Origin of the sequence: Methylobacterium nodulans ORS 2060 (assembly GCF_000022085.1) — a bacterium.
Lineage (GTDB): Bacteria > Pseudomonadota > Alphaproteobacteria > Rhizobiales > Beijerinckiaceae > Methylobacterium > Methylobacterium nodulans.
This window is the reverse complement of the sequence record NC_011894.1, coordinates 5,471,706-5,587,048: the sequence shown is the minus strand read 5'-3', so window position 1 is coordinate 5,587,048 and position 115,343 is coordinate 5,471,706. Positions and strand designations below refer to the sequence as shown.

Here is a 115,343-nt window from a genome sequence, read left to right as displayed (position 1 = left end):
TCGACGGACGCCTCACGCTCGCCGGGACCGGCGACGAACTCGACCGCCTCGCGCAGAACCTCAACGCCATGCTCGACCGCATCGGCGAATTGATGCAGGGCCTGCGCGAAGTCTCCGACAACATCGCCCACGACCTCAAGACGCCGCTGACGCGGTTGCGCAACAAGGCCGACGAGGCCCTGCGCACCGGCCACGACGCCGAGACGCTGCGGGCGGCCCTGGAAGCCAATATCGAGGAGAGCGACAACCTCATCCGGGTCTTCAACGCCCTGTTGATGATCGCGCGCCTCGAAGCCGGGGGCACGCGCGAGACCCTCGCCGATTTCGATGCCGGGGCGGTCGCCCTTGAGGTCGCGGAGCTCTACGAGGCGGTGGCCGAGGAGCGCGGCGTGGCGTTGCGCACGGACATCGCCTCCGGGCTCACCGTGCATGGCAGCCGGGAGCTGATCGGGCAGGCGGTGGCGAACCTGATCGACAATGCCCTCAAGTACGGCGCCGAGGCCGCCGAGCCGACCGTCACGATCGAGGCGCGGCGGGTCGGCGAGGCGGTGCGCCTCACCGTCTCGGACCGGGGCCCCGGCATTCCGCAGGCCGAACGCGGCCGGGTGCTGGAGCGCTTCGTGCGCCTGGAGACGGCCCGCTCGCGCCCCGGCTTCGGCCTGGGCCTCAGCCTCGTCAACGCGGTCGCCCGCCTGCATCAGGGCGCCTTCCTGCTGGAGGACAACGGGCCGGGCCTGCGCGCGACCCTGGCCCTGCCCGCTCGAGTCCATCCGGCGCCTCCGGAAGCGCCGGATGGACTCTAAGTCTTTGAAGGGTCGGATGTCCGGACGGAGAAAAGGGGTCCACCCTCCGGGGCATCCTCTCTCCCGAGCGGGGAGAACCCCGCTCAGCCGTTGCGGAAGGTGTAGCCGTAGCCGTTGAGGGCCGGGGCGCCGCCGAGATGCGCGTAGAGCACCTTCGAGCCCGCGGGGAAGAAGCCCTTGCGCACGAGGTCGATCATGCCCTGCATGGACTTGCCCTCGTAGACCGGGTCCGTGATCATGCCTTCGAGCCGCGCGCAGAGGCGGATCGCATCCTTGGTCTCCTGCGACGGCACGCCGTAGACCGGATAGGCATAGTCCTCGTTCAGCACCACGTCGTCCGCCGACAGGTCGCGCCCGAGGCCGACGAGGTCGGCGGTGCGGCGGGCGATGTCGAGCACCTGCGCCTTGGTCTGGGCCGGGGTCGCCGAGGCGTCGATGCCGATCACCCGGCGCTCGCGCCCGTCCTTGGCGAAGCCCACGACCATCCCCGCATGGGTCGAGCCGGTGACCGTGCACACGACGATGTAATCGAAGGTGAAGCCGAGGTCGCGCTCCTGCGCCCGCACCTCCTCGGCGAAGCCCACATAGCCGAGGCCGCCGAACTTGTGCACCGAGGCGCCGGCCGGGATGGCGTAGGGCCGGCCGCCCTTCGCCTTGACGTCGTCGATCGCCTCCTGCCAGCTCGACCGGATGCCGATGTCGAAGCCGTCATCGACGAGCCGCACATCTGCCCCCAGGATGCGGCTCAGCATGATGTTGCCGACCCGGTCGTAGACGGCGTCCTCGTGCGGCACCCAGGCTTCCTGCACGAGGCGGCACTTCATGCCGATCTTCGCCGCCACCGCGGCCACCATGCGGGTGTGGTTGGACTGCACCCCGCCGATCGAGACCAGCGTGTCGGCGCCCGAGGCGATCGCATCCGGCACGATGTATTCGAGCTTGCGCAGCTTGTTGCCGCCGAAGGCGAGCCCCGAGTTGCAATCCTCCCGCTTGGCGTAGAGTTCGACCTGGCCGCCAAGATGAGCGGAGAGGCGGCCGAGGCGCTCGATCGGGGTCGGCCCGAAGGTCAGCGGGTAGCGTTCGAATTTCTCCAGCACGGTCGGATCTCCGGATGAGCGGGGAAGCGCCGCGAACCTAACCCACTTGCTGCGAAAGGTGCTCTCGAAGAACGGTCCCGTGCTGGCGGTTCAGGCGCTTGGCCGGCCGTGATATGAGGGAGAACGCCACCGGAAGCGCAATCCATGGAAGATCCTTTCACCCACCTTAAGCTCGACCGCATCGACGTGAAGATGCTGCGCCTCCTCCAGGAGGATGGCCGCCTGACCAATGCCGAGCTGGCCCAGCGGGTGAATCTCAGCCCCGCCACCTGCCACCGGCGCATGCAGCGGCTGTTCCGGGGCGGATTCATCACCGGCGTGCGTGCCATGGTGGCGCCGCGGGCGGTGGGGCGGGGCGCACTCGTGATGGTGGGCGTGGTGCTCGACCGCTCGACGCCGGAGAGCTTCGCGGCCTTCGAGCGCGCCGTCGTGTCCCTCGGCTTCGTGCTCGACTGCCACCTCGTGGCCGGCGATTTCGACTACGTCCTCAAGATCCGGGTCGGCGACATGGCCGATTTCAACCGCCTCCATGGCGAGAAGCTGATCGCGCTGCCCGGCGTGCGGCAGACACGGACCTTCTTCGTGATGAAGGAGGTGATCGACAACGCGCCGCTCGACTTCTGACCCGTCACGCCGACGGTTGTCGCCGAGGGCGGATCATGCCACGACCGCCGCAAGGGGCGCGACCAGCCCCAACGGGAGGCCGCGCGATGTCAGCCCCGCTCCTCGACCGGATCCGGACCGGCCCCCTCCTGTCAGAGGCCGAGCGGGCCCGCGACCGCCTCGCCGATCTCCTGCAGGCCCTCGACGCCGTGCCGGACCATGCCGGCCTCGCCGCCGCCCTGCGCAGGGACGGCCCGGTGCGCGCCCTGGTGCTCGGCCTTGCCGACCATTCGCCCTTCCTGTGGGGGCTGATCGCCCGCGAGCCGGACCGGCTCGCGCGGCTCCTCGCGCAGGCCCCGGAGGCGGCCCATGCGGACCTCGTGGCCGCCCAATGGGCGGCGGGCGCCGCGGGCGCGCCGCGGGAGGCCGTCGCCTGCGCGCTGCGCCGCAACCGCGCGGAGCACGCGCTCCTGATCGCGCTCGCCGACATCGGCGGGGTCTGGTCGCTGGAGGCAGTCACGGCGGCCCTGTCCGACTTCGCCGACGCCTCCGTGAGGGCCGCCCTCGACGCCGTCCTGCTCGAGGCCGCAGCGACGGGCCGCTTCCGGCCGCGCGACCCGGCGGCGCCGCAGGAGGGCAGCGGCCTCATCGTGCTCGGCATGGGCAAACTCGGCGCGGGCGAGCTCAACTATTCGAGCGACATCGACCTTATCGTGTTCTTCGACCCCGCCACTGCGCCCCTGCGCGAGGGCGTCGAGGCCACGCCCTTCTTCAGCCGGCTCGCGCAGGGCCTCGCCAAGCTCCTGCAGGAGCGCACGGCGGACGGCTACGTCCATCGGGTCGATTACCGCCTGCGTCCCGACCCGGGCGCGACCCCGACCGCACTCTCCCTCGAGTCCGCCTTCACCTATTACGAGACGGTCGGCCAGAACTGGGAGCGCGCCGCCTTCATCAAGGCGCGGCCCGTCGCCGGGGACCTCCCGGTCGCCGAGCGATTCCTCGCGGAGCTGCGCCCCTTCGTGTGGCGCAAGTATTTCGACTTCGCGGCGATCGCCGACGTGCACGCCATGAAGCGCCAGATCCACGCGGTGCGCGGCCACGGCGCCATCGCGGTGGCGGGCCACGACATCAAGCTCGGCCGCGGCGGAATCCGGGAGGTCGAGTTCTTCGTCCAGACCCAGCAACTCGTCTTCGGCGGGCGTCGCCCGTCCCTGCGCGGCCAGCGCACCCTCGACATGCTGCCGGCCCTTCACGACGAGGGCTGGATCACGCCGCAGGCCCGCGACGAGTTGTGCGAGGCCTACCGGTTCCTGCGCACCATCGAGCACCGGCTGCAGATGGTCGCCGACGAGCAGACCCAGCGCCTGCCCGAGGATCCGGGGCGGCTCGCCCGCTTCGCGCGCTTCTGCGGCTACCGGGACGCCGAGGCGCTCGGGGCGGCGCTGGTCGGGCAGGCGACCCGTGTGCAGGCACATTACGCGCTGTTGTTCGAGGCCGGCCCCGACCTCTCGGCGGAGATGGGCGATCTCGTCTTCACCGGGGCGGAGGACGATCCGGCGACGCTTGCGACCCTGCGGCGGCTCGGATTTCGCCATCCGGAGCGGGCGATCGAGACGGTGCGCGGCTGGCACCACGGGAGGCGGCCCGCCGTGACGAGCGCCCGCGCCCGCGAGGTCGTCACCGAACTCGTTCCGGCCCTGCTCCAGGCGCTTGCCGGCACCGCGGATCCGGACGGGGCGCTCGCCGCCCTTGACCACGCCTTCGGCCGCATGCCGGCCGCGGTCGAACTCCTCACCATCCTGCGCTCGCACGAGCGGCTGCGGCTCCTCTTCGCCGATCTCCTCGGCACGGCGCCGCGTCTTGCGGAAACCGTGGCCTACAGCCCTCATGTCCTCGATGCGGTGATCGACCCGGCCTTCGTCGAGCCGGTCACCGACGAGGCGGCGATGGCCGCGCAGATGCGCCGCCTCGTCGGCGCGCCTCAGGTCTTCGAGGATTTCCTCGACCGCCTCCGCGATGCCGCCCGGCAGATGCGCTTCGTCACGGGCGCGCGCCTCCTCTCCGGCATCCTGCCGCCCGCCGGAGCCGGCCGCGCCTATGCGGCGATCGCCCAGGCCGCCATCGCCGAGGCGCTCGGGGCCGTGCAGGAGGTCTTCGCGGCGGAGCACGGACGGGTGCGGGCGGCCCGGATCGCGGTGCTCGGGCTCGGGCGGCTCGGCTCGCGCCAGCTCACGGCCGAGTCCGACCTCGACCTCGTCGTCCTGTACGATTTCGACCCGCAGGATCGCGAGAGCGACGGGCAGCGCCCCCTCGATGCGGCCGTCTACCACAACCGGCTCACTCAGCGCCTCGTCGCTTCCCTGACGGTGCCGACCCGGCGCGGGCATCTCTACGAGGTGGATCTGCGCCTGCGGCCGGGAGGCCGGCAGGGCCCGGTCGCCGGGCAATGGCCGCGCTTCGTGCCCTACCAGCGCGAGGAAGCGGATCTGTGGGAGCACATGGCGCTGACCCGCGCCCGGGTGCTCGCGGGCGATCCCGAATTCGGCGCGGAGATCGAGGCCGCCATTGCGGCGATCGTCAGGAGCCCGCGCGACCCGGCCCGCGTCGCCCGGGAGGTGCGCGACATGCGGGCGCTCATCGCCCGCGAGAAGGGCGACGGCGGTCCCCACGATCTCAAGCTCGCGCCGGGCGGCCTCCTCGACCTCGACTTCCTGGCGCAGGCGCTGGTCCTGATCCATGCGGCCGCGCATCCAAGCCTGATCGGCCTCGATGCCCCGGCGGTCATTGCTGAGGCGCGGGCGCTCGGCCTCGTGCCCGAGGCGGCCGCGGATCCGCTGGAGACGGCCTACCGCCTCCTCGACGACGTCCATCACTGGCAGCGTCTGATGGTGGAGGGGCCCTTCGAGAAGGGTGCCGCCCCCGCCACCCGGGCGCGCCTCGCCGCGGCCGCGGGCCTGCCGGACGAGACGGCCCTGCTCGCCCGGCTCGCCGAGACGAGAGCCGAGGTGAGGGGATGGTTCGAGCGGCTGCTCGGGTGATCATTCCGCGTCGAGCAGAGCGGCCGCTGCCGGCAGCATCGCCTCATGGCGATGATCGTCATTCCCGACCGCGCGGGGCGATCGGCTTCGGCAGCAGGTTCATACGGCTTCCGGTTGATCTGTTCGGAGACAAGAGGGCGCGGGAACCGCGGGAACCCCTCTCCCGTGCGGGAGAGGGGTATGGGGATCGAAGATCCCACGTGAGGGTCCCGGACGGTGCCGCCATGAATCACTAAGCGTTGTGCTGGCAGCGGGACGGTTCAGTCCTCTTGCCGAACCACCTGGGCCCTCACGCGCGATCTTCGATCGCCTGCCCCTCTCCCGCATAGGAGAGGGGTTCCCCGCGCGGACTCGTCTTGGAACAGATCAACCGGAAGCCGTATCACCTCCCTTTTTCCGGACGACTGAAGCGCGAGCGGAAGAAGATCCGGAATGCAGCACAAGGACTCGCCGCGAAGCGGCTCGATTTCAGGCCTCCGCCGGCTCCGGCGCCGCCACCTTCCGAGACGACGGCGCTGCCGCGTCGCGCACGATCTCGACGACCTCTGGATCGCCGGCCGCGCCCCGCGGCGGCTGGGGCAGGCGCACGAGGACGATCGTGCCGCATCCCACCTCCGAGCGGATGCGCAGGCGTCCGCCATGCAGTTCCGTGAGCGAGCGCGAGATGGCGAGCCCGAGGCCGGACCCCTTGAAGCTGCGCGAAAAGTTGCTCTCGACCTGCTCGAAGGGGGCGCCCAGCTTGGGCAGCACCGCCTTCGGGATGCCGATGCCGCTGTCCTCCACGAAGATGTGGACGGCGTCGAGCGCCCGCCGGGTGCGGACCGCGACGCGGCCCGCCTCGGGCGTGAACTTCACGGCGTTCTGGAGCAGGTTCACCAGGATCTGATGCAGGGCGCGCTCGTCGGCCAGCACCACCGCGTCGGCGCTCATCTCGACGCTGAGCGTCAGGCCCTTGGCGCGGGCCGGCTCGGCGATGAGCTTGAGGGCGCGTTCCAGGGCCTCCGCCACCGGCACGGGCTGCTTCACCAGCGTCACCCGGCGCGCCTCGATGCGCGACATGTCGAGGATGTCGTCGATGACCGACAGCAGATAGTGGCCGCTGGAGCGGATGTCCCGGCAATATTCCCGGTACTTCTCCGAGCCGAGCTGCCCGAAGACCTCGTCCTGCATCACCTCGGCGAAGCCGAGGATCGCGTTCAGCGGAGTGCGCAGCTCGTGGCTCATATTGGCCAGGAACTCGGATTTGGAGCGGTTGGCGCTCTCGGCCTGGGCCTTCTGGTCGAGATAGCGCTCGGCGAGGTCGGCGAGCTGCTGGGTCTGGAGTTCGAGGGTGCGGCGCGAGCGCTTGAGGTCGGCGATGGTGGCGATGAGCTGGCGCTCGGACTCGACGAGGCGCTCCTGGTGGCGCTTGAGGGTGGTGATGTCGGTGCCGACCGAGACGTAGCCGCCGTCCTTGGTGCGCCGCTCGCTGATCTGAAGCCAGCGCCCGTCGGCGAGTTCGGCCTCGAAGGTGCGCGCGCCGAGCTCGGCGAGGTCGGTGTTGGGAATCTCGCGGCGCACCGCCGGCACGGCGGCCCGGCCCATGATCGCGTCGTAGCGCCGGCCCGGCTGGGCCTCCTCTAGGGTCAGGGCGTGAAGCCGCCGGAACTTCGAGTTGCACAGGACGAGGCGGTTCTGCGCGTCCCAGAGCACGAAGGCCTCCGACACCGCCTCGACTGCGTCGCGCAGGCGCATGTCGGCCGTCGCCGTGGATTCCGCGAGGCGGCGCTGCTCGGAGATGTCGATGATGATCCCGACGAGATGGCGCCCGCCATCGTCCTGATCGCGCACGATCTCCGCCCGGGCCTTGAGCCAGATCCACTCGCCCGCCGCGCTGCGGATGCGGAATTCGTGATCGACGGTGGCGTCCTGGGCGGCGAGCTGGCTCGCGAGCCCGTAGAGGTCGGTGTCGTCGGGGTGGACCAGCGCGTTGACGTCGCCGAACGACAGGAACTCGTGCTCCCGGACGTAGCCGAGGAGCTGGTACATCGAGTCCGACCAGTAGATGCGGCCGCGGGCGATGTCCCAGTCCCACAGGCCGCAGCGCCCGCGGCAGAGCGCCGTGTCGAGCCGCTGGCGCACCTGCTCGCAGACGCGGTCGACCGTGCGGGCCCGGTCCGCCTGGAGCGTATAGGCGAGCCCGACGCAGACGATGACCAGCGTGGCGGTGCCGATGACCACCGCCTCGGTGCGGGCGCGGCTCCGCCAGTCGGCGGTGGCCGTGTCGAGGGATTGGACCACCGCGACCCGGCCCCGGCCGGACGGCAGGGCGCGCAGGGTCGCCAGGGCGGGCGCGCCGCCGAGCGTGGCGGTCATCACGCCCGCGCGCTCGCCCAGGATCAGGAGCGGTTGCGCCTCGCCGAGATGATCCGCGAGCCTGTGCCCCGGAGGGAGGAGGGCGGGCAGGGAGGCGGCGATGCGGTCGTCCGGCCCGATCAGGTAGACCGCGCGCCCCGCCACCAGGGCGGAGGCCGGGACCGCGCCGTCGAGGCGTAGCTCCGATTCCGGAGCGGTGCTCGACAGGCTCGCCGCGACGAGCCGCGCCAGGAGATCGATCTGCCGCCCCGCCTCGGCGACGGCATCGCGGCGCTGGGCGAGGAGCTGGGTCGCCGTGATGGCAAAGAGCGAGATGAGGAAAAGGCCGAGGATCGCCGGGATCGCGAAGCGGAGCCAGGATTCCGCGCGCGCCAACCGCTGGTGAGCCGGGGTGATGGCTCGTGCGATGCCGAGGATCGTGGCCGCACGTGCAGCGAGTGGGGCGGGATCCGCCTCCAGCATACTCTCATCCTCACACGCTCGGGTGATGCGATTCGCCGGCCGGCCCCGGCGCCGAATCGCTCACTCTTGTGACATTTCCACAGCTGATTTGTCCAGCTTTCCGCAGCGATGGGAGGATGGTTAATCTGTCGTTAAACGGGTGTGCGACAGCCCGGGACCGAATCGGGATTGGCTCGGTCGTTCAGGCCGTTATCTGGTGCCGGGCCGAGGCGAGCGATCGATTCGCGATGTCGGAGACATCCGGCGAGAGTCCCGGCGAGGCCGCGATCATGCGCAGTCGCGCCTCCGCGCGGGCGCGCCGGCCCGGCTCCATCATCCGCCAGGTATTGAAAGCCGTCAGCAGACGTGCTGCGACCTGAGGGTTGCGCGAGTCGAGATCGAGCACGGTTTCGGCCAGGAGCTCGTAGCCGGCGCCATCCTCCCGGTGGAACTGCGTCGGATTGTTGAGGCTGAAGCTGCCGATGAGCGCGCGCACCCGGTTGGGGTTGGCGGCGGAATAGCCCTCGTGACGCATGAGCGCGCGCACGCGCGCCACCGTGCCGGGCTCGGGGATCATCGCCTGGAGGGCGAACCACTTGTCGAGGACGAGGGGCTCGCCGCGATAGGTCTCGTCGAAGGCGGCGAGCGCCCGCTCGCGGCCTTCGCCCGGGAGCAGGGTGAGGACCGCCAGCGCCGCGAGCCGGTCGGTCATGTTGTCGGCCTCCTCGAACTGCGCCTCGGCCAGGCGGGTGCCGAGCTCCGGATCGGCCGCCGCGATCAGGTCGAGGGCGGCATTGCGCAGGGCCCGCTGCCCGGCGCTCGCCGCGTCGGGACTGAACGGCTGGCCCGCCGGCGCGGCCAGCGCCTCGCGCAGCGCGAGAAGCCGGGGCTGGAGCGCGCGACCGAGATGCGCGCGCAGGGTCCAGCGGGCGCGGTGGATCGCATCGGGATCGACGTTGGCGCCGATCTCCTGCGCCACCTCCTGGTCGCCCGCGATCGCCAGGACCAAGGCCGCGAAGGCCGGGTCCTTCAGGGCCTCGGCATCGAGGAATCCGCCGAGGGCCTGCGCCAGGGCCGCGCCGCCGGGGCCGGCTTCCGCGGCGAGCGGGGCGCCGCCGCGCGCCCGCGTCGTGAGGATGTCGAGGGCGAGGTTCTGGGCCGCCTGCCAGCGGTTGAACGGGTCGCTGTCATGGGCGAGCAGGGTGAGGCACTGCGCCGTGTCGAGGGAATGGGCCACCTTCACGGGCGCGGAGAAGCCCCGGAACAGCGACGGCACCGGCTCGGATGCGACCTCCGTGAAGACGAGGCGGTCGCTCTCCTCCTGAAGCACGAAGACGCCGTCCCGCACGCGCTCGGAACGGGCCGCGAGGGCGCCGCCCTCCCGCGCCACCAGGCCGAGGGAGATCGGGATGACGAGGGGCTGGGGGGCGCCGCCGCCGCTTGCCTCGGTGGCGATGGCCGGCAGGCTCTGGTGGAAATCGAGGGTGTAGGTGCACTGATGGGGATCGTAGCGGCCGGCCACCGAGACGGTCGGCGTGCCGGCCTGCGCGTACCAGCGCGCGAAGGCCGCAAGATCGCGGCCGCTCGCCTCCGCGAAGGCTGCGAGGAAATCCTCCACCGTCGCCGCGGTGCCGTCGCAGCGCGAGAAATAGAGGTCCATGCCCGCCCGGAAGCGCTCAGGGCCGAGGAGCGTGCGCAGCATCCGGACGATCTCGGCGCCCTTCTCGTAGACCGTCGCGGTGTAGAAGTTGTTGATCTCCCGGTAGGCCTGCGGGCGGACCGGATGGGCGAGCGGTCCCGCATCCTCCGGAAACTGGCGGGCGCGAAGGGTGCGCACCTCGGCGATGCGGTGCACCGGGCGCGAGCGCTCATCGGAGGAGAATTCCTGGTCGCGGAAGACCGTGAGGCCCTCCTTCAGGCACAGCTGGAACCAGTCTCGGCAGGTGACGCGGTTGCCCGACCAGTTATGGAAGTATTCGTGGGCGATGATCGCCTCGATATTGGCGTAATCCGTGTCTGTGGCGGTGTCGGGGCTGGCCAGAACGTATTTGTCGTTGAAGATGTTGAGGCCCTTGTTCTCCATCGCGCCCATGTTGAAGTCGGAGACGGCGACGACGTTGAAGACGTCGAGGTCGTAGGGCCGGCCGAAGACGCGCTCGTCCCAGGCCATGGCGCGGGCCACCGCGTCGAGGGCGTAGGGTGCGCGGTGCTCCTTCCCGGGCTCGACATGGACGGCGATCTCGACCTCCCGGCCCTCCATGGTGGTGAAGCGGGAGGAGATCCGCCCGAGCCGCCCGCCGACGAGGGCGAACAGATAGGCGGGCTTCGGGTAGGGGTCGTGCCAGACCGCGTAGTGGCGCCCCGGCCCGGCCTCGCCCGCCTCGACCGGGTTGCCGTTGCCGAGCAGCACCGGCGCCTCCTCGCGGTCGGCCTCGATGCGGGTCGTGTAGACCGCGAGCACGTCCGGCCGGTCGAGGAAGTAGGTGATGCGCCGGAAGCCGTCCGCCTCGCATTGCGTGCAGTAGACGCCGTTCGAGCGATAGAGCCCCATCAGCTTGGTGTTGGCGCTCGGGTTCACCTGCGTCTCGAGGGAGAGCACGAAGGGGCGCTGGGGGGGCTGGTGCAGGGTGAGGCCGCGGGGCGTCGCCTCGAGGGCGCCCGGCGCGGTCGGCTGGCCGTCGAGGGCGACCGCCAGCAGGGTGAGGTCGTCGCCGTCGAGGACGAGGGGCGCGCCGGCCTCGCCGAGCGGGTTCGGCCGCAGGGCCAGGGTGGCGGTGATGCGGGTCTCGGTCGGGTGCAGCCGCACATCGAGATCGACCCGGTCGATCAGGTAGTCGCTCGGCCGGTAGTCGGCGAGGCGGACGATCGGCGGGGTCTCGGTGCGCATGGGGCAGGCGGGCTCCTCGGGGGGCGGCGGGCTCGACGCCAGTTGTAGCCGGCGCGCGACCGGGCGCAACGCGCTCCGCCGCCCTGACCGCGTTGACCTGGCCGGGAGCCCGAACCAGATATGGCCCCGTCATCCAGGAGCCCCCGCCGATGGAATATCTGCACACGATGGTTCGGGTCGCCGATCTCGACCGCGCCCTCGACTTCTACTGTGGCAAGTTCGGCCTGCAGGAGGTGCGCCGGGTCGAGAACGAGAAGGGCCGCTACACCCTGGTGTTCCTGGCCGCTCCGGGCGACGTCGCTCGCGCCAGGGACACCAAGTCGCCGCTCCTCGAGCTGACCTACAACTGGGATCCGGAGGAATATACCGGCGGCCGCAATTTCGGGCATCTTGCCTATCAGGTCGACGACATCTACGACACCTGCGCCAAGCTGCAGGCAGCCGGCGTGACCATCAACCGCCCGCCGCGGGACGGTCACATGGCCTTCATCCGCTCGCCGGATGGGATCTCGATCGAGATCCTGCAGAAGGGCGGATCGAAGCCGCCGCAGGAGCCCTGGGCATCGATGCCGAATACCGGCACGTGGTAGCCGGGCGCCTGAGGCAGGCGCCGCAATGCAATGATCGGGGTCCGGCTCCTGCGGACCGCGCAGGAGTGAGGACGAGAGATGCACGTGCCGCAGGGCGGGATGCCGTGGTGGGCCTGGGGCTGGCCCGCCCTGGCCTGGATGGTTCTCGGCGCCGCGCTTCTGACCGAGCCGCCCGCCCTCCTGCTCGCGGGGGCCGGAATCGTGCTGGTCGCGACGGTGTTCGCGGCGGTCTTCCACGCGGAGGTCGTCGCCCATCGGGTCGGCGAGCCGTTCGGAACCCTCGTGCTGGCGCTCGCGGTCACGGTGATCGAGGTCGCGCTCATCGTCTCGGTGATGATCGGCGGCGGGGCCGCCAAGGCGGGGCTCGCGCGCGACACGGTCTTCGCGGCCGTGATGATCATCTGCAACGGCCTCGTCGGCCTGTGCCTGCTCGCGGGCGGCGTGCGGCACCGCGAGCAGGGCTTCCAGCTCCAGGGGGCGCTCGCCGCCCTCGCGGTGCTGGCGGCCCTCGTCACCCTGACCCTGGTGCTGCCGAACTTCGTGAGCACCGCCGGTCCGGTCTTCACGGTGCCCCAGCTTCTGTTCGCCGGAGGCGCCTCCCTGGTCCTCTACGGGTCGTTCGTCTTCGTGCAGACCATCCGCCACCGCGACTATTTCCTGCCGGAGAGCGGGGCAGGCGACGAGGACGACCATGCCGCGCCGCCGTCCGTCAGGGTCGCCCTCGCGAGCTTCGGGCTGCTCCTGGCCTGCCTCGTGGCGGTGGTGGGGCTCGCCAAGGTGCTCACCCCCACGCTGGAGCGCGGCATCGACGGTCTGGGCATCCCCAAGGCGGTGGCCGGCATCGTCATCGCGGCGCTCGTGCTGATGCCCGAGGGGCTCGCCGCCTTGCGCGCGGCGCGCGCCGACCGGCTGCAGACCAGCATGAATCTCGCGCTCGGCTCGGCACTGGCGACGATCGGCCTGACCATCCCGGCGGTGGCCCTGGTCTCGGTGCTGATCGGGCAGCCGCTCGCCCTCGGGCTCGGTCCGAAGGATCAGGTGCTGCTTGCCCTCACCCTGCTCGTCGCCGTGATCACGCTGGGCACGGGGCGCACGACCGTCCTGCAGGGCATCGTGCACCTCGTGATCTTCGCCTCGTTCCTGTTCTTCGCCCTCATGCCGTGACGGGAGGCCGGCGCGGAACTCTGCTCCGCGCCGCGCGGGCGCGATGATCCAGTCTCCGAACGATCGTCTGGAAACCGGATCAGGCCTCCGCGGCCGGCGTGATGCCGAGCTCGGCGAGCTTGGCGTGGATCGCCGCGACGGAGCGCTTGAGCTTCAGGCTCATCACCGAGGGCGGCACGCCCTCGCGGGCCATGGTCCTGAGCTGCTGCACGGTCTCCAGCGTCCAGCCGGCCTCGACGGTCTCGCTCATGGGTTGCCTCCGTGGTGGTGGCCGCGGCTCGCGGCGGCCTTGACGGCCAGTTAGGGGCCGGGTGGCGGGGCGGCAACCCGCAAGCCCCACGGCCCCGCAGCCCGCGGATCCTCTGCGGGCCGGGACCGGCGCTGCCCGGTGCTGCGGCGATCCGGCTTGACGTTGCCGCCGCCGCATCGCACATCGCGCGCATCAGCCGGCCGGGCGGCCGCTCCGCCTTCGGGTGGGGAGGAAAGTCCGGGCTCCATGGAGAGACGGTGCCGGATAACCTCCGGCGGGGGTGACCCCAGGGACAGTGCCACAGAGAGGAGACCGCCGCGCGCACCTCCGGGTGCCTTAGCGGTAAGGGTGAAAGGGTGCGGTAAGAGCGCACCGCGGACGCGGCAACGCGGACGGCACGGCAAACCCCACCGGGAGCAAAACCGAATAGGGGCGACAGGCGCCGGCCTTCGGGCCGGCGCGAGGCGTTCTCCAGCCCCGTCGCCCGGGTTGGTTGCTTGAGGCGGCCGGCGACGGCCGTCCCAGAGGAATGGCCGCCACGTCCGGGGAGCCTTCGGGTTCCGCCGGGCCCTACAGAACCCGGCTTACAGGCCGGCTGATACTTCTTAAAGCGGCTTCGCTCAGGGTGCGGGGATCGCCCGCGTCGACGAATATGCTGGCCGTTGGCCAAGTCCGCTGTCGCCTATAGGCTTGCCTTCTATCGGAATGCGATCATGTGGCGGCCAGCGTGCCGACCACGGACAGAAGCCAAGAGTCCTGTGAGTGCCAATTCGAGCTGTCCTGGATTGATTGAGCCTAAAGATGAAACGTGTCTTTCTCGGATTATCTCTAATCTTTATCGGATTATTGGCGAGTGTGGTTGTATATTTACTTACATGGAGATTTGCTCACGAAGAGGTTCCATTCCAGGCTGGAGTTAAAGGCGCTAAGGCTGAGGTTTACTTCAGCGTGCTTAGGACGGCACGCCATTCTTTTTATCTAAATCCCTACTTTAAGTCCGGTGACCCACAGGATCCTGAAAGGACTAAAGATCGTGAGCGTGTAAGCAAGCTAGCCGGAAGTGGTGCTCACGATTCTAAGACCAAGCGTCCGATCAACGATGGTCTGCCAATCCCTGTGCGTCTGACAATAATTCGGCTCAGCCATGATTTGCCAGAAACAATACATGACAAAGTCTACATCGAGCATGAACTGGAAGGGTGGGCTTTGAATCACTATTTAAAATTGATAGTTCACTACAAGCTCGATGCGGGCCAGTATCAAGCTCGTATTGAAGCACTTGATGATATACCATTGCTGCAAACCGTTCCTATCCGGTTTGATGTGCATGTCGCTCACGACCGCTTATGAATGCGCATGTTTGAGGGGCAGTGCTCGTACGGATTGAAGTCCCGTCCTCGGCGCAAGCGCTGAAGGCTAACCGCTGCCTTTTTGGTGTCGCAACGCTTGATGCAGAAGGCCGGTTACAGAAAGCCTTCGTTAACGTTGCTGACGTCTGATCGCAGGCAGCCGACATGGCCTCCCCGCGAGGGCCGCGTTGACGCTTCCGGAGGCCCATGATAGCCCACTCCAACTCATTGATGGCGCACCGCAAACCGGCGCCGGGACCCTGCCTCGGCGGACCTCGGCCCGGCGCGCCCTATGTTGGGGCGCAAGGAGGCACGCGGCTGCGCCGGACGCAGCCGCCGGGCGCGCGGCTCTCAACGATTGCGGAGCATCATGGACCGTCACGCGTGCGATCGCGCCGCTGCCGCGAGGCGGCGCCGCTGCCGTCCGGAAACCGGCGGGGAAGCGCGATGAGCGGGATGCCGCCCCACATCCCGGTGCTTCTCAAGGAGGTGCGCAGCGCGCTGCGCCTCGGCGAGGGGCCGGGCATCGTCGTCGACGGCACCTTCGGGGCCGGCGGCTATACCCGCGCCATCCTGGAGGCCGATCCGGGCCAGCGCGTGATCGCTATCGACCGCGACCCGACCGCCATCGCCACTGGGCGCGGCCTCGCGGCGGCCATGGCGGGCCGTCTCATGCTGGTCCAGGGCCGGTTCGGCGAGCTCGACCGGCTCGTGCGGGCGCAGGGGATCGAGACCGTCGACGGGGTCGTCCTCGACATCGGCGTGTCCTCGATGCAGCTCGACCAGGCGCAGCGCGGCTTCTCGTTCCGCCAGGACGGACCCCTCGACATGCGCATGGAGAGCGGGGGGACGAGCGCCGCCGACCTCGTCAACGAGGCGTCGGAGGCCGAGCTTGCCGACATCATCTACCATTACGGCGAGGAGCGCCGCGCGCGCGCCGTGGCCCGGGCGATCCTGGAGGCGCGTCGCCGCGGCCGCATCGCCACGACGGCTACGCTCGCCGAGATCGTGGCGAGCGTGGTCAGGCCCGAGCCCGGCAGCGGCATCCATCCGGCGACCCGGACCTTCCAGGCCCTGCGCATCGCGGTCAACGACGAACTCGGCGAGCTGCAGCGGGCCCTGCACGCGGCGGAGCGCATCCTGCGCCCCGGCGGCCGGCTCGCGGTCGTGACCTTCCATTCGCTGGAGGATCGGATCGTCAAGCAGTTCTTCTCGGCCCGCAGCGGCCGCGCGGTCTCGGCCTCCCGCCACCTGCCGATGGCCGAGAAGCCGGCCCCGAGGAGCTTCACGCTCGTCACCAAGGGGCCGATCGGCCCGAGCGAGGCGGAGGCCACCGCCAATCCGCGGGCGCGCTCGGCCAAGCTCCGGGCGGGCGAGCGCACCGACGCGCCGATCCCTGAGCCCCTGACCGCCCTTGCGGCGCTCGCCGCGCTGCCGTCCCGCGAGCGCGGGGGAGGCCGCCGGTGATCCGCCTCCTCCACCTCGTGGCCATCGCGGGCCTGATCGCCTCGGCCGTCTACGCCTACTCGATCAAGTACGACACGCTCTACCAGGCTGAGCAGGTCGCCAAGCTCAAGAGCCGCCTGCGCCGGGAGCGGGAGGCGACCGCGGTGCTGCGCGCCGAGTGGCAGCTCCTCACCCGGCCCGACCGCCTCCAGGCGGCCGTGGACAAGTACCTGCAGCTCGAACCGATCGGGACCCAGCATCTCGGGCGTCTTGCCGACCTGCCGGCGCGGCCCGACCGCGGCGACGAGATCGCCCGCAAGCTCGAATCCCTCGGGCTCACCGCCACGGCGACGCCCGCGCCCAAGGAGCGTCCCGCCGCGACCACGGGCCGGAGCGGCGAGGAGCCGCGTACCACCGGCTCGACCTCCGGTTCCCGCTCCCCCCGCACGTCCACCCGCACCCCGACGGCGACGAGGTAGGCTCTTCCCGTGTCCGACGCATATCCCGAGCACGTCCAGCCAGAGGCCGAGGCCCCGGCGCGGCAAGCCCTGATCGTGACGATCCTGCGCGCGATGTTCCGCTTCGCCGTCGAGCGCAGCGCGGCGCGCGTGAACCTCGTCGGTCTCGTCTTCGCGGCGGTCTTCGCCGTGATCGCCGGCCGGCTGGTCCTGACGGCGGCTTTGCCCGAGGAGCCGAGCAGCTCGGCCCAGCGGGTCGCGGCGGCGGCCGCGACGGCGATCCGCCCCGACATCATCGATCGCAACGGCGAGATCCTGGCGACCGACATCCGCACGGTCTCGCTCTTCGCCGAGCCGCGCAACATCTACGACAAGGACGAGGCGGTCGAGCTGCTCACCGCGGTCCTGCCCCAGCTCAACGCCCGCGAGCTGCGCGAGAAGCTCAGCACCAAGAAGGGCTTCGTCTGGGTCAAGCGCGAGCTCACGCCCAAGCAGCAGGCCGAGATCCACCGGCTCGGCATCCCGGGGATCGGCTTCCTGCCCGACCACAAGCGCGTCTACCCGAACGGCGTCGCGGCGGCCCACGTGCTCGGCTTCGCCAACCTCGACAATGTCGGCATCGCCGGCATGGAGAAGTACATCGACAAGACCGGGCTCAAGGATCTCAACAACTTAGGATTCATCGAGAAGTCCGCCGACCTCGCGCCGGTCCAGCTCTCGATCGACCTGCGCGCCCAGCACGCGGTGCGCGACGAGCTGGCCTGGGGCATGGGGCATTACCGCGCCAAGGCCGCAGCCGCGATGATCCTCGACGTGAATACCGGCGAGGTGATCGCGCTCGCCTCCCTGCCCGACTTCGACCCGAACGAGCCCGCCGACGCGCTCAATCCCGACCGCATCAACCGCATGAATGTCGGCGTCTACGAGATGGGCTCGACCTTCAAGGCGATGACGCTGGCCATGGCCCTCGAATCGGGCAAGTTCACCGTCAACTCGACCTTCGACACCCGCGGCGGCGTGCTGCATTGGGGCCGGCAGAAGATCCACGAATACCACGGCACCAACCGGGTCATCACCTTGCCGGAGGTGTTCACCCACTCCTCCAACATCGGCTCGGCCAAGATGGCGCTCGGGGTGGGCGTGCCCGGCCACAAGGCCTTCCTGAGGAAGATGGGTCTGCTCGACCGGATGCGGACGGAGCTGCCGGAGAGTGCCGAGCCGATCATCCCGCCGCGCTGGACCGAGATCAACACGATCACCATCGCGTTCGGGCACGGGCTCGCGGTGGCGCCGATCCAGGCCGCCGCCGCCGTGGGGGCCATCACCAATGGCGGCTTCCTCATCACGCCGACCTTCCTGAAGCGCGACGAGGCCGCCGCCCGCGAGAAGGCGACCCAGGTCTTGACGCCGCAGACCAGCGAGGCGATGCGGTTCATCATGCGCCTCAACGCCACCGAGGGCTCGGCCAAGAAGGCCGCGATCCCGTACTACTTCGTCGGCGGCAAGACCGGCACCGCCGAGAAGGTGATCGGCGGCCGCTACGTGAAGAACCGGCTGTTCACGACCTTCATGGCCGCCGCCCCGATGGACAAGCCCAAATACCTGTTCGTGACGATCATGGACGAGCCGCAGGCGGTGGCCTCGGAATCCGGCGGCTATGCGACCGCGGCCTGGAACTCGGGCGTGGTCACCGGCCGGATCATCGCCCGGGTGGCGCCGATCCTCGGCCTTCCCCCGCAATTCGAGCCGCCGGCGAAGCCCTTCCCGCTGATGGTCAAGCTCGGCGCCTACCACGCCAACGAGGTCGGCGGGCGATGAGCATGGCGACCACCCTCGGCGCGCTGTTTCCCGAGGCCGCCGGGCCTGAGGCCGGGATCCCCGTCACGGGCCTCACCGCCGACAGCCGGCGGGTGCGGCCCGGCTTCGTCTTCGTCGCGGTGCCCGGCACGACGATGGATGGGCGCAGCTTCGCGACGGCGGCCGCCGCCGCCGGAGCCGTCGCGATGGTGACCGAGGGGCCGCGCCCGGAGGCGCTGCCGGCGGAAGTCGCCTATCTGGCGGTGCCGGATGCCCGCCGCGCCCTGGCGCTCGCCGCCGCGCGGCTCTTCGCGCGCCAGCCGGAGACGATCGTCGCGGTCACGGGCACCAGCGGCAAGAGCTCGGTCGCGGATTTCGTCCGCCAGGTCCTGGCGCGGCTCGGCCGGCGCTCGGCGAGCCTCGGCACCCTCGGCGTCGTCACCGGGGAGGGCGCCGCCTACGGCTCGCTCACCACGCCCGATCCGGTCACCCTGCACGAGACCCTCGACCGGCTCGCGGGCGACGGCATCACCGATCTCGCCATGGAGGCCTCCTCGCACGGGATCGAGCAGCGGCGCCTCGATGGCGTGCGCCTGACGGCGGCCGCCTTCACCAATCTCGGCCACGACCATCTCGACTACCACCACACGCCCGAAGCGTATCTGACGGCCAAGCTGCGCCTGTTCGAGACCCTGCTGCCGGACGCCGCCACGGCCATCGTCAACGCGGACGGGCCGATGGCGGACCGCGTTGCCGCCTCCGTGCGTGCCCGCGGGCTTCCCCTCGTCACCACCGGCCTGAGCGGCGAGACCCTGCGGTTGTCCGCCGTCGAGACCCGCGGCTTTGCGCAAGCGCTCACCATCAAGGCGGAGGGGAGGGCCTACCAGGTCGATCTTCCCCTCGTGGGCGGCTTCCAGGTCGAGAACGCGCTGGTGGCGGCCGGCCTCGTGCTGGCGACGCCGGCCGGGCGCGGGCGCCTGCCGGAGGTCGTCGCCGCGCTCGGCCATCTCGCGGGCGTTCCGGGCCGGCTGGAGCGGGTCGCGACCCATAACGGCGCGCTCTGCGTGGTCGATTATGCGCATAAACCCGAGGCGCTGGCCGGCGTCCTCCAGGCGCTTCGGCCCTTCACGACCGGGCGCCTCGTCTGCGTGATGGGCTGCGGCGGCGACCGCGACCGCGCCAAGCGCCCGATGATGGGCCGCATCGCCGTCGCGGGCGCCGACCGGGTCATCGTCACGGACGACAACCCCCGCAGCGAGGATCCGGCGGCGATCCGGGCGGAGATCCTGGCCGCGGCGCCGGGCGCGGAGGAGATCGGCGATCGGGCCGAGGCGATCCGCACGGCCGTGCGGGGGCTCGGCCCCGGCGACGTGCTGGTCGTCGCCGGAAAAGGTCATGAAACGGGCCAGATCATCGGCAACCGCACGCTGCCGTTCTCGGACCGCGACGCGGTGCTGAGCGCGATCGAGGAGACGCGTGCATGACCGAGCCCCTCTGGACCCTCGATGCCGTCCTGGCCGCCACCGGCGGCACTCTGGCCGCCGCAGGCGACGATGCTGCGGGACGCGACGGCGCGGCGCAGCCCGTTGCCGGGCTGTCCATCGACACCCGCACCCTGAAGGTCGGCGATCTCTTCTTCGCCATCCGCGGGGAGACTCGCGACGGCCACGATTTCGTGCGCGATGCGCTCGCCCGCGGGGCGGGGGCGGCGGTGGTGTCGCAGGCCCGCGCCGCCGAGCTTGCCGGATCCGGGCCGCTCGTCGTGGTGCCGGAGGCGGGGGACGATCCGGTCCTAGCGGCCATGCGGGCGCTCGCGGCCGCGGCGCGGGCGCGCAGCGCCGCCCGGGTCCTCGCGGTGACGGGCTCGGTCGGCAAGACCGGCACCAAGGAGGCCCTGCGCCACGTCCTCGCCGCGCAAGGGACCACCCACGCCTCGGTCGCCTCCTACAACAACCATTGGGGCGTGCCGCTCACCCTCGGCCGGATGCCGGCGGGGAGCGCCTTCGGGGTGTTCGAGATCGGCATGAACCATGCGGGCGAGATCGCCCCGCTCGCCCGGCTGGTGCGCCCCGAGATCGCCATCGTGACCACGGTCGAGCCGGTCCATATCGAGCATTTCCGCTCGCTCTCCGGGATCGCCGACGCCAAGGGCGAGATCTTCTGCGGCCTGGAGCCGGGCGGGATCGCGATCCTCAACCGCGACAACCCGCATTTCGAGCGCCTCTCCGCGCATGCCCTCGCCTCGCGGGCCGGGCGCATCGTGAGTTTCGGCGAGCACCCGCAGGCGGATGTGCGGGCCGAGCGCATCGTCATGCGCCCCGACCTCTCGATCGTCGATGCGAGCGTGCTTGGGGTTCCGGTCACCTACCAGCTCGGCACGCCGGGGCGCCACACGGCGCTGAACTCCCTCGCCGTGATGGCGGCGGTGCATGCGCTCGGGGCCGACCTTGCGCTCGCGGCGCTCTCGCTGGCGCAGCTGCACCCGCCGGTGGGCCGGGGCGAGCGCACTTTGCTGCGGCTGCGCGAGGGCGAGGCGCTGCTCGTCGACGAGAGCTACAACGCCAATCCGGCCTCCGTGCGCGCGGCCCTTGCGACCCTCGCCGGGATCGAGATCCGGGGCCAAGGCCGGCGCATTGCGGTGCTCGGCGACATGCTGGAGCTCGGCAGCGAGGCGCCCCGCCTGCATCGGGAGCTGGCGGCTAGCGTCGAGCAGCACGGCATCGACCTCGTCTTCGCGGCCGGGCCGATGATGGCCGAATTGTTCGAGTCGTTGCCGGCCGGCACGCGCGGCGTCGCCGCCCCGACCTCCGCCGAACTCCTCGATGCGGTGCTGTCCGAGATCCGCCCCGGCGACGCGGTGATGATCAAGGGCTCGAACAGCATTCGCATGGGCCGGATTGTCGAGGCCCTCAAAGCCCGCTACGGGGGCGCCGCAGACAGCCTCGCGGCCGGTCGACCGAACTGACCCCTCGGGCGTTCCCGCGGCGGCACCCTTCACAGACGGCGCCGTCATCCCCGCCGGCGCTCACCTCACCATCGGGATGAGCCCGTGCTGTACCTCCTGTCCGAACTGAGCGGCGTCTTCTCGCCGTTCAACGTCTTCCGCTACATCACCTTCCGGACGGGCGGCGCCCTGTTCACCGCGGGCCTGTTCGTGTTCTGGTTCGGGCCGTGGATCATCTCGCTCCTGCGCCTGCGCCAGGGCAAGGGCCAGCCGATCCGCGAGGACGGGCCGCAGACCCACCTGCTGACCAAGCGCGGCACGCCGACCATGGGCGGGCTGATGATCCTGGCCGGGCTCCTCGTCGCTGTCCTGCTCTGGGCGAACCCGCGCAACAGCTATGTCTGGATCACCGTCGTGGTGACCCTCGGCTTCGGCGCCATCGGCTTCTACGACGACTACCTCAAGGTGACGAAGCAGAGCCACAAGGGGTTCTCCGGCAAGTTCCGGCTCGGGCTCGAGGCGCTGATCGCGGTGGCGGCCTGCGTGGCGGTGGCGGAATACTCGGCGCCGGGCCTCGCCTACCGGCTCGCCTTCCCGGTCTTCAAGGATGCGATCGTCAATCTCGGCCTGTTCTGGATCCTGTTCGCGAGCTTCGTCATCGTCGGCGCCGGTAACGCGGTGAACATCACGGACGGGCTCGACGGGCTTGCCATCGTGCCGGTGATGATCGCGGCGGCGACCTTCGGGATCATTGCCTACCTGGTCGGCAACGTCATCTACGCGTCCTACCTGCAGGTGAACTACGTGCCGGGCACCGGCGAACTCGCCGTGGTCTGCGGGGCCCTGATCGGGGCGGGGCTCGGCTTCCTGTGGTTCAACGCGCCGCCGGCCCAGATCTTCATGGGGGACACCGGCTCCCTGGCGCTCGGCGGCCTTCTCGGCACCGTTGCGGTGGCAACGAAACACGAGATCGTGCTCGCGGTCGTGGGCGGCCTGTTCGTGCTGGAGATCGCCTCGGTGATCATCCAGGTCGCCTCCTTCAAGCTCACGGGCAAGCGCGTCTTCCGGATGGCGCCGATCCACCACCATTTCGAGCAGAAGGGCTGGAAGGAGCCGCAGGTGGTGATCCGGTTCTGGATCATCGCCGTGGTGCTGGCGCTGCTCGGCCTCGCGACGCTGAAGCTGCGGTAGAACTCCCCTCTCCCACTCGGGAGAGGGGATCCCGCGGTGCTCCGCTACAGGATGAACCGGCTCAGATCCGCGTTCTGCGCGAGGCTCTCCACCCGCTCCCGCACATAGGCAGCATCGATCGTCACGATCTCCCCCGAGCGGTCGGGCGCCGCGAACGAGATCTCGTCGAGCACCCGCTCGAGCACCGTCTGGAGGCGGCGGGCGCCGATATTCTCGACGGAGGAATTCACGTCGACGGCGACGCGGGCCAGCGCATCGACGGCATCGTCCGTGAACGTCACCGTCACGCCCTCGGTCGCCATCAGCGCCACGGCCTGCTTGAGCAGGCTCGCCTCGGTCTCGGTGAGGATGCGGCGGAAATCGTCCACCGTGAGGGGGGCGAGCTCGACCCGGATCGGCAGCCGGCCCTGCAACTCGGGCAGCAGGTCGGAGGGCTTCGAGACGTGGAAGGCCCCGCTCGCGATGAACAGGATGTGGTCGGTCTTCACCGGCCCGTACTTGGTGGCGACCGTGGTGCCCTCGATGAGGGGCAGGAGGTCGCGCTGCACACCCTCGCGCGAGACGTCGGCGCCGCCGCGGCCCTCCCGGGCGCAGATCTTGTCGACCTCGTCGAGGAAGACGATGCCGTTGTCCTCGACCTCGCGGATCGCCTCCTGGATGATGGTGTCCTGATCGAGGAGCTTGTCGGATTCCTCCGTCATCAGCGGCGCGTGCGCGTCCCGCACGGTGATGCGGCGCGGCCGGCCCCGCTGCCCGCCCAGCGCCTTGCCGAGCATGTCGCCGAGGTTGATGGCACCCATGGCGGCGCCGGGCATGCCGGGGATCTCGAACATCGGCAGGCCGGCGGTGGCCGACCCGGCGAGTTCGAGCTCGACCTCCTTGTCGTCGAGTTCGCCCGCGCGCAGGCGGCGGCGGAAGCTGTCGCGGGTCGCCTGGCTCGCGGTCGGGCCGACGAGGGCGTCGAGGATGCGGGCCTCGGCCGCCGCCTCCGCCTTGGCCTGCACGGAGCGGCGCTTCTCGTCGCGCTTGAGGCCGATCCCCACCTCTACGAGGTCGCGCACGATCTGCTCCACGTCGCGGCCGACATAGCCGACCTCGGTGAACTTCGTCGCCTCGACCTTGAGGAACGGCGCATTGGCGAGCCGGGCGAGGCGGCGCGAGATCTCGGTCTTGCCGCAGCCCGTCGGCCCGATCATCAGGATGTTCTTGGGCGCCACCTCCTCGCGCAGCGGACCCTGAAGCTGCTGGCGGCGCCAACGGTTGCGCAGGGCGATCGCGACCGCGCGCTTGGCGTCGGCCTGTCCCACGATGTAGCGGTCGAGTTCGGAGACGATTTCGCGGGGAGAAAAGGTCGTCATCGGGAATCCGGGGATGCGGCCCGCGGGCCGCCGGTCGCTGGGTGATAGGCCGTCGGGCGGCTTTTAGGCCGCCTCCAGGCTCTCGATCACGAGGTTGCCGTTGGTGTAGACGCAGATCTCGGCCGCGATCGCGAGCGAGCGGCGCACGATCGACTCCGCATCGAGATCCTGGTCCTCGAGGGCGCGGGCGGCGGCGAGCGCGTAGTTGCCCCCCGACCCGATCGCCATGATGCCGCCCTCCGGCTCCAGCACGTCGCCGGAGCCCGAGAGCATGAGGCTCACCTCGCGGTCGGCCACCAGCATCATGGCTTCGAGCCGCCGCAGGTAGCGGTCGGTGCGCCAGTCCTTGGTGAGCTCGACGCAGGCGCGGGTGAGCTGGCCCGGATACTGCTCCAGCTTGGCCTCCAGCCGCTCGAACAGCGTGAAGGCGTCGGCGGTGGCGCCCGCGAAGCCCCCGATCACCGCTCCCTTGGCGAGCCGCCGGACCTTGCGGGCATTGCCCTTGACGATGGTCTGGCCGAGGCTGACCTGGCCGTCGCCGCCGATGACGACGCGCCCGCCCTTGCGCACCATCAGGATCGTCGTCGCATGCATGCGGGGAGCTGCTCCCGCCTCGTCGTTCGCCAAGGATCTCTCCCATGGGGCTGGCTGTACGGCGTAGGTGGGGGTTGCACCGGCGTTCGTCCACCTCCGGGGCGAGAGTCTATCGGGCGGAGGGTCCGATGGGCGCCGGATCGGGATGGTTCGCCGGCGGCGGCTTCGCTGCGGCGCCTCCGGCGCTCCCCTTCCGCCGGAGAGCCGCCCGCTACACCACCACGGTGATCGCCTGCGCGGCCCGGGTCAGCCCCGTGTAGAGCCAGCGCCGGGCATGGTCCCGGAAGGCGTGGCTCTCGTCGAAGAGCACGACCCGGTCCCATTGCGACCCTTGAGCCTTGTGTACGGTGAGCGCATAGCCGTAGGTGAACTCGTCGCTCTCGCGCTTCAGGATGGCGGGGATCGGCTCCTCGTTGCCCTCGATCACCGCCCGCAGCACTCGGATGTCCTGAGGGCGGCGGCGGAGCGCCGGATCGTCCTCCGGCACCACGTCGAGCCGCACGAGATCCGGGCGGGGCGGGGCGCGCAGGGCCTGCACGGTCCAGGTCGAGCCGTTGAGGAGGCCCTTGGTGCGGTCGTTGCGCAGGCAGACGAGTTTTTCGCCCACCGCCGGCATCGGGTCTGTCAGCCCCATCAGCTCGCGGATGCGGGCGTTGTAGAGCCGGCGGGTGCGGTTGAGGCCGACCAGCACCTGATCGGCGCCGAGCACCGTCTCGGGCGAGAGGCCGCGGCGCGGCACCACCGCGCTCGCGCCGTATCGCCCGACCTCGATCCGCCCACCCTCGCGCACCGCCATGGCGAGGCGCACGATCGGGTCGTCGGCCGCCTGCCGGTGGATCTCCGTCAGCATCACGTCCGGCTCGGCCTCGGTGAAGAAGCCGCCGCCCTTCACGGGCGGCAGCTGCGCGGGATCGCCCAGCACCAGCACCGGCTTGCCGAAGGACAGGAGGTCGTTGCCGAGATCGGCATCCACCATCGAGCACTCGTCGATCACCACGAGGGCCGCCTTCGAGACCGGCCCCGTGCGGTTGAGGGTGAAGGCCGGGCCGCCCTCCTTGTCCTCCCGGGTGCGGTAGATGAGGCTGTGGATGGTGGCGGCGTCGAAGCAGCCGCGCTGGCGCATCACGGAGGCCGCCTTGCCCGTATAGGCGCAGAACAGCACGCCGCCCTCGACGTCCTCGGCGATGCGTCGCGCCAGCGTGGTCTTGCCCGTGCCGGCGAAGCCGAACAGGCGGAAGACCTGCGGCTCCCCCGCCCGCAGCCAGGCGGAGACGGCCCGCAGGGCCGCCTCCTGCTGGGGGCCGAAACGCGGCGTCATCGCGGCGCTCAGCGGGCCTTGCCGACGGTCCGCCGCGCCTGGAATTCCGGCGGCGGCGCCTCCTCCTTGCGCTTGAGGAGGGCGCGGAACTCGTCGCGGCGCTCGTGGATCGAGGCGATGACGAGGCCCATCGGGACCCCGACATCGACCAGCACCGCCTCCGACAACTGCAGCGAGGCCTCGATGGTCTCGGGCACGGCGTCGTCGACCCCGAGGTCGTAGAGCGCCGTGGCGTGGCGCGCATCCCGCGCGCGGGCCACGATCGTCAGGTCGGGCCGCTCGGCGCGCGCGGCCGCCACCACCGCCTCGACGGAACGCGGGGCGTCGAGGGTGACGACGAGGGCCCGCGCGCTCGCGATGCCGCAGCGGCGCAGCAGCTCGGGATTGGCCGAATCGCCGAAATAGACCGGGTTGCCGAGGCGGCGCTGCTCGGAAACCCGCGCCGCATCCATGTCGAGGGCGAGATAGGGCACCTTGTGGCGCGCCAGCATCTCGCCCACGAGGCGCCCGACCCGGCCGTAGCCCGCCACGATGACGCGCCCCTGCTGCTTCTCGGGCGGCGGCTCGGCCGTCACCTCCTGGGCGAGGGCCCTGCGGTCGATGCGGCCCCCGAGCCGCCGGGCGAGCGCGGCCAGCGCGGGAATCATCACCATGGTGACCGTGGTGACGATGAGCGCCGCCTGACCCAGCCCCTCGGGAACGAGGCCCGCCCCGAGCGCGCTGCCGATCAGCACGAAGGCGAACTCGCCCCCCGCGCCGAGGAGCAGCGCGGTCTCGACCGCGACCGCCCGCGAGAGCTTCAGGGCCCGGGCGAGCGCGAGGATCACCGCGCCCTTGAGCAGGATCACCGCAAGGGCGAGCCCCAGGATCGCAGCCGGGGCGTTCACGAGCTGCGCCGGATCGAGGTTCATGCCCACCGACACGAAGAACACGCCGAGGAGCAGGCCCTTGAACGGGTCGATGGTCGCCTCGATGGCGCGCCGGTATTCGGTCTCGGCGAGCAGCAGCCCGGCCACGAAGGCGCCGAGCGTCGTCGACAGCCCGCTCGCCGCCGCGACGAGGGCGGTCGCCACGATCACGAGCAGGCAGGCGGCCATGAACAGCTCGGGGCTGCGGGTGCGCGCCACGAGCTGGAAGAGCGGGCGCAGGCCGAGCCGCCCGGCCCCGACGATGAGCGCCACCGCCACCACCGCCTGCCCGAGCGCGAGGGCGAGCCCGCCGATCGCATTGCCGTCCTTGCGCCCGAGCACCACGATGGCGAACAGAACGGGGGCCACCGCGAGGTCCTGGAACAGCAGCACCGCGAAGCTCACCCGGCCGGCCGGGGTGTTGAGCCGCTTCTGCTCGGCCAGCACCGGCAGCACCACGGCCGTGGAGGAGAGGGCGAGGGCGAGCCCGACCAGGGCCGCGGCCGTCGGGCTGACGCCGAGCCACAGGAGGAGCCCGCCGAGCAGCAGGCTCGAGACCACCACCTGCAGCGAGCCGAGGCCGAAGACGAGCCGGCGCAGGATGCGCAGCCGCTCCCAGGACAGCTCCACGCCGATCATGAACATCAGGAAGATCACGCCGAGTTCGGCGAGGTGCGCGATCTCACTGCGGTTGGCGATGGTGATGTTGGCGAGCCAGGGCACGGAATCCGTCAGCCGTCCGAGCCCCGAGGGTCCGAGCAGGGCCCCGGCCCCGATGAAGCCCAGAACCGGGCTGATCCGCAGCCGATGGAACAGCGGCACCACCACGCCGGCCGTGACCAGGAACAGGATGGCTTCCTTGTAGGAAGCGCCGGAGACCACGGGGTCGGTCATCGGGGCCGGTCGATCTCTCTCGTCGGGGGAGGGGGCTGCGTCATCTTGGGGAGCCGGGGCGCCGGGGCAAGCGGAAAGGGCGGGTGCGGCACCTTTTCGGTCGGTTCGCGACATTCGCGAAACTGTGCGATGGGGAGCGGATGGAGCGAGGAATGGGACGCAGGCTTCGCCGGTGCCGCGAACTCTGGGGCGAAAGCACGCTGGTCGAGGCGCGGCCGGCCCTGCGCATCATCGAGGACGCGATCTATGCGCCGCCCGACGGCGCGGGACGCTGGGGGGTGTTCGCCGGGGGGCAGCGGATCGCCGGCGCGGGCGATGGGACCTCGGCCTCGCTCCCGCCGCCTGAGCCCGCCCCGGAGGCGACCTACCTATTCGTCGGTGCCCTGGCGCCCCATTACGGGCATTTCATCGTCGATACGCTCGCGCGCCTCTGGCCTCTGCTCGTCTGGGAAGGCCCCCGTCCCCGGCTCCTCGCCTTCACGCCGGTGCCCGCCGGCGGGGCGGATTACGCTGCCGCCATCCTGGGGCAGCTCGGGGTTCGGCCGGAGGATGTCTCCTGCTTCTACCAGCCCATGCGACTGCCGCGCCTGCTGGTGCCTGATCCCGCCTTCAAGGAGCAGGCCTTCGTGCACCGGGTTTTTGGTGATCTGTGCCGCGCCGTCGGGCGCTCCTTCTGGGATGGGGAGCGGCTGGAGCGGCCCGTCTACCTGTCGAAGACGCGGCTGTCCTCCGGCATCGCGCGCATCGCCAACGAGGAGGCGATCGTGGAGGAACTCGACCGGCGCGGCGTCGAGATCGTCTCTCCCGAGACGCTGCCCTTCGCCGACCAGGTGCGGCTGTTCTCGACCCACCGGATCGTCATGGGCTCGACCGGCTCGGCCTTCCACACCTCGGCCTTCGCCGCTCCCGGGCGGCGCCTGATCGGCCTCAACTGGATGCCGCGGCTTCACGCCAACTTCGCGCTGATCGACGGGGTCTCCGGCCACGCGGCGAAATACTATTTCCCCGTCGGCACGCGCTACGCCGCGGAGGGCGACACCTTTCATTTCGGCTGGCTCGTGCGGGATCCGAAGCAGGTCGCGGCCGAGCTCCTCGCGCGCGCGGAGGCCTTCGACCGTCTCGACGCTCTCGACGCGGAGGCGGAAGGCCTGCTCGCGACCGCGCTCGATCGCGCCGGGGATCTCGCGGCCGAGCTGCGCGACCGCATCGCCCGGCACCTGCGGACCGCGACGGAGCGGCTGCGGCCGTGACGCCGGGCGAGCGGCGCGCTCTTTCTACTCCAGGATCGCGAGCGCCGCCGTGAGATCCGCGATCAGGTCGTCCGGATGCTCGATGCCGATCGAGACCCGGATCGTCGCATCGGTGACGCCAAGGCGGTCGCGGACCTCCTTGGGCACGCCCGAATGGGTGGTGGAGGCCGGGTGGCAGGCGAGGGATTCGGTGCCCCCGAGGCTCACCGCGAGCTTGAACAGCTGCAGCGCGTTGAGGACGCGGAACGCCTCCGCCTCGCCGCCCGCCACGTCGAACGAAAAGGTCGAGCCGGGGGCGGTGCATTGCGCCGCATAGACCTGCGCGGCGGGCGAGCCCGGCTCCAGATGGGACAGGTGGTGGAGCCGCGTGACCTTCGGGTGTCGCCGGAGCATCGCCGCCACCTGCTCGCCGTTGCGGCTGGCGGCGCTCATGCGCAGCGTCAGGGTTTCGAGGGAGCGTCCGATCATCCAGCAGGAATGCGGGTCGAGCTGCGTGCCGATGGCCGAGCGCAGCAGGCGCACCGGCCGCATCCGCGCGGCCGAGCCGAGGGCCGCGCCGGCGATCAGGTCCGAATGGCCGCCCACGTATTTGGTGAGCGAGTAGACCGAGATGTCGGCACCGTGGCGCAGGGGATGCTGGAAGAGCGGGCCGAGCAGGGTGTTGTCGCAGATCACCACCGGGGCGGCAGCGCCCTGCGCGGTGCCGATCTCGTCGGCGACCCGGCGCACCAGCGCGAGATCGACGAGCGTGTTGAGGGGGTTCGAGGGCGTCTCGACCATCACCACGCTGACCCGGCCCGCCTCCCGGGCGGACGCGGCGGCGGCGCGCACCGAGGCCGGATCGGTGCCGTTGGCGAAGCCCACCGCCCCGATGCCGAAGCCCGACAGCGTCTTGGCGATCAGCGTTTCGGTGCCGCCGTAGAGGGGCTGGGAATGCAGCACCACGTCGCCCGGCCGCGCGAAGGCCAGGATCGTCGTGGCGATGGCCGACATGCCCGACGAGAACAGGAGCGCGCTCTCCGCCTCCTCGAACACCGCGAGGCGGTCCTCCACGATCTCGCTGTTCGGGTGGTTGAAGCGCGAATAGACGAGCCCGGCGGCCTCGCCCTTCGGCGGCTCGCGGCGGCCCGAGACGTAGTCGAAGAAGGCCTTGCCGTGCTCGGCCGAGGTGAAGGCGAAGGTCGAGGTCAGGAAGACCGGTGGCTTCACCGCACCCTCCGACAGGGCGGGATCGTAGCCGTAGCCGACCATCAGGGTCTCGGGATGCAGGCGGCGATTGCCGAGGCGGTCCTTGTGGTAGCGGTCGTCCGACATGCGGGCCCTCGCTGAAGTGGATCATGGCTCGGCGCCGCCGGGCGCCGGGGCCGGAAGCGGTGATCATAGGGCAGGTCGGCCACGACGGCGCCGCCTCCATCGAATCCCGTGTAGAACCGCACGAGTGGCGCGAGGGATTGCAACCGGAGGGATCGTCCAGGGCGCATTTTCGGCGCAAAACGGCCGCATAGCATGGGTTGAGTACCTGTGCGGTCGCGTAGCACGGGGTGAAATCCGGTTCCGCGGCCGCCGGTGCGCCCGTGCGAGGAGCGTCGATGCTGCTGAGAAAGCCCCCGGACCGGATCGTCGCCCGCGAGCAACGCGCCTGGAGCGACGAGACCGCCGCCTGGAAGCAGAGACGCGCCGTCGAGAAGGGCTACCGCATCCGCTGGGGCTACGTGGCCATCGCCTATCTGGTCGAGGCGCTGGTGATCTGCACCTCGCTCGCGGGCGCGTGGTTCTTCGCCGAGACCTACGCGGACCGCAACGACCAGAGCTTCTGGTTCATGCTGCTGGCGCCGGTCGTCTACGCGGCGATCGAGCTCTGCCGCGTGCCGCTCGGCATCCTCATCCGGGTGCAGCGCGGCTGGCTGATCAAGAGTCTCGCCGTCGCGGGAATCGTGATGGCGGCGGGCGTGACCACCAAGTCGGTGTCGCAGCTCGGCGAGATGATGTTCCATCCCCGCCTCGCCGAGGCGTCGAAGGCCCGCTCGGTGCTCAAGGAGGCGGAGGCCGACCGCGCCAGCCTCGACACCCGGATCGCCCAGGCCGATGCCCGCGTCGCCCAGTACACCGCCGAATCCCAGGCGCTGGAGAAGCGCACGAGCGAAGCCTCGGCCCAGCTCGCCGGTCTGCCGGGCCAGCGCTGCGAGCGCCTCTCGGGGACGAACAGCCGGGGCAAGCGCTACTCGTATCTGCGCTGCGTCACCGATCCGCGCACCGCGACGATCGCCGGCAGCCTGAAGAGCGTGGGCGACGAGCGGACGGTGGTGGCCCGCAACCTCGCCGAATCCCGCGCGGCGCGTGCCGAGCTCGACCGCGGCGCCGCCGACCGGCGCGTCACCGAGGCCGAGGTGAGATACCGGGACGCGGTGCGGCGCTCGCAGCTCCATTCCTTCACGGCGATGGTCTACGGCGTCGATCCGATCGAGGTCACCGACCAGCAGGTCCACGCCTTCCTGCGCGTCTTCGTGTTCGCGCCGGCCGTCTGCGCGGCCTTCGCCTCGACGCTCCTCGCCCTCTGCGCGGTGCAGGTGCGTCGCACCTACGCGGACGAGGACGATCTCGGCGCCGCGCTCCACCATGAGGGCGTGCCGCTCCTCCTCAACCAGCTCGCGGAGAGCGCTGGGCAGATCGACTCGGCCCAGCGCGCCGTGCGCGAGGCGATCGCCGCGGGCCTCGCGATCCCGCTCGACCAGCGCCGCCCGCATGGATCCCCTCCACCGGCCGGTCCGGCCCGGGATGACGACCGCATCGAGAGGCCGAGACCGTGAGCTATCTCGCCCCCGGCACGCCCGAGAACGTGGCGCTCGCCCAGCACGTCAACGGCCGCCTGCGCGCCGAGGCCCGCATCGTCGCAGCCCGCGCCTTCCTGTTCCGGGCGCTCGGCTTCGGCAGCTTCGCGGCGCTTGCCGGAATCGGCGCCGGGGCGGCCTTCTACGGCTACGCCTCCATGCACGAGGTGCAGGGTGCGGCGGACAAGCTCGCGGCCGCGCTCACCACGGCGCTCAGCGACGTGACCCTGAAGACCAAGGGTGAGGTCACGCTCACCGACAACACGCTGCGCCTCGAGGGCGGCCTGCCGAAGGGGGGAGGACGGCCGGACGTCGCGGCGCTGACCACCAACCAGGGCAAGTCGGAGGCGCCGGCGACCACGGCGATCCGCACGAGCTTCACCGTGTTCAAGACCGTGCCCTATCTCGACGGCTCCATCGTGACGGGCTGGAACTTCAAGGGCGACGAGGCCAAGCCCGAGAAGCAGTATTGCTACGTCACGCGGCCGCAGAGCTTCGGCGACGGGACAACCTCGAATCAGACCACCGTGGCGATCGACGGCCAGGTTCTGCCGCAGCCCACCCGCTCGGAGGTCAACTTCGCGGTGATCGCCCGGAACTGCGTCTGGTTCGATCCATCGAAGCTGTAGGCGACGGCAGCTCCTCAGGAGCCGGCCATCGCACCCGCATCGATGATCGTCTCGCCCGGCCTGCTGTTGCCCGCTCTCCCTGTCCCGGGTCGCATTCCGCTGACGCTGCACTCGTCCGGGAAAGTGGGAGGGGGCGGAAACCCTGTGATCCGGTCTGCGACCGCTTCGTTCGGAGACCGGATCATCAAGCCCGCGCGGCGCGGAGTTCTGCTCCGCGCCCGCTGAGCGGGCCCCCATCCGTATGGCGAAGCCATCGACCGGATGGCGGATGACAGACCCTACCCGCGCTCGGGCGCCTCCGCCAGCAGAGTGGCCACCCGGGCGCCGAGCTCCGTCGAGGGAAACGGCTTCTCCAGCACCGCGTAGGCGTGCGGGATGCGGGCGGCCTCCGCGTGCCCGGTGACGATCAGGAAAGGCAGGGCGGGCCAGCGCTCCCGCACCGCTTCGGCAAGGTCGAGCCCGGTCATGCCCGGCATGGCGAGGTCGGCCACCACGAGGTCGAAGGGCTCGGCGCCGAGCCGCGCGAGCGCCGCCTCGGCGCCGGGCACCTCGATCGCGTCGTACCCGAAGCCGCTCAGGAACGAGGCCGTGACGTGGCGCACCTGCGGGTCGTCGTCGACGACGAGGATCCGGGCCCGGCGGCGGCGCACCGGGACGGCATCCGGCCCGTTGCCCTCGCCGGCATCGAGCGGGTCGCGCGAGCGCGGCAGGTAGAGCTCCACCCGGGTGCCGCGGCCGACCTCGCTGTCGATGCGGATCGTGCCGCCCGATTGCTGGAGCAGGCTGAACACCATCGCGAGGCCGAGCCCCGTGCCCTGTCCCTGCGCCTTGGTGGTGAAGAAGGGCTCGAACACCCGGCTGAGGATCTCCGGCGGGATGCCGGTGCCCGTATCGGCGATCGCGATCACCGCGTAGTCGCCGTCCGGCAGGTCGGGGTCGGGGCTGCCCGTCACGCTGACGTTGCGGGTCGAGATCGTGACGACTCCTCCCTCCGGCATCGCGTCGCGGCCGTTGATGCAGAGGTTGAGGATCGCGAGTTCGAGCTGCTCGGGATCCACCCGCGCCGGCCAGAGGTCGGGGCTGAGGTCGTGATCGACCTGCACGAAGCCGCCGAGGCTGCGCCCGAGAAGGTCGTCCATGCCGCGGATCACGCCGTTGAGGTCGACGACCCGCGCCTGCAGCTCCCGCTGGCGGCTGAAGCTCAGGAGGCGCTTGGTCAGGGCGGCGCCGCGTTGCGCGGCCTGCGCGGCGTTGGTCATCAGCCGCGAGAGCCGCGCGTCGCCCGCCACCTTCGGGAGCGCCAGCTCCAGGCTCCCCATGATGGCGGTGAGCAGGTTGTTGAAGTCGTGCGCGACGCCGCCCGCCAGGGTGCCGAGCGCCTGCATCTTGTCGGCCTGCCGCAGGCGCGCCTCGAGCTGCTTCTGCTCGGTGACGTCGCGCTCGATCGTCGCGAGGTGCAGCAGCGTCCCCGCCGCGTCGCGGATCGGCACGCGCACGATCTGGGCCCAGGAGGGAGCGGCCGCCGTGCCGCCCGTCACGGTGGCCTCGACGGGCTGGCCGCTCTCGATCGCAGCGCGGTCCGCAGCCTCGACGGCCGCGGCCGCGTCCCGGGGCAGGAAGGCGCTCTCGGGCTTGCCGAGACAGGCCTCGACGCTCGCGCCCAGGCGCGCGGCCTTGGCGGCGTTGAGGCGTACGAAGCACCCTTGCGCGTCCTTGAACGCGATCGCATCGCCCGAATGATCGAGGAGGCCGCGCAGGAGCGCGCGCTCCGTGGCGAGATCGCGGGCGAGACGGTGGCGGTCGAAGGCGGCCCGGACGGTCCCCCGCAGGAGCACCGGGTCCCAGGGCTTGGTGACGTAGCCGGTGATGCCGCCGCGGTTGAGCGCCGAGGTCACCGCCGAGAGGTCGGCGTAGCCCGTGAGCAGGATCGCCTGCGCGTCGCTGATCTCGCGGGCGCGGGAGAGCAGCGCGTCGCCGGTCATGCCGGGCATGCGCTGGTCCGACACGATCACCGCCACGTCCGGCTCGGCGGCGAGCATCTCCAGCGCCTCGGCCGGGCGGCCCGCGGTCAGGACCCGGTACTCGTCCTCGAGCAGATCTTCGAGGGCAACGAGAATGTCCGGCTCGTCGTCGACTGCGAGAATCGTGCCTCGCGCGGCACCCCTGTCCATGCCCATCCGATGCTTCGCCTCGCCCGCGATCATGCGGCCCGCCGTGGGATGCTGATCACGAAGCACGCGCCGCCGCCGGGCGCCGTCTCGACCGAGATAGTGCCGCTATGCGCCTGGACCACGCTGTAAGCAATGGCGAGGCCGAGCCCGGTGCCGGACCCGACCGGCTTCGTGGTGAAGAAGGGTTCGAAGATCCGCTCGCGCAGCGCCTCCGGCACACCGGGGCCGGTATCGCTGATGCGGATGACGTCGTTGCCGGCCTCGCTGCGCGTCTCGATGGTGATGCGGCCCTCGCCCGGAATCGCATCCGCCGCATTGCCGATCACGTTCATGACCACCTGGTTGAGGAGGGCCGGGGTGCAGCAGATCTCCGGCTCGCCCTTGAACCGGCGCTCGACGGTGATGCGGGTGCCGAGTTTGTGCTGGATCAGCGCCAGCACGGTCTCGATCGCCTCCGGCACGTTGACGCTGCGCAGCTCGCCCTCGTCGAGGCGGGAGAACTTGCGCAGGTTGACGACGAGGTCCTGGATGCGCGTGAGGCCGAGGCGCATGGAGCCGATCCGGTCGCGGGCCTTGGCGAGGGCGGCCTTCGCCTCGCCGGACAGGTCTCCGGCCTCGTTCGCCACCTCGCCGATCAGGCGCTCCACCGTGCCCTGATGGGCGAGGATGAAGGCGAGCGGATTGTTGATCTCGTGGGCGATGCCGGCCACGAGCTCGCCGAGCGAGGCCATCTTGGCGGCCTGGACGAGCTTGGCCTGGGCGTCCTTGAGCTGGCGGTTGGCGTCGGCGAGGTCGCGGTTGGCCTGTTCGAGGGCGCCCGCGAGGGCGGCTTTCGCCTCCGCGGCCGCGGCCTCGGCCTGGGCGCGCTCGACCGCCAGCTCGTGCTGGCGCATCTCGTCGGCGACGCGGCGGTTGTCCTCCTCCAGGAGCTTGCGGCGCACGAGGGTGCGCACGCGGATCGCCAGAACCTCCCCTTCGGCGCCCTTCGGCACCACGTCGTCGACGCCCGCCGAGAAGGCCTGGACCAGAAGATCCTTGCCCGACGCCGCGGCGCTGCCGATGCCGACGAGGTAGAAGTCGGGGCTGCCGCCGGGATCGCCGCGCAGGGCCGCGATGCGGCGGCACAGGGCGATCGCGTCATAGGCCGAGGAGAGGAGGTCGACCGTCACGCAGTCGAAGGACGCCTCCGGCGCCGCGAGGGCGGCGAGCGCCTGGTCCGGGCCGTCCGCCGCCACGACCGCGTGGCCTTCCTGGCCGAACAGGCCGGCGAGGTAGGCCCGGTAGGTGGCGCTCGCATCCACCACGAGCAGGCGGGCGCGGCGGAAGGCACCGCCATGGGCGGAATCCTGCGGGCCGACCGTGCCGCGCTCGCGCAGCAGCGCGCGGATGCGCAGCACCAGGAGGTCGTGGTCGGCGGATTTGGGCACGTAGGCATCGGCGCCGCTCTCCAGCCCCTGGCGCTCCACGTCGCGCCCCTGCGCCTCGGTCAGCATCAGCACCGGCGTCGCGCGGGTGCGCAGGGACAGGCGCATCTTGCGCGTGAGCTCGTCGCCGTTCATGCCGGGCAGGTGGTAGTCGGCCACCACGAGGTCGGGCAGCCCCGCATTGAGGGCGTCGAGCGCCGCCTCCGCGGTCGCGCAGCGCGTCACCGCAAAACCGCTCGCTTCGAGAAGCAGCCGCAGCTGCAGCGCCTGCGTCTCGGAATCCTCCACGAGGAGGATCCGGGCCGGGGCGGTCCCCTGCACCGTGCCGCTCACCGGAAGACCCCAGGCTGGACGGCCCGCAGGAGGCGTGGGGCGATCATGTCGAGGGGCAGGACCGATCCGGCGGCCTTGAGCCGCACGGCGGCGGCCGGCATGCCGTAGACGACCGCCGAGCTCTCGTGCTCGGCGATGGTGAGCGCGCCGGAAAGCCGCATGTCGAGGAGGCCCGCCGCCCCGTCCTCCCCCATGCCGGTGAGCAGGATGCCGAGGGCCCGCGGGCCCACATGCCGCGCCACCGAGCGGAACAGCGTGGTGGCGGAGGGGCGTTGGCTTCCCACCGGCGCCCCGTCCGACAGGGCGATGAGCCCGCCGGGTCCGAGTTCGAGGTGGCGGTCCCCGGGCGCGACGTAGACATGGCCGGGCAGCGGCCGGGCACCGTCCTCAGCGATCGCGACGGTCGGGGGCACGACCCCGTTCAGCCAGGCCGCGAACCCGTCCATGAACGCGGCGCCCATGTGCTGGACGAGGAGGATCGGCGCCGGGAAGTCGGCCGGCAGGGCGCCGAGCAGCCGCGCGAAGGCGGGCGGCCCCCCCGTCGAGGCCGCGATCGCGACGAGGCTCGGCAGGGCGCCCAATCCCTCCGGCCGGACGGGGAGATCGGGGGGCGCCGGGCGCTCCCGCTCCGCGCCGATCGCCCGGCGGCGGATCACCGGCACCTCGCTCATGATGCGCAGCTGCGTGCAGATCTCGTCCGCCACCGCCGCGTAGGCCCGGTGCCCGGTGCCGACCGGCTTCTCGACCACGCTCAGCGCACCGGCCCGCAAGGCATTCATGGAGATCTTGAGCGAGGAATCCTCGACCGCATCGGCAATGACGACGATGGGCGTCGGCCGCTCGGCCATGATCCGCCGCGTGGTCTCGAGCCCGTCGATGCCGGGCAGCCGGATATCCATGGAGATCACGTCCGGCTGGACGCGGTGGATCTCCCGCAGAGCCTCCTCGCCGGAGGTGACGGCGGCGACGAGCGCGAGGCGCGGGTCGCGGCTGACGATGTGGGCGAGCAGCTGGCGGACGACGAGGGAATCCTCGACCAGCATCACGCGAACGGGTGCGGTCACGGCGCACTTCCGTGCGGTGGGGACGAGACGGGCAGGCGGATCACCCGGTCGTGGCAGCCGCCCCGCTCCTCATGCCGAAGTGCCGCCGCAGGCGGCCTCGGAGCACGCCCGATCGGTGCTCCAAGCAGCGACCCAGCCTTGGGTTTCCGTTCAGAGGTGCTTCGAGGCTCGCTCCGCTCGCGCCTCAGCATGAGGAGCGGGGCGGCTGCCACGCATGTCGGTTTCGATGACACGGGGAGGGGGCGGGCGGGAGCACTCACAGCAGCTGACCGATCGTGTCGAGGAGTTCGCGCTGGTCGAACTTCTGCTTGGTGATGTAGGCATCCGCGCCGAGATCGAGACCGCGACGGATGTCCGCGGGGTCGCCGCGCGAGGTCATCAGGATCACGGGCAGGCGCGTCAAGCCCGGGTCGGCCTTGATCGCCTGCAGGAGCCCGAAGCCGTCGAGCCGCGGCATCTCGACGTCGGCCACCACGAGATCGACCTCCGGGCCGTCGCGCCGCAGCCGGTCGAGCGCGTCCTCACCGTCGACGCAGACGAAGACGCGGTAGCCCTGCGCCTCCAGGATGCTCTTCTCCAGCGTCCGGGTGGTGATGGAATCGTCCACGACCAGGATGGTGGGGCGGCGCTTGCGCGCCCCGGGCGCCGCCGGGGCGGGCGAAGCGGCGAGGCGGCCGGAGATCTCGCCCGCCCGGGCGACGAGGCCGGCGGGGTCGAGGACGAGGGCCGGGGTCTCCTCGCCGAGCAGCACCGTGCCGGAGAACAGCCCGGATTCGGCCCCGATCGGCGGGGCCGGCCCGACGAGGCTCGCCCGCACGTCGACGAGCCGGTCGACGGCGGCGAGGCAGAGGTCGGTTCCGCTGCGCAGGAGCACCGCCCGCACCCATCCCTCCTCGACCGGCAGGGCCGTGGCGCCTCCGAGCAGGCCTGCGAGGGGAACGACCGGCACCACCACGTCCCGGCCATCGACCGGGAGGCGGGCCGAGGGCACCCCGGCGACCGGAGCGATCTCGGCAGCCGGCAGCCGCAGCAGCCGCGCCGCGGCGCTGCCCGGCAGGCCGTAGACCTGCCCCCCCGCCTCGACGAGGAGGAGTGGCCGGCGGGCCGCCGAGAGCGGCACCACGACCACCACATCGGCTCCGGAGGGCTGGGCCCGCCGCAGCCGCGCCCGCCCGCGCAGCCGCGCTGCCGCCTCCGCCACCACCGAGAGCCCGACGCCGCGCCCCGAGAGCCGGTCGACCTTGTCGGCGGTGGAGAAGCCCGGCACGAAGACGAGGCCGAGGGCCTCCCGCGTGGTCGGCCTGGCGTCCGGGGCGATCAGCCCCTGCCGGCGCGCCGTCTCGACGATGCGGGCGATGTCGGGGCCGCGCCCGTCGTCGCGCACGTTCAGCACGAGGTCGCCGCCCCGGACCGCGAGGGTCAGGGTGACGGTCATCGCCTCGGGCTTGCCCCTGGCGCGGCGCTCCTCCGGCGGCTCGGCCCCGTGGCTGACGGCGTTGCGCAGGAGGTGCAGCACCGGATCCTTGAGCGCCTGGAGCAGGCCGCGGTCGATCGGCAGGTCGAGGCCCTGGAGCTTCACCTCCACGGGCAGGCCGGCCTCCCGGGCGATCTCGCGCACCATCCGGCCGTAGCCGCCGAACACCGTCTCGGCGGGCACGAGCAGCAGGCGGTCGGCATCCTCGCGCAGGCGGCGGGCCGCCAGCTCGATCGCGCCCGCGCTGCGGTGCTGGTCGCGGGTGAGGGCCGAGACGCCCCGGACCATCGTCCGCATCTCGCCGTCGAGCCGGCGAACGAGGTCGAGGGTCGCCTCAAGCAGCCCGGCCCCCGGATCGCCCGCCTCGCGCAGACGGCGGGCGAGCGCCGCCACCTCGCCGGAGCGCTCCCGCAGGGCATCGGCGGTCCGCCTCAGGAAGCGGCCATCGGCGTCGAGCGCCGCCAGGGTGCTGCCGATCTCGTCCTGACCCTGGAGCGCAAGCGCAAGGCCGTGAACCGCGCGCGACAGCCCCTCGACGTCGTCGCTGGCGATGCGCAGGACCGACAGAGCGGGCTCCGGCGCCGGCTCCGGGACGGCGGGGGCTTGGGCCTCGGGGCCGGGCAGCGCCTCGGGCGCCGGGGGAGCGGCCGGCTCCGCGGCGAGGCAGCGGTCGAGCGCCGCCGCCGCGTCCTGCGGCAGCGGCGGATCGGGCGTCTCCGCGAGGTTCGCCGCCATGCCCTCGATCCGGTCGAGAGCCAGGGTGACGGCGGCAAGCGTCGCCGCGTCGAGGGGATGCGCCCCCTCGACGATGCGGTCGAACAGGGTCTCGAGCCGATGGGCGATCTCCTCGATCGCCGACAGGTCGCAGGCGCGCGCCGCCCCCTTCAGGCTGTGGGCGCGCCGGAAGACGTCGTTCCAATCCGCATTGCCTCCCTCCCGGGCGGCGGCGAGCGCGGCCCGGATCGCCCCGAGATGCTCCCGGTGCTCGGCCTCGAAGGCCGCGAGCAGCATGGCGCGGAGATCCATCCGGGCGCCTCCTCGGCCGGCCGTCCCTACAGCCGGTACCGCTCGGCCAGCGCGGTCAGCGCCGTCGCGAGCTCGCTGAGATTCGCCGCCGCGGTCTCCACCTGCCTTGTGCCGGCGGCGGTCTGCTGGCTAGCCTGCCGGATGTTCTGGAGCGCGCCCATCACCTGCTCGATGCCGAGCTGCTGCTGGTTCGTCGAGGCGACGATCTGCTGGAAGGTCTGCACGCTCTCCTGCACCCGGGCGGTGATCTCCTCGATGGTCGCGTGGGTGGTGTCGGAGCGCTCCTTGCCGAGCGCCACGCGCTTCACGGCCTCCTCGGTCAGCATCACGGAGGAATTGATGCCCCGCTGGATGTCGCCGAGGAGCGCCCGCACTTGGGCCGTGGATTCCTTGGCCTGATCGGCGAGCGCCTTCATCTCGCTCGCCACCACGGCGAAGCTGCGGCCGGACTCGCCCGCCGCCGCCGCCTCGATGGCGGCATTGAGGGCGAGGAGATGCGTGCGCTCCGAGACGTCGTTGACCGTGGCGATGATCTCCCCGATGGCCTGGGTCTTCTCGCTGAGCGCCACGATGTTGCCGGCCACCGCCTCGCTCTGCTCGCGGATGGCATCCATGGCGCGGGCCGTCTCGTCGACGGCGCGCAGGCCCGCCTGCGAGGTCTGGGCGGTGGCCTGGGCGGTGGCGATGACCTCCTGGGCGCGCTTGCCGATCTGGGCGCCCGCATGGGTGATCTCGTCGACGGTGGCGGCGGTCTCCTGCACGGCGGCGAACTGCTCCTCGACGCTCGCCGCCTGCTCCTGGGCCGAGGCGCGGATCTCCGCCGCGGCGGCATTGAGGTTCGCGGTCGCGGCGCGGTTCTGGCTGGCGAGCTGGCGCAGGCCCTCCACCATCTGGTTCAGCACGCTGCCGAGGCGCCCGAACTCGTCGCGGCTCGCGTCGGCGATCCGGCCCGTGAGGTCGCCCTCGCCGATCCGGCCGACGAAGGCCATCACGCTCTCGAGCGGCCGCGACACCGAGCGGCGGATCAGCCCGGTGATGGCGAGCGCCATCACCACGCAGGTGGCGAGCGCCGCCATGGTCGAGATGCGACTCTCCTCGTAGACCTCCCCGACGCGGCGCTGGCCCGCCGCGATGGCCTCGTCCAGGGCCTCGCGGGCCGAGGCCATCGTGCGCACGAAGCTCTCCTTCGCCTGCTCGAGGGCCGTCTCCGCGCTCTGGACGGTCGCGAGGTCGCTGGCGTCGAGGGCCTGGAACTGCCGCTCGGTGGTGGTGCGGATGCCGCGCAGCTCCACGCCCGCGGCAGTGAGGATCTCGCCGATGCGCTGCCACGCGGCGGCGCGCTCCGCCGACTGGGATTGGGTGCGGTACTCGTTCACGTTGGTGATCGCGCCCGCGAGCGCCGTCTCGGTGGCGGATGCGGCCCGGCGCCAGCCGATGGTCGGCTCTTCCTTGGCCGGGACCTCGCGGTTGAGCGCGCGCAGGAAGAAGCGGGTGGTCGCCTCGTCGTGCAGGTCGCTCATCCGGCGCTGCCCCTCCCGGATGCCCTCCAGCTGATGCATCACCGCGAGGTCGCGGCTGACGATGAGGTCGGTGGAGCGGCGCACCTCGCCGATCTGGGCGAGCGCGTAGAGGCCGAGCGCCAGGATCACCAAGATGACGGCGGTGAAGCCGAGGAGGATGCGGTTCCCGATCGAGATCGACACGCTGGTCACAGGCTCCGGAGGACAGGGGGATCAGGCTCTCGGCGCGGCACCGAGGAAGGGTTGCAGCAGGGCCTGGAGGTCGAGGAGGGCGAAGCCCTCCGCATCCTCCGCGCCCGCCCGGGCATGGCCGCTGATGGGCCGCCCCGGCGGCGCGGGGCTGTCCTCGACGAGCGCGTCCAGGACGGCGAGCGCTCGCTCGACGCGAAGGCCGATGCGCGGGCTCTCCCGCCGCAGGACGACGAGGTGGGCCGGCCCGTCCGAGGCCGGGGCCGGCAGGTTCAGGACGGTCGCGAGATCGATGACGCTCAGGAGCGCGCCGCCCCGACCCGACAGGCCGAGAAGGGCGGGGGGCGCGCCGGGGACCGGCGTGCAGGCCCGGTACGGCGCCACCTCCGCCACGGCACCGAGGGGGAGGCCGAACCGCTCGGGCCCGAGCCGGCAGAGGAGCACGCGGCGCCGGGCGCGCGTCTCGGCGGGCGCCCGGCCGCGCTCCGCCAGCGCGCGGCTGCGCGCGTCGAGGAGCGCCTCGATCCGGGCCGCGCCGAGCGCCGATTCGGCGTCCGGCCGCACGGGTCCGGCGGGTCGCGGAGACGAGCCCGTCATGCCGTCACCCCGTCGAGCAGGGGCCGCGCCGCATCCGCGAGGCGCGCCGCGGTGAGGCCGTCGCCCTCCGGCAATTCGGCATCGGCGGCGAGGCCCGCGGCGAGTCGCAGCGCATTCGCGACCGCGCGGCGCCCGGCCTCGACCCGGCCGGCGGCGATGAGCGTCAGGCCGAGGTGGTAATGGGCCATCACGAAGCCCCTATCGAGGTAGACCGCGCCGCGGAAGGCACGCTCGGCCTCCTCCGGTCGCGCCCGCGCCCGGGCGAGGAGTCCCTCGTAGAAGCGCAGACGCGCATCCGTCGGCTCCGCCTGGAGGGCGGTGCGGCAGGCATTCCAGCTCGCATCGAGGTCGCCCGCATCGGCGAGCGCCCGCACGGCGGCGAGCCTGTCCCCGTCGGGTGGCCGGGCCGGGCCGGGCGAGGGCATCCGCGCCGGGACGGCGCGCGGCGGGGTGGCGTGCCCCGTCCCGGCGCGGGACGGGGCGCGCAAGGGGCGCGGCGGGACCCGGGCCGGCACGGCCGGTTCCGGCGGGGCGGGGTCGGGCGGCGGGGGCTCCGGATCCTCGCCCTCCGGCCGCCGGTAGGCGGCGGTGCCGGGCAGGCTCACCGGGCGCAGGATCTCGGCGAAGGCCGGGTTCGGCTCCGCATGGCCGAGCAGCAGCCAGCCCCCGGGGCGCAGCCGGCTCGCCAGCGCCCGCACGACGGCCGTCACCGTATCGGGGTGGAAGTAGATCAGCACGTTGCGGCACAGGATGAGGTCGTAGTCGGTGAAGGCGAGCGAGGCGGTGCCGTCGACGAGATGGAGCAGGTTCTGCGGCTCGAAGCGGGCGAGGCCGCGGAATTCCGGGCGCAGCGCGACGGTGTTGTCGCGCGTCCCGCGGCGGAAATAGCGCGCCCGCTCCTCGGGCGACAGGCTGCGCAGGGCCCAGGCGCCGTACTCGGCCTTGCGCGCCACCGCCAGCACGTCGCGGTTGATGTCGGTGCCGGTGAGCGCGATGCGCCACTCGGGCAGCCGTTCCCCGAGCAGCTCGTGCAGCAGGATGGCGATCGAGTAGGTCTCGGGGCCGGTCGAGCAGCCCGCGCTCCAGATGCGCAGCCGCCGCGCCGAAGCCTGGGCCGCGATGCGCTCGGGCAGGATTGTGCGGCGCAGGGCCGCGAACTGCTCCGCGTAGCGGAAGAAGAAGGTCTCGCCGATGGTGATCTCGGCTTCGAGCGCCTCCCACTCGGCCTGCGACTCCCGCAGCACGGCGAGATAGGCCGCCGCATCCGGCGCGGCGGCCGCACGCAGCCGCGGCCGCAGCCGTTCCCAGAGCAGGTCGTCCTTGTCGGCGTAGTAATGGTGGCCGGTGCGCGCGACGATCGCCGCCTTCAGCGTCGCGAAGGCCGGGTCGTCCGTCGGCGCCCGCGGGGTCAGGCGGCCCATTCGGCGAGACGGTCCTGCGCGGCGCGGGTCTGGGCGTCGAGGCGCTCGCGCTCCTCGGTGAGGAGGATCCGGGCGACGTCGAGCCCGTGGAGCAGGCGCTCGCCGAGGCGGATCTCCGCCGCCACGCAGCCGTTGAGCGCCGTGCCCGCCGCCACCGGGGTCACGCAATCCTGCGCCACCGTGACGAGATCGGTGACCCGGTCGACGAGGAGGGCGAGCGGCGCCTCCTCCCCGACGAGCAGGAGGTGGCGGTAGATCATCGGACGGCCGGCGTCGGCCCCCGGCGACAGCCCGAACAGTGCCGCGAGGTCCAAGACCGGCACCGCGCCGCCGCCGAGATTGAAGAAGCCTGCGAGGGCGGCCGGCACGCCGGGCGGGCGCCACAGGCGGGGCAGGGGCAGGATCTCGCGCACCGCCTCGCGCGGCACTGCGCAGCCCGTGCCGGCGACGTCGACCACCAGGAAGGCCGCTGCCCCCGCCATCGTGTTGACCCTGAGTGAAACCTGAACCTGCGGCCCAGATAGGGGCGGGCGGGAGAAATCCAACCGTCGCCGCCGTCCTGCCCCCAAAGTCGAAGGCGATCCGGTTACCAGACGGACCGGATTTCCGGTTGACCGCCGGGATCCGGGCGCGTAGGGTCCGCGCCACTTTTTCGGGAAGGTTCGACGCGGCATGCGCGCGGTTCTTATTGTAGGGTGGGCGCCACGGACGGGGCGGGCTTGAGATAGCCCGTGTGCCCGGCGGTGGCGCATGCAGGGTCCTTCGGGGCCCTTTTTTGTTGCCTGAACGGACCGCTGCACGAGACGAGACCGGTGCAAGGGAGAAGGATGATGGGTGCAGGCGAGGTCATGACCGGTGCCGAGATGGTGATCCGGGCCCTGCAGGATCAGGGCGTCGACACGCTGTTCGGCTATCCGGGCGGGGCGGTGCTGCCGATCTACGATGCGCTCTTCCACCAGGACAGCGTCAAGCACGTGCTGGTCCGCCACGAGCAGGGCGCAGTGCACGCCGCAGAGGGCTATGCGCGCTCCTCCGGCAAGGTCGGCTGCGTCCTCGTCACCTCCGGTCCCGGCGCCACCAACGTGATCACCGGCCTCACCGACGCGCTCCTCGACTCGATCCCGCTCGTCTGCATCACCGGCCAGGTTCCGACGCATCTCATCGGCTCCGACGCGTTCCAGGAATGCGACACGGTCGGCATCACGCGCAGCTGCACGAAGCACAACTATCTGGTCAAATCGATCGAGGACCTGCCGCGCATCCTGCACGAGGCCTTCTACGTCGCCTCGCATGGCCGCCCCGGCCCCGTCGTCGTCGACCTGCCGAAGGACATCCAGTTCGCGAGCGGCCTCTACCGCCGCCCGGTCGAGAACGGCCACAAGACCTACCGGCCGACGATCCATGGCGATCTGGCGAAGATCCGCGCCGCGGTGGCCCTGATGGCGGGGGCCCGCCGGCCCGTCTTCTACACCGGCGGCGGCGTCATCAATTCGGGCCCGGAAGCCTCGCGGCTCCTGCGCGAGCTCGTGCGCGCCACGGGCTTTCCGATCACCTCGACGCTGATGGGCCTCGGCGCCTATCCGGGGTCGGACCCGCAGTTCCTCGGCATGCTCGGCATGCATGGGACCTACGAGGCCAACCTCGCCATGCACGAATGCGACCTGATGATCTGCATCGGCGCGCGCTTCGACGACCGCATCACCGGCCGCCTCGACGCCTTCTCGCCGTTCTCGAAGAAGATCCATGTCGACATCGATGCCTCCTCGATCAACAAGAACGTGAAGGCCGATATCGGCATCCTGGGCGACTGCGCCTCCGTGCTCGCCGACATGCTCAAGGAGTGGCGGGCGGTCACGCCGGAGCCCGACAAGGGGCGGCTGACCGAGTGGCTGTCGAAGATCAACGGCTGGAAGGCGCGCGAATGCCTCGGCTACTGGCCCTCCGGCACCACCATCAAGCCGCAATACGCGGTCCAGCGCCTCTACGAGGCGACCAAGAACCGCGAGACCTACGTCACCACTGAGGTCGGCCAGCACCAGATGTGGGCGGCCCAGTACTATAAGTTCGAGGAGCCGAACCGCTGGATGACCTCCGGCGGCCTCGGCACCATGGGGTATGGCCTGCCGGCGGCGATCGGCACCCAGCTCGCCCATCCGGGCGCGCTGGTGATCGACATCGCGGGCGAGGCCTCGATCCTGATGAACATGCAGGAGATGTCGACCGCCGTGCAGTACCGCCTGCCGGTCAAGATCTTCATTCTCAACAACGAGTACATGGGCATGGTGCGGCAGTGGCAGGAGCTGCTGCACGGTTCGCGCTACTCCGAGAGCTACTCGGCGAGCCTGCCGGACTTCGTGAAGCTCGCCGAGGCCTATGGCGCCAAGGGCATCCGCTGCGAGAAGCCCGGCGACCTCGACGCGGCGATCCAGGAGATGCTGGACTATGATGGCCCGGTGATCTTCGACTGCATCGTCGACAAGACCGAGAACTGCTTCCCGATGATCCCGTCCGGCAAGGCGCACAACGAGATGCTCCTGTCGGATTATCTCGGCGAGACGGGGGCCGATCTCGGCTCGGTGATCAGCGAGGAAGGCAAGGTCCTGGTGTGATGCCGCGCTGAACCCCTCTCCCGTTTGGGAGAGGGGCAGGGGTGAGGGTGGCGCGGGTTCAGGGTTGAACGCTGAGCGTCGCGCTGGCAGCGGCACGGTTCAGGCCTTTTGCTGCACCGTCTCCACCCTCACCCCTACCCCTCTCCCAAACGGGAGAGGGGTTCTCTCCGCAAGCCACTCTCGATGGGTGTGCAGGATGATCCGGGAGCCACGGCGTTTCGCGCGCAGCCTGCGGCAGCAGGCGACCTCGGCGGAGGACGTTCTCTGGCGTGCGCTGCGCGGCCGGCGCTTGCACGGGGTGAAGTTCCGCCGGCAAGCCCCGTTCTTGCTCTACACCGTCGACTTTCTCTGCTTCGAGCGGAAGCTGATCGTGGAGTTGGACGGACGCCAGCACGATTGGCATGACGTCTACGACGCACGGAGAACCAAGGAGATCGAGCGGTCCGGCTTCGCGCTCATCCGTTTCCGCAACGACGAGGTTCTGTCCGACCTCGACGCCGCCCTGAACAGAATCTCGGCCGCGCTCCATCCGGCCGGGCATCCCGGCCCAGAATCTTCGATCCCCCGACCCGTCTCCGCCTCGGGAGAGCGGAGTGGAGAGACGCCATGAACGCCATGAACACCCACTACCCCGAGCCGGTTCGGGTCGAGTCGATCAACCGCCACACGCTGGCGGTGATCGTCGACAACGAGCCGGGCGTGCTCGCCCGCATCGCCGGGCTATTCTCGGGGCGCGGCTACAACATCGAGAGCCTGACCGTCTCGGAGACCGAGCACGCCCAGCACCTCTCCCGCATCACCATCGTGACCGCGGGCACCAACGCCGTGATCGACCAGATCAAGGCGCAGCTCGACCGGCTGGTGCCGGTGCACCGGGTGGTCGACCTGACGCTTCAGGGCGAGTCGCTCGAGCGCGAGCTCTGCCTCGTGAAGGTGGCGGGCAGGGGCGAGCACCGGGTCGAGGCGATGCGCCTCGCCGCGGCCTTCGGCGCCCGCACGCTCGATGCGACGCTCACCTCCTTCGTGTTCGAGCTCACCGGCTCGACCGAGGAGATCGACCGCTTCGTGAAGCTGATGTCGGCGATCGGCCTTGTGGAGATCTCGCGCACGGGCGTCGCCGCGATGGGGCGCGGCGCCGAGCCCATGTAGACGGCATCAGAACAGCTTCCGCAGCTCGCTCTTGAGGATCTTGCCGCTCGGATTGCGCGGCAGGATCTCGTCGTAAAAGAGGATGCGCACCGGCACCTTGAAGGCCGCGAGCCGCGCGGCGACGAAGGCCTTGAGCTCCTCCTCGGAGGTATCCTGCCCGCGGGCGAGGGCCACCACGGCGCCCGGCTCCTCGCCCAGCGTCGGGTGCGGGATCGCCACCACGGCGGCGTCCACCACCGCCGGGTGCTCGTGGAGCGCGTTCTCCACCTCGCAGCAATAGATGTTCTCGCCGCCGCGGATCAGCATGTCGCGGGCGCGGTCCACGATGGTGATGAAGCCTTCCTCGTCCATCCGGGCGAGGTCCCCGGTGGCGAGCCAGCCGTCCCGGAAGGCCGCCGCCGTCTCGGCGGGGCGGTTCCAGTAGCCCACCACCACGTTGGGGCCCTTCACCTGCAGCTCGCCGATCTCGCCGGGCGGCAGCGCGCGTCCCTCCGGATCGACGATCCGCGCCTCGCAGACGGGCAGCGGCGGGCCGCAGCTGTCGGGCCGGTTCAGGTATTCCTCGCCCATGTGGTGGGTGAAGGTGCCGGAGGTCTCGGTCATGCCCCAGCCCGTGGCCGGGGCCGCGTGCGGGAAGGCGGCGCGCAGGCGCCGGGCCAGCTCGGCCGGCGCGGGCGCCCCGCCATAGGTCACGGCTTCGAGCGAGGAGAGGTCGTGCGTGCCTGCTTCCCGGCCGTCGAGGAGCTGCCAGGCGATGGTCGGCACGCCGCCTGCGCTGGTGCAGCGCTCCCGCTCGATCAGGTCGAGCGCCCGGGCGATCTCCCAGCGCCGCATCAGCACGAGGCGCGAGCCGCGGGAGAGGGCCGAGACCAGCGTCGCGAAGCAGCCGGTGACGTGGAAGAACGGCACCGAGACCAGCATCACCTTCTGCGGCGCCCGCGGATCGGGTACGGGCACCGGCTCGCCCCGGCGCAGGGCGGCGCGCGCGGCCGAATACGGATGGGCCATCACCGCGCAGGCTCCGTTGCGGTGGGTGCCCATCGCCCCCTTCGAACGGCCCGTCGTCCCGGAGGTGTAGAAGAGGGTCGCGAGGTCCTCGGGCGCGAGCGGCACCTCCGGCAGCTCTCCGGGCGGCAGGGAGGCCCAGGCGGAGACGGGCCCGATGATCCCCTCCAGGCTCTCCGCGCCGGGTTCGGTGCCGCGGGCGAGGAGGATACGGGCGAGGGCCGGGCAGGCCTGGCGCCGCTCGGCGATGCGGTCGAACCGCTCGGGGTCGAGGATGGCGACGGTCGCCCCCGAATCGATCAGTCCGTATTCGAGTTCCGGGCCGGTCCACCACGCATTGAGCGGCGCGGCGATGGCCCCCGCGAGCAGGGTCGCGAAGAACGCGACCGGCCATTCCGGCAGGTTGCGCATGGCGATCGCGACCCGGTCCCCCGGGCGCAGGCCGCCGCGGATCAGGTCGGCGCTGAGCGCCAGCACGGCGCGCGCGAAGGCCTCGAAGCTCGCGCGGTCGTCCTCGTAGACGAGGAAGGTCGCCTCGCCGTGCCGGCGGCCGGCGAGAAAGACCTCGCGCAGGGTCGGGGGCGCGGCGGCCCAGATCCGGGTCGGCACGCCCCGGATCACCGCCTCGCTCACCGCGAAGGGCGAGCCCGGGGCGGTGAGGCGCGCAGTCGCCTCGGCGAAGGACAGGGCGGGCCAGGCGGGGGACGGCATCATCGGCAGGCTCGGGTCCTCGGCAGATCTCGGAACGGTGCCGTGCGGTGTTCGGGCAAAACCTGCAACATCGTCAAAATCCTCGGCACGCCGTGGCAGGTCAGGTGATCGTCTGGCCGCCATCGACCACGATGCTCTGGCCGGTCATGAAGGCGCCGGCGCGGCTCGCCAGAAACAAAGCCGCCCCGGCGATCTCGTCCGGCTGGCCGATGCGGCCGAGGGGAGTCCGGGCCGTGTAGGCGGCGCGGCTCGCCGGATCCTCCCACAGCGCCCGGGCGAAGTCGGTCTGGATCAGCCCCGGGGCGATGCAGTTGACCCGCACGTTGTGCGGCCCGAACTCCACCGCGAGGTTGCGGGCGAGCTGGAAGTCGGCGGCCTTCGAGATGTTGTAGGCGCCGATCACGCCCGAGCCCTTCAGGCCGCCCACCGACGACACGATGATGATCGATCCGTCCCGCCGGGCGATCATCCCGGGGGCGGCAAAGCCGATCAGCCAGTGGTTGGCCACCACGTTGTTGTCGAGGATCTTGCGGAACTGCTCGTCGCTGATCCCGCTCATCGGCCCGTAATAGGGGTTGGTGGCGGCGTTGCAGACGAGCACGTCGATGCGCCCGAACCGGTCCTCGGTGGTGCGCGCCAGCCGCTCCAGATCGGCCTTCGACGAGATGTTGGCCGGCACCACCAGGGCGCGGTCCGGCCCGTGCCGGTCGTTGATCGCCTCCGCCACCGCCCGGCAGGCCTCCTCCTTGCGGGAGGAGACGACGACCCGCGCGCCGTGCTCGGCCAGACGTTCGGCGATGGCCCGGCCGATACCGCGCGAGGAGCCGGTCACCACGGCGACCCGGCCGGAGAGATCGAACAGCGACACGGGCGCTCCTCCAAAACCTCTTGCGTTTTGCGAGGACCTTAGCTCTCTATGGCGATTAAGCAAGCCGCCCTTTCGAAAACGCGGCTGCAGGGAGGGATGTATAGGGCGCAGCTCGCGGTTTTTGGGCCTTGCGGCGCCATACCCATTCCCCGATAAAACAGCACGCGTCCGGTCGGACCGCAGCGGCGGCGCCCCGGGCAGGAGGAGACTGAAGATGCGGGAAGCCGTCATCGTCGCCACCGCGCGCACGCCCATCGGCAAGGCCTATCGGGGCGCCTTCAACGATACCCAGGCACAGGCCCTCGGCGGCCATGTCATCGCCGAGGCCGTGAAGCGCGCCGGCATCGACCCGGCCGAGGTCGGCGACGTGGTGATGGGGGCGGCCCTCCAGCAGGGCTCGACCGGGTCGAACGTGGCGCGCCAGTCGGCGCTGCGGGCGGGCCTGCCGGCGAGCGTGGCGGGTATGAGCGTCGACCGCCAATGCGCCTCGGGTCTGATGGCGATCGCCACCGCCGCTAAGGAGATCGTGGCGGACGGGCTCGCCGTCGCGGTGGGCGGCGGCCTGGAATCGATCTCGCTCGTGCAGAACGACAAGATGAACCGGTTCCGCGGGGCGGATCCCTGGCTCGTGGAGCACGTGCCCGCGCTCTACATGACCATGATCGAGACCGCCGAGACGGTGGCGGAGCGCTATCGTATCAGCCGCGAGGCGCAGGACGAATACGCGCTCGGCTCCCAGAGGCGCACCGCGGCGGCGCAGGAAGCGGGCCGCTTCGCCGAGGAGATCATTTCGGTCACCACCCGCATGATTGTCACCGACAAGGTGACCGGAGAGACCTCCCCGCGGGAGATCACCCTGTCGCAGGACGAGGGCAACCGGCCCCAGACGCGGCTGGAGGATCTCGCGGCCCTCAAGCCGGTGTTCAAGGACGGCCAGCGGATCGGGCAGGGCCGCTTCGTCACCGCCGGCAATGCGAGCCAGCTCTCGGACGGTGCCGCAGCCTGCGTGCTGATGGAGGCGCGTGAGGCGGAGCGGCGCGGCCTGCAGCCGCTCGGCGCCTATCGGGGCATGGCGGTGGCCGGCTGCGAGCCCGACGAGATGGGCATCGGCCCGGTCTTCGCGGTGCCCAAGCTCCTGCGGCAGCACGGTCTCTCGGTCGAGGACATCGACCTCTGGGAGCTCAACGAGGCCTTCGCCTGCCAGGTGCTCTATTGCCGCGACCGGCTCGGCATCCCGGACGAGCGGCTGAACGTCGATGGCGGCGCCATCAGCATCGGGCATCCCTACGGCATGTCGGGGGCCCGCATGACCGGGCACATCCTGCTGGAAGGCCGCCGCCGCGGCGCCAAGTACGGGGTCGTCACGATGTGCGTGGGCGGCGGCATGGGCGCCGCCGGCCTCTTCGAGATCTACTGAGGCGAGATCGACTAAGGATTGCCGGAATGACCGAGGTGACACCCGCCGTTTCCGAGAGCCGCGAGGGCCCGGTCGCGGTCCTGACACTGCAATCCGGCCCGGTGAACGCGCTCAGCGCCGCCCTGCGCGAGGGGATCCGGGCCGCGGTCGAGCGCGCCGAGGCCGACCAAGCGGTCAAGGCGATCGTGCTCATCGGCGGCGGGCGCATGTTCAGCGCGGGCGCCGACATCACCGAGTTCGGCAAGCCGCCGCGCGGGATCGTGCTCCCCGACCTCCTCAACCGCATCGAGGGGGCCCGCAAGCCGGTGATCGCGGCGATCCACGGCAACGCCCTCGGCGGCGGCCTGGAGACGGCGCTCGCCTGCCACTACCGGGTCGCGGTGCCTTCCGCGAAGCTCGGCCTGCCTGAGGTCAAGCTCGGCCTCCTGCCGGGGGCGGGCGGCACGCAGCGCCTGCCGCGCATCGTCGGGCCGCGGAAGGCCCTGGAGGTGATCGTCGGCGGCGCGCCGATCGGCGCCAAACAGGCGGCCGCCATGGGGCTGGTCGACGAGATCGCGCCGGAGGATTCCTTACGCGCCCACGCGGTCGCCTTCGCGGAGCGCGTGGTGGCGGAGGGGCGCCCCCTCACCAGGATCCGCGACCGCGAGGATCGCCTCGCGGAGGGCCGCGACGATCCGGGGCTGTTCGACGCCTTCCGGCGGGAGAACGCCCGCAGGCTGCGCGGCTTCGAGGCGCCGGAAGCCTGCATCGCCTGCGTCCAGGCGGCCTGCACCCTGCCCTTCGACCAGGGCCTCGCCTTCGAGCGCGAGCAGTTCCTGAAGCTCGTCTCCGGGAGCCAGTCGGCCGCGCAGCGCTACGTCTTCTTCGCCGAGCGCCAGACCGCCAGGATCCCGGACGTGCCCGAGGACACGCCGACCCGCCCGATCGCCAAGGTCGGCGTCATCGGCGCCGGCACCATGGGCGGCGGCATCTCGATGAACTTCCTCAATGCCGGGATCCCGGTGACGATCGTCGAGACGAAGCGCGAGGCCCTCGACCGCGGCCTCGGGATCATCCGCAGCAACTACGAGACCACCGCCCGGAAGGGGCGCCTGCGGCCGGAGGACGTCGAGACCCGCATGGGCCTCCTCACCGATACCCTGGAGCTCGAAGCCCTTAAAGGCTGCGACCTCATCATCGAGGCCGTGTTCGAGGACATGGGCATCAAGAAGGACATCTTCTCCCGGCTCGACCGCATCGCCAAGCCCGGGGCGATCCTGGCGTCCAACACCTCCTATCTCGACATCGACGAGATCGCCTCGGTCACGAGCCGCCCGGGCGACGTGATCGGCATGCACTTCTTCTCGCCCGCCAACGTGATGCGGCTCCTCGAAGTGGTGCGCGGCGCCAGGACGGAGAGGGACGTCATCGCCACCGCCATGCAGATCGGCCGCACGATCGGCAAGATCCCGGTGCTGGTCGGCGTCTGCCACGGCTTCGTCGGCAACCGCATGCTGGCCGAGCGCCAGCGCGAGGCCAACCGGCTGATCCTTGAGGGCGTGAAGCCCTGGGACGTGGACCGGGTGATCTACGAGTTCGGCCTGCCGATGGGCCCCTTCGCGATGAGCGACCTTGCGGGCCTCGACATCGGCTGGAGCCGGGAGACGAACAAGTCGGAGAGCGTGCGCGACCTCCTGTGCGAACGGGACCGCCGCGGCCAGAAGACCGGGGCCGGCTTCTACGACTACGACGCCAAGCGCAACGCCATGCCGTCGGCGGTCACGGAGGAGATCATCGCCACGGTAGCCGAGCGGCAGGGCGTGAGGCGTAAAGCCGCCTCCGACCAGGAGATCCTGGAGCGCTGCCTCTACCCGATGGTCAACGAGGGTGCGAAGATCCTCGACGAGGGCAAGGCGATCCGCGCCTCCGACATCGATATCGTGTGGATCAACGGCTATGGCTGGCCGGTCTATCGCGGCGGCCCGATGTACTGGGCCGACAGCATCGGGCTGCCGAAGGTGCTGGAACGGCTGCGCGCCTACGAGGCCGAGTACGGCGACGCCTTCAAGCCTTCGCCCCTGCTGGAGCGGCTGGCCGCCGAGGGCAAGGGGTTCAAGGATTTGTAGCGCGCGAACCCCTCTCCCACTCGGGAGAGGGGATCCCCGTGGGGCCTCGCCGATTGGTCGAGCGGCGGATACCCGATCGGGCAATGATCACGACAGGCCGGGAGGCTCTCATGGACCTTCGTTTCACCCCCGAGGAGCGCGCCTTCCGCGAGGAGGTCCGCAGCTTCTTCAGGGAGAACCTGCCGGAGGAGATCCGGCGGAAGATGGTCGACGGGCACCATCCCTCGAAGCAGGACATCGTCACCTGGCAGCGCATCCTCAACGCCAGGGGCTGGGCGGTGCCGAACTGGCCGGTGGAGTGGGGCGGCACCGGCTGGGACCCGGTTCGCCAGTACATCTTCCTCGATGAGCTGCAGAGCTTCCCGGCGCCCTCGCCGCTGCAATTCGGCGTCTACATGGTGGGGCCGGTGATCGCGCAGTTCGGCTCGGAGGAGCAGAAGAAGCGCTTCCTGCCGCGCATCGCCAACCTGGACGACTGGTGGTGCCAGGGCTTCTCGGAGCCCGGCGCCGGCTCCGATCTCGCCTCCCTGAAGACCCGGGCGGTGCTGGACGGCGACCATTACGTGGTCAACGGCCAGAAGACCTGGACCACGCTCGCCCAGCACGCCGACTGGATCTTCTGCCTCGTGCGCACCGACACGACGGTGAAGAAGCAGGAGGGCATCACCTTCCTGCTGATCGACATGCGGACGCCCGGGATCACGGTCCGGCCGATCCAGACCCTCGACGGCGGCCACGAGGTCAACGAGGTGTTCTTCGACGACGTGCGGGTGCCGGTCGAGAATCGCGTTGGCCAGGAGAACAGGGGCTGGGACTACGCCAAGTTCCTGCTCGGCAACGAGCGCACCAACATCGCGCGCGTGGGGGTTTCGAAGCAGCGCATCCGGCGCCTCAAGGAGCTGGCGGCGCTGGAGCGGGTCGGCGATGGGCCGATCCTGGAGAATCCCCGCTTCCGCGAGAAGCTCGCCGCGCTCGAGATCGAGCTGAAGGCCCTGGAGATGACGCAGCTGCGCGTCGTGGCGGCCGAGCGCCGACGCGAGACGGGCAAGCCCGACCCGGCCTCCTCGATCCTCAAGATCAAGGGCTCGGAGATCCAGCAGGCGACGACGGAACTCCTCCTCGACGTGGTGGGTCCCTACGCGCTGCCCTACCGGCCGGAGGACGAGGAGGCCGCGCAGGGCACCAACGAGCCCCCGATCGGCCCCGACTGGGCGGGGCCGGCCGCGCCCACCTACTTCAACTGGCGCAAGATCTCGATCTACGGCGGCTCGAACGAGATTCAGAAGAACATCATCGCCAAGGCGATCCTCGGCCTGTAGCGCCTCCCCTGTTCCCGAGCCCGTTCGGGCCTGCACGACGGGATCGTCCGCGGAAGGAAACCCGGGACAGTGGGGCGGCGAGAACGATCGGCGGCGCGTCGCCGCCACTCCGACGATCAGGAAGAAACGCCCATGGATTTCGACCTCAGCGAGGAGCAGAGCCTCCTCAAGGACAGCGTCGAGCGGCTCCTCGCCGATCGCTACGACTTCGAGGCGCGCAAGCGCCACGGGCGTCATCCCGAGGGCTTCTCGCCGGAGATGTGGAGATCTTACGCCGAGCAGGGCCTGCTTGCCGTGCCCTTCGCCGAGGAGGAGGGCGGCATCGGCGGCGGGCCGGTCGAGACCATGATCGTCATGGAGGCGTTCGGGGGCGCCCTGGTGCTCGAGCCCTATCTCGCGACCGTGGTGCTGGCCGGCGGCCTCCTGCGCCATGCGGCCTCGGCTGCCCAGCGGGCCGAATGGCTGCCCGGTCTGATCGGGGGCGAGACCCGCTACGCCTTCGCGCATCACGAGCGGCAGGCGCGCTACGACCTCCACGACGTCGGCGTCAGTGCGAGGCAGGACGGGACGGGCTTCGTCCTCGAAGGCGAGAAGTCGCTGGTGCTGCATGGCGACAGCGCCGACCGGCTGATCGTCTCGGCCCGCACGGCCGGAGCGCGCCGCGACCGGGGCGGCATCGGCCTCTTCGTGATCGACGCCAATGCCGAGGGCGTCTCGCGGCGCGGCTACCCGACCCAGGACGGGCAGCGGGCCGCGGAGATCTCGCTCTCCTCGGTGCGGGTCGGCCCCGAGGCGGTGCTCGGCAGCCCCGAGGATGCGCTGCCGGCGATCGAACGCGTGACCGACGAGGCGATCGCAGCGCTCTGCGCCGAGGCGGTCGGCGCCATGGACCGGATGCAGCGCCTCACCGTCGAGTACCTGAAGACCCGCAAGCAGTTCGGCACGCCGATCGGCTCCTTCCAGGTGCTCCAGCACCGGGCCGCCGACATGTTCATTGCGCTCGAACAGGCCCGCTCGATGGCCTTTCTCGCCACCATGATGGCGGGCGAGGAGGATGCGCAGGAGCGCGCCCGCTCGATCTCCGGCGCCAAGGTGCAGATCGGCCGCTCCGGCCGCATCGTCGGCCAGGGGGCGGTGCAGCTCCATGGCGGCGTCGGCGTGACCATGGAGTACAGCGTCGGCCACTACTTCAAGCGCGTGACGATGATCGACGCCCTATTCGGCGATGCCGACCATCACCTCGCGCGGGTGGCCCGGATGGGCGGGCTGATCGCGGCCTGACGCCGGTCGGGGGTTGGAATCCGGCTTCCCGTGCGGGAGAAAGGCGGTTTCCCGCGCGAGCACCAACCGCATGACCGCACAACCCGCCCGGCCGACGCCGATCCCGCTCACCGTCCTCACGGGCTTCCTCGGCGCCGGCAAGACCACGCTGCTCAATCGCCTGCTGCGCGATCCCGCCCTCGCCGACACGGTAGTGATCGTCAACGAGTTCGGGGAGGTCGGTCTCGACCACCTGCTGATCGAGACCGTGGAGGAGGACATGATCCTGCTCGGCGCGGGCTGCCTGTGCTGCACGGTGCGCGGCGACCTCATCGCCACCCTCGAAGACCTGCTGCGCAAGCGCGACAACGGCCGGATCGCGCCCTTCCGGCGCGTGGTGATCGAGACGACGGGCCTCGCCGACCCGGCGCCGATCCTGCACGCGCTCCTCTACCATCCCTATCTGGCGATGCGCTTCGCGCTGCAGGGCGTGGTCACGGTGGTCGACGCGGTCAACGGGATGGGCACCCTCGATGCGCATGCGGAGGCGGTGCGACAGGCCGCGGTGGCGGACCGGATCGTGCTCACGAAGGCGGATCTGCCGGGCGAGCAGGAAGCGGCCTTGCGGGCGCGGCTCGCGCGCCTCAACCCGGCCGCCGCCGTGCTCCCGGCCGATGCGCCGGCCGAGGCGGTGTTCGGCGGATTGTTCGGGGTCGACGGCAAGATCGCGGATGTGCGCGCGTGGCTCGGGGCCGAGGCGGTGGCGGCCGCTGAGGCGCACCACCATCACCACGACCACCACCATCACGACGTCAACCGGCACGATGCGGCGATCCGGGCCTTCAGCCTCGTCAGCCCCGAGCCGGTGCCGCGGGCGGCATTCGAGATGTTCCTCGACCTCCTGCGCTCCGGCCAGGGACCGAACCTGCTGCGCCTCAAGGGCCTGGTCGGGCTCGCCGATGCGCCCGAGCGTCCCATCGTGGTGCACGGGGTTCAGCACGTCGTCCACGCCCCCGTGACGCTCGACGGCTGGCCCGGCCCGGACCGGACCTCGCGCCTCGTCCTGATCCTGCGCGACGGCGATCCGGTCTTCGTGCGCCGCCTCTGGGACGCGTTCCTGGGCCGCCCGGCCGTCGATGCGCCGGACGCGGCCGCCCTGACCGGGAACCCGCTCGCCATCCCGGGCGGGCCTTGAGCGTCCGGTATGGTTCTTGTTCCGTAACCGGGGCGCGGCCGCGGCGGCCGCGAATCCGTCCCGGGACGGGACAGAGCGGCGCAAGGGGGCGGGCATGACGATGACAGCCTTCTCGGTGATCCAGGGTGGCCTCCAGGCGGAGGGACGCTGGACGGCCGAGCTGCGGCATCCGTCGAGCCTGCGGGAGACGGAGATCGCCGCCTGGCAGGATCTCCTGCCCCGCGCCCTGTCCCGGAGCGTGTTCGCGGAGCCGGACTTCGTCCTCACCATGGCCCAGCACCTCGCCGACGGCCGCAGGCTCGCCCTGCTGCTCGTCTGGCGGAATGCGGCGGACGGCGCGCCCGTGCTGCAGGGCCTGCTGCCGCTGCAGCTTCCCGGGGGCTTGCGCGCGGGCCGCGCGGCGCAGCTCTGGACCCTGCCGCTCGCCGGGATGCCCGCGCCCGTGATCGATGCCGATCAGGCGCCCGCGGTGATTCGCGCAGCGCTCGACCATCTGGCGTCGTCCGGCCTGCGAATCGACTCGCTGCGCCTGCCCGGGCTGCCGCCCGCGGGCCGGCTGGCGAGAGCGCTGCGCGAGGTCGCGGCCGAGACGGGCCGTCGCCTCACCATCCGCCCACAGGCGGCAGCCGGCCCGGCGCGGCCTGCTCTGCCGCCCCTGCCGCGCGAGCGGACCTCGCTCGAACGGGTGCGTGCGCCGCGCCCGGTGCGCGACGCCGTCGAGTGCTTCCTGGTGCTGGAGGCGGCCCGCGCCGGGGCGAGCCTCCTCGCGGATGCGGCGGCGGTCACGGCGCTGCGCGTCGTCACCCGCCGATTCGCCAAAAGCCGGCATTGCGGCGTCGATCTCGTGCGGCGGGACGGCGCGGTGATCGCCGCAGCGATCCGCCTGGGGCCGGCCGGGCAGGACCGGATCTGGCGCGAGGCCGGGTGCGCCCTGTCGGAGCCGAACCCGGCCAAGCCGGCCATCGTGACGCTGGAGGCCGAGATCGGCCTGCGGCCCGCCCGGACCGCAGCGTCCGAACGGCCGTCCCGCCTGATCTTCGCCCGGCGCGCCTCGGCGTGACCGAGCCTATTCCTCCTCGCCGAAGCGGTTCGCGAGCAACGCCGTGATGGCGTCCATGCAGGCATCCTGGTCGGGGCCGAGCGCGGTCACCATGATGCTGGTGCCCTGCGCGGCGCCGAGCGTCAGCAGGCCCATGATCGAACGCCCGCCCACCGTCTCTCCGGCCCGCGTGACAGTCACGTCGGATTGAAACCGTTCGACCGCCTGCACGAACTTGGCGGAGGCCCGGGCATGCAGGCCGCGCCGGTTGATGATCGGCAATTCCCGCATCACCGCGCCATCGGGCACCGGCGGAAGCTCCCAGGCGTCGGGATCTGCATCATTCATCGGGAAGCGGAATCCTGCTGGCGCCGGTTCGCTGCGGGCGTCAGGCCGACCGGCTCTCGTCGTGGGTGAGGGGGGAGGAGGGCGCTACTTCCCGGCGAGGACCCGGGAGGCGACGTTGATGTATTTGCGGCCGGCCTCCTGGGCGTGGAGGACGGCGTCGCCGAGGCTCTCCTCGTCGCGCACGCTCGCGAGCTTGATGAGCATCGGGAGATTGATGCCGGCGACGACCTCGACGGAGCCGCCGTTCATGCACGAGAGGGCGAGATTCGACGGCGTGCCCCCGAACATGTCGGTGAGGACCACGACGCCGTCGCCGCTGTTCACCCGGCAGACCGCCGACATGATGTCCTTGCGCCGGACCTCCATGTCGTCTTCGGGGCCGATCGTGATGGTTTCGAGCTGCTCCTGCGGACCCACGACATGCTCCAGCGCGGCCTTGAACTCCGTCGCGAGCAAACCGTGCGTGACGAGCACCATTCCAATCATCGACACGAGTTCCGACGCCCCTTTCAGAGCCGAGCCGCCATTTTGTGCAGCGCAAGGGCGAGCGCAAGAGCATTGCGGCGAAATCCGCATCACCCCGCCATCATCATGCCATGAGGGCGGCGCCAGCGCCACAACACCGTGCTCGCCCGGGCCGGGTCGCGGGGAAGGATGATGCGGGGCAGCCGCACGCCTAAGAGAAGGACGCTCTCCCGGGCCGGCTCGGGCATCCGCGGCACCGTCTCGGCCAAGTCCACGACGAGGCGCAGGACCGCCGAAGGCAGCGTGTTCTCAACGATTTGCAGCCCCGCTCCGCGGATCTCGATCAGGCCGGCGAGCGCCGGATGCGGGCGCGCAACCAGCCGGCCGTGGCGCGCCTCCACCACGATCCTGTCATCGCCGACCAGAGCGGCGAAGACCGGCAAGATAGGGCCGGCCTGGAGAAGGTCGCGGGCCAGGGTCGTTTTGCCGCTCCCGGACGGGCCCCGAATCAGCAGGCCCGATTCGCCGAGCACCACGCAGGTGGCGTGGAGCGTGGCGCTGGTGCGGGTCAGCGGTTGAGCCCCGGAATGCGCACGACGAAGCGCGCGCCGAGCAAAGTCGGCTCGCCGTCCTCGCCGGGGGGGCCGAGCCGGTTCTCGGCCCGGATCGTGCCGCGATGGGCCTGGACGATCTGACGCGAGATCGAGAGGCCGAGGCCCGAATTCTGGCCGAAGCCCTGTTCCGGACGGTCGGTGTAGAAGCGCTCGAAGATCCGTTCGAGGGCGTGGGGCGGGATGCCCGGCCCGTCATCCTCCACGGCGAGCTCGACCGTGTTGCGCAGGCGGCGCAGGGACACCCGCACGGTGGCGCCCTTGGGCGAGAACGACCGGGCATTGTCGAGGAGGTTGTTCACCACCTGTCCGAGCCGGCTGTCGTGACCGATGATCGCGAAGGGATCCTCGATGCTGGGAGGCGGCGGATCGACCGTGAAGGTGATCGCCGCGTCGCGCGGGCGGCGGCGCTCGTTCGCCACCGAGGTCACGGTGGTGAGGAGCTTCTTGAGATCGACCCGCGCCGCCTCCGCCCGGGCGAGCTCCGCGTCGAGCCGCGAGGCATCGGCGATGTCGCTGATCAGCCGGTCGAGGCGCTTCACGTCGTGCTGGATGACCTGCATGAGGCGCCCGCGCGACTCGTCGGTCTTGGCGAGCGGCAGCGTCTCGACGGCGCTGCGCAGCGACGTCAGCGGGTTCTTGAGCTCGTGGGAGACGTCGGCGGCGAAGTTCTCGATCGCGTCGAGGCGGCGGTAGAGCGCCTGGGTCATGTCGCGCAGCGCCCGCGACAGGTGCCCGATCTCGTCGCTGCGGGTGGTGAAGTCGGGGATCTCCTGGCGGGACTTGATGCCGAGCCGCACCCGCTCGGCGGCCTCCGACAGGCGGCTCACCGGTCCGACGATCTGGCCGGCGACGAGGAGCGAGAGCACCACCATCACGAGGGCGGCGACGAGGAAGACCTGCAGCAGCGCGAAGCGCTCCGAGGCGATGATCTTGTCGATGTCGCCTTCCTGGGTCGAGAGCAGCAGGGCGCCGCGCACCGTGCGGGCGCGCATGATCGGCACCGCCACCGAGACGATCGTCTCCCCGTGGGCGTTGCGGCGGACCAGGGTGCCGCGCGCCCCCGCCAGCGCCCGCTGCACCTCGGGCAGGCTGCGTCCGTCTGGCGGGCCGGCCTCCTCGGTCGATTCGCGGCGCAGGATCGGGAGGTGCTGGCGGATCCCGTCCCAGGCCCGCTCCATCAGGCTGGGCTTCTCCTTGCGCACCGGCACCTCGGCGCGGCCGAGATCGCCGCGGACATAGAGGTTGCGCGAATCGATCAGGCTGGTTCCGTCCCGGTCGTAGACCCGGGCCCGGGTGCCGGTGGGCGTGATGAGCCGCCGCAGCAGCGGCGCCACCCGCTCCGGGTTGAGCGAGAATTCGAGGGCCGAGAGCGTCTCCTCGCCCCCCGCATTCGGCTCGCCCGCCTGGAGCTGCAGCAGCCGGTCGGGGTCGATGCTGATCGCGTCCGTGTCGACGGTGGCGGAGGCGGCGATCGCCCCCGCGATGATGTCGCCCTGGGTCAGGAGGCTCTTGACCCGCGCCTCGATCAGCCCCTGGCGGAACTGGTTGAGATAGAGGAAGCCGACGAGGAGCGCGATCAGCCCCGCGAGGTTGAGGACGACGATGCGCCGCGTCAGGCTGGAGGAGGCGCGCTGGGCGATCCAGCGGCCGACGAGGCGCAGCGAGACGGGTTCCCGCGGCGCCTCCGCCTCGGGGTCCGTCTCGCTGCCTGTTCCGGGCGCACCGGCCCCGAGGAGGCGCCGCACGGCGCCAAGTGCGGAACCGCCGCTCACGTGACCGGTCTCAAGCTTCCTTGAAGCGATAGCCGACGCCGTAGAGCGTCTCGATCATGTCGAAGTTGGTGTCCACCACCTTGAACTTCTTGCGCAGCCGCTTGATGTGGCTGTCGATGGTGCGGTCGTCGACGTAGACCTGATCGTCATAGGCCGCGTCCATGAGGGCGTTGCGGCTCTTCACGACGCCGGGACGCTGGGCGAGGGCCTGCAGGATCAGGAACTCCGTCACCGTGAGGGTCACGGGCTCGCCCTTCCAGGTGCAGGTGTGCCGCTCGGGATCCATCATCAGCTGCCCGCGCTCGAGCGAGCGGGCGGCGGCGGCCTCCGCCTCGCGGGCCGCCGCGGCGGGGCCCGCCTCCTTGGCGGCGAAGCGGCGCAGCACCGCCTTCACCCGCTCCACCAGCAGGCGCTGCGAGAACGGCTTCCGGATGAAGTCGTCGGCTCCCATCTTGAGCCCGAACAACTCGTCGATCTCCTCGTCCTTGGAGGTGAGGAAGATCACCGGCAGGTCGGATTTCTGCCGCAGGCGGCGCAGGAGCTCCATGCCGTCCATGCGCGGCATCTTGATGTCGAAGATCGCGAGGTCGGGCGGGGAATGCTTGAGCCCGTCGAGGGCCGAGGCACCGTCCGTGTAGGTCTGGATGCGGTATCCCTCGGTTTCGAGCGCGATCGACACGGAGGTGAGGATGTTGCGGTCGTCGTCAACGAGGGCGATGGTCGGCATGGGCATTCCCTGGGACGAGGGTGACGTCGTCTGATAAGGATCGCAGGATCCTCCTGAACGCCACCCGACTTCAGCGCCGGTTCGGGGCCGGCCTTGACAGTGGCCGCGCCTCCCCATCCGCCACAAAAGGGCTGGACAGTGACCGGCGAGCCACGATTCCGTCACCCTTAAGGCCATCGCGATCAAAAAGCGAGCACCCGTGACGCACTCGCCACACCCGCGACGCGAGGCCCGCTGGACGGGGCGGCGCGCGGCGGACGAGGCTCACCCCCGATTGGAGCAGGATCCGTTCCACCGTGAACGGATCCTGCTCTCGGTTTTTGATTGTGCCGCATTGTCTGCGACGAACCGGCATCCACTTCGTCGGAAAATGCTCTGGAGGGAGCCCGGATAGCATGGCCGAGACCGAGAGACAGCAGGCAGCGCCCGTTGCCGCCGCCGCGGCGCCGTTCGACGCGATCGGCCTCGCGAAGACGCTGCTGCGGGAGACGCGCGCGGGCGCGCTCGCCACGATCGACCGGAGTGACGGATCGCCGTTCGCGTCACTCGTGACCGTGGCGACCGATCTCGACGGCGCGCCCCTGATGCTGCTGTCGCGTCTCTCGGCCCATACCCTGAACCTGGAGGCGGAGCCGCGCTGCTCGCTGCTGCTGAGCCCCGGCGGCAAGGGCGACCCGCTCGCGCATCCGCGCCTGACGGTGACGGGGCGCGCAGCCCGCAGCGACGCCCCGCGCCTGCGCGCCCGTTTCCTCGCCCGCCATCCGAAAGCCCAGCTCTACGCGGATTTCCCGGATTTCGCCTTCTTCCGGCTGGAGCCGCGGGCGGGGCACCTCAATGGCGGCTTCGCCAAGGCCGCGACGCTCGAGCCCACGGAACTGCTCACGGATCTCGCCGGCATGGAGGCGCTCGCCGAGAGCGAGGCCGGCGCTGTCGCCCACATGAACGAGGACCATGCAGACGCGCTCGCCCTCTACGCGGTGCATTTCGCCGGTGCGGAGCCCGGCCCCTGGCGCCTCACGGGCCTCGATCCCGAAGGTCTCGATCTTCTCGCCGGTGACCGGACGGCCCGCGTGATCTTTCCAAACCGGCTGAGCAGCCCCGGAACCCTGCGGCAGGTGCTGGTCGAGATGGCCGCCGAGGCGCGGCGCGCGCAGGCCGGAGGCGCCCGGGCCGAGTGACAGAACGTATGTTCTGTTACCCTGCTATTGTCCCTTTGCGATTGAACCGCGAAGTTTCGCCACCTACTAACGGCGGTTACGTGGCCTCGCGCTCGGCGCGAGCCAGGTGCGGCGGTCGCCACGCACGGGAACCGGGCGTCCGACGGAACGAGGGCATCGGCACGTGCCGGGTGGACCCCCGCCCCGGACGGCGCCAGGAGGAACACTCGTGAGCGATATCGGCGTATTCAACGCTGCGGTCGGCGCCGACCGGGCCGGACTGCGCAACCTCAAGCGCGTCTTCTGGAACCTGGAGGCTCCGGGCCTCTACGAGCAGGCGCTGCAGCGGGGGGAGGCCCAGCTGGCGGTGGGCGGGGCCCTCGTCGCCGAGACCGGCATCCACACCGGCCGGTCCCCGAAGGACAAGTTCGTCGTCCGCGACGCTGAGACCGAGGCGCAAGTCTGGTGGGACAACAACGGTGCCATCAGCCCCGAGCAGTTCGACCGGCTGCACGCGGATTTCATCGCTCATGCGGAGGGCCGGGAGCTCTTCGCGCAGGATCTCTACGGCGGCGCCGAGCCGGCGCACCGGGTGCGGGCGCGGGTCTTCACCGAATTCGCCTGGCACTCGCTGTTCATCCGCAACCTGCTGATCCGGCCGGAGCGGGACGAGCTCGCGACCTACGAGCCCGATCTCACCATCATCGACCTGCCGAGCTTCAAGGCCGATCCGGCCCGCCACGGCGTGCGCTCCGAGACCATGATCGCCTGCGACTTCACCCGCAGGATCATGCTGATCGGCGGCACCTCCTACGCGGGCGAGATGAAGAAATCGGTCTTCACCTACCTGAACTACATTCTGCCGCAGGCCGGCGTCATGCCGATGCATTGCTCGGCGAATGTCGGCGGGGCGGGCGATTCGGCCCTGTTCTTCGGCCTGTCGGGCACCGGCAAGACGACCCTGTCGAGCGACCCGGCTAGGGCGCTGCTCGGCGATGACGAGCATGGCTGGAGCCCGAAGGGCATCTTCAACTTCGAGGGCGGCTGCTACGCCAAGACGATCCGCCTCTCGCGCGAGGCCGAGCCCGAGATCTACGCCACGACGGAGCGCTTCGGCACCGTCATGGAGAACGTCGTCATCGATCCGGTCACGCGCCTGCCGGATTTCGACGACGCCTCGCGCACCGAGAACACCCGCTGCGCCTACCCGCTGCCCTTCATCCCGAATGCGAGCCCGACGGGCCGGGCGGGGCATCCGAAGAACATCGTCATGCTGACCTGCGACGCCTTCGGGGTGCTGCCCCCGATCGCGAAGCTCACCGGCGCCGAGGCGATGTACCACTTCCTCTCCGGCTACACCGCCAAGGTGGCCGGCACCGAGAAGGGGCTGAAGGGGCCGGAGGCGACCTTCTCGACCTGCTTCGGCGCGCCCTTCATGCCGCGGCACCCGTCGGTCTACGGCAACCTGCTGCGCGACCTCATCGCCCGCCACCATGTCGATTGCTGGCTCGTCAACACGGGCTGGACCGGCGGCGGCGTCGGCACCGGGCGGCGCATGCCGATCCGGGTGACGCGGCGGCTCCTCACGGCGGCCCTCGACGGCTCGCTGGCCAAGGCCGATTTCCGCCGTGATCCCTATTTCGGCTTCGCGGTGCCGACCTCGGTGCCCGGCGTCGAGCCGCACATCCTGTACCCGGTCAAGACCTGGCAGGATAAGGCGGCCTTCGCCGAGACGGCCAAGAAGCTCGTCGAGATGTTCCAGGCGAACTTCAAGCGGTTCGAGGCCCACGTCGATGCCGACGTGCGCGCCGCCGAGCCGACCATGTCGATCGCGGCCTAAAAAGGGAGTCCAGAGGGCCGGACGGCCCTCTGGCTCAGGGTGTGGGGGCGGGGAGCCCCCGCTTGGGCTCCGCCCAAACCCGCGAGGGCTCCGCCCTCGACCCGCCGGGGCCGCGGGCCCCGGACCCCGGGAGTGAGGCATGATGATCCTGGTTGTCGGCGCGGGCGTGGTTGGGCTGGCCTGCGGGCGGGCGCTGGCGCTGCGCGGCCACGAGGTGATCGTGGCCGAGGCCGAAGGCGGCATCGGCACCGGCGTGTCGTCGCGCAATTCCGAGGTCATCCACGGCGGGATGTATTATCCGGCGGGCTCGCTGCGGGCCCGCCACTGCGTCGAGGGGCGGCGCCGGCTCTATGCCTATTGCGCGAGCCACGGCGTGCCCCACGCCAAGACCGGCAAGCTGATCGTCGCGGCGACCGAGCCGGAGCGCGCCAAGATCGCGGCCATCCACGAGCAGGGCGTCGCGAACGGTGTCGAGGGCCTGCAGCTCCTCGACGGCGCCGAGGCGCGCCGGCTCGAACCGAGCCTCGCCTGCGTGGCGGCCCTGCTCTCGCCCGAGACCGGCATCGTCGACAGCCACGCCCTCATGCTGGCCCTGCAGGGCGACCTCGAAGCCCATGGCGGCGCGCTCGCCTTCCGCACGCCCGTCGAGCGGCTGCTGCGGGACGGAGCCGGATGGGTGGCCCGGTTCCGCGGCGAGGCGCCGGGGGAGCTTCCGGTCGATGCCGTCGTCAATGCGGCGAGCTTCGGCGCGCAGGCGCTGGCGCGGGCGACCGAGGGCTACCCGGCGGAGCGCGTGCCCCGCCTCGTCCTGGCCAAGGGCAATTATTTCGGCTGCCTCGGCCGCCCCGCCTTCACCCGGCTGATCTATCCCGCCCCGGTCGAGGGGGGCCTCGGCATCCATCTCACCCTCGACCTCGCCGGCCGCATGCGCTTCGGGCCCGATGTCGAATGGGTCGATGCGCCCGACTACGAGGTCGACCCGGCCCGCGGCGCGCTGTTCTATGCGGCGATCCGGCGCTACTGGCCCGATCTGCCGGACGGCGCGCTGTTCCCCGATTACGCCGGCATCCGCCCGAAGCTGTCGGGGCCCGGGCAGCCGGCGCAGGATTTCGTCGTCGATGGGCCCGCGGAGCATGGCCTGCCGGGCCTAGTCCAGATGTTCGGGATTGAGAGCCCGGGCCTGACATCGAGCCTGTCGCTGGCCGAGGACGTGGCGGACCGCCTCGGCGCCTGACGGGCCGGGGCGTCTTGGGGCCGGGCGTCTTGGCGCCGGGCGTCTTGGCGCCGGGCGGGCCCGCTGCTATCTCCCGTCGGTCTTTCCCTTTTTACGCCGTGCGCCAAGCCGACTGCCGCGCCTGAGCGCCGGAGACCGCCTGCTGATGACCGCCAAGCCCATCGACACGATCCGCAACTTCTCGATCGTCGCGCATATCGACCATGGCAAGTCGACCCTCGCCGACCGGCTGATCCAGCTCACCGGGGCGCTCTCGGCGCGCGAGATGACCGAGCAGGTGCTCGACTCGATGGACATCGAGCGCGAGCGCGGCATCACCATCAAGGCGCAGACCGTCCGGCTCGACTACACGGCGCAGGACGGGCGGACCTACATCCTCAACCTGATGGACACTCCCGGCCACGTGGACTTCACCTACGAGGTGTCGCGGTCGCTGGCCGCCTGCGAGGGCTCGCTCCTAGTGGTCGATGCGAGCCAGGGCGTCGAGGCGCAGACGCTGGCCAACGTCTACCAGGCCATCGACGCCAACCACGAGATCGTGCCGGTCCTCAACAAGATCGACCTGCCGGCCGCCGAGCCGGATCGCGTCAAGCAGCAGATTGAGGAGGTGATCGGGATCGATGCCTCCGAGGCGGTTCCGATCTCGGCCAAGACCGGGCTCAACATCGAGGCGGTGCTGGAGGCGATCGTCGCCAAGCTGCCGCCGCCCAAGGGCGACCGCGCGGCGCCGCTCAAGGCCCTGCTCGTCGATTCCTGGTACGACGTCTATCTCGGCGTGGTGGTGCTGGTGCGCATCGTCGACGGCGTGCTGAAGAAGGGCATGACCATCCGCATGATGGGGGCGGATGCGGTCTACGGCGTCGACCGGATCGGCGTCTTCCGCCCGAAGATGCAGGACGTGGCCGAGCTCGGCCCCGGCGAGGTCGGCTTCCTCACCGCCTCGATCAAGGAAGTGGCCGATACCCGCGTCGGCGACACGATCACCGAGGACAGGCGCCCGACGGATTCTCCCCTGCCGGGCTTCAAGCCGGTGCAGCCGGTGGTGTTCTGCGGCCTGTTCCCGGTCGACGCGGCGGAGTTCGAGAACCTGCGCGCCGCCATGGGCAAGCTTAGGCTCAACGACGCCTCCTTCTCGTACGAGATGGAGACCTCGGCGGCCCTCGGCTTCGGCTTCCGCTGCGGCTTCCTGGGCCTGCTCCACCTGGAGATCATCCAGGAGCGGCTGGAGCGGGAGTTCAACCTCGACCTGATCTCGACTGCGCCGAGCGTGGTCTATCGCCTCAACATGTCGGACGGCACCATGCGGGAGTTGCACAATCCGGCCGACATGCCCGACGTGATGAAGATCGACACCATCGAGGAGCCCTGGATCCGCGCCACGATCCTCACGCCCGACGATTATCTCGGCAGCGTGCTCAAGCTGTGCCAGGACCGGCGCGGCACGCAGATCGACCTCAACTACGTCGGCAAGCGGGCCATGGTCGTCTACGACCTGCCGCTGAACGAGGTGGTGTTCGATTTCTACGACCGGCTGAAGTCGATCTCGAAGGGCTACGCCTCCTTCGACTACCACATCTCCGATTACCGCGAGGGCGACCTCGTGAAGATGTCGATCCTGGTGAACAGCGAGCCGGTCGACGCGCTCTCGATGCTGGTTCACCGCACCCGCGCGGAGTCCCGCGGCCGGGCGATGTGCGAGAAGCTGAAGGACCTCATCCCCCGCCACCTGTTCCAGATCCCCGTCCAGGCGGCGATCGGCGGCAAGATCATCGCCCGCGAAACCATCCGGGCCCTGTCGAAGGATGTCACCGCCAAGTGCTACGGCGGCGACATCTCGCGCAAGCGCAAGCTCCTCGACAAGCAGAAGGAGGGCAAGAAGCGCATGCGCCAGTTCGGCAAGGTCGAGATTCCGCAGGAAGCCTTCATCGCCGCGCTCAAGATGGACAGCTGAGCGGCCCGCCGCGGGCGCGGTGCCTCCGGCATGCCCGTGCCGGAGGGGCGCGGCCGGACGACGTCGCCGTCAGGGCTTGGACCCGGCGCCCTCGGCGTCGGGACGGGGCTCCGCATTGGCCCAGGTCTTGGTCTCCAGCGCCGGCTTCATGCGCTCTTCGAGCGCGCGGGCGAGGTGGCGGGTATAGGTGCCGCGGAAGTAGCGGTCGCCGGTCCCCCATCCGTGCCGCTGGTCATGGGCGCGGACCATCGCCTCGACTTCCGGGCGGCAGAGAAACCCGATCACGCCGGCGGCCTCGTACCAGCGGCCGTTGCGGGCCAGGGCAAGCGCCGAGGGGTTGTTGCCGATGGCCTCGGCGAAGCATTCGGTCGCCGCCGTCTCGGTCGGCGGGGGGGCGGAGCGGGTGGTCGGAAGGTCGCGGGCGACGGCCGCGCCGGCGGCCGTCATGCAGAGCATGCCGAGGAGCAGGAATCTGGTCATCCGGGGGCGGCCGATTCATCGAGAGTGGCGAAGTCGGCAAGCCTGCCCCCGGTCCGGGGCGATTCTGCGGCAGATTCCACTCTCAATCGAAACTGACGCGTGTGGAAGCGACCACGCGCCTCAGGTTCGCTTGAGATCGCGTCGGCCCAGGCGAGGATGTCCGCTCCGCCCTTTGCCGGGCGCATGCAGCGTCAGCGGAATGCGATCCGGGAAAGCATCTGTGTTTGGCGTCAAGCCTGTTGGGGCTGATTTGGCGTCCAGAGGCGGTCCTGAGCGATGAGGCTGTTGGCCAGCACGGCGAGCTTGCGGGCCACGGCGATGATGGCGCACTTTGGCTTCTTGCCGTTGGCGATCAGGCGTTCGTGGAAGGCTTTCAGGCCGGCGTTGTGGCGGGCGGCCGAGAGCGCCGCGAGGTAGAGGACGCGGCGCACGGGCGGGCGGCCGCCCCAGATGACCCGCACGCCCTGGCGCGCGCCGGAATCGTCGGCGACCGGCGCCAGGCCCGCCAGCAGGCCGATCTGCCGGCTGCTGCAGGTGCCCAGCTCGGCCAGGCTGGCCACCAGGGTGGCCGCGATCGTGTCCCCGATCGAGGGGATCGAGACCAGGATGGCATGCCGCCGGGCCAGTCCGGGATCGGCCGCGATGAGCCGGCGGATCTCGCCGGCAAGGGCCTCAATGTCCGCGGCGATCCTGGCCAGACGGTCCTGGAGCTGGCGGATCAGGAACGGGCTTGCGGCCGCGGCCAGCTGGTTCTTGAGGGCGGTTTGTTCGGCCACGGCGCTGTCGCGGGCCGCGACCAGTTCCTGGAGCGCTTCGAGCGCGTCCGAGGCCGGCGGGCGCTGCGGGGGGGCCATCACCGCGGCAAACTGCGCCAGCACGCGGGCATCGAGCCGATCGGTCTTGGCCCAGATGCCTTGCGCCTTGGCGAACATGCGCACCCGAAACGGATCGACGACGGCGACCGGCAGGCCCGAGGCATGCAGGCTGCGGCGGGTCTGGCGGTGCCACTTGCCGGTGGCCTCGACCACGACCAGCCCCAGAGCAAAGCGCCCAAGCCAGCGCTTGAGCTGCCGGATGCCGACCTCGGTATTGGCGAACCGCTGGGCTTGGCCGGAGGGGAGGACGTGGACGTCGAGCCAGCTCTTGCTGACGTCGATCCCCACGCTAGACTTGCCCGCGGTCTCTTGTTTGGACACTTCCTTGCCTTGCATACGGGACTTGCTCCCCAGCATCTGTTCAGGACAAGAGCCAGAGGGCGGCCGGATCCTGCTTTCCCACGGTGCCAATCCTAGAGGGAGATCGATCCCGGCCGCCCGCGTCGCGGCCGGTGGCCACCGGCCGCGACGCACCTCACAGCTTGGTGCGCTGGTCGGCCCGTCAAACATGCAAGAGGGAGCGCGAAGGGGCGGAGAATCCCGGAAGGGGGCGGCAAAGCTGTGATCCGGTCTCCGGACGGGGCCTCCGGAAACGGGTCAGCCGCGGCGCTCGGCGTTCCAGCGTCCACCGCACCGGGTCGAGCCGGAGGTGACCCAGGTCCCGTTGCCCCAGCCATCCGCGAGCCGGCCGACCACATGCGCGCTGGCATCCCCGCGGCTGATCGACCCGCGCACCGCGCCGTTCGGCTGCACGCGGCCGGTGATGATGAAGTCCGAGCCGCCCGCATAGCGGGCCTGTCCGTCCCGAATGATGACGCCGTAGCGGTAGGCCCGGTCGCAGGTGCCGGATTCGGTGATGACCTCCACGCTCCAGATGCCGTCGAAGCGCGTGACCGAGGGCGCCCTGCGTTTGGCCGCCAGGGCAGGGGCTGCCGCAGCGGTCAGGATGATCACGCCCGCGAGGGCGGACCGCAGCATCGTCGTCACTCGTCTCTCCCCTTGAGAACCCCCCGCGACAAACGTCCGAGCTTCGCCGCGGTTGCTCTTAGGGCGTCAGGATCGAGCGAGGGTCTGCGCCTCGTCCAGCAGGCGCAGGAGGTCGCAGCCGGCATAGAGGTCGCGCGTCACGCCCGCCCCCCGCAGGTCGGCTTCGAGCTTGCCGGGCCGGCCGGCCAGATAGAGGGTGCGCGCGCCTGCCGCAGCGAGGGCCTGCGCTGCCGGGACCGCCTCGGCCGCGTAGATCTCGTCGGACGAGCACAGGCAGGCGAGCGGTGTGCCGGCCTCCCGGAACGCCGCCGCCATGACGGCATGGTCCGGGAAACCGTCATTCGTCACCGCCTCGATGCCGCCGGCCTCGAAGGCGTTGCGCGCAAAGGTGGCCCGCGTGTTGAAGGCCGCGATCGGACCGAGATTGGCCAGGAACACGCGCGGGCGCCGGCCGGTCTCGGCGAGGATCGCGTCCGAGGCGTCGCGCAACCGCTCGAAGGGCTCGGCGAAGCGCCGGGAGGGGAGGGCCCCGGCCGGTGCCGCTGCCGGTTCGGGCGCGGGCGCCAGCACCGCAACGGGAGCCTCAGCGAGATGCGGGAACTCGCTCGTGCCGGTGATCGGCAGGCGGCGGGTGGCCAGGTCCCGGTCGCGGCCCTCGCGGATCGCCGCGAGCCGGCTGGCGAGCGCCCCCGAGGCGAGGCTCTCCACGATGCCGCCCTCGCGCTCGATCGCCTGGAACTGCGCCCAGGCCTGCTCGCAGAGGCCGGCCGTCAGCGCCTCGAACCCGCCTGCGCCCGCGGCCGGATCGGCGACGCGCCAGAGGTTCGACTCCTCCAGGAGGATGGCTTGCGTGTTGCGGGCGCATCGCCGCGCGAAGGCATCGGGCAGGCCGAGCGCCGCCGTGAAGGGCAGGATTGTGATCGCATCGGCGCCGCCGAGGCCGGCCGAGAAGGCGGCCGTGGTGGCGCGCAGCAGGTTCACCCAAGGGTCGCGGCGGGTGGTCGTGCGCCACGCCGTCTCAGCATGGATGCGGATGGGTTGGGGCGCCAGGCCGCAGGTTTCCTCGACCCGGGCCCAGAGGCGCCGCAGCGCCCTGAACTTGGCGGTGGTCAGGAACTCGTCGGCATCGGCCACGAGCAGGAAGGAGAGCGCATCCCGCGCCCGCTCCAGGCTATGCCCGCCCGCCTCCAGCGCCCGCAGGATCGCGACCCCGCTCGCCAGCACGGCGGCGAGTTCCCCGGCCTCGGTCGCGCCGGCCTCGTGGAAGGGCCGCGCATCCGCCAGGAAGGCCCGGCCCGCAAAGCCCTTGGCGGCGAGGTCGGACAGGGTGGCGGCGAGCCGGGCCGCCAGCGCGGGCCAGGGCGCCGGCAGGGCGCCCCCGGTGGCCAGCATCCCGACCGGGTCGATGCCGAGATCGAGGTCGAGACCCGCAAGCCCGTCGCCGCGGCGCTCAGTGAGGGAGACGAGGCCGGCGGCGGCCTCGAAGGCAGAGGAGCCGGCATCGAGGCGCAGCGCGACCATTGGCAGCATCACGCCCTGAAGCGCCGCCTCCAGCGCCTCGGGTCCCGGCAGGCCGAAGCCGCGGGCGGCCGGAGCACCGGCGAAGACCAGGGCGAGGGCATCGGCGCCGCCTTCGAGGTCGGTGAGCGCCAGTGCGTTCGCCTCGGCCGGGTCCGGATGGTCCACCCGCTGGCAGATCCGCCAGGGGGCGGGCGTGCCGTCACCGCGCAGGGGCTGCGGGGCGGGGGAGGCCGCGTCGTACAGGGCCTCGATCCGGATTCCGTCGCGGGTGCGGTGGACGAGCCGCTTCTCGAAATCGGCGCCCTTGAGAACGCCGTCGACGAGGGCGCGCCACTGCTCGCGGGTGGCGGGGGGGAACGCGGCGGCGAGCGTGAGGTCGTCCATGGCGGATCCTTGGGCGGGTCGGCTCTTCCTCTGCATCACACGGGATCGCGGCGCCACCCGTCAATGGTCGAGCCTCCGGAACCCGGGCCATCGCCCGTTAGAGCATCTTCCGACGAAGTGGATAGCGGTTCGTCGCAGACAATGCGGCACAATCAAAAACCTGGAGCAGGGTCCGTTCCACCGTGAACGGATCCTGCTCTAGCCGAAGACGATCAGCCCCGCGAAGCCCGCCGCGCCCACGATGATCCGCCACCACGCGAACAGCGCGAAGCCGTGGCGGGAGACGTAGTTGAGGAGCTTGCGCACCACGAAGAGGGCCGACAGGAAGGCGACCACGAAGCCGACCGCGATCAGCCCGAAATCGTCGCGCGACAGGTTCTTGTAGTTGTCGAGGAGATCCTTGGCGAAGGCGCCCGCCATGGTGGGCATGGCGAGATAGAACGAGAACTCGGTGGCCGCGCGCTTGCCCGAGCCCATCAGCATGGCACCCACGATGGTGGCCCCGGAGCGCGAGACGCCCGGGATCATCGCGAGGCACTGGAAGAGGCCGATCTTGAGCGCCATCCTCAGCGAGAACTGGTGCACGTCGTCGTATTTCTGCTCCAGCTCGGTCTCGTCGATGACGAGGAGCACGAGGCCGCCGGCCACCAGGGTCGAGCAGACGATCCAGGGATTGAACAGGTAGAGCTTGATCGCCTTCGAGAAGATGCCGCCGATGATCGCCGCCGGCAGGAAGGCGATCAGCACCGCCAGGATGAAGCGGCGCGCTTTCGGATCGCTCGGCGCCCGGCGCAGCAGATCGAGAAGCGTGCCGAAATAGACGCCGACGATCGCCAGGATGGCGCCGAGCTGGATCAGCACCTCGAAGGTGTTGTTGGGTGACTGGAAGCCGATGAAGTGGCCGATGAGGAGCTGGTGCCCGGTCGAGGAGACCGGAATGAACTCGGTCGCGCCCTCGACGAGGGCGAGGACGACCGCCTTGCCGATGCCTGCGATATCCATCAGCGGGCTCCCCGGCCGGCGCGGGCCGGCCCTGCGCGCTTCGACACAGCCGTCATGATCGCTCGCTTTCGCTGGAGGCCGCCCGTGGCGGCGAAGGGGCCTTGGGGCAGTGCGAAACCGTCGCACCGCCATGGTTGCGGGTCGGTTACCAGTAACGGCGACGCGTGTTAAGGATGTCGTTCACCTCCCGCGGGGATGATGACCGGCCGTTAATCCGTTCCGGTGTCAATCGCCGCGCCGGCCCGCCCGCCCGTCCGAGGCCAGCCAGACACGAAGCGCGACACGGCCCGCATGGCGACGCTCCACCACTCAACCTTCTGCCCGCATTCCCGCTTCATCCGCCTGGTCCTCGCCGAGATGGGCATGGAGCCGGTTCTCGCGGAGGAGCGCCCCTGGGAGCGACGCGAGGAGTTCCTGATGCTCAACCCCGCCGGGACGACGCCGGTGCTGGTGGAGGCAGGGGGGCTGGCGATCCCCGGCCCGGGCGTGATCGCCGAATATCTCGACGAGACGCGGGGCCTCGGCCTGTCGGGACGCCGGCTCCTGCCGGAGGCGCCGGGGGCGCGGGTGGAGGTGCGCCGCCTGCTCGACTGGTTCCTGTCGAAGTTCGACCAGGAGGTGACGGGCTATCTCGTCACCGAGAAGATCCACAAGCGGTTCATGACCTCGAACCTCGGCGGCGGTCCGCCGGACATGAATGCGATCCGGGCCGCGCGCACCAATGTGCGCTACCACCTCAAGTACATCGGCTACCTGATCGCCCGGCGCAAATGGCTGGCGGGCGACCATCTGACCTATGCGGATCTGGCGGCGGCGGCCCATCTGTCCTGCGTGGACTACCTCGGCGACGTGCCATGGGACGAGGACGAGATGGCGAGGAACTGGTATGCGCGGCTGAAGTCCCGGCCGTCCTTCCGCAGCCTGCTCGCCGACCGGGTGCCCGGCATGGCACCGGCCGACCATTACGCGGATCTGGACTTCTGACACGGGTGACACGGGACGGGGCGGGCCTGAGGCGCCTTCTGGAGGAGCGGGCGCGGGCGCTCGGCTTCGACGCGCTCGCGGTCACCGGGCCCGAGGCGGTGCCGGACCTGCCCGCGCGCCTGTCCGCATGGCTCGATGCCGGCCACCAGGCCGGGATGGGCTGGATGGGCGAGCGGGTGGCGGAGCGCGCCTCGCCGGCGGCCCTTTGGCCGGCGGTGCGCAGCATCGTGATGCTCGGGGTCAATGCCGGGCCGCAGGAGGATCCGCGCGCGGTGCTGGCCGCCCGCGACCGGGGGGCGATCGCCGTCTATGCGCAGCGGCGCGACTACCACGACGTGATCAAGGGCAAGCTTAAGGAGCTGGGCGGCATCCTGGCGGCGCGGGGCGGGGCGGACCTGAAGGTCTTCGTCGACACGGCGCCCGTGATGGAGAAGCCGCTCGCCGCAGCAGCCGGGCTCGGCTGGCAGGGGAAGAACACGCTCCTCGTCTCGCGCGAGTTCGGGACATGGCTTCTCCTCGGGGCCATCTACACGAATGCGGAGCTGCCGCGGGATTCCGGCATCGGCGACCGCTGCGGCTCCTGCCGCCGCTGCCTCGACGTCTGCCCGACCGATGCCTTCCCGGCACCCTACCGGCTCGATGCGAATCGCTGCATCGCCTACCTGACGATCGAGCATGCGGGGCCGATCGCCCCCGAATTCCGCGAGGCGATGGGCAACCGGGTGTTCGGCTGCGACGATTGTCTGGCGGTCTGCCCCTGGAACAAGTTCGCGCAGGCCGCGCGGGAGGCGCGGCTCTCAGCCCGCCAGGACCTGGCCAGCCCCGCGCTCGCGGAGCTGGCGCGGCTCGACGAGGCGGCGTTCCGGGCGCGCTTCGCCGGCACGCCGGTCAAGCGCACGGGTCGCGCCCGCGTACTGCGCAACGTGCTGATCGCCATCGGCAATTCGGGCGACGCGACGCTGGCCGCGGAGGCCGAGCGCCTCCTCGATGATCCCTCGCCGCTGGTGCGCGGCATGGCGGTCTGGGCGCTGGCCCGCCTCGCTCCCGAGCGGCTCCCGCCCGGCCCGCCGCCCGGCGAGGAGGATCCCGACGTCCTTCGCGAGTGGCGCCTCGCGCTGAATCAGGGTGTCCAGAGGGCGAGCCCTCTGGCGGGTGCAGGGCAGCGCCCTGCATAAGACCGCGACCTTTGGGACATTTCGCATGAACCTGTTCGTCTTCGGGCTCGGCTACACGGCGGGGCATTTCGTGGAGCGGGAGCGCGGGGGCTTCGCGCGCGTCGCGGCCACGGCCCAGGCGCTGCGGGCGCCGGCGCCCGAGGGTGTCGCGATGCGGATCTTCTCGCCCGGCGAGGCCGATCCCCGCATCGTCGAGGATCTCGCGCGGAGCGATGCGATCCTGGTCTCCGTGCCGCCGCAGGACGGGGACCCGGTCCTGCGGGCCTATGCGGATGCCATCGCGGCGAGCCCGGCGCGCTGGATCGGCTATCTGTCCACGATCGGGGTCTATGGCGACCAGGGCGGGGCCTGGATCGACGAGGCGACGCCGCCGGCTCCGACCCATGCGCGCACGCGCGAGCGCGTGGCGGTGGAGGAGGCGTGGCTGGCCCTCGGCGCACGAACCGCCAAGGCCGTCCAGATCTTCCGCCTCTCGGGAATCTACGGGCCGGGGCGCAACGCCTTCGTGAAGCTGCGCGAGGGGCGGGCGCAGCGCATCGTCAAGGCGGGGCAGGTGTTCAACCGCATCCACGTGGACGATATCGCGACGGCGCTCGCCGCCTCCCTCGACCGGCCGCGGGCGGGGGCGATCTACAATGTCACGGACGACGAGCCGGCCCCGCCGCAGGACGTGACCGCCTTCGCGGCGGCGCTCGCCGGGCTTCCGCTGCCGCCGGAGGTCGATTTCGACACGGCGGCCTTGAGCCCGATGGCGCGCAGCTTCTACGGCGAGAACAAGCGGGTGCGAAACCGGCGCCTCAAGGAGGAGCTCGGCGTCACCCTGCGCTTCCCGACCTATCGGGAGGGGTTGCGCGGGCTGATGGAGGGCGCTCCGGCCGTTCACGTCCGGGCGGGAGCGGAGGGGTAGGGACCGCCCTCGCAGCCGGTCCGGGGCTTGGTGGCCCTCACCGCCGCGTGCATCTCGGCGCCCGCCGCACGCAGGCGATGCCGGGCATGGAGCAGGCGACGGCGTCGCCGACGCGGGTGCAGACCACGCAATCGTCCGTCCATTCGAGGCAGGTCGGATCGTCCGCGGGCCTGTGCGGGGCCTGGCGGGCGGCGGGCGCGAGATTCGCGACCAGGACCACCGCCAGGGTGAGGGCGGCGATGCTCCCGGCAAGGGCGGCATCGCGGGTCCGGTCGGGGGCGGGGGCGGGCTCGGCCATGCGGCTCTCCTCGCGCGCCGGAGCGGAGCCTGTCAATCGGCTGGGTCATACCAACGGCCCAGGCTGCTGACGTAAGCCAAGTGCTGACGCAGCGGGCCGTTGACCCATCTCGCATTGTCGACATCAAGCCAAAGGCTTGGCGGCAGTGCGAGAGCGGAACCAACGGTCACATGAAAATGACCGTTGGGATCAGTTTGCCACCAACTGCGCTGACCCTGACGGATGAAACCGGCTGACCGGGCGCTTCCTTCCGGGGCAGCACTTCAGCATGAGGAGCGGGGCGGCTGCCACGCAGGTCAGGTTCTATTTAGGCGGCCCGTGCGGGCCCGGCGAGGAGCGCGGGCAAGGCGATGAGATCGAGAGGCTTCGAGAGGAAGCCGTCGAAGCCGGCCGCGCGGGCGGCAGCCTCGTCCTCGGCGCCGACATTGGCCGTGACGGCGATGAGGTGCTGGGGCGGGATGCCGCGGGCCCGCTCGAAGGCCCGCAGGCGGCGCGCGGCCTCGAGACCATCGAGGCGCGGCATCCGGATATCGAGGAGGGCGAGGTCGAAGCCCTCGGCCTCGCCCGCCGCGGCGGCTTCGAGGTGGCGCAGGGCCTCGACACCATCCGGCACCCAGGTCACGACGGTGTCCAGGCGCTCCAGGGCCTTGCGGGCGAGGAGCGCGTTGATCGGGTTGTCCTCGGCGAGGAGCACGCGGGGACGGCCCCGGGCCGCGGCGGGTCGATCGGCCCCTGGCGCCCGGCGCAGCTCGCCGCCGGGCGGCCTCGCCTCCTCGCACAGGTGCGCGAAGAGGGAGCGGGCCCGCACCGGCTTGATCAGGTAGCGGTCGAACCCCGCCGCGCCGGGCGAGCCGAAATCACGCCGGTCGAAGGGCGAGAGCAGCACGACGGCGCGGGGGATTCCGGCCCGCTTAGCGGCCCCGGCGATGCGCCGCACCGCCTCGTCGCCGAGGGCCCGGTCGGCCAGGACCGCGTCGAAGGGGGCGGGCCCGCATGGGGTCGTGCCGACCCCGCGCAGGGTCTCGCGGGCCGCCGCCTCGGTCTCGGCGGCGACGACCTCGGCACCGGCCCGCGCGAGGCGGTCGCGGAGGAAAGGCCCCTCGAAGGCAGAGGCGGCCGCCACCAGAATCCGCCGGCCCGCCAGCGAGGGCGGCCGGGGCCGCTCCTCGCCGAGGGCCCGCAGGGGCAGGACGACCCGGAAGCAGCTGCCTTCATCCGGGCGCGAGGTCACTTCGATGCGCCCGCCCATGCGGTCGACGAGCCGGCGGGTGATGGCGAGCCCGAGGCCGGTGCCCTCGTGGCGGCGGCTCGCGCTGCCGTCGCCCTGCTCGAACTCCTCGAAGAGAAGCGGCAGGCGCTCCTCCGGGATGCCCGGGCCGGTGTCCCGCACGGTGAGCGCGATCTCCGCGCCGGCCCGTTCGGCCGTGACGCCGACGCCGCCCGATTCCGTGAACTTGACGGCGTTGCCCGCGAGATTGAGCAGGATCTGCCGCACCCGGTCGCTGTCGCCGACCACCTGGAGCGGCAGATCCTCGGCCAGATCGGCGGCGATCTCCAGGCCCTTGTCCTGGGCCCGCGGGGCCAGGAGCTCGACCACGCTCTCCACGAGGCCGGCGGGGTCGAAGGGCTCGGCCGCGAGGTCAAGGCGGCCGGCCTCGATCTTCGAGAAGTCGAGGATGCCGTCGATCAGCGAGAGCAGCGCCTCCCCGGAGGTCTTCACCGCGCGGATGTAGGTCTCCTGCTCGGGGCTGAGCGGCGTGTCGAGCACGAGGTCGGCCATGCCGAGGATGCCGTTGAGCGGCGTGCGGAACTCGTGGCTGACGGTGGCGAGGAAGCGCGACTTCGCCACGCTTGCCGCCTCGGCCCGGCTGCGGGCCTCGTCGAGGGAGCGCACGGCCTCGATCCGCTCGGTGATCTCGCGGCCGGCGCTCAGCACCTCCGGGCGCCCGTCGCGGCCGACGACGGCGGTTTCCACGAAGGCGAACCAGCGGGTCGCGCCACCCTCCGGCGGCGCCACCGCCACATCGGCGGCGCGGGTGCCGTCGGGTCGGCTCTCGACCGGGGTGCTGTCCAGGACGGTCAATTGCTGCGCCGTGCCCAGGAGAGCCCCGGGGCTGCTGCCCGCGAGGCGCGCGAAGCCCTCGTTGGCGAAGGTGATGCGCCCCTCGGCGTCGCGCTGGACGATGACCTCGATCTGGGCCTCGACGAGGCTGCGGTAGCGCTCCTCGCTCTCGGAGAGATGCCAGATCCGATCGTGGAGGTGTTCGATCTCGCGCTCGCGGCGCCAGCGGGCGAGCCGGCGCGCATGCCAGCCGATGGCGACGAGGAGGAGGGCGGCGATGAGGCCGATCCCGGTGCCGAGACCGTCGAAGCCGGCATAGACCAGGCCGGACTCCGCCCGGAGAGCTGCCTCCATGCCGGTCTGCGCTGCGCCCTCGACCCGTCCCATCGCCGTCCCCCGCCGCGACCCGCACAGGATGCGCCGTGGTCCTGAAGGATGGCTTGCGGAACAGGATGAGCGGGACGCTAAGGAAGCCGGTCGGATCGTCCGGAGTTTACGCCGCCGCCGGGCGCGGATTGGCGCGGCCGCGATAGGAGAGGGCCTCGGCCAGATGCAGGCGGCGCACGCGGGACTCGCCGTCGAGGTCGGCCAGGGTGCGGGCAACCCGCAGGACGCGGTGGAAGCCGCGCGCCGAGAGGCGCATCGCCTCCGCGGCGTCCCGGATGAGGGCGAGGCCGTCCGGGTCGGGCCGGGCCGCCTCCTCGATCAGGCTCGCCGGGCAGGAGGCGTTGGTGGTGCCGGGCTTAAGGCCCGCCTCGGCATAGCGCCGCTCCTGCCGGGCGCGGGCCGCCGCGACGCGGGCGGCCGCCTCGGCCGAGCCCTCGGCCGGGGGTGGCAGGATGAGGTCGGCCGCCGTGACGGCGGGCACCTCGATCTGCAGGTCGATGCGGTCGAGGAGGGGGCCGGAGAGGCGGGCCTGGTACTGCGCCGCGCAGCGCTCGGTCGGGCCCCGGCGGCAGGCATAGCCCGGCTCGGTCGCCTGCCCGCAGCGGCAGGGATTCATGGCGGCGACGAGCTGGAACCGCGCCGGATAGGTCACGCGATGGTTCGCCCGCGCGATCATGACGCTGCCGGTCTCCAGCGGCTGGCGCAGGGAATCGAGCACCTGAGGGGTGAATTCGGGAAGCTCGTCGAGGAAGAGCACGCCGCCATGGGCGAGCGATGCCTCGCCGGGCCTGGCGCCGAGCCCGCCGCCCACCAGGGCCGCCATCGAGGCCGAATGGTGGGGCGCCCGGAAGGGGCGGCGGTTCGAGAGGGCGCCGTTCTTCAATTCGCCGGCCACTGACTGGATCATCGAGATTTCGAGGAGCTCGCGCGGGCCGAGCGGCGGCAGGATCGAGGGCAGACGGGCGGCGAGCATCGACTTGCCCGCTCCGGGCGGCCCGTTCATGAGGAGGTTGTGGCCGCCCGCCGCGGCGATCTCCAGGGCGCGCTTGGCGCCCTCCTGGCCCTTGATCTCGCGCAGGTCCGGGAGCGATCCCGTCTCCGCCGCGACCGCCGGAAGGGGGCGGGCCATGACCTGCGTCCCTTTGACGTGGTTGGCGAGCTGGATGAGGGAGCGGGGGGCGAGCACCTCCATGTCGCCCCCGGCCCAGGCGGCCTCCGGGCCGCTCGCGGCGGGGCAGATCAGGCCGAGCCCGCGGGCATGGGCCGCCATGGCGGCCGGCAGGACGCCCGCGACCGCCGTGATGCTGCCGTCGAGAGCGAGTTCCCCGAGGACGCAATAGCCGGCAAGCGCGTCGCCCGGCAGGGCGCCGATGGCGCTCATTACCCCGAGCGCGATCGGCAGATCGTAATGCGAGCCCTCCTTCGGCAGGTCCGCCGGGGCGAGGTTCACGGTGATGCGTTTGGCCGGGAGGGCCAGCCCCGAGGCGATGAGCGCCGCACGCACGCGCTCGCGGGATTCCGCCACCGCCTTGTCGGGCAGGCCCACCACCGTGAAGGCGACCGTGCCGGGCGCGATCTGCACCTGGACATCGACGGCCCGCGCCTCGATGCCCTCGAAGGCGACGGTAGCGACGCGCGTGACCATGACGAAGAGTTCCGGACGATCTTCCGCAAGGTTATGACGAAGCGTGGCGGTTCACAACCTTTGGAGGAAGCGCGCTTCGCCCGATCGGTGGATCCGGCCAGGCTTCGACGGATCGCCCGGCCGCGGCCTCAACCGAGGGTTGCGATGTGGCCGGAACGGACCCGGGCTGGGCGCGGGAGCAGGCACGGAAGATGCTTGTTTCATCGGCGTCGGCACGGATGCGGATCCGCAGCGTTGTGTCGGCAGGTCCATGACGGTGTGAGAGGCGGCATCATGACCACTCCCCCGAAACAGAGTCCTCTCCTGGCCCTGACCTATCCGGTGGCCTTCGTGACGGGCGCTCTGATCATCGGGATCCTTGCCGGCGGCTGGCTCGTCACCGAGACGGCCTCGTCCGCGAGCGGGCCCGTGGCGGATCTCGCGGAGCCCTGATTCCGCGCAGGCTTGCCGGGCCGGACTTTATCCGGCCTCGCCCGTGTCGCGGCAGGCCGGATCGCCCGCGACCGGAGGATGCGCCCCGGGGCGGGCCGGGCGATTGCACCGCATTCGTTTTCCGGATGACGTTCGGGCGCGAACCCGCTATCCGTCCGCGCATGTCCTCGTCGGGCCCGTAGCTCAACGGTTAGAGCCGGCCGCTCATAACGGTCTGGTTGCAGGTTCGAATCCTGCCGGGCCCACCACACTGCACGTAAGTGCTTGTGGGGGCATAAGCTTCTGATAGAACACAGGTTTCTCAGCGCGGCTGTGACACAGGACTGTGACACATGGCGGGTGAAACCGTGGCCCATCAGCCCAACCTCGTGCTGCGCAATGGCACGTTCTATCTCCGGATCCGCGTCCCGCTCGACCTCGTGGGCGCCCTCGGACGCACTCACATTGTGCGCTCCCTCCGCACGAAGGAGCGGAAACAGGCCCTGAGCCGGTTCCGCCTGGAGCAGGCGCGGGTCGAACGGGACTTCGCGTCCGCCCGCCGTGACCGGGACGATGATGCGTCCCTTCGCCGCGTACTCGCCGCCGGCCGCATCGAGAGGCTGTCGCGGCGAGACCTGGAGACACTGACTGTCCGCTGGTTCGAGAGGGCTGTGCAACGAGTTGCACCGGGCTCCAGCAGGGGCGATGCGACGCGGTTCATCGACTGGGACGAAATCCTATCCGAGATCCGCAACGACACGTCTGTCCTCCAAAGCCCTAAACCAGCGGACTATGCGGAGCGCGTCCAGTTCGCCGCCAATCAGGTGCTGCTTGAGGCCGGGTTCCCGGCGCAGCCGGATGGTCCGGGGAAGCTCAAGCGACATATCAAGGTGCCGGCGGTCGACCGCCAAACCGAGCAGTACAGGGAGCTCGAACAGCTCGTCCGCCGATGCCTTCTAGAGCTGAACCAGCGCCAGATCGCCGATCTCACTGGGCAGCGAGCCGAGGCGGTAGATCCGCTGTTCGATACGGCCCGGAGGTCCCACGACTCATCACCGAAGCGCACGTTGAACGCCTTGATCTCAGAATTTGAGAAGGATCCCGGGCGAGGTGCGCGGACCGGAAAGACCAATACCGACTACCGGATGGTGTTCACCGCAATGCGGGAGATCATAGGTCCGGACACTGAGGTGCAAAGCATATCTCGCGAGCACACGAAACGGGTGCGAGATCTATTTTTGGCGCTGCCGCCAAATGCCACGAAGCGATTTCCTGGGATGACATTGCTCCAAGCGGGTGAGCTTGCACAACGCAACAGGCTTGCAACCTTGAACATTCAAACAATAAATTCCCATTTGACTAAAATGTCTACCATGTTCAATTGGGCAATAAAAGAAGAGTGGATCGGCCGCAATCCTGCTTCCGGTCTTGCTATTGATGAGGTGCAGAAAAATAAGAGAGAGCCATTTGATCTTGAGCAGTTGCGAGCTATATTCTCTGCGCCCATCTATGCCGGATGCCAGGACGATGAGGCGGGCTATGCCAAGCCAGGCGGGTCTCACCCGAGACGCGCTCGGTTCTGGGTGCCTCTGCTTAGTCTCTTCCACGGCCTGCGGCTGAATGAGGCATGCCAGCTTCGCGTAGAAGATCTGGCGGAACGCAATGGGATCACTGTCCTTCATGTGCGAGCCGCTGATGCGGATCAGCGCATCAAAAGTAAAGCCGGAACCCGTATCGTGCCTCTGCATCCAGAGGTCATAAAGATCGGATTTGTTGACTACGTAAGGGACCTCCCTGTTGAAGGAGATGGGCGTATATTTCCGGAATTGCAGAAGGATACTCGCGGGTACTACTCGGACGCCTTTCAGAAATGGTTCTCACGTTTCCTGCACTCATGCGGGGCCGCAAAGACGGGGACCAAGTTCCACTCGTTCCGCCACGGATGGGCTGACCGGCTGCGGGAGGCCGGGGTCCCAGAAGACCGGCGGCGGGCTCTGGGGGGCTGGGCCTCAACTGGCGCTGATGCGGGCTACGGAAAGGGGTTTCCCACTCGGATACTGGCCGAGGACATCGCGAAGGTGGAGTATAGGGGGCTGGACCTGAAATTCTTGCATGCTTAGGGTGGGGCGGCGTAGCGGCATGAGGCCTGTTCCGGACACAGGGAAGCCCGCTGACGGCGTTTCTGCTGTCGAGGTTAAGGGAGAGGGGCACGCCGAGGCTGAAGCCCGCCCGAGGGATCCTACAGCACTGTCTGATTAGATCCGCTATAACGATTAACCGCTACGCCCCGCTCGCTTGGGTCTTGCTGTTGTGAGGGATTGGTGACCTTCCAAACTTTTTGGGGCAAGGCGAGGCCAAGTAAAAGATCAATCGGGCCTAGATTTCACCCAGTGTGGGCCCACAGCCTCGACGTTGCAGCGTCAGGCCTCGCATTAATACGTGCTAGGCCGCAGGCGTTCATGACACTTGCCCAACAGCTCGGCTGGGAGCTTGAGGCGCTCCGGGCATTATGGCTCCACCTCCTCGCCCTCCATGACATCGGTAAGTTCTCACCGCTGTTCCAGGCCGCGGCTCCTCATTGCTATCCGCACTGCCAGATCCCGTGGCCGGAGGACGTGGTCCTCAAAAACCTCGATCCAGGCCACCCTACGGCAGGGTTCGTGCTGCTCCGCGACTGGATCGATGACGGGGCGACACCGGGAGACGCGCCGCCGTTGTGCGCGGGCTGGGACTGGGGTGAGACGACCCTGCTCCTCGAGCCGATCCTCGGCCATCACGGCCGGCCGGCTGCCGGCCCGGACCGGCGTCGGGGCTGGGGACATCTCTTTCGGCCGGTCGGGGCCGCGCATGCGGCTTTCGCCTATTGGCGCGCCGTTGCGGCGCTGCTGCCCGTTCCCGACCTACCACCGCCGTCGGAAGCCCAGCTCAAAGCTGTGAGTTGGAGGCTTGCCGGCCTGACAGCGCTCGCCGACTGGATTGGCTCGGACCAAAGCCACTTTCCCTACACTGCGCCCGATACAGACCTGCGCACCTACTGGGAGGCCGCGATAGCCCAGGCGGAGGGCGCTGTGGCGGCGTTCGGCCTCGTCCCGGCTGCTCCGGGACCGCGCTTATCCTTCTCAGCCCTGACCGGGGTGACGTGTCCACCTTCGGCGGCGCAGTCTTGGGCAACCGAGGTCGCATTACCCGACGGGCCCCTCCTTATCATCGTCGAGGACGTGACGGGTGGCGGTAAGACCGAGGCGGCCTTGATGCTCGCCCATCGGCTCCTCGCCGATGGGCGAGCCCGCGGCCTCTTCCTCGCGCTGCCGACGATGGCGACGGCGAACGCCATGTTCTCCCGCGTCCGGGAGATCGCACCCCGGCTCTTCGGCGAGGGGGCTAAGCCTTCCCTGACCCTGGCTCACGGTGCCGCTACCCTGCACCCGGCCTTCCGCTCGGTGCCGGTCCCGGCCGCGCCCGGTGCGGCTCCCGCCGGGGAGCGGGAGGGTGAGCAAGACTCCGCCGCCGTGGCGGCCGGATGGCTCATGGGAGAAAGTCGTCGCGCCCTGCTGGCCGATCTCGGGGTCGGCACCATCGACCAGGTGCTCCTCTCGGTTCTGCCGGCCCGCTACCAAGCGGTGCGCCTCGCTGGGCTCGCCGACAAGGTGCTGCTGGTGGATGAGGCCCACAGCTATGACGCCTACGTGGGGACCGAACTCGAGCGCCTCGTGGCCTTCCATGCCGCGGGTGGGGGCTCAACCATCATCCTGTCGGCGACGTTACCCCGGACCGTGAAGGACCGCCTCGTCGCGGCTTGGCGCGGGGCGGTGGGCGATGGAGGCGCGCCGCTCAAGCAGGCGCACTACCCAGTGGCTACGCTGGTAGCCAGAGCCGGCAGCCCGGTTGAGAAAAGGCTTCATGCCCGGCCCGAGCTGCGCCGGAACTTGACGGTTACGCGGGTCCCGAACCCGTCCTCCGCCCTTGAGCGCATCCGCGCTGCGGTGGCCGCGGGCGCCTGCGTCGCTTACGTGCGCAACACGGTCGACGACGCCATTGAGACCGCCGCCGTTCTGCGGCAGGCCGGCATCCCTGCCGACCTCTTCCATGCTCGCTTCGCGATGCACGACCGCCTTGCAATCGAGGAGCGGGTGCTGGCGACCTTCGGCAAGAGCTCTCAGCCAGAGGATCGGCGGGGGCGGGTGCTGGTGGCGACGCAGGTCCTGGAACAGTCCCTGGATCTCGACTTCGACCTGATTGTCTCTGACCTTGCCCCGATTGACGCATTGTTGCAGCGGGCCGGCCGCCTTTGGCGCCATGCAGGCCGGCCGCGGTCGGTGTCCGGCCCTGAACTCGTGATCGTCTCGCCCGATCCGGCAGGCTCAGTCAGCGCCGACTGGGTGGGAGCGGCTTTGCGGCGGACCGCGTTCGTCTACACTGATCCAGCGATCCTGTGGCGCACGGCGCGCACGCTTTTCGCCTCTGCGACCTTCAACGTTCCCCGCGATGTGCGGAGCGCCATCGAGGCCGTCTACGCGGAAAACAAGGGGGACGTGCCGGAGGTGCTCCTCGCGGCGTCGGACGAACAGCATGGTCGAGCCGGTGCGGAGCGCGCCTTTGCAGACCAGAACCTCCTTGACCACCGCGACGGCTACCGGGCTGACGGTAAGGCTTGGCAGCAGGAGAGGCAGGTTGTCACGCGCCTGGCGGAAGCAGCCCGCGTGCTGCGCCTGGCGCGGCGTGATGGTGAGCGCCTCGTACCCTGGGCCCAAGATCCAGATCCGAGCACCGCCTGGTCGCTGTCTGAGGTCAAGGCCTACGAGCGTGTCTTGCGGGGCCGGCACCAAGCGGAGGTCCGGTGGCGTTCCCTTGTCGATGCAGTTCGCGTTGGTTGGAGCCGCTTTGACGAAGATGTGATCCTGCTGCCGCTGGAGCGGCAGCAAGGGGAGGCATGGGCGGGTGTGCTCGTCGATGATGAAGGTCAGGCTGTCAACTTCACCTACTCTGTTGCCGAGGGGCTCAGGGTTACCTAGGCTCGGCCGGGCTCGCGGAAGCGAGCATGAACCGGTGTGTGACGGAACCCGAGGACACATCGAACCTCAGGTTCCCCGCGGAGGCGGGGATGCTGATGCAGCGATGCGGATGCGCCTGCGGGGGCGCGAAAAAGGAGTGGGACGGAACCCGCGGACCACTTGCACGGTAGCCCCTATTGTGCAAGCAATGCCCCCAGAGCGGAGACGACTCCCCCGTTCCGCAGGGCTACCGAAATGCGCCCCTTCTCACTGCTCACCGAGCCGTGGATCCCCGTCCTGCGCGCCGACGGCACCCACGCCTGCATTCGCCCGGCTGAAATCACCGCGGACATCGCGGCCAATCCCGTCGTCGCTCCGGCCTGGGGCCGGCCCGACCTCGACGCGGCGACCCGGGAGTACTGGATCGCCCTCTTCGGCACGGCCTGCGGCAGTTGGGCCGGTCCAGGCGCCTGGAGGGAGCATCTGCGCCACCCACCCGCACCCGAGGTGCTCGACGCTGCCTTCGCTCCGCTCGCACCCGCCTTCATCCTGGACGGCGAGGGGCCGCGCTTCGGGCAGGACCTCGAGGACATTGCGGGCGAGACCGTTCCGGTCGGTCAGCTTCTGATCGAGGCGCCCGGCGCCAACACGATCAAGCGCAACCTCGACCACTTCGTGCGCCGGGGCCGGGTCGAGACCCTGTCGCGGGCAGGCGCCGCCATCGCGCTCCACACGCTCCAGACCTACGCCCCGTCCGGCGGTGCCGGCCACCGCGTGTCAGTCCGCGGCGGTGGGCCCCTCACCACGCTACTCCTTCCAGGCCCGCCCCGCGGCGGCGACCCGGCCCGGCCGGTCCCACTATGGCAAACCCTCTGGCTCGCGACACCGGCGTGTGAGGCAAGCTCGCTCAAGCGCGTTTTTCCCTGGCTCGCGCCCACTCGCACCTCCGAGCAGAAGCGGGTGACGACGCCCTCCGACGTCGATCCGCTTCAGGCCTTCTGGGGCATGCCGCGCCGCGTCCGGCTCGTCTTCGAAGCGAACACCGAGGGCCACCCCTGCGATCTCACTGGCCGCATCGACCCAGTGGTGGTCCGGGCCTACCGCACCCGGCCTCATGGCACGAGTTACGTTGGCTTCACTCACCCACTCTCGCCGCACTACCGGGGCAAGGCCGATGAGCCTTTTCTGCCGGTGCACGGTCAGCCCGGCCGTGTCGGGTACCGGCATTGGGTCGGACTGGTGGTGAGCGATCAGGCCGCCTCGCCTCTGAGGAGACCGGCTGACGCTGTCACTCTGGGGCTCTCCCGCCTCGAAGGCGTCGGCGGGCCCACCGCGGCGCAAGCTCGTCTCCTCGCGACCGGCTACGACATGGACAACATGAAGGCCCGCGCCTTCATCGAGAGCGAGATGCCGCTCCACCTGCCGCCCCCCGGCCGGTTCAGTGACCTCAACGGTGCTGTGAGCGACATGATCAAGGGAGCGTACGCGGCTGAGGGACTGCTGCGCACCGGGGTGCGCGCGGCCCTGTTCGTCAAGGCCACGGCCGGCGATGGCTTCCAGAACGCTCCAAAGGGGGGCGGGGCAATCGATCTGGCTCGCGCCCGGTTCTGGGAGCGCACGGAAGCCGCTTTCGGCGAGGCCCTCGCGGCTCTTTCGGAAGACTTAGCCGATCCGAACGCCGACGCCCTGGTCGTCACGACTGCGGCACGCGAGGCTTGGCGCGAGAGCCTGCGCCGGGCGGCGATCGACCTCTTTGACGACCTCGTCCCACTCGACGACCTCGACGCCCTCGACCTGCGGGCCGGGCAGGCTCGGATCGAGGCCCGCAGCAATCTTCACCTTGCCCTTCACGGCTACGGCAAGTCTGGCGCCAGCTTCTTCGAGGCTTTGGGGTTCGAGCCGCCGAAGCCGTCCAACAAGCGCAAGGAGCGCGCATGAGCGACGAGACGTCTTCCGGTCCCGCCGGGCCGTCGGCGGCAGACCATGATCGCCGCCGGGCCGTGCGGCGCTGGTGGCAAAACCTCCAGCCGCTGCGGTCGGATGGCACCGCCAATCCCAACGCTGATCGGGCCGCTCTGGCACGCCTGCGCCGGGCATCCAGCGTGCTCGACATTCTCGATGAGGCGGTGGTGTTCTCGCTCCATCGCGCCCTGGGCTACGGCCGAGCGCGGGCTGCCGAAACCCTCGTGCCGGTCGCAGTGACGGCCGCGGTACTCGCCCATGTTCGCGCCCATGATCCTGCGGCCAAACCTGCCCGGGTCGTCGGCCGTGCGAGCCTGGCCGACCACGATTATGAGACCGCCTGTCTTTCGCCCCTGCGCCTCAAGCGCCTCCTCCAGGCCCGGGAGCCCGATGATCTTCTGCGTCAGATGCGCCGCTTGGTCGCCCTGGCAGATCGCCCGCTCGACGTTGGGGCCCTTGCCCTCCTGATCCTCGGCTGGGCCGACGAGGAGCGAGGCCCCCGCATCCGTAGCCGCTTCGCCTACGAGTACCACGCCGCCGCCGGCGATCCGCCCGGCTCCCCCGCGCCTCTGCCTGACGGGTGCTCCTGAAATGACGACATTCTTCCAGCTTCACGTGCTGACCGCTTACCCGCCGGCGAACCTCAATCGCGACGACACCGGCCGGCCGAAAACCGCTAGGGTTGGTAACGTCGACCGGCTGCGGGTTTCCTCCCAAGCTCTCAAGCGAGCCTGGCGCTCATCAGACGCTTTTGCGGAGGCGCTCGCCGGCCACCTCGGCCAGCGCACGCAGCGCCTCGGCGAGACAATCGAGGGGCACCTCATCGACCGCGGCGCTGACCCAGCCACCGCCCGCACAGCAGCCCGCGCCGTTGCCGAGCGCTTCGGCAAGCTCAAGAGTGAAGGGGATAAGAAGCCGACCCACATCGAGCAGCTCGCCTTCATCTCGGCGGATGAGCGCAAGGCCGCCTTCGCGTTGGCCGAGCGGCTGGCTGCTGGCGAGACGGTCGATGTCGATAAGGCGCCGCTCCTGCGCCGTGCGGACGGTGCCGTCGATGTCGCGATGTTCGGGCGCATGCTGGCCGACAGCCCGGAATTCAACCGAGAGGCAGCCGTACAAGTGGCTCATGCCTTCACGACCCATCGGGCCCCTGTCGAGGACGACTACTATACCGCCGTGGATGACCTCAAAGGCCCGCAGGAGGATGCGGGCGCCGGCTTTGTCGGCGAGGCCGGGTTCGGCTCGGGCCTGTTCTACCTCTACGTCTGCATCGACCGCGACCTCCTGGTGCGCAACCTCGCCGGCGATGAGGATTTGGCCCGGGCCGGCCTCTCCGCCGTCGTGCGAGCCGTCACCACGGTGGCGCCCCGCGGCAAACAGGCCAGCTTCGCGAGCCGTGCGCGGGCAAGCTTCGGTCTGCTTGAGCGCGGCAGCGAGATGCCCCGGACCTTGGCGGCCGCCTTCCTCAAGCCGGTCGGAGGCGAGGACGTGCTGGAGACCTCGATCGCTCGCCTGCTGAGCTTGCGCGAGAGTTTCGCCCGGGCCTACGGCGACGAGGCGGAAACCGCGATCATGAACGTGCCGGCCGGTGAGGGCAGCCTCGCCGACTTGATCGCGCTTGCGGTCCGCTAATGCCTGCGGGCCTCGTCTTCACGCTCTATGCCCCCTTCGCCGGCATGGGCGACGTTGCGGTGGGTGAGGAGCGTGGCAGCTTTGACCGGCCAGCCCGCTCGGCGGTCCTCGGCCTCGTGGCGGGCGCCCTCGGGATCGACCGCGCCGACGAAGCCGGTCATGCCGCCCTCGATCGGGGCTACCGCTTGGCCCTGCGGCTGCGCACGCCCGGCTGCCTGGTGGAGGACTATCATACCGTCCAAGCTCCGCCGGTGGATCGCAAGGCCCGCTGGGCGACGCGGCGCGAGGCCCTGGCCGTGGCAGGCCTGAACACGCTGGTCTCGCGGCGCGCCTACCGGGCGGATCCAATCGTGGATGTGGTGCTGATCCATGTCGACGAGGGCCCCACCCCGGAAGCGCTGGCCACAGCGCTGCGGCGCCCGACCTTCGCGCCGTATCTCGGCCGCAAGTCCTGCCCGCTTGGGCTGCCGCTCCGGCCGCTCTGGGCCGAGGGGGTCACCCGGGTTGGGAGCCTGCTCGCTGCCCTCGACGAGACCTTCGTGACGCACGACGCTCTAGATCCGGAACCGACCGCGACGGTGCTCGATGTCCTGCGCCGGGCCTATGATCCAGATCCTGACCGGCCGGCCGCTTGGCCCCTCTACGCGGATGTCGACCTCGCTGGCCGCGGCACCTGCGCCGACATGCTGAGCCCGGAGTACGAGGTGCTGCGGATCGAGCGGCGGCGCGATCGGGTTGCAAGCCGCGGGCGTTGGCAGTTCGCCCTGCGTGAAGAGGCAGTGGCGGTTCCGCGGCGGAATGGTTCGGAGAGCGCCTCGTGAACCTGCATCTGAGCCGACTTCGCTTGCGTCGCGACCCCGATGTCGCCGCGCTCGCTCACCTCCTTCTACCCAAGACGGAGGGGGCCCGCGTGGCCGCCGGCCACCGCCTGCTCTGGTCGCTGTTTGCCGACAGTCCGGACCGCGCCCGCGACTTCCTCTGGTGCGAAGACGCGGGCGGCACCTGGCAGCGTGCCACCTTCCTCATCCTGTCGCGGCGCAGACCACAGGACACCCGCGGCCTCTTCGAGATCGAGACCAAGCCGTTTGCTCCCGTCCTCGCGCCGGGCCAACGTCTCGGCTTTCGGCTACGTGCCAGCCCCGCGGCGAGCGACACGCCCACCGCCGTCGGCCGCCGCGGCAAGCGCATTGATCCGGTTGCCCGCGCGCTGCGCGACCTGCCGCCGGAGGTGCGAGCGGAGCGCCGTCACTCGGTCCTTCAGGAGGTCGGAGCAGGCTGGCTCGCACGACAAGGCGCGCGGGCCGGCTTCACTCTTTGCGATGCCGAGGCGCCGAGCGGGACGCGCCAGCCCTGCCTCAGTGTGGACGGGGAACGCTGGAACGTCTTGCCCCGCGAGGGTGCCGCGCCGGTGCGGTTCTCAAGCCTCGATTTCGAAGGCGTGCTGCGCGTCGAAGACCCCTCCCTGTTTCTGGCCGCCCTCGCTGAGGGGTTCGGCCGCGCCAAAGCATTTGGGTGCGGCCTGATGTTGATCCGGCCCAACCGGGGATGAGCGGTGCAAGTCTGCCCGGGCTGCCACCGCCCAAACCTATCCCGATCAAGGATCGAGCTTCCTTGCTATTCGTCGAGAAGGGACAGCTCGACGTGCTCGACGGTACCTTCGTGTTGGTGGACGAGAACGGGGTGCGGGTGCAGATCCCGATCGGCGGCCTCGTCTGCCTCATGCTGGAACCCGGTACCCGGGTGAGCCATGCCGCCGTGGCGCTCGCCGCCCGAGCAGGCACGTTGCTGGTCTGGGTTGGGGAGGCGGGAGTGCGCCTCTACGCGGCTGGTCAGCCGGGAGGCGCCCGTGCGGACCGGCTGCTGTGGCAGGCCCGCCTCGCCCTTGATGAGTCGGCCCGGCTCAAGGTGGTGCGCCGAATGTTTGAGCTGCGCTTTGGCGAGGCCGCGCCCGAACGCCGCTCCATCGACCAGCTCCGGGGAATTGAGGGCGCCCGCGTGCGTCGCCTCTACCAGTTGTACGCCCAACAGAACGGGGTCGTGTGGAACCGGCGCGCCTACGATCAGGGAGATTGGGACGCCTCCGATGTACCGAACCGCTGCCTCTCGGCCGCTACGGCCTGCCTGCACGGCCTGGCTGAGGCCGCCGTGCTAGCAGCCGGCTATGCGCCAGCCATCGGCTTCCTGCATACCGGACGGCCACGCTCCTTCGTGTATGATGTAGCGGACTTATTCAAGTTCGAGACCGTAGTGCCGGCGGCCTTTCGGGTGGCGGGGCGCGCTGCGAGAGGTGCGCTGTCTGGGCCAACGGAAAGGGTAGTGCGGCACGAATGCCGTGACATCTTCCGGCGCACGAGTCTCCTGGAGCGGATCATTCCGGCGATTGAAGACGTGCTAGCCGCCGGCGGCCTGCCGCCGCCCGACGCGCCCACTGACGCCCAAGAGCCGGCCTTCGATGAACCATCCTCAGGCGACCCGGGCCACCGCGGATGAGGAGCTGGGCCTTATGATGGTCGTAGTCGTCGAGAATGCGCCGCCGCGCTTGCGTGGACGCCTCGCTGTCTGGCTCGTGGAGATACGCGCTGGCGTCTACGTTGGTGTCTACTCCCGTCGCACCCGCGAGCGGATATGGGATGAAGTCCGCTCAGCGATCGGCGAAGGCAGTGGCGCTATCGCTTGGAGCACCCCGAGCGACGCCGGCTACGCTTTCGACACCTGCGGCAGGAGCCGGCGCGAGCCGATCGACTTCGACGGTCTTCCTCTTGTTGCATTTCGGCCAGACTGAGGCTCAGCGTTCATCCGCCGGAACGCCTGCCGAACGTCGGTGCGCTCTTTGACATCGTGAAACACGAGTTCTTCAAAGGCTTTATCGGAAGAGTGTCCCCCGCGGATGCGGGGATGATCCGTTCGAGAAGAAGGGCGCGACGGCCCTTGATCCGTGTCCCCCGCGGATGCGGGGATGATCCGGTTGCAGAAATCCGCCGACTGCGCCGTGCGTAGTGTCCCCCGCGGATGCGGGGATGATCCGGCGCGGGAGATCGTGCGCCTGCGCGACCGGATGTGTCCCCCGCGGATGCGGGGATGATCCGATAAGGCGCCCGAGCTGACCGCTCGCGCGGCAGTGTCCCCCGCGGATGCGGGGATGATCCGGCACCTGGAACAGGTCGGGCGGCGCCGAGATCGTGTCCCCCGCGGATGCGGGGATGATCCGTCCGAACAGCACCCAGGTATCGGCATCGACTTGTGTCCCCCGCGGATGCGGGGATGATCCGGTCGAGGAGATCCGCGCCTTGTTTCAGGAGGTGTGTCCCCCGCGGATGCGGGGATGATCCGTAACAGTGCCCTTTAGAATAGAGTAGTTATCGGTGTCCCCCGCGGATGCGGGGATGATCCGTCGGCCTCACGGTCATTGAAACGTACAATGTAGTGTCCCCCGCGGATGCGGGGATGATCCGCTCGGCCACGGCCGCGGGTCGCAAGGGAGGCCGTGTCCCCCGCGGATGCGGGGATGATCCGGGAACCGGATCGATTGCCGCGTTCCCGATTTGGTGTCCCCCGCGGATGCGGGGATGATCCGTATTTACACGCCAGAGCATCGTGCGGCACCTGGTGTCCCCCGCGGATGCGGGGATGATCCGGCAGAGATGCCCTTGACCACATGCCCGGACGGGTGTCCCCCGCGGATGCGGGGATGATCCGTACGGGGCATTCAACTGGCGGGATCAGAACGTGTGTCCCCCGCGGATGCGGGGATGATCCGCTTAGACAACGTGTTAGGCCCGGCTCTCGCAAGTGTCCCCCGCGGATGCGGGGATGATCCGCTAGTGGCCGACAACATCACCTCGAAGCTGCTGTGTCCCCCGCGGATGCGGGGATGATCCGATGCTCCACGACATGGACGTTCAGGCGGGGCGGTGTCCCCCGCGGATGCGGGGATGATCCGGTCACGGGCATCACGTTGAGCCTATCGGGTGAGTGTCCCCCGCGGATGCGGGGATGATCCGATCTCGGCAATCGCCTTCATGCCGCGTGCCATGTGTCCCCCGCGGATGCGGGGATGATCCGAATTACCAGGGCCGCGTGTCGTCCACCGTGACGTGTCCCCCGCGGATGCGGGGATGATCCGTTCCACCTCGACGCCTGGGTGGCCGGGCTGCCGTGTCCCCCGCGGATGCGGGGATGATCCGCTGGTCACTTCACCATTCTCAGGACTGCCATTGTGTCCCCCGCGGATGCGGGGATGATCCGGTCGACCCGCTAACGGTAGCGGCAACGGACGGGTGTCCCCCGCGGATGCGGGGATGATCCGTCAGCGCCGCCGATGCTGACCATCGACCAACCGTGTCCCCCGCGGATGCGGGGATGATCCGATGCAACTGATGAAGAAGCACGGCGCCGGACGGTGTCCCCCGCGGATGCGGGGATGATCCGCCCGGGGACGATCAGGCGAGCTGCTTCTGCCTGTGTCCCCCGCGGATGCGGGGATGATCCGCTCGCGGCAATCAGCACGGCGCCGAGCAGGATGTGTCCCCCGCGGATGCGGGGATGATCCGGACGAGGTGCGAGCTCTCCGCCCGGCCGACGTGTGTCCCCCGCGGATGCGGGGATGATCCGAAACACGGCGCTGGCCGGCAGACGTGGCGCCGGTGTCCCCCGCGGATGCGGGGATGATCCGGTAGACCGGCCCATTTAGCCGGCCGTCAACGCGTGTCCCCCGCAGATGCGGGGATGATCCGCGCTGCGGAGCGCCATACTGAGGCGCCACTCTGTGTCCCCCGCGGATGCGGGGATGATCCGACGGAGACCGGCATGGCCTAGCGCGCCTCTCTGTGTCCTCCGCGGATGCGGGGATGATCCGTCTGTCCTTTCCACCGCAGCGGGCGGTGTTTGGTGTCCCCCGCGGATGCGGGGATGATCCGCATACGCTGGACGAGCACTTGAGTTGTCACGTGTGTCCCCCGCGGATGCGGGGATGATCCGTCCGCGAGGTCCAGCAGGTCGTCCGGGGTGGTGTGTCCCCCGCGGATGCGGGGATGATCCGTGGGCCGCCCTCGCAACGCGGCGCTCCTCCGGGCCGTGTCCCCCGCGGATGCGGGGATGATCCGGCTCCTGCGCCGTCCAGGCCGCGGCGATCTTGGTGTCCCCCGCGGATGCGGGGATGATCCGCCAGAACTTGCCCTGGTGCTCCTCACTCACGCGTGTCCCCCGCGGATGCGGGGATGATCCTCCAAGCGCGTCAGGGTGCTTGCGGTAGCGGACGTGTCCCCCGCGGATGCGGGGATGATCCGCCTTGGGAAGCCTGATGAATGCCTGGTTTCGAGTGTCCCCCGCGGATGCGGGGATGATCCGCACGAGGCGCTGCTTGCAGCGGACATCATAGCGTGTCCCCCGCGGATGCGGGGATGATCCGGCACCGGACGCGGTGACAGGGGGCGCGGAGGCGTGTCCCCCGCGGATGCGGGGATGATCCGCCCGACGTGAAGTCCTTGATTTCCTGGCTGAAGTGTCCCCCGCGGATGCGGGGATGATCCGCTCTGCGCCTCGCTCTGGTGCGCGCTGCGGCCGTGTCCCCCGCGGATGCGGGGATGATCCGACGCCGATCGGCCGTTTGTGGCAAGTTCTGCGGTGTCCCCCGCGGATGCGGGGATGATCCGGGCACAGTCGCCGCGTGCGGCGTGCCGGTCCAGTGTCCCCCGCGGATGCGGGGATGATCCGCCTGTCGCTCGGCGCAATGGCCAGCCGTGGCGGTGTCCCCCGCGGATGCGGGGATGATCCGCCAACCGCCCGCGCGGACGTGGGTATGGACGTGTGTCCCCCGCGGATGCGGGGATGATCCGGAGGAGCCCAAGGCTGCAAAGCCGCGGCGCCCGTGTCCCCCGCGGATGCGGGGATGATCCGCCCGTGAAGCTGTATCGGCCATGATCCCTGGCGTGTCCCCCGCGGATGCGGGGATGATCCGATGGCAGGGTTATCCGTCAGCTCCAGATAAGCGTGTCCCCCGCGGATGCGGGGATGATCCGATTTCCGCATCTGCTGACCCATCTTGGACTGCGTGTCCCCCGCGGATGCGGGGATGATCCGCCGCCGCCGGCCCGCGCCCATTCCGTAGGACGGTGTCCCCCGCGGATGCGGGGATGATCCGCCCGGTGCCGGTGTTCGGATCCGGGCAGGAGGGTGTCCCCCGCGGATGCGGGGATGATCCGCTCTGCACTGCCTCAGACGCGATGCCAGCGGCGTGTCCCCCGCGGATGCGGGGATGATCCGGACTTGACGGCGGTTGTCGCTGCCTTCCGGTGGTGTCCCCCGCGGATGCGGGGATGATCCGCCGCACTGGCTCTCGCCAGCCTGTGGGCTGACGTGTCCCCCGCGGATGCGGGGATGATCCGTTTCCAAGCCACAGGGTCAGCCAATCCCCGATGTGTCCCCCGCGGATGCGGGGATGATCCGGCTGAGACCATCGCGTCATAGTTCGTTCTGCGGTGTCCCCCGCGGATGCGGGGATGATCCGTGCACGTCATTGAGGTTGATCCTCCCGCCGCGTGTCCCCCGCGGATGCGGGGATGATCCGGTCAAGAGCTTCCTCGGCCAGGCGCAGCCGCGGTGTCCCCCGCGGATGCGGGGATGATCCGACGACCGCCGGTCAGGAAGCGCACGCGCTCGCGTGTCCCCCGCGGATGCGGGGATGATCCGTGTTGCGGCCCGCCTCCTGCGCCTGCGCAATCGTGTCCCCTCGAATGCGGGGACGATCCGGCCGGCAAGACCACGTTGGCGAGCGAGTTTCCGTGTCCCCCGCGGATGCGGGGATGATCCGCATCGCTACTCTAGCCCGGCAGCGGCGTGCGAGTGTCCCCCGTGGATGCAGGGATGATCCGCTGACGGATCAGCCAGGGATGAGAGGTGAGGTGTGTCCCCCGCGAGTCGGGGATGAAGGTGCGCGGCTCGCAGACCGGATGCAGTCGACCGGTGCAACAAGTTTCACGGGCGGCTCCTTCTCGATGGGCGACGTCAACATCACCGTCGAGAGCAAGGGCTCGTCCGGCAACCCGAAGATGGACGAGGCCAACAACCGCAACCTCACCGCACAGCTCGAAGTGATGATGGACCAGAAAATCTCGGAATGGGCCGCCAACGCCATGCGGCCCGGCGGGATGCTTCGCAAGGCGGGGGCACGACCGAGTTGACGGAAGCTTCAGTGGGTGACAAAGGAAGTCGAACACGGTTGACGAAGCATCGTAGACTAGGTAAGGCGTAAGAAAAACTCAAGACAACGCTTGCTGAGCGGGTCCTGAGGCGGTAAAGAGGATGCAGCCTGCACCTTTGCGGGCTCTCTGCTCCTGACTTCTCCCCGCGGCTCCGAAAGGACCGCGGGATCCCTTTGAGGATCGCCATGACGCGCCCCGTCATTTTCGCCGCGGCTGACCCGGAACTTATCCAGGCGCTCGACAAGGCAGCAGCTCGACGTAGGGCAGCCGCCTCGCTGACTGGTGGTGTCTCGAAGTCGATGATCGTCCGGATCGCGCTGGTCGAGTGGTTGGAGCGGAACCATCCAGACCTTGTCGTGCAACACGTTGCACAGCCTGCCCTAGGAGCACCCCGATGATTGATCTAGGTATCAACACACTCGGACGCGCCGCGAAAAGCGACAGCCTCCGCGTTCGCCGCGGACCCGTTCGGCTCTTCACCGGAGAGTCTTCCTCGGCCCCCACGCCGGCTCGCAAGGAGGCGGATCCATTCGACGGTCTCCCGTCCGAAGTTGTGAAGTTGGCCAAGGAGCGCGGATACGGCGTCGATACCGCCCGGTTCCTCGCACTCGTGCTCGACACCTGCCGCCGCACTGGCGAGCCGCTGACCATCGACACCTTTGAGTTGGCCGCTGCCCTCGGTGTCACGACGCAGCGTGCAACTGATCTGAAGACGGCCCTGCTGCGCGCCGAGCTTCTTCGGCGGTCTCACACCTCCGGCTCCCTGAGCATGGAAGGCTTGATCCCGGGCGCGTGGGCCGCAACACGATGAACTCCGGCACCTTCGACCGCGTCGCCCGCGCCTTCCGCTGCCGTCCGCCTCTGGACCTCGTCGCGGTAGCGCGATGTGTGGCCCGTGGCCATGCCGCGCACGCCTTGATCCTCCAAGAGGCCAAGGTCGCACCGGCTCAGGCCGACAGACATCGGGGCCGGATCGAACAAACCCAAGCGCTCGAACAGTTCTGGGCCTCGGTGGGCCTCTACGTCGCTCTTGGCGATTTGGTGGAGGAACATGATGGGGCGCTGCCGTCGTGCCTTCGGTCTGATCTTGTCCGCGCCATGGAACGCGCTGCCCGGGACATCGCGGATCCGTTGGGTGAGGGGTACGTGCCGCCACCCCTGCGCGCCCTCCTTCCGCCGCGCGAGCACCTGCCCAACTGCCTGCCTGAGGCTCTTACCGCTGTCTTCGGCCTCACCTCAGCCCGGGTCCCAGCTCTCACCGCCGCCTAGCCCTGCTCTCGGAGAAAGCTCATGACCACTAACACCACACCAACTACCGCCGCTGATCTCTACCTGCCCCTTGATGAAGACACGCAAGCCTTGGGTGTCGCTGAGGCCGTTTTCTTTGATGGCGACACCCTCGATGCAGTCGCCGCGCGCACGAAGCGGCCGAAGGAGGAAGTTGCCGGCCTCCTGCTGAAGTTCTCCCTCAAGGCCGCCCACCTCGCCGTGACCGAGCTTGGTGAGGCTCTCGGTGTGCAGGGGTCCGCCGAGCCGAGCCCGAGCGCCTAGGGCCGTGTTTCGAAACGAAGCGAGATGAAGCGAAACACGCAAAATGGAGAACGGAGATGGCCCGCCCTTGCACGATTTGCGCGCATCCGGCGCGGGCCGGCATCGACGCCGCCCTCAGGGCTGGTGCATCTCTCGATGATGTGGTGACCCAGTTCTCCCTACCGTCACGATCTGCACTCCACCGGCATCGGGCCGGCCACCTTGGGCGTCCGGTGACCTTCCATCTGCCCCCAGTCGCCCAGCATCCGCAGCACCAGGAAGCGGGGCTGGAGCTACCCTCTGCGCCGGCTGACACTTCAGTGGTGCTCGATGGACTCTTTGACCGTGCCTTAGTGCAAGCACAGCGTCGCACCCTACAGGATTACGCGAGGCTCATGGTGGACGGCCTCGCGCATACGTACGCCGCCGCGACCGCGGCCGGTGATCTCTCGGTGGCGGTGCGCGCGCTCCGCGAGTTGCGGGGGCTGTTGCAGTTCCACGTACTGGTCCCGGTAGAGAAGCTGAAACAGGCGCCGGGATGGGTTGAACCTCCGATCCCGCGCGACCCAATGGCTGCAATGGCACTCCTTCTTATGTCGCCGGATGGCAGCGCCCCGGCCGAAGAGGCCCTGGAAGAGCTGGAGGCGTGCTGGCCCGGGTTTACGGCGGATTGGCGGGAGGGGAGAAAGGACCCGCCGAACTCGTTCTAGCAGTCAAAATCTGACGCTTGATACCCACTCGCGAGGTCGGCTTAGGGTGGATTGTGTTGAAAAACTCGCTTTGGCGCTCGTTGACGGATCTCAGCATACAAAGAGTTGGGTCTGCACGTCGCACCAGCTGCTACATATAGAGGTCCCGGAGGGCATCAGGGACTTTTTCAACAAAATCGGTGGATTGCGGAGCTTGGCTCGCCGCCTGCAAGCGGACGTTCCGCCTTGCGCCCGACCGCGTTAGTTCTCGGCATAGCGACGGCCCTGAAAGCGGCCTTTCAGCTTCGGAACTGAGGCTGCTTTAGGTCGTCACTTCATCTTTGTGACGATGGGTACTGGCCCAAGAGACGTATCGGTCCGCACGGACGGCAAACCATCCATGATGTGGGGCTGGTCGTCGGCGGTGAACGCCGCGACTGCGCGACCGCCCTCCCATGCAACCTGCAGCTTCTGCCGGACGCCGCCAACGCTGCGCACGAATTGGCTCTCGACCAGCGCGCCCACGCCCTCTTCCATGCGCCGCGACGCCTCGATTTCGAGGATTGCCTGGGAGAAGGCGCCCTGCTGCGAGAGCGGGGCTGACACGAACCGCTCAAGTTGGCGAGCGATCTTCTTGCGGATCCGCGCGGCGATGCCGAACCGTTTGGAGGCCTTCGCACCGTCGCCGATGGTGACAACGTCGGGCTTGCTCGGCTTGGTGACGGTGTTGACCACCTTCTTGGTCTGCCTGTCCCAGACGAGCTTGGCGATCCACGGCTGAGCCGGGCCATCCCATCCGAAAAGCAGCAGCTCGAGATCGCGCATCGAGCCGAATTTGTGGTCGCGCAGATATCGCTCTGCGATCTCCTTGGCGAGGTTCACGAGGCCGTCGGACACCGGCTGGACCTTCTTGCCGTCGGCGATGATGAGCGCTCCCATGGCGCGCTGGATGTGGGCAATGACGGTCAGGGCCTCGAAGCAGTGCCCAGCGAAACCCAGGCCTATCGTTGTTTCGTAATAGGGGTTCATCCATGCGCCGAGGCCCGGCGTCAGCGCGTCCATATCGAAGCAGCGGACATCAATTGAGAAGAGCTTGATGGTATTGTCAGAGTGGGTGTACCACACCGTGCCGACCCTCTCGGATGCCCTGGCGTCCGCTAGCGCAGCGAGAGAAGTTACACTATAGCTCTCGTCCAGCCAGCATGCGACGATTGTCATCCCTTCTCTCCTGTCTGATGGTATGTGTTAGGTGCTGATTAGACCAGCGTCGACACGGCAGTCCGATCCGGTATCGGCCAGTAGTCGCCTGACTGGTCTGTCGATGAAGCGGGGCTTGACTCGGTCTACGTCGTCTGCGAACTCGGCTCAGAGATAGCCCTTGGACGAGTAGCCGACCTCGGTCCGCGGATCACGCCTTTCAGCACGGTGACGATGTCGCGGCTGACGCCGCGGTCGACGGTGCGAGCCGCGCGACCGGCAGAGGAGACATCTCAGCTCACCGAGGTGCTGAGGGACCGCAGCATCCCGTTCGTGTTCACGACCGGCTACGATGCAAGGGTAATCCCGGCGGAGTTCAACGGCGTTGAGCGGCTGCAGAAGCCACTCCAATTTCGGCAGATAGTCGTCGCGGTCGCGAAGCTGACGAACGGCGCGTAGCCCGGGAGCGGACGCTCTGAACGTCTCAGAAGGGTCGCAAGCAGCTCTTGGCAGCGGGTACCAAGCGTCAGATTTTGACCACTAGTTGGGCAAATCCTCTGGAGCCGCCGAGCTGGAACGGTGCCCGTCTCTCACGAGCGGTATCGTTCGCGTAAGGCCCGGAATGGCGCGCTGAAGACCCACGATGACAGAGCGCCCTCGGTAAAGGGGCACTTCTGCATGGTGATCTCCCCTACCGGCCGCGCTCTACTCGCCGCCGGAGGCGGCTCCCTGAGCCCGCCTCCGACGGTTTCGGCCCTTCGGGTGACAATCGCTGACGCGCGATGCGGCGGCCTTCGGCCAGTTCTGCTTAGTGGGTGCCAGTTGCCCGAACCGGCCTCAAGGCCGCAGGGGCGTTGACCCCGGCCGGGCCGCCCAGCCGAGAGCTGCCATAGGGGGCAAAGCCCCCAAGTGGGCAGGCTTCGCCACCCTTCAGGCGAGCGAAAGGCCCTTCAGGACACCGCTAACTGTCGCCCTTTGCTTCAGCGTCTTCCTTCGCTTGCCTTTTGGTAACTGTGACGACTTGCAGGATGTAATCGGCCATAAACAGCGCGTTTAAGCTATTCTTAAGACTCGAATAGCTGACAACCCCGTGCACAGTTGCATGCCGATTTGAAACACTATTCTGTTCAGCTTTAGTAGCTGCCGCGGGAGTGGAGACATACTCATATAGATGCTCGGTCAGCTTACCGTAAAACTCCAATGCATACATGCCGCGCGGTTCCGTCTGTGACGTATCCAACTCGCCGGCGAGTTTCTGTAACTCCTTCTGACTTGTGATGGTCTGCAAACTTCCCGCGTGGATTTCCACTCTGGAAATCCTTTCTATTTCTGGAAAAAGAACACGGCAGACACAGCGATACAGCCCTTGCTCGTGCGCCTGAATGGCCTCCCGAAACGTGGCCTTGGCTTCATCGTCAACATCATAGCCGTCAACGCGCTTTAGAACGGTGTCACGGATAGAAGACCAATTATCTCTATAAAATTGCTCCAAGAAACTGCCGAGATCAGAAACGTCCTGATCTTTCTCAACCTCATCGAAAGGAATTGTGTAATGAGGAAGAAAACCGGCCGCTTCCAGCTTCTTGCAGTTAGAAGTAAGTTTTGAAATTGCCTCTATGTGTGGTGCCGAAATTTTGATCGCGCGTTCGGCAGCAAACTGAAAATCAGCGACGAATTTAGGAACGCGAGGCAGAAAGCTTTCAATCTGCTTCTGAAGCCGGAGAGAAGGTTCTAGAACCTTCGCCATGCGCTCCTGTAGCTGTAAAAGACCGGCAAAAGCTTCTTCGCTATCGCTCACCGTTCTCCCCTCTGCTCACCTACTCGACGCCGCCCACCATACGCAGGAAACGCGGGCGCGGGTCGCCCCGGCCGTGGGCCTCGTCTACCTGTCCCCGATCGCGGCCAAGCTCAACCCGTAGCCGTCGCGGTGCAGCTCGACGCCTGCGGCCTCGAACTCAGCGCGTAGCCTCTCTCGTGGCTCCCGGTTCAGGTGGTCGCCGTCCTCGAACTTCGACAGCGTGTGCAGGGCCACGCCGCTCCGGCTCGATAGCTCGCGCGTGGTCCAGCGCAGCACGGCACGAGCGGCTTTGCTCCGGGCGGGTGTCATGTTGAGAGACTACACCAGCCGCCCCGTTCTACGTGTATTTATGTACGGTTCGCGGTATAGCAGCCTCAACGCTGAGGGCGGGACGGCATTGTCAGCATTGGGGTCTTAGTAACTAATGGACATTTCACAAGAGCGCCTAAACAACTTGGTTGCGCATCCATCAGAAAGCTTGAACGTCGAACTGAAACGGTGGATCGATCCGACTGATCCGAAAGGAATTGCCAAGATTGCCTTGGCCGCGATTGCTCTGCGTAACCGCAACGGAGGTTATCTGGTCATTGGCTTCGACAACGATACCTTATCTCCCGACCCGAATAACAAACCGGCCAACGTGCGAGCCGCATTCCATGTCGATATTATTCAGGGGATAATATCAAAATACGTTTCCAACCCTTTTGAAATTCAGATTGGCTTTGCCGAACGTGGCGGCCAAGAGTTTCCAATTATTGCCGTGCCGGAGGGCACAACTGTTCCGGTTGCCGCAAAAGGCGATCTGCCCGACCCAACAAATAAGCATAAGTTTCTAATTCGTGCGGATACGGTGTATTTCCGCACCCTTAACTCGAACGGAAGGCCCAGCACGTCCGCTGCAAAAGCTTCGGACTGGCGGGATATCGTTGAAATATGCTTCGAGAACCGCGAGGCGGATATTGGCCGGTTTCTGCGCCGTCACCTTGGCGGCGAGAACCTGTTGCGCTTCATCACCAACGCCCAAGAGAAATTGGCGGCCCTGAAACCAGTGCCGACCGCCACCGAGCATGCCCGTATGGTGTTGGAGGCAGGTAAGAAATTCCGTGATGAAGCCATTGCTGATCGCCAGCTTTCCGCGCGCGATCAAGAGTTGCTAAAGTGCGGAACGTGGAGTGCCGCCCTTGCAATTGATCCGCCGTTGCCTGCTACGGACTCCAACCATGAGTTTCTAAATACTATCTTCGGTTCAAACCCTCAATATACAGGCTGGCCGGTATGGCTAGACTCACGACCATTCGCAGATGAACGGCACAGGCCCTATAAAAAGCAGAAAGCGTGGGAAGCTCTCATATTGAGCACTCAGGCTGGCTTAATGAGTAGCCATGTCGATTTCCTGCGTATGGACGCCAAGGGTGAATTCTATCTGTGGCGGGTCTTACAGGATGATATGACGGACAAGGTGGAACCAAAGACACAGCTCGATCCGGCGCTGATGGTCTATCGCGTGGCCGAGGTGATCGCGGTTGGCATCAGCTTCGCGCGCGCCCTTGGCTGTGATGAGACATCAACGCTTGGGTTCTGCTTTGAATGGGACAACCTCAAAGGCCGCACTCTGTCGTCATGGGCTAATCCTGAATTGTATTTCTCCAAGCGAGGGAAAATTCAAGATAACACGGTTTCTACATGCATAGAGGTGCCGCTTACAACGCCCCTACCGTCAATCGTTCCATACGTCAGCCAAGCTGTCGCGGACCTGTTTTCAGCGTTTGATGGCTTTGTCTATTCGGAGCGTGGCATTGAGCAGCGTGTTGAAAAGCTTCTAAGCCGCCAATGGTAATGCTATCTGCTGAGGGCGCACGAACTGGAAGTGCGGCCTAGTCAGGATTTGGGTTTTCTTGCCGTCGTATGGTGCGACGAGGCCGTGACGCCCCTCGGTATGTCATGAGGGGTCGGGTTTTGACTTCCGGGACGCCGCGCATGGCTGCGTCGCAGAGGGTAGGTTGTGCGACGGGACAGTGCGACGGGCGGGCAGAGCAGACCCCAGACGCTTACGGGTCGAGGTAACATTGCATCGGCATCGGTCGGGCGTGGCGGACGGATCGGAATGGCAGGATCAGGATGACAACGAGACGGGACACAGAAGGCCGCATCTAATCAGATCAATGACTTGGGTCGGAGATCGGTCAAATTTGAAGGATCGAAGTACGGCAGCGCGGGCAAACCTTAACCGTTTCTTAAGGCGTTGGCACGTTGCTTCCTCTTTCAACTTGCTCCTTCAAGGAGTCGTTTCTCCCTAGTGGCAGAGCGCCCGGCAAGGTCCTAACCCTCGCTGGGCGTTTTGTTGCGCGCCCGCAACTTCTATCAACGACATCGCGGGCAGGCGGGCGCGCTGTTGCCCTGCGGCACCGATTTCTTTCGACTCACATCGGGGCGCCGCCGGCGGGCCGGGTTCTTGCTCTCCATCACCGCCCCGGCCCGCTGCCAGACGCACGCTCCTCCTCCATCACAAAAGGGTACACCGCTGCGCGACAGGCGCGTGGTACAGCTTCGCAACGTAACATAACGGTTGTCTAGGGCTTTTGATACGTTACAAGGAAAAGGTCTAGAGCGTTTTGTGACATTGGAGTCCTAAATCATGGCCGTGTACGGGTACGCGCGGGTGAGCAGCACGGATCAGGACGTGGCCCTCCAAGAAGCCGCGCTGCGGTCCGCCGGCTGCGAGATTATCCGGGCCGAGAAGAAGTCTGGGACCAGCACCGAGGGCCGCACCGAGCTTCAGACGTTGATGGATTTCGCCCGGAACGGCGACACGATCGTGGTCACGCGGATCGACCGCCTCGCCCGCTCCATCGCGGACCTCGCCGCGATCGTCCGGACCCTGGAGCAGAAGGGTGTGGCGCTGCGGGCGACAGAGCAGCCAATAGACACCAGCACCGCGGCTGGCCGCTGCTTCCTGCAGATGCTGGGCGTCTTCGCCGAGTTCGAGACCAACCTCCGGCGCGAGCGCCAGCTCGAAGGCATCGCCAAGGCGAAGGCTGCCGGCGTCTACGAGGGGAAGGGCCGGCCGGCGACGATCCCAGCCGACAAGGTGCGGGAGCTGGCAGCGGCCGGCATGGGCCCGTCCGCCATCGCGCGTCAGATGAGGATCAGCCGGATGTCGGTGCATCGCGCCCTCAAGGCGGACGCTCCCTGATCCTCGGTGCAACAAGTTTCACGGGCTTGGCGCACCAACCTCTGATGGTGTCGGCCTGCTGATCGAGGATCAGGCCGCCCGACATGCCTTTTCGATAGCAGCCTCACCCCACCAGACAGCGCCACGCTCGGCCAGGGTGCGGGCGTCTCGACCATTGCCAAGGTCACGGGCCTGTCCCGGCAGACCGTTTAGGGCCGCCAGATGCCTAGAGATTAGTGCAACAAGTTGCACGGCTGCTTCCTTCCCAGCACCATATCCAAGATGCTTCGGCGCTTCGTCAAGTATATGGCGATTGACAGACAGATTATCATGTGACATAGCTCCCGAAAGCGGGGGCCGAAATCTCATGCTGGGGGCAATTTTATGGAGACGGCACATGGTGCCTCGCCAAATGATGGCGTGCGGCTACACGAGTTCACCCGTTCGGAAAAGAACGAGATCCAGGCTCGGCTCTTCACAGAGTGGGCGGCACATCTGTCGACCGCGGAGACGACACTGATCGGGTGGCTCCTGGCCAACACGGTCGCCCGCGGTCACCGCTCTGGCACCTACTCGCTCAACCAGCTCATCAACGGCGTTCCGAAGCGCGACGGCTCGGGTATGTGGACGGCCGGCACCGGCATGTCCCTCAACACCATCCGCCGCGCGATCGAGGCCGCCCGGAGTCGTGGGTTGATCCACACGAGCCAGTGTGAGCGCGGCACCATCTTCACCGTGGTGCTGACCTGGAACCCCAAGACCGGCAAGGCCGAGGAGAGCAACGTCGTGGCCCTCAACCTCCCGCGCGCCCGCCGGGCGAACCTTACCGTCGTCCCGAATGAGCAGACGGCACCGGACGCCGATGCAGGTGAGTGGGGGGTGCCCAATTCTGATAAGGGGGGGTGCCTAAATCTGATAGAGGGGGGTATCCGTTTTGGGCACCCATCTATAGAGAAACCTACAAACCAAGAAACCATATCCAGGGAAGATCCTGCGCCGCCCTGCGGGCCGCGCAGCCTTTTGCCGGAAGTTCGTAAACGAACCAGACCCGTTCCGGCGCAAACCCCCAGCGTGTCTGTTCCGGAAACCGTTCAGCCCTCCCCCCGTTGCGCGGCCCCCCCTCCCACGGCGCAGGCGGCGATTGACCGTGCCGCCGAGGCCCGCAAGGCCCGGCTCGCCGCGGCCCGGAAGCGGGTCGACACCCACGCATGGCGCACCACATGGGAGGCCGCCTACAGCGAGTGCTACCCGGCACGCACCATCGCGATGTGGACCGACCGCGAGACCGGGATCCTGAAGAAGGCCGTGAACCGGCACTGGCCGGCCAACCGGCTGTCCGAGGTGCACAATTTCCTCGACTGGGTCGTCCGGAACTGGGACCCGATCCGCAAGGCCAAGCTCGGGTGGATGGAGAAGGATCCGCCGCCGAGCCAGCCGCAGATCGGCTTCGTCGCCCGGCTGTTCCCGAAGTTCCACGAGGCGTACAGCGATCAGGCCGAGCTGAAATGGCGCGGCACCCTGCCCGGCACCAAGCAGAAGGTGATCGCCCTGATGCGTGACAAGGGCCTCACCGAGGAGGTGGCGTTCCGGCAGGTGCTCGCCCGTCAGGAGGCCGAGCGCAACGAGGAGCGGATGCGCAAGCTCGCCGCCCAGGCGAAGCGGGATCGCGAGGTGGCGATGCTCGCCGCCGCCACCGCGCGGCGTGAAACACGTTTCACGAAGGAGAACCCCCATCCCCGCGCCCACGAGAACAAGCCGAAGCCGGTCGAGATGGTGCCCGGCGAGCCCGATTGGGAGAACGGCTTCAAGCTGCCTGAGTTCGATGAGAGCAAGTGGTGAGACCGATGCGTGACGAGCTGCCCCCTGACCACCCCGACCATGGTCTGTCGCCGGAGAACCGCCGGGCGATGGATCGTGAGCTGGCCGAGGCCATGACACGTGCGGGCATCGGCAAGCGGTATCACACCCGCAAGCTCGAAGAATTCGGAGATGCCGGCAAGTCGTTCAAGGAAAGGATGCGGACGGATCTGTTCCGGGTTCTGGACGACGGCGGAAACCTGATTGTCAAGGGCAAGAAGTCCTACGAGTTCTGCATGGTCATGGCCCGCGCCTTTACGATCGTGCGCCGGATGCCCATGGTGCTGCCCCTGGTCAAGGTCGGAACGATCTTCGAGGAACGCCGGTACGACGTCGCCGACACCATGGAAGAGGCGAAGGTGTTGATCGTCACCGGGTTCTGCGACGAGGGCGAGCGTCCCTTCGCCGGGTGGCTCGGCCACAAGGTCGAGGCCCTGCTCACCGCCCGCCTCGATGCCCAGCGGCCGACCGTGCTCCAGGTCGAACCGCCCGGTACCCTGCATTGGTGGTCCGGCTCCTTCCGGGACCGCTTCGAGATCACGGCCGAGACGATCGAGGTGAAGTGATGAGCCAGGGACTTCAGCTTCTCTCGGCTGTGCTGGCGGCCAACTCTCGGGCGGCAATGCGAATGCTGGATCCGGGGCTCTTCACCCCGGAGGAGCTGCCCGCCCGCAACTTCATCGTCAACCACTACCGGGCCTATGGGCAGCGCCCGACCCCGGAGGTGTGCCGGGAGAACGGGCACCGTCTCGTGCCGGCGACCGAGCCCGTCGACTACTACCTGACCAGGGTCAAGAACCGGGCCATCGGGCGGGCATGGCAGGCGGCGCACCCCTCCTTCGCCCAGGCCATGGCCCAGGCCAATGTCGAGCAGGGCGTCCAAGTCCTGACGCAGATGGTCCGGGAGGCCAACCGCTTCAACACGACCTCGGCCGTCATCAGCCTCGCCGACGCCGCCCAGATGGTGCGCGAGGACTACGATGTGGCGCGCGACCTGGACGGCCTGCGCGGCATCACCTTTGGCTGGGAACCTCTGGACCAGATCACGCTGGGCCAAGCCGATGGCGACGTGACCGTGTTCGTGGCCCGGCCCGGCATCGGCAAGTCGTGGACGATGCTCTACTGCGCGCTGGCGGCGTGGCGGGCCGGACACTCCGTCCTGTTCGTGTCGATGGAGATGACAGTCCTTCAGACGGCCCGGCGCTACATCGCCATGCTGTCGGGCCTCAACCCGAAGTCGATCCGTGAAGGGCGCATGTCCACCTGGGCCCAGGATCTTCTCTACGACACGATCAACAGCACCGAGAACGGCGCCCCCTTCCACTTCCTCGCGGGTGATCTGGAGCGGAGCGTGGCTGACGTCGACAACCTCGCGATGGAGTTCACGCCTGACATCATCTTCGTGGACGCGGCCTACCTGCTCGACCCCGAGAACCGGGGCGGCAAGTTCGCGAAGTACGCCAAGCACGAGACGTTGCAGGATGTCTTCAAGGGGCTGAAGCAGCTCGCGACCCGTCGCAACGTCCCGGTCACCGTTTCGGTCCAGTTCAACCGGACCAAGGACGAGCAGGGCAAGAAGGGTCTCGACCAGATCGGCGGCTCGGACTGGATCGGTCAGATAGCCTCCAACGTCCTCTCGATTGATCTGGGCGAGGAGCCCAATCAACGCACGACCCGGCGCTACAAGCTGCACAAGGCGCGCGACGCCGACGACGGTTTCGAGTTCGAGACCAACTTCGCCTTCTCTCCCTTCGACATGGAGTTCCGCAGGGAGATCATCGACGACGAGACTGCGGCCACCGCCGAGATGGTCGATCTGCAAGAGCACATGCTATGAACGCGCATCCGACCGACCTCTTCCAGGCGGAGGACGACGTCCCCGCGTGGGAGCCGATCCTTCGTGTAGCCAGGGGCGCCACGACGGCGCCCATCGTCGTCATCTGCGACGCTCCCGCCCCAGAGGCGGAGCAGGACGGCCTGCCGATGACCTTGGGGCTATCTCAAGTTCGTATCGAGCGGGCGCGAGCCTTCGGGTTCAAACTGCCTGAGATCATGAGGGCAAGTGTAGCCACACAGATCTCTACAAGGCGCGCTATGTCCGGAGTTCTCATGTGGGCAACTCATGTGGGATACGAAGATTGAGTGGCGCCTTCAGTTTTGCCTTAGTATGAGATCGCAGTGGATTGGACGCGGCTACTTCTATGGTTTATATATCAGTCTGACTTCGGTGAGGGTGGGGGCCTGTCATGGCAAGCCGCATTCTGGCCATTTCGCTGCCAGAGGAAATGTACCGGGAAGTTGACCGCGCTATCGCGAGCTATAACGCTGCGACCTACACAGCGACAACGAGGAGCGGCTACATCCGCCTCGCCATTGCCGATCGCATCCGCCGCGATGCCGATCGTGTGAAGAGGTACAAAGAGGCTAATCTGGCCACCCAGTTCCAGGCGGATGCGGCAGATCCCACTTGATGTGATGCTTAAGGCTTGGTCAGCCTCGATCGCTACGACAACGATGCAACAAGTTGCACATCATCGGATGAAGCGGTCCCCAAGACAGGTCAGGCCAAGCCACATCCCGGTGGCAAATAGCGGCCAGAGCAGCAGGAACCAGAACTGGAACCAAGTCATTGCCGCGCTCCTGCATGTCCGATGCTACCTGCTAATGCAACAAGTTGCACGGTTCAGGCCGGAACTGCCTGCGTCTCCCTCATTCGCGCACCAACGAAACCGCCGTCTGCGAGTGACTTCTCACGCTTAGTTGATATCGAGTGATCGAATGGGCGATTGCAAGCCAGACGAGCGGATCCAGCGTAAATCGAACTCGCACGCCGCGCGGTCACGGTAGCCTTGGCCGCTGTCGGCGACAATCTGTCCGTCCGGGCGTCGCAATCGCCAGCGATATTGGCCTGCGCGATCAACGTAGATCTCAAATCCGCCTGTCGTCACGGCAGCGATCCCGACCAGTGTTGCAACAGCATCCCAGTCTGGGTGCATAGCAAGATCGGGTGCTCCAACAGAGGCGACAAGCCGGAACCCCCGAACCTTCACATCGAAAAGCTCCACTAATGCCTTATAATCGGTTGGTCGGTTGCGAACTTTGCCGAGATCGGCGATGCGAACGCTGATGTCATTAATCACGGGGCCGGTAGATAATGGCACATCAATGACCACGCTGCCACGGGCTTGGGTGAGATAATGGTGGCCATGTTCTTTGGGTCGAGCGATGCCGCGCATGATCATCGGATCTCCAAGCGACTGGAGGAGGACTGTCTCTCCGTTAACGTCGATGCGGGCGATGTAAGGGCCTGAGAGTGCCGGGCGTTGAACTGCTGGGCCGTCGACAAGCCAAATGGAAGCGACCCGCGCCGATTTTGCCCCAACGTCGAGGTTAATCCGGAGGCGCCGGTCACCACGCCACGCCGCTCGAGGGATCATTTAAAGGCTCCCAGATCGTCTGCTATTTTGCGGGCACAGACTGGACACCAAGGCGGAGTGTTTTGGTTCATTCGGCACTGAAGCACAGGCCGAAAAAGCCCTTTGCTGAACCGGCCACCGGCACCTTCGAACGCTCCCACGCTTGTTCGTGGGTCCCACCCGGCAGGGAGAGCCGCAGGATCGGTCGGGAGCGGCGCGCCCGCAGTGACCAAAGCCGACCATTTCAAATTTGCCCAATTTGCTGGACGCTCCGACGTATTCGCAGAGGCGCTCGTCCCAGAGAAAGTGCGTGTGTCATTCACATACTCGTCATTCAACTCGAAAAGATTGTGACCGAGCTCATGCGCGATGACGTCGCTTTCTTCCAATCTGTTGAAGAAGGCGACACCTGGGCCGACTGAGCTGAGGCCACCATTCTTTGTCGAGTTGACGACGACGATGATGTGGTCAGCGTCCGGCGCAAACCTTCGTCGGAGCTTCTCAATACGCGTTCTCGTGAACGCCGGAATATCGAACCAATTGTGGCTCCACTCACCATTAGCGATAACTCCAAGCCGCGAGGACCGTAACTGCTCTGAAAGGATGCTGTCATCTGATGGGTCTTCGGTACCCTTCTTGTCGTACTGTCGTTCGGTGACCAAGCTCTCTGTGGAGACTACGTCGATGCGGATTATTCGGAAATCGGCTTGGTGGCCGCTGAGTTGGTCGAGGCCCAGTGCACCCAAGACGTCGTTCTGTACGACACCGTGGTAGGTGTTGAGGTCGGCCTCGGCAAACCCGTCGCCCATTATGGCAATTGTCAACTTCGGGTCAGAGCCAGGAATGCCTAGCACATGCCGGGCATCGTCGTGCCGCGCTGTACCATGGTCGACCCACGCCCAGGCCGCTCCGGTCCAAAATCGCTCGAAGAGGTGATCGTTCGCGGTGCTTACGAACAGCTTGGAGTTCATCATCGCGGCGCCTGGCGCCGTGACCACCCTTGTGCCTGGCGGCAAGCCATGGTCGACCCACACCCAGGCCGCTCCGGTCCAAAATCGCTCGAAGAGGTGACCGTTCGCGGTGCCCACGAACAGCTTGGAGTTCATCATCGCGGCGCCTGGCGCCGTGACCACCCTTGTGCCTGGCGGCAAGCCATGGTCGACCCACACCCAGGCCGCTCCGGTCCAAAATCGCTCGAAGAGGTGACCGTTCGCGGTGCCCACGAACAGCTTGGAGTTCATCATCGCGGCGCCTGGCGCCGTGACCACCCTTGTGCCTGGCGGCAAGCCATGGTCGACCCACACCCAGGCCGCTCCGGTCCAAAATCGCTCGAAGAGGTGACCGTTCGCGGTGCCCACGAACAGCTTGGAGTTCATCATCGCGGCACCTGGCGCCGTGACCACCCTTGTGCCTGGCGGCAAGCCATGGTCGACCCACACCCAGGCCGCTCCGGTCCAAAATCGCTCGAAGAGGTGACCGTTCGCGGTGCCCACGAACAGCTTGGAGTTCATCATCGCGGCGCCTGGCGCCGTGACCACCCTTGTGCCTGGCGGCAAGCCATGGTCGACCCACACCCAGGCCGCTCCGGTCCAAAATCGCTCGAAGAGGTGACCGTTCGCGGTGCCCACGAACAGCTTGGAGTTCATCATCGCGGCACCTGGCCCTCCCACCAGCGTTACGCCAGGGCGCCCATGGTTCACCCAGATCCACTCTTCGCCGTCCCACCAGCGCTCATACAGGTCAGGGAACGGACCGTGAAAGCGGTTTACGAATAGCTTAACGTCTAGCATCGCCTCCCCGGGTGCGCTCAGCATGGCGACAGCCTCCGCCTCAGACTAGGCGCTCCGCACAGAGGACATTTCACAAGGTGAAGGGTGCTAACATCGACCAAACTTCGGCAGCAACGCAAGCTGCTAGCAGGCAGCCCCGTCCTCAGCGTAGAGCCGCGACGACGCCTCCGCGCAAATTGCGCACGGAGCGCTCCTTTAGTAGCTTCGACGAGTGTCATCCTGCCCCCGTTCAATGTCAAGGAGACGGCAGAAGCACATCTCCTGTTAGAGCGACTTTGTCGCAGGGATCACTTGGCTTGATCTTGTCTACAAGATCTTCAGAGATAATTTGGCGACTGAACGTGAATAGTGCGCGTCCAGTGAGAGTCACCTTGCGGAGGCTGGCGGAGGAGTGAGCATGTGACTTAGGGTCGGCCTTGAGGCCAGCTCTAAGGTCAGGATACCGCATGAGGCTTGAGGTCTTGGGCGGGTAGCGGCGCCGGCGCTGGAGCGACGAGGAGAAGCAACGGATGATCCAGCAGAGCCTTGATCCCGCCGTCACGGTCAGCGGGATCGCCCGTAGCCTCCTCGTGTCCTGGCGACGCCAGCTCCGGAGGCGGACCAGCCGCCCCAACGAGGTGCGCCTCCTTCCGGTGGCGATCAGCGTGAACGCTCTCACCCCAGACCAGTCTCAGGCGGGGGGCCTCATCCCGCATCGGCGATGCGGGCGGCCTGATCGAGATCGAGCTCGGGCGAGGAGCCGTTAAGCAGGGTTCGGATGCTCAAGCGACATCGCCGCGCTACCTCGCACCAACTCACTGCTGTGTCAGACCACTGCCCGTCGATGTCGCCGCACCAGCAGCGCCGCCATGGCGTTTGCGCTGTAGCACAAACCTGTTACACAGTGAGTGGTCGCTGGCGCGCTAAGTATCTGTTTTCTATCAGATTTTTACCGACAAGTTACTTTCCTGCCGGGCCCACCAAACCCTACGGATCGACGGGTTGGTGGCCGCATGTGCGGCAATGCCGCATCGATGAGAGCATGCGTCTCCATTGCGCCCGACCCGCTCGCCTGCAGCAATCAGGACGTGGCGACCGGGGGTGATCGCAGCGCCCGCTTCCGCAGGGTGCGGCGGCAGCGCGCTCGAAGCCGGCCGTCGCCATCCAGGGTGCGGGGCCGAGGTTTCGGTCGATCTGTGCCACGCTCGGCCACTGATGGTTCAAAACGGGCCTCCGTGCTGTCCGTGCAGTTCACCCTGCAAGCCACGCACCCGGCGGGAATTGTCGATGGACGAATTTCACGTTCGCCTTGCTGTCGGATTGAGCCGAAAGGTTAATCGGCAGACGAAGCTCGGTCCTGCGCGGCCTTGTCGAACCACTCTTCATGCGGAGGCCTGCCTTGCCGGCCGCTACCCCGCACCCCGTAGAGCCAGTGGAGGAGGTGACGCCCCACCCGGTTGTGCAGGCGCCGTATTCTCCAGGCCGCCCCATCCTCGGTGGCGATCGCCCGGGCGTAGAGGCTGGCGCGGAGGCTGTCGGCATCCGAGGCGACCTTGACGGGATCCGCGTAGAAGGCCGCGACGTCCTCGCGGGTGATCCGCGGGCCGGCGAGCCAGCGCGGGGCATATGCGGCGCACAGGCGGTCGACGTCGGTGAGCACCCTGCCGATGCCGGTCCCCGGGATCGGGCAGGTCGTCAGGCAGGCGTCGCCGACGAGCACGAGGCCATCGCGGGCCGGGTTCTCGGCGCGCACCAGGTCCATGGGGCGGATCTCCACCGGCCCCGCGATCGACAGGTCCCCGCAGAGGCGGCGGAGATGCGGCATCAGGGTGGCGAGCTGCGTCTCGGGATCGGCGCGGAACGCCCGCGTCCAGGCCTCGCCCGGCTCGCGGTAGACGAAGAGGTTCCCCCGCATCACCGGACCGATCGGGAACAGGGTCAGGTAGGCGACGCGCTCGCCGAAGCCTTCGGTGTAGTAGGTGAGGGCCTCGAAGGGATAAGCGGAGCAGGGCGCGCGGAGGTCGAAGCCGATCGAGAGCGAGTGGCGCTCGCTGATCAGGGTGCGCCCGATGCCGGCCTTGCGGCGCACCAGATCGCCGAGTCCGGTCGACACCACGACGAGGCGTGCCGCGATGACGCGTCCGTCCGTGAGGGTGACGCGCGAGCGTTCCGCATCGGGACGGATCTCCGCGACGCGCCCGATCGTGAGCGCGAGGCCCTCGGGCAGATCGGCGCGCAGCCGGTTGATCAGGTTGGTGTAGGTGAAGCCGTATTCGCGCCGCCGCTCCCGCTCGACGATCCTGCCGAAGCGCACGACGTCGATCGCGTCGACCGGGGTCGCCACCGCCCGCGCGCTGGCGCCAGCTCCGAGCCGATCGAACAAATCCATCTGCGGCACGCCGAGCTTCTCGGCGCGGAACTCGTGCGGATGGACGGCCTGGGTGTCGAGCAGGATCACATCCCACCCGGCGCGGTGGAGGCACCGCGGTCGCCTCGCGCTCATTCGTTTGGCTCTATCAGTCAGAGTATAAATAAAGTGATAATCGGCGCTTCCATCGGGTAGAGTGAATAAAATACAAGACATAAAACTGTACTTGTAAGTGCATTTCCTCCACAGAGTCCGATGGAAAAATATAATTATAAAATATATCAGTTGTATGAGCTTTGGAGCCGGGCCGTGTTGCGCCGGGCAACCGAGGCTGCTTGTGGCTGCACAGCGGAGACCCAGGACGAATCGGTGATGGAGCCTACGGAACGAGGACGGCCGCCCCATGCAGGCCGGCGCGGTGCGCCGCGACCGCCGCATTGGCGTCGCGC

General features: G+C 69.2%; 93 protein-coding genes, 1 tRNA gene, 1 other RNA gene and 1 CRISPR repeat array (2 of these 96 cut by a window edge). Of the genes, 56 read left to right on the top strand and 39 right to left on the bottom strand.

Translation table 11 applies throughout. The annotated features are described in order from the left end of the window. On the top strand, positions 1–803 hold the 3' portion of the coding sequence (locus MNOD_RS25935; RefSeq protein WP_015931931.1) for a sensor histidine kinase. It extends 643 nt beyond the left edge of the window; 803 of the gene's 1,446 nt are visible here — the last part of the coding sequence; its start codon lies beyond the left edge, outside the window; its stop codon occupies positions 801–803. An 83-nt stretch (positions 804–886) separates the two neighbouring features. Here MNOD_RS25935 and MNOD_RS25930 read toward each other — a convergent pair whose 3' ends face one another. Continuing rightward, positions 887–1,900 (bottom strand): 1-aminocyclopropane-1-carboxylate deaminase, encoded by a 1,014-nt coding sequence (locus tag MNOD_RS25930; RefSeq protein ID WP_015931930.1) that lies wholly within the window; start codon positions 1,898–1,900, stop codon positions 887–889. Positions 1,901–2,044: 144 nt separating this feature from the next. On the opposite strand from MNOD_RS25930, the gene MNOD_RS25925 reads away from it, so the two are divergent. Next, on the top strand, positions 2,045–2,524 hold the full coding sequence (locus tag MNOD_RS25925) for an Lrp/AsnC family transcriptional regulator (RefSeq protein ID WP_015931929.1): 480 nt from the start codon (positions 2,045–2,047) through the stop codon (positions 2,522–2,524). A gap of 86 nt (positions 2,525–2,610) precedes the next feature. Further along, a complete protein-coding gene (locus MNOD_RS25920) occupies positions 2,611–5,541 on the top strand; it encodes a bifunctional [glutamine synthetase] adenylyltransferase/[glutamine synthetase]-adenylyl-L-tyrosine phosphorylase (RefSeq protein ID WP_015931928.1) in 2,931 nt (976 codons plus the stop codon). Positions 5,542–6,009: 468 nt separating this feature from the next. On the opposite strand, the gene MNOD_RS25915 is transcribed toward MNOD_RS25920, so the two are convergent. Beyond that, on the bottom strand, positions 6,010–8,358 hold the full coding sequence (locus MNOD_RS25915) for a PAS domain-containing sensor histidine kinase (protein ID WP_015931927.1): 2,349 nt from the start codon (positions 8,356–8,358) through the stop codon (positions 6,010–6,012). Between the two features lie 181 nt (positions 8,359–8,539). Beyond that, positions 8,540–11,224 carry an aminopeptidase N gene (gene pepN / locus MNOD_RS25910; RefSeq protein WP_015931926.1) on the bottom strand — a complete coding sequence of 895 codons (2,685 nt, stop codon included), beginning with the start codon at positions 11,222–11,224 and terminating at the stop codon, positions 8,540–8,542. Between the two features lie 149 nt (positions 11,225–11,373). On the opposite strand from pepN, the gene MNOD_RS25905 reads away from it, so the two are divergent. Together MNOD_RS25905 and MNOD_RS25900 are read left to right on the top strand one after the other, a co-directional pair. Continuing rightward, the gene (locus MNOD_RS25905; RefSeq protein ID WP_015931925.1) at positions 11,374–11,814 is read left to right on the top strand and encodes a VOC family protein; all 441 of its coding nucleotides are present in this window, start codon (positions 11,374–11,376) and stop codon (positions 11,812–11,814) included. A 78-nt stretch (positions 11,815–11,892) separates the two neighbouring features. Beyond that, positions 11,893–12,978 carry a calcium:cation antiporter gene (locus MNOD_RS25900; protein ID WP_015931924.1) on the top strand — a complete coding sequence of 362 codons (1,086 nt, stop codon included), beginning with the start codon at positions 11,893–11,895 and terminating at the stop codon, positions 12,976–12,978. 79 nt (positions 12,979–13,057) lie between these two features. On the opposite strand, the gene MNOD_RS48250 is transcribed toward MNOD_RS25900, so the two are convergent. Next, the gene (locus MNOD_RS48250; RefSeq protein ID WP_015931923.1) at positions 13,058–13,228 is read right to left on the bottom strand and encodes a hypothetical protein; all 171 of its coding nucleotides are present in this window, start codon (positions 13,226–13,228) and stop codon (positions 13,058–13,060) included. Between the two features lie 192 nt (positions 13,229–13,420). Between MNOD_RS48250 and rnpB the strand changes: the two genes are divergently transcribed. From rnpB to mraY, 8 genes are all read left to right on the top strand, one after another. Beyond that, positions 13,421–13,831: RNase P RNA component class A (gene rnpB, locus MNOD_RS42090), an RNA gene on the top strand. A gap of 198 nt (positions 13,832–14,029) precedes the next feature. Then, positions 14,030–14,578 (top strand): DUF5625 family protein, encoded by a 549-nt coding sequence (locus tag MNOD_RS47130; RefSeq protein ID WP_157091555.1) that lies wholly within the window; start codon positions 14,030–14,032, stop codon positions 14,576–14,578. 446 nt (positions 14,579–15,024) lie between these two features. Next, complete coding sequence (gene rsmH, locus MNOD_RS25895; protein WP_015931922.1) at positions 15,025–16,044, top strand: 16S rRNA (cytosine(1402)-N(4))-methyltransferase RsmH; 1,020 nt, start codon at positions 15,025–15,027, stop codon at positions 16,042–16,044. Beyond that, positions 16,041–16,502 (top strand): cell division protein FtsL, encoded by a 462-nt coding sequence (gene ftsL, locus MNOD_RS25890; protein ID WP_015931921.1) that lies wholly within the window; start codon positions 16,041–16,043, stop codon positions 16,500–16,502. Before rsmH ends, ftsL begins: the two co-directional genes overlap by 4 nt. Positions 16,503–16,571: 69 nt before the next feature. Continuing rightward, positions 16,572–18,299: a peptidoglycan D,D-transpeptidase FtsI family protein gene (locus MNOD_RS25885; protein ID WP_341874497.1), complete on the top strand. Its 1,728-nt coding sequence runs from the start codon at positions 16,572–16,574 to the stop codon at positions 18,297–18,299. Beyond that, entirely contained in the window at positions 18,296–19,762 is a 1,467-nt protein-coding gene (locus MNOD_RS25880; RefSeq protein WP_015931919.1) for a UDP-N-acetylmuramoyl-L-alanyl-D-glutamate--2,6-diaminopimelate ligase, read from the top strand. Before MNOD_RS25885 ends, MNOD_RS25880 begins: the two co-directional genes overlap by 4 nt. Continuing rightward, positions 19,759–21,243, top strand: a complete 1,485-nt coding sequence (locus MNOD_RS25875; protein WP_015931918.1) for a UDP-N-acetylmuramoylalanyl-D-glutamyl-2,6-diaminopimelate--D-alanyl-D-alanine ligase — start codon at positions 19,759–19,761, stop codon at positions 21,241–21,243. Before MNOD_RS25880 ends, MNOD_RS25875 begins: the two co-directional genes overlap by 4 nt. 84 nt (positions 21,244–21,327) lie before the next feature. Further along, positions 21,328–22,413 carry a phospho-N-acetylmuramoyl-pentapeptide-transferase gene (gene mraY / locus MNOD_RS25870; RefSeq protein ID WP_015931917.1) on the top strand — a complete coding sequence of 362 codons (1,086 nt, stop codon included), beginning with the start codon at positions 21,328–21,330 and terminating at the stop codon, positions 22,411–22,413. A gap of 44 nt (positions 22,414–22,457) precedes the next feature. On the opposite strand, the gene hslU is transcribed toward mraY, so the two are convergent. The 4 genes from hslU to MNOD_RS25850 all read right to left on the bottom strand — a co-directional run bounded on the left by hslU (position 22,458) and on the right by MNOD_RS25850 (position 27,485). Next, positions 22,458–23,771 carry an ATP-dependent protease ATPase subunit HslU gene (hslU, locus tag MNOD_RS25865; protein ID WP_015931916.1) on the bottom strand — a complete coding sequence of 438 codons (1,314 nt, stop codon included), beginning with the start codon at positions 23,769–23,771 and terminating at the stop codon, positions 22,458–22,460. A gap of 63 nt (positions 23,772–23,834) precedes the next feature. Next, positions 23,835–24,365 carry an ATP-dependent protease subunit HslV gene (gene hslV, locus MNOD_RS25860; protein ID WP_015931915.1) on the bottom strand — a complete coding sequence of 177 codons (531 nt, stop codon included), beginning with the start codon at positions 24,363–24,365 and terminating at the stop codon, positions 23,835–23,837. Positions 24,366–24,576: 211 nt separating this feature from the next. Next, positions 24,577–25,683 (bottom strand): ATP-dependent DNA helicase, encoded by a 1,107-nt coding sequence (locus tag MNOD_RS25855; protein ID WP_015931913.1) that lies wholly within the window; start codon positions 25,681–25,683, stop codon positions 24,577–24,579. Positions 25,684–25,691: 8 nt separating this feature from the next. Beyond that, positions 25,692–27,485, bottom strand: coding sequence for a cation:proton antiporter domain-containing protein (locus MNOD_RS25850; protein WP_015931912.1), 1,794 nt, complete (start codon positions 27,483–27,485; stop codon positions 25,692–25,694). A gap of 152 nt (positions 27,486–27,637) precedes the next feature. Between MNOD_RS25850 and MNOD_RS25845 the strand changes: the two genes are divergently transcribed. After that, positions 27,638–28,735, top strand: a complete 1,098-nt coding sequence (locus tag MNOD_RS25845) for a glycosyltransferase 61 family protein (RefSeq protein ID WP_015931911.1) — start codon at positions 27,638–27,640, stop codon at positions 28,733–28,735. Between the two features lie 24 nt (positions 28,736–28,759). Here the strand turns inward: MNOD_RS25845 and MNOD_RS25840 are convergent, their stop codons facing one another. Beyond that, positions 28,760–30,049: a cystathionine gamma-synthase family protein gene (locus tag MNOD_RS25840; RefSeq protein WP_015931910.1), complete on the bottom strand. Its 1,290-nt coding sequence runs from the start codon at positions 30,047–30,049 to the stop codon at positions 28,760–28,762. Between the two features lie 275 nt (positions 30,050–30,324). On the opposite strand from MNOD_RS25840, the gene MNOD_RS25835 reads away from it, so the two are divergent. Together MNOD_RS25835 and MNOD_RS25830 are read left to right on the top strand one after the other, a co-directional pair. Continuing rightward, positions 30,325–31,542, top strand: a complete 1,218-nt coding sequence (locus MNOD_RS25835) for a hypothetical protein (RefSeq protein ID WP_015931909.1) — start codon at positions 30,325–30,327, stop codon at positions 31,540–31,542. Further along, on the top strand, positions 31,539–32,192 hold the full coding sequence (locus MNOD_RS25830) for a hypothetical protein (protein WP_015931908.1): 654 nt from the start codon (positions 31,539–31,541) through the stop codon (positions 32,190–32,192). The genes MNOD_RS25835 and MNOD_RS25830 overlap by 4 nt, the downstream gene beginning before the upstream one ends. Positions 32,193–32,470: 278 nt before the next feature. Here MNOD_RS25830 and MNOD_RS25825 read toward each other — a convergent pair whose 3' ends face one another. From MNOD_RS25825 to MNOD_RS25790, 8 genes are all read right to left on the bottom strand, one after another. Continuing rightward, entirely contained in the window at positions 32,471–34,396 is a 1,926-nt protein-coding gene (locus MNOD_RS25825) for a response regulator (RefSeq protein WP_015931907.1), read from the bottom strand. After that, a complete protein-coding gene (locus MNOD_RS25820) occupies positions 34,393–36,108 on the bottom strand; it encodes a response regulator (protein ID WP_015931906.1) in 1,716 nt (571 codons plus the stop codon). Before MNOD_RS25820 ends, MNOD_RS25825 begins: the two co-directional genes overlap by 4 nt. A gap of 8 nt (positions 36,109–36,116) precedes the next feature. After that, positions 36,117–37,163: a chemotaxis-specific protein-glutamate methyltransferase CheB gene (gene cheB / locus MNOD_RS25815; RefSeq protein WP_050783400.1), complete on the bottom strand. Its 1,047-nt coding sequence runs from the start codon at positions 37,161–37,163 to the stop codon at positions 36,117–36,119. Positions 37,164–37,440: 277 nt separating this feature from the next. Next, entirely contained in the window at positions 37,441–39,684 is a 2,244-nt protein-coding gene (locus MNOD_RS25810) for a hybrid sensor histidine kinase/response regulator (protein WP_015931904.1), read from the bottom strand. Positions 39,685–39,710: 26 nt separating this feature from the next. After that, the gene (locus MNOD_RS25805) at positions 39,711–41,396 is read right to left on the bottom strand and encodes a methyl-accepting chemotaxis protein (RefSeq protein ID WP_043749423.1); all 1,686 of its coding nucleotides are present in this window, start codon (positions 41,394–41,396) and stop codon (positions 39,711–39,713) included. 21 nt (positions 41,397–41,417) lie between these two features. Beyond that, the gene (locus MNOD_RS25800; RefSeq protein WP_015931902.1) at positions 41,418–41,990 is read right to left on the bottom strand and encodes a chemotaxis protein CheW; all 573 of its coding nucleotides are present in this window, start codon (positions 41,988–41,990) and stop codon (positions 41,418–41,420) included. After that, complete coding sequence (locus MNOD_RS25795; RefSeq protein ID WP_015931901.1) at positions 41,987–43,411, bottom strand: CheR family methyltransferase; 1,425 nt, start codon at positions 43,409–43,411, stop codon at positions 41,987–41,989. Before MNOD_RS25795 ends, MNOD_RS25800 begins: the two co-directional genes overlap by 4 nt. Further along, the gene (locus tag MNOD_RS25790) at positions 43,399–43,893 is read right to left on the bottom strand and encodes a chemotaxis protein CheW (RefSeq protein ID WP_015931900.1); all 495 of its coding nucleotides are present in this window, start codon (positions 43,891–43,893) and stop codon (positions 43,399–43,401) included. Before MNOD_RS25790 ends, MNOD_RS25795 begins: the two co-directional genes overlap by 13 nt. 300 nt (positions 43,894–44,193) lie before the next feature. On the opposite strand from MNOD_RS25790, the gene MNOD_RS25785 reads away from it, so the two are divergent. The 3 genes from MNOD_RS25785 (at position 44,194) to ilvN (ending at position 47,169) form a co-directional block, all read left to right on the top strand. Further along, the gene (locus MNOD_RS25785; protein WP_425277517.1) at positions 44,194–46,020 is read left to right on the top strand and encodes an acetolactate synthase 3 large subunit; all 1,827 of its coding nucleotides are present in this window, start codon (positions 44,194–44,196) and stop codon (positions 46,018–46,020) included. A 196-nt stretch (positions 46,021–46,216) separates the two neighbouring features. Continuing rightward, positions 46,217–46,630 carry an endonuclease domain-containing protein gene (locus MNOD_RS25780; RefSeq protein WP_015931898.1) on the top strand — a complete coding sequence of 138 codons (414 nt, stop codon included), beginning with the start codon at positions 46,217–46,219 and terminating at the stop codon, positions 46,628–46,630. Then, positions 46,627–47,169: an acetolactate synthase small subunit gene (ilvN, locus tag MNOD_RS25775; RefSeq protein ID WP_015931897.1), complete on the top strand. Its 543-nt coding sequence runs from the start codon at positions 46,627–46,629 to the stop codon at positions 47,167–47,169. The genes MNOD_RS25780 and ilvN overlap by 4 nt, the downstream gene beginning before the upstream one ends. 6 nt (positions 47,170–47,175) lie before the next feature. Here ilvN and MNOD_RS25770 read toward each other — a convergent pair whose 3' ends face one another. Both MNOD_RS25770 and MNOD_RS25765 read right to left on the bottom strand, forming a co-directional pair. After that, on the bottom strand, positions 47,176–48,888 hold the full coding sequence (locus MNOD_RS25770) for a class I adenylate-forming enzyme family protein (RefSeq protein ID WP_015931896.1): 1,713 nt from the start codon (positions 48,886–48,888) through the stop codon (positions 47,176–47,178). Positions 48,889–48,985: 97 nt separating this feature from the next. Then, entirely contained in the window at positions 48,986–49,753 is a 768-nt protein-coding gene (locus tag MNOD_RS25765) for an SDR family oxidoreductase (protein ID WP_015931895.1), read from the bottom strand. A gap of 214 nt (positions 49,754–49,967) precedes the next feature. Here MNOD_RS25765 and MNOD_RS25760 point away from each other — a divergent pair, with 214 nt between their 5' ends. From MNOD_RS25760 to MNOD_RS25735, 6 genes are all read left to right on the top strand, one after another. Beyond that, a complete protein-coding gene (locus MNOD_RS25760) occupies positions 49,968–51,170 on the top strand; it encodes an acetyl-CoA C-acyltransferase (RefSeq protein ID WP_015931894.1) in 1,203 nt (400 codons plus the stop codon). Between the two features lie 26 nt (positions 51,171–51,196). After that, a complete protein-coding gene (locus tag MNOD_RS25755) occupies positions 51,197–53,275 on the top strand; it encodes a 3-hydroxyacyl-CoA dehydrogenase NAD-binding domain-containing protein (protein WP_015931893.1) in 2,079 nt (692 codons plus the stop codon). Between the two features lie 110 nt (positions 53,276–53,385). After that, positions 53,386–54,594, top strand: coding sequence for a pimeloyl-CoA dehydrogenase large subunit (gene pimC / locus MNOD_RS25750; RefSeq protein WP_015931892.1), 1,209 nt, complete (start codon positions 53,386–53,388; stop codon positions 54,592–54,594). 132 nt (positions 54,595–54,726) lie between these two features. Next, complete coding sequence (locus tag MNOD_RS25745) at positions 54,727–55,875, top strand: acyl-CoA dehydrogenase family protein (protein WP_015931891.1); 1,149 nt, start codon at positions 54,727–54,729, stop codon at positions 55,873–55,875. 70 nt (positions 55,876–55,945) lie between these two features. Continuing rightward, entirely contained in the window at positions 55,946–57,049 is a 1,104-nt protein-coding gene (locus MNOD_RS25740) for a CobW family GTP-binding protein (protein WP_015931890.1), read from the top strand. A gap of 94 nt (positions 57,050–57,143) precedes the next feature. Then, positions 57,144–58,109: a GNAT family N-acetyltransferase gene (locus tag MNOD_RS25735; RefSeq protein ID WP_015931889.1), complete on the top strand. Its 966-nt coding sequence runs from the start codon at positions 57,144–57,146 to the stop codon at positions 58,107–58,109. A gap of 6 nt (positions 58,110–58,115) precedes the next feature. On the opposite strand, the gene MNOD_RS25730 is transcribed toward MNOD_RS25735, so the two are convergent. The 5 genes from MNOD_RS25730 to MNOD_RS25710 form a co-directional block, all read right to left on the bottom strand. Next, positions 58,116–58,436: an HPr family phosphocarrier protein gene (locus MNOD_RS25730; protein WP_015931888.1), complete on the bottom strand. Its 321-nt coding sequence runs from the start codon at positions 58,434–58,436 to the stop codon at positions 58,116–58,118. An 84-nt stretch (positions 58,437–58,520) separates the two neighbouring features. Beyond that, positions 58,521–58,922: a PTS sugar transporter subunit IIA gene (locus MNOD_RS25725; protein ID WP_043749418.1), complete on the bottom strand. Its 402-nt coding sequence runs from the start codon at positions 58,920–58,922 to the stop codon at positions 58,521–58,523. 89 nt (positions 58,923–59,011) lie between these two features. Beyond that, positions 59,012–59,473 carry an HPr kinase/phosphorylase gene (locus MNOD_RS25720; protein ID WP_083786552.1) on the bottom strand — a complete coding sequence of 154 codons (462 nt, stop codon included), beginning with the start codon at positions 59,471–59,473 and terminating at the stop codon, positions 59,012–59,014. Continuing rightward, on the bottom strand, positions 59,470–61,260 hold the full coding sequence (locus MNOD_RS25715) for a stimulus-sensing domain-containing protein (RefSeq protein WP_043752084.1): 1,791 nt from the start codon (positions 61,258–61,260) through the stop codon (positions 59,470–59,472). The genes MNOD_RS25720 and MNOD_RS25715 overlap by 4 nt, the downstream gene beginning before the upstream one ends. Positions 61,261–61,297: 37 nt before the next feature. Beyond that, positions 61,298–62,014, bottom strand: coding sequence for a response regulator transcription factor (locus MNOD_RS25710; protein WP_012330216.1), 717 nt, complete (start codon positions 62,012–62,014; stop codon positions 61,298–61,300). Positions 62,015–62,409: 395 nt separating this feature from the next. Between MNOD_RS25710 and MNOD_RS25705 the strand changes: the two genes are divergently transcribed. From MNOD_RS25705 to lepA, 4 genes are all read left to right on the top strand, one after another. Next, positions 62,410–63,192 (top strand): HugZ family pyridoxamine 5'-phosphate oxidase, encoded by a 783-nt coding sequence (locus MNOD_RS25705; RefSeq protein ID WP_015931884.1) that lies wholly within the window; start codon positions 62,410–62,412, stop codon positions 63,190–63,192. 208 nt (positions 63,193–63,400) lie between these two features. Then, complete coding sequence (locus tag MNOD_RS25700) at positions 63,401–65,011, top strand: phosphoenolpyruvate carboxykinase (protein WP_015931883.1); 1,611 nt, start codon at positions 63,401–63,403, stop codon at positions 65,009–65,011. A 139-nt stretch (positions 65,012–65,150) separates the two neighbouring features. Further along, positions 65,151–66,245 carry an NAD(P)/FAD-dependent oxidoreductase gene (locus MNOD_RS25695; protein ID WP_015931882.1) on the top strand — a complete coding sequence of 365 codons (1,095 nt, stop codon included), beginning with the start codon at positions 65,151–65,153 and terminating at the stop codon, positions 66,243–66,245. Between the two features lie 145 nt (positions 66,246–66,390). Next, entirely contained in the window at positions 66,391–68,196 is a 1,806-nt protein-coding gene (gene lepA, locus MNOD_RS25690) for a translation elongation factor 4 (RefSeq protein WP_015931881.1), read from the top strand. Between the two features lie 69 nt (positions 68,197–68,265). On the opposite strand, the gene MNOD_RS25685 is transcribed toward lepA, so the two are convergent. The 5 genes from MNOD_RS25685 to MNOD_RS25665 form a co-directional block, all read right to left on the bottom strand. Further along, entirely contained in the window at positions 68,266–68,676 is a 411-nt protein-coding gene (locus MNOD_RS25685) for a hypothetical protein (RefSeq protein ID WP_015931880.1), read from the bottom strand. Positions 68,677–68,906: 230 nt separating this feature from the next. Beyond that, positions 68,907–69,887: an IS110-like element ISMno29 family transposase gene (locus MNOD_RS25680; RefSeq protein WP_015927424.1), complete on the bottom strand. Its 981-nt coding sequence runs from the start codon at positions 69,885–69,887 to the stop codon at positions 68,907–68,909. Positions 69,888–70,148: 261 nt separating this feature from the next. After that, positions 70,149–70,529 carry a hypothetical protein gene (locus MNOD_RS25675; RefSeq protein WP_015931879.1) on the bottom strand — a complete coding sequence of 127 codons (381 nt, stop codon included), beginning with the start codon at positions 70,527–70,529 and terminating at the stop codon, positions 70,149–70,151. Between the two features lie 75 nt (positions 70,530–70,604). Further along, positions 70,605–72,443, bottom strand: coding sequence for a methylmalonyl-CoA mutase family protein (locus tag MNOD_RS25670; protein WP_015931878.1), 1,839 nt, complete (start codon positions 72,441–72,443; stop codon positions 70,605–70,607). Positions 72,444–72,641: 198 nt separating this feature from the next. After that, positions 72,642–73,445 (bottom strand): undecaprenyl-diphosphate phosphatase, encoded by an 804-nt coding sequence (locus MNOD_RS25665; protein ID WP_015931877.1) that lies wholly within the window; start codon positions 73,443–73,445, stop codon positions 72,642–72,644. Positions 73,446–73,736: 291 nt separating this feature from the next. Between MNOD_RS25665 and MNOD_RS49360 the strand changes: the two genes are divergently transcribed. Genes MNOD_RS49360 through MNOD_RS25650 form a run of 3 tightly spaced genes read left to right on the top strand, consistent with a single transcriptional unit; the run spans position 73,737 to position 76,511 of the window. Beyond that, complete coding sequence (locus tag MNOD_RS49360; protein WP_015931876.1) at positions 73,737–74,429, top strand: glutathione S-transferase family protein; 693 nt, start codon at positions 73,737–73,739, stop codon at positions 74,427–74,429. Further along, positions 74,426–75,604 (top strand): tRNA epoxyqueuosine(34) reductase QueG, encoded by a 1,179-nt coding sequence (queG, locus tag MNOD_RS25655; protein WP_085984998.1) that lies wholly within the window; start codon positions 74,426–74,428, stop codon positions 75,602–75,604. The genes MNOD_RS49360 and queG overlap by 4 nt, the downstream gene beginning before the upstream one ends. Positions 75,605–75,629: 25 nt before the next feature. After that, positions 75,630–76,511 (top strand): SDR family oxidoreductase, encoded by an 882-nt coding sequence (locus MNOD_RS25650; RefSeq protein WP_015931874.1) that lies wholly within the window; start codon positions 75,630–75,632, stop codon positions 76,509–76,511. A 37-nt stretch (positions 76,512–76,548) separates the two neighbouring features. Here MNOD_RS25650 and MNOD_RS25645 read toward each other — a convergent pair whose 3' ends face one another. From MNOD_RS25645 to MNOD_RS25635, 3 genes are all read right to left on the bottom strand, one after another. Beyond that, complete coding sequence (locus MNOD_RS25645; RefSeq protein ID WP_015931873.1) at positions 76,549–76,809, bottom strand: hypothetical protein; 261 nt, start codon at positions 76,807–76,809, stop codon at positions 76,549–76,551. 307 nt (positions 76,810–77,116) lie between these two features. Further along, positions 77,117–79,258 carry an ATP-binding protein gene (locus MNOD_RS25640; RefSeq protein ID WP_015931872.1) on the bottom strand — a complete coding sequence of 714 codons (2,142 nt, stop codon included), beginning with the start codon at positions 79,256–79,258 and terminating at the stop codon, positions 77,117–77,119. Between the two features lie 106 nt (positions 79,259–79,364). Next, positions 79,365–80,903 (bottom strand): YifB family Mg chelatase-like AAA ATPase, encoded by a 1,539-nt coding sequence (locus tag MNOD_RS25635; protein ID WP_015931871.1) that lies wholly within the window; start codon positions 80,901–80,903, stop codon positions 79,365–79,367. Positions 80,904–81,176: 273 nt separating this feature from the next. Between MNOD_RS25635 and MNOD_RS48245 the strand changes: the two genes are divergently transcribed. From MNOD_RS48245 to MNOD_RS25560, 16 genes are all read left to right on the top strand, one after another. Beyond that, positions 81,177–81,335 (top strand): hypothetical protein, encoded by a 159-nt coding sequence (locus MNOD_RS48245; protein ID WP_015931870.1) that lies wholly within the window; start codon positions 81,177–81,179, stop codon positions 81,333–81,335. 172 nt (positions 81,336–81,507) lie between these two features. Beyond that, a tRNA-Ile gene (locus MNOD_RS25630) sits at positions 81,508–81,583 on the top strand. Between the two features lie 84 nt (positions 81,584–81,667). Then, the gene (locus MNOD_RS43950) at positions 81,668–83,434 is read left to right on the top strand and encodes a site-specific integrase (protein WP_015931869.1); all 1,767 of its coding nucleotides are present in this window, start codon (positions 81,668–81,670) and stop codon (positions 83,432–83,434) included. A gap of 201 nt (positions 83,435–83,635) precedes the next feature. Beyond that, positions 83,636–86,326 carry a CRISPR-associated helicase Cas3' gene (gene cas3 / locus MNOD_RS25620; RefSeq protein WP_198157538.1) on the top strand — a complete coding sequence of 897 codons (2,691 nt, stop codon included), beginning with the start codon at positions 83,636–83,638 and terminating at the stop codon, positions 86,324–86,326. A gap of 234 nt (positions 86,327–86,560) precedes the next feature. Continuing rightward, complete coding sequence (gene casA / locus MNOD_RS25615) at positions 86,561–88,243, top strand: type I-E CRISPR-associated protein Cse1/CasA (RefSeq protein WP_015931867.1); 1,683 nt, start codon at positions 86,561–86,563, stop codon at positions 88,241–88,243. Next, on the top strand, positions 88,240–88,857 hold the full coding sequence (casB, locus tag MNOD_RS25610; RefSeq protein ID WP_015931866.1) for a type I-E CRISPR-associated protein Cse2/CasB: 618 nt from the start codon (positions 88,240–88,242) through the stop codon (positions 88,855–88,857). The genes casA and casB overlap by 4 nt, the downstream gene beginning before the upstream one ends. Position 88,858: 1 nt before the next feature. Continuing rightward, positions 88,859–89,899, top strand: coding sequence for a type I-E CRISPR-associated protein Cas7/Cse4/CasC (cas7e, locus tag MNOD_RS25605; protein WP_015931865.1), 1,041 nt, complete (start codon positions 88,859–88,861; stop codon positions 89,897–89,899). Further along, the gene (gene cas5e / locus MNOD_RS25600) at positions 89,899–90,720 is read left to right on the top strand and encodes a type I-E CRISPR-associated protein Cas5/CasD (RefSeq protein ID WP_015931864.1); all 822 of its coding nucleotides are present in this window, start codon (positions 89,899–89,901) and stop codon (positions 90,718–90,720) included. The genes cas7e and cas5e overlap by 1 nt, the downstream gene beginning before the upstream one ends. Beyond that, the gene (gene cas6e, locus MNOD_RS25595) at positions 90,717–91,448 is read left to right on the top strand and encodes a type I-E CRISPR-associated protein Cas6/Cse3/CasE (RefSeq protein WP_015931863.1); all 732 of its coding nucleotides are present in this window, start codon (positions 90,717–90,719) and stop codon (positions 91,446–91,448) included. The genes cas5e and cas6e overlap by 4 nt, the downstream gene beginning before the upstream one ends. A 62-nt stretch (positions 91,449–91,510) precedes the next feature. Beyond that, positions 91,511–92,389 (top strand): type I-E CRISPR-associated endonuclease Cas1e, encoded by an 879-nt coding sequence (gene cas1e / locus MNOD_RS25590; RefSeq protein ID WP_244424560.1) that lies wholly within the window; start codon positions 91,511–91,513, stop codon positions 92,387–92,389. Positions 92,390–92,402: 13 nt separating this feature from the next. Continuing rightward, complete coding sequence (cas2e, locus tag MNOD_RS25585; protein WP_015931861.1) at positions 92,403–92,681, top strand: type I-E CRISPR-associated endoribonuclease Cas2e; 279 nt, start codon at positions 92,403–92,405, stop codon at positions 92,679–92,681. A 92-nt stretch (positions 92,682–92,773) separates the two neighbouring features. Continuing rightward, positions 92,774–96,586: a CRISPR direct-repeat array (repeat unit 29 nt; unit sequence GTGTCCCCCGCGGATGCGGGGATGATCCG). A 305-nt stretch (positions 96,587–96,891) separates the two neighbouring features. Next, entirely contained in the window at positions 96,892–97,077 is a 186-nt protein-coding gene (locus tag MNOD_RS47125) for a hypothetical protein (RefSeq protein WP_157091553.1), read from the top strand. Positions 97,078–97,492: 415 nt separating this feature from the next. Then, a complete protein-coding gene (locus tag MNOD_RS25575; RefSeq protein WP_015931859.1) occupies positions 97,493–97,909 on the top strand; it encodes a hypothetical protein in 417 nt (138 codons plus the stop codon). After that, complete coding sequence (locus MNOD_RS25570) at positions 97,891–98,367, top strand: hypothetical protein (RefSeq protein WP_157091552.1); 477 nt, start codon at positions 97,891–97,893, stop codon at positions 98,365–98,367. Before MNOD_RS25575 ends, MNOD_RS25570 begins: the two co-directional genes overlap by 19 nt. Positions 98,368–98,388: 21 nt before the next feature. After that, positions 98,389–98,649: a hypothetical protein gene (locus MNOD_RS25565; protein WP_015931857.1), complete on the top strand. Its 261-nt coding sequence runs from the start codon at positions 98,389–98,391 to the stop codon at positions 98,647–98,649. A 374-nt stretch (positions 98,650–99,023) separates the two neighbouring features. Continuing rightward, the gene (locus MNOD_RS25560) at positions 99,024–99,338 is read left to right on the top strand and encodes a hypothetical protein (protein ID WP_157091551.1); all 315 of its coding nucleotides are present in this window, start codon (positions 99,024–99,026) and stop codon (positions 99,336–99,338) included. 309 nt (positions 99,339–99,647) lie between these two features. On the opposite strand, the gene MNOD_RS25555 is transcribed toward MNOD_RS25560, so the two are convergent. Continuing rightward, complete coding sequence (locus MNOD_RS25555; RefSeq protein ID WP_015931855.1) at positions 99,648–100,535, bottom strand: hypothetical protein; 888 nt, start codon at positions 100,533–100,535, stop codon at positions 99,648–99,650. 213 nt (positions 100,536–100,748) lie between these two features. Between MNOD_RS25555 and MNOD_RS25550 the strand changes: the two genes are divergently transcribed. After that, on the top strand, positions 100,749–100,973 hold the full coding sequence (locus MNOD_RS25550) for a response regulator (protein WP_043749406.1): 225 nt from the start codon (positions 100,749–100,751) through the stop codon (positions 100,971–100,973). A gap of 502 nt (positions 100,974–101,475) precedes the next feature. Here MNOD_RS25550 and MNOD_RS47120 read toward each other — a convergent pair. Together MNOD_RS47120 and MNOD_RS25545 are read right to left on the bottom strand one after the other, a co-directional pair. Further along, complete coding sequence (locus MNOD_RS47120) at positions 101,476–102,312, bottom strand: hypothetical protein (protein WP_157091550.1); 837 nt, start codon at positions 102,310–102,312, stop codon at positions 101,476–101,478. Between the two features lie 84 nt (positions 102,313–102,396). Beyond that, positions 102,397–102,621 (bottom strand): helix-turn-helix domain-containing protein, encoded by a 225-nt coding sequence (locus MNOD_RS25545; RefSeq protein WP_015931853.1) that lies wholly within the window; start codon positions 102,619–102,621, stop codon positions 102,397–102,399. Between the two features lie 169 nt (positions 102,622–102,790). On the opposite strand from MNOD_RS25545, the gene MNOD_RS47115 reads away from it, so the two are divergent. From MNOD_RS47115 to MNOD_RS25505, 6 genes are all read left to right on the top strand, one after another. Further along, positions 102,791–104,149 (top strand): AlbA family DNA-binding domain-containing protein, encoded by a 1,359-nt coding sequence (locus MNOD_RS47115; RefSeq protein WP_157091549.1) that lies wholly within the window; start codon positions 102,791–102,793, stop codon positions 104,147–104,149. 798 nt (positions 104,150–104,947) lie between these two features. Further along, the gene (locus tag MNOD_RS25535; protein WP_015931851.1) at positions 104,948–105,505 is read left to right on the top strand and encodes a recombinase family protein; all 558 of its coding nucleotides are present in this window, start codon (positions 104,948–104,950) and stop codon (positions 105,503–105,505) included. Between the two features lie 363 nt (positions 105,506–105,868). Then, entirely contained in the window at positions 105,869–107,323 is a 1,455-nt protein-coding gene (locus tag MNOD_RS47110; protein WP_015931850.1) for a hypothetical protein, read from the top strand. Continuing rightward, positions 107,320–107,907 (top strand): hypothetical protein, encoded by a 588-nt coding sequence (locus tag MNOD_RS25520; RefSeq protein ID WP_157091547.1) that lies wholly within the window; start codon positions 107,320–107,322, stop codon positions 107,905–107,907. Before MNOD_RS47110 ends, MNOD_RS25520 begins: the two co-directional genes overlap by 4 nt. Then, the gene (locus MNOD_RS25515; RefSeq protein WP_015931848.1) at positions 107,907–109,178 is read left to right on the top strand and encodes a DnaB-like helicase C-terminal domain-containing protein; all 1,272 of its coding nucleotides are present in this window, start codon (positions 107,907–107,909) and stop codon (positions 109,176–109,178) included. The genes MNOD_RS25520 and MNOD_RS25515 overlap by 1 nt, the downstream gene beginning before the upstream one ends. A gap of 409 nt (positions 109,179–109,587) precedes the next feature. Next, on the top strand, positions 109,588–109,812 hold the full coding sequence (locus tag MNOD_RS25505; RefSeq protein WP_015931846.1) for a ribbon-helix-helix domain-containing protein: 225 nt from the start codon (positions 109,588–109,590) through the stop codon (positions 109,810–109,812). Positions 109,813–110,097: 285 nt separating this feature from the next. Here the strand turns inward: MNOD_RS25505 and MNOD_RS43940 are convergent, their stop codons facing one another. Both MNOD_RS43940 and MNOD_RS25500 read right to left on the bottom strand, forming a co-directional pair. Beyond that, a complete protein-coding gene (locus MNOD_RS43940) occupies positions 110,098–110,583 on the bottom strand; it encodes a YegP family protein (RefSeq protein ID WP_198157537.1) in 486 nt (161 codons plus the stop codon). Between the two features lie 191 nt (positions 110,584–110,774). Beyond that, entirely contained in the window at positions 110,775–112,571 is a 1,797-nt protein-coding gene (locus MNOD_RS25500) for a M64 family metallopeptidase (RefSeq protein WP_015931843.1), read from the bottom strand. Between the two features lie 485 nt (positions 112,572–113,056). Between MNOD_RS25500 and MNOD_RS50730 the strand changes: the two genes are divergently transcribed. Further along, a complete protein-coding gene (locus MNOD_RS50730; protein WP_083786550.1) occupies positions 113,057–113,293 on the top strand; it encodes a hypothetical protein in 237 nt (78 codons plus the stop codon). Positions 113,294–113,859: 566 nt separating this feature from the next. On the opposite strand, the gene MNOD_RS25495 is transcribed toward MNOD_RS50730, so the two are convergent. Continuing rightward, positions 113,860–114,984 carry an FAD-dependent oxidoreductase gene (locus MNOD_RS25495; protein WP_083786548.1) on the bottom strand — a complete coding sequence of 375 codons (1,125 nt, stop codon included), beginning with the start codon at positions 114,982–114,984 and terminating at the stop codon, positions 113,860–113,862. 289 nt (positions 114,985–115,273) lie between these two features. Next, positions 115,274–115,343, bottom strand: partial view of a zinc-dependent alcohol dehydrogenase family protein gene (locus tag MNOD_RS25490; RefSeq protein ID WP_015931841.1) — the end only. The gene runs 911 nt beyond the window's last position; the window shows 70 of its 981 coding nt (coding positions 912–981); its start codon lies off the right edge, out of view; the stop codon is at positions 115,274–115,276.

Excerpts from the sequence above, each read along its gene's own strand:
- MNOD_RS25665 (WP_015931877.1), bottom strand. The coding sequence starts at position 73,445 with ATGGATATCGCAGGCATCGGCAAGGCGGTCGTCCTCGCCCTCGTCGAG.
- MNOD_RS25810 (WP_015931904.1), bottom strand. The coding sequence starts at position 39,684 with ATGGATCTCCGCGCCATGCTGCTCGCGGCCTTCGAGGCCGAGCACCGG.
- MNOD_RS25680 (WP_015927424.1), bottom strand. The coding sequence starts at position 69,887 with ATGCAAGGCAAGGAAGTGTCCAAACAAGAGACCGCGGGCAAGTCTAGC.
- cas5e (WP_015931864.1), top strand. The coding sequence starts at position 89,899 with ATGCCTGCGGGCCTCGTCTTCACGCTCTATGCCCCCTTCGCCGGCATG.
- MNOD_RS25770 (WP_015931896.1), bottom strand. The coding sequence starts at position 48,888 with ATGATGCCGTCCCCCGCCTGGCCCGCCCTGTCCTTCGCCGAGGCGACT.
- cheB (WP_050783400.1), bottom strand. The coding sequence starts at position 37,163 with ATGCTGGTCGAGGATTCCCTCGTCGTCCGCCAGCTGCTCGCCCACATC.
- MNOD_RS25730 (WP_015931888.1), bottom strand. The coding sequence starts at position 58,436 with ATGAATGATGCAGATCCCGACGCCTGGGAGCTTCCGCCGGTGCCCGAT.
- hslV (WP_015931915.1), bottom strand. The coding sequence starts at position 24,365 with ATGCATGCGACGACGATCCTGATGGTGCGCAAGGGCGGGCGCGTCGTC.
- MNOD_RS25675 (WP_015931879.1), bottom strand. The coding sequence starts at position 70,529 with ATGCTGCGGTCCGCCCTCGCGGGCGTGATCATCCTGACCGCTGCGGCA.
- MNOD_RS25915 (WP_015931927.1), bottom strand. The coding sequence starts at position 8,358 with ATGCTGGAGGCGGATCCCGCCCCACTCGCTGCACGTGCGGCCACGATC.
- MNOD_RS25845 (WP_015931911.1), top strand. The coding sequence starts at position 27,638 with ATGGGACGCAGGCTTCGCCGGTGCCGCGAACTCTGGGGCGAAAGCACG.
- MNOD_RS25550 (WP_043749406.1), top strand. The coding sequence starts at position 100,749 with ATGTCGCGGCTGACGCCGCGGTCGACGGTGCGAGCCGCGCGACCGGCA.
- MNOD_RS25515 (WP_015931848.1), top strand. The coding sequence starts at position 107,907 with ATGAGCCAGGGACTTCAGCTTCTCTCGGCTGTGCTGGCGGCCAACTCT.
- rsmH (WP_015931922.1), top strand. The coding sequence starts at position 15,025 with ATGAGCGGGATGCCGCCCCACATCCCGGTGCTTCTCAAGGAGGTGCGC.
- lepA (WP_015931881.1), top strand. The coding sequence starts at position 66,391 with ATGACCGCCAAGCCCATCGACACGATCCGCAACTTCTCGATCGTCGCG.
- MNOD_RS25535 (WP_015931851.1), top strand. The coding sequence starts at position 104,948 with ATGGCCGTGTACGGGTACGCGCGGGTGAGCAGCACGGATCAGGACGTG.
- casB (WP_015931866.1), top strand. The coding sequence starts at position 88,240 with ATGAGCGACGAGACGTCTTCCGGTCCCGCCGGGCCGTCGGCGGCAGAC.
- pimC (WP_015931892.1), top strand. The coding sequence starts at position 53,386 with ATGGACCTTCGTTTCACCCCCGAGGAGCGCGCCTTCCGCGAGGAGGTC.
- MNOD_RS25670 (WP_015931878.1), bottom strand. The coding sequence starts at position 72,443 with ATGGACGACCTCACGCTCGCCGCCGCGTTCCCCCCCGCCACCCGCGAG.
- MNOD_RS43940 (WP_198157537.1), bottom strand. The coding sequence starts at position 110,583 with ATGATCATGCGCGGCATCGCTCGACCCAAAGAACATGGCCACCATTAT.
- casA (WP_015931867.1), top strand. The coding sequence starts at position 86,561 with ATGCGCCCCTTCTCACTGCTCACCGAGCCGTGGATCCCCGTCCTGCGC.
- MNOD_RS25710 (WP_012330216.1), bottom strand. The coding sequence starts at position 62,014 with ATGCCGACCATCGCCCTCGTTGACGACGACCGCAACATCCTCACCTCC.
- MNOD_RS49360 (WP_015931876.1), top strand. The coding sequence starts at position 73,737 with ATGGCGACGCTCCACCACTCAACCTTCTGCCCGCATTCCCGCTTCATC.
- MNOD_RS48250 (WP_015931923.1), bottom strand. The coding sequence starts at position 13,228 with ATGAGCGAGACCGTCGAGGCCGGCTGGACGCTGGAGACCGTGCAGCAG.
- MNOD_RS25725 (WP_043749418.1), bottom strand. The coding sequence starts at position 58,922 with ATGATTGGAATGGTGCTCGTCACGCACGGTTTGCTCGCGACGGAGTTC.
- MNOD_RS25705 (WP_015931884.1), top strand. The coding sequence starts at position 62,410 with ATGGCCGAGACCGAGAGACAGCAGGCAGCGCCCGTTGCCGCCGCCGCG.
- hslU (WP_015931916.1), bottom strand. The coding sequence starts at position 23,771 with ATGACGACCTTTTCTCCCCGCGAAATCGTCTCCGAACTCGACCGCTAC.
- MNOD_RS25635 (WP_015931871.1), bottom strand. The coding sequence starts at position 80,903 with ATGGTCACGCGCGTCGCTACCGTCGCCTTCGAGGGCATCGAGGCGCGG.
- MNOD_RS47125 (WP_157091553.1), top strand. The coding sequence starts at position 96,892 with ATGGGCGACGTCAACATCACCGTCGAGAGCAAGGGCTCGTCCGGCAAC.
- MNOD_RS25565 (WP_015931857.1), top strand. The coding sequence starts at position 98,389 with ATGACCACTAACACCACACCAACTACCGCCGCTGATCTCTACCTGCCC.
- MNOD_RS25875 (WP_015931918.1), top strand. The coding sequence starts at position 19,759 with ATGACCGAGCCCCTCTGGACCCTCGATGCCGTCCTGGCCGCCACCGGC.
- MNOD_RS25685 (WP_015931880.1), bottom strand. The coding sequence starts at position 68,676 with ATGACCAGATTCCTGCTCCTCGGCATGCTCTGCATGACGGCCGCCGGC.
- MNOD_RS48245 (WP_015931870.1), top strand. The coding sequence starts at position 81,177 with ATGACCACTCCCCCGAAACAGAGTCCTCTCCTGGCCCTGACCTATCCG.
- MNOD_RS25575 (WP_015931859.1), top strand. The coding sequence starts at position 97,493 with ATGATTGATCTAGGTATCAACACACTCGGACGCGCCGCGAAAAGCGAC.
- MNOD_RS47110 (WP_015931850.1), top strand. The coding sequence starts at position 105,869 with ATGGAGACGGCACATGGTGCCTCGCCAAATGATGGCGTGCGGCTACAC.
- MNOD_RS25505 (WP_015931846.1), top strand. The coding sequence starts at position 109,588 with ATGGCAAGCCGCATTCTGGCCATTTCGCTGCCAGAGGAAATGTACCGG.
- MNOD_RS25880 (WP_015931919.1), top strand. The coding sequence starts at position 18,296 with ATGAGCATGGCGACCACCCTCGGCGCGCTGTTTCCCGAGGCCGCCGGG.
- MNOD_RS25790 (WP_015931900.1), bottom strand. The coding sequence starts at position 43,893 with ATGGCGGGGGCAGCGGCCTTCCTGGTGGTCGACGTCGCCGGCACGGGC.
- MNOD_RS25500 (WP_015931843.1), bottom strand. The coding sequence starts at position 112,571 with ATGCTGAGCGCACCCGGGGAGGCGATGCTAGACGTTAAGCTATTCGTA.
- MNOD_RS25735 (WP_015931889.1), top strand. The coding sequence starts at position 57,144 with ATGACGATGACAGCCTTCTCGGTGATCCAGGGTGGCCTCCAGGCGGAG.
- MNOD_RS25745 (WP_015931891.1), top strand. The coding sequence starts at position 54,727 with ATGGATTTCGACCTCAGCGAGGAGCAGAGCCTCCTCAAGGACAGCGTC.
- MNOD_RS25695 (WP_015931882.1), top strand. The coding sequence starts at position 65,151 with ATGATGATCCTGGTTGTCGGCGCGGGCGTGGTTGGGCTGGCCTGCGGG.
- MNOD_RS43950 (WP_015931869.1), top strand. The coding sequence starts at position 81,668 with ATGGCGGGTGAAACCGTGGCCCATCAGCCCAACCTCGTGCTGCGCAAT.
- MNOD_RS25920 (WP_015931928.1), top strand. The coding sequence starts at position 2,611 with ATGTCAGCCCCGCTCCTCGACCGGATCCGGACCGGCCCCCTCCTGTCA.
- ilvN (WP_015931897.1), top strand. The coding sequence starts at position 46,627 with ATGAACGCCATGAACACCCACTACCCCGAGCCGGTTCGGGTCGAGTCG.
- MNOD_RS25740 (WP_015931890.1), top strand. The coding sequence starts at position 55,946 with ATGACCGCACAACCCGCCCGGCCGACGCCGATCCCGCTCACCGTCCTC.
- MNOD_RS25800 (WP_015931902.1), bottom strand. The coding sequence starts at position 41,990 with ATGACGGGCTCGTCTCCGCGACCCGCCGGACCCGTGCGGCCGGACGCC.
- MNOD_RS25650 (WP_015931874.1), top strand. The coding sequence starts at position 75,630 with ATGAACCTGTTCGTCTTCGGGCTCGGCTACACGGCGGGGCATTTCGTG.
- MNOD_RS25855 (WP_015931913.1), bottom strand. The coding sequence starts at position 25,683 with ATGACGCCGCGTTTCGGCCCCCAGCAGGAGGCGGCCCTGCGGGCCGTC.
- MNOD_RS25900 (WP_015931924.1), top strand. The coding sequence starts at position 11,893 with ATGCACGTGCCGCAGGGCGGGATGCCGTGGTGGGCCTGGGGCTGGCCC.
- MNOD_RS25560 (WP_157091551.1), top strand. The coding sequence starts at position 99,024 with ATGGTGGACGGCCTCGCGCATACGTACGCCGCCGCGACCGCGGCCGGT.
- MNOD_RS25640 (WP_015931872.1), bottom strand. The coding sequence starts at position 79,258 with ATGGGACGGGTCGAGGGCGCAGCGCAGACCGGCATGGAGGCAGCTCTC.
- MNOD_RS25905 (WP_015931925.1), top strand. The coding sequence starts at position 11,374 with ATGGAATATCTGCACACGATGGTTCGGGTCGCCGATCTCGACCGCGCC.
- MNOD_RS25835 (WP_015931909.1), top strand. The coding sequence starts at position 30,325 with ATGCTGCTGAGAAAGCCCCCGGACCGGATCGTCGCCCGCGAGCAACGC.
- MNOD_RS25555 (WP_015931855.1), bottom strand. The coding sequence starts at position 100,535 with ATGACAATCGTCGCATGCTGGCTGGACGAGAGCTATAGTGTAACTTCT.
- MNOD_RS25850 (WP_015931912.1), bottom strand. The coding sequence starts at position 27,485 with ATGACCGACCCCGTGGTCTCCGGCGCTTCCTACAAGGAAGCCATCCTG.
- pepN (WP_015931926.1), bottom strand. The coding sequence starts at position 11,224 with ATGCGCACCGAGACCCCGCCGATCGTCCGCCTCGCCGACTACCGGCCG.
- cas7e (WP_015931865.1), top strand. The coding sequence starts at position 88,859 with ATGACGACATTCTTCCAGCTTCACGTGCTGACCGCTTACCCGCCGGCG.
- cas2e (WP_015931861.1), top strand. The coding sequence starts at position 92,403 with ATGATGGTCGTAGTCGTCGAGAATGCGCCGCCGCGCTTGCGTGGACGC.
- MNOD_RS25545 (WP_015931853.1), bottom strand. The coding sequence starts at position 102,621 with ATGACACCCGCCCGGAGCAAAGCCGCTCGTGCCGTGCTGCGCTGGACC.
- MNOD_RS50730 (WP_083786550.1), top strand. The coding sequence starts at position 113,057 with ATGATCCAGCAGAGCCTTGATCCCGCCGTCACGGTCAGCGGGATCGCC.
- MNOD_RS25825 (WP_015931907.1), bottom strand. The coding sequence starts at position 34,396 with ATGATCGCGGGCGAGGCGAAGCATCGGATGGGCATGGACAGGGGTGCC.
- MNOD_RS25780 (WP_015931898.1), top strand. The coding sequence starts at position 46,217 with ATGATCCGGGAGCCACGGCGTTTCGCGCGCAGCCTGCGGCAGCAGGCG.
- MNOD_RS25755 (WP_015931893.1), top strand. The coding sequence starts at position 51,197 with ATGACCGAGGTGACACCCGCCGTTTCCGAGAGCCGCGAGGGCCCGGTC.
- MNOD_RS25645 (WP_015931873.1), bottom strand. The coding sequence starts at position 76,809 with ATGGCCGAGCCCGCCCCCGCCCCCGACCGGACCCGCGATGCCGCCCTT.
- MNOD_RS25925 (WP_015931929.1), top strand. The coding sequence starts at position 2,045 with ATGGAAGATCCTTTCACCCACCTTAAGCTCGACCGCATCGACGTGAAG.
- MNOD_RS47130 (WP_157091555.1), top strand. The coding sequence starts at position 14,030 with ATGAAACGTGTCTTTCTCGGATTATCTCTAATCTTTATCGGATTATTG.
- MNOD_RS25795 (WP_015931901.1), bottom strand. The coding sequence starts at position 43,411 with ATGGGCCGCCTGACCCCGCGGGCGCCGACGGACGACCCGGCCTTCGCG.
- MNOD_RS25840 (WP_015931910.1), bottom strand. The coding sequence starts at position 30,049 with ATGTCGGACGACCGCTACCACAAGGACCGCCTCGGCAATCGCCGCCTG.
- MNOD_RS25760 (WP_015931894.1), top strand. The coding sequence starts at position 49,968 with ATGCGGGAAGCCGTCATCGTCGCCACCGCGCGCACGCCCATCGGCAAG.